This window comes from Thermococcus alcaliphilus, assembly GCF_024054535.1.
Classification (GTDB): domain Archaea; phylum Methanobacteriota_B; class Thermococci; order Thermococcales; family Thermococcaceae; genus Thermococcus_A; species Thermococcus_A alcaliphilus.
Genome location: NZ_JAMXLV010000022.1, coordinates 1 through 114,748 on the forward strand (window position 1 = coordinate 1; position 114,748 = coordinate 114,748).

Sequence of the window (114,748 nt, forward strand, 5' to 3'; positions counted from 1 at the left end):
GAGCTGGTATAAGTCTGCTTTTAAGAGTCTGGGGTTGGGTTATCTGCATGTGACTTTCGGGCCGAGGAACAGTGTTGAGCGCTGGTTTAGGACGTTGAAGGAGCGGACGAAGCGTTTTTGGAATAATTTCAGGAGTGAGGACTGGAGGAGGGTTCATAGGTTTGTTTTTCTGTTTGCCTTCTGGTATAATTTTGTCAGAATTCATTCTAGGTTTGGTGGTCCGCCTGGTGATTTTGCTGAATGGCTTCAGGAGGTAATGCCCCAGTTATCCTAACAGTATCAAAACCACCATAAATTATATTAACTGGGAAATCCCTAAACTTTATGGTGGCAGTTACATGCAAGCAGTTATTCTAGCGGGCGGAAAAGGCACAAGATTGCTTCCTCTAACCGTCTACCGCCCCAAACCAATGATTCCATTTTTCAACAAACCCATGATGGAGTACATAGTCAACGCCCTAGTAAACGCTGGAGTGGAAGAGATATTCGTACTCGTTGGATACCTAAAAGAGAGAATCATGGAGTATTTTGGAGACGGAAGTGATTTTGGGGTTGAGATTCACTATTCAAATGGAGAAAACATAAAGCTTGGAACCGCAGGAGCAACAAAAAAGGTTGTGGACAAAATAGAGGACACGTTTATAGTCGCTTCAAGTGATGTTCTCACCAATTTAGACATTAGAGCTCTCTATGAGTACCACAAGAAAAAGAAAGCTCTCGCAACAATAGCCCTCTCGCAGGTTGAAGATCCAACCCAGTATGGGATAGCGATTGTAGATTCAGAGAACAGAATAATAAGGTTCAAGGAAAAACCAAAGCCGGAAGAGGCATTCAGCAACCTTGTAAATGCAGGCATCTACGTCTTCGAGCCAGAGGCATTCGATCTAGTACCCAAGGGGGAAAACTTTGATTTCTCACTCAATCTGTTTCCCAAAATGCTCGAAGAGAAGCTGCCTCTCTACGGTTTTCCGTTTAAAGAATACTGGAACGACGTGGGAAGGCCATCAAGCTACCTTCAAGCAACTGAGGACGTGTTCTTGGGGAGACTGAGACTCCCACAATTAAGAACGGAATCCCTAAAAGGGAACCTAGAATACGGGGGCTCCCTTTACAGCGGGAGGAGATGTCAAATCAGAAACCCAAGCATAAGGGGATTTGCCGTACTGGGAGATAACGTTAAAATAGGCAGAAACGTTAAAATAGAACGGTCGGTAATATTCTCCAATGTGACTATCGAGGAAGGAGCAGAGATCTACGAAGCGATAATTGGAGAGAACGTTTACATTGGAAAGGGTGTAATTATTGAAAGCGGTAGCGTTATCGGAGATAACTCCGTGATTGAGGACTTCACAAAAATTGGTGCAAATGTAAAAATCTGGACTGAGTCAAGAATTGGAAAAGAAAGTATAATACTTCCTGATTGAGGTGATTATGATGGAGATTTATAGATCCGAGGAATTCAACCCAGAAGAGCTCGCTCTGCTTGGTAGAGCAATAGGAACCGTAGGACAGGGAACTATAGTGGTAGGACGAGACGGAAGGGCAATTTCAAGGTATGGAAAGAGGGCACTCGTAGTGGGAATCGTAAGCACCGGGGCAGCAACTATGGATGTTAGACTTATTCCGCTAATAGCACTCAAAGATTTTGCCCATAAGAGGGGCCTACCCCTAGTATATGTTTACTATCACAATGGGGTAAGGGTAGAGATTAGTGGCTTTGACCCCGATGAAATAAAGGCCATACTGGAGAGTAAGAAGTTTATAGAGGCACATCCCAACGATATAGGAGCGACTGTTTATTACCCCAACGCCCTAGATGACTTTCTGCAGGATATTTTCAGGCACTATAACTTCAAGATAGAGGGAAGCGCATTGGTGGATTGCATGAATACTCCAGCAGTGCTTTTCTTCCCCAGATTAAATGAACACTTTGGGTTTGAAGTGGAACTTCTCAACGATATGATGACCAGCTACTTGCCTCCAAAACCTAAAGAGGTTTACCTTCAAAAGCTCAAAAAAGGAGAGTACACCTTCGGACTTCGCTTTAAGCCAAATGGATATGTAGAATTCCACAAAGGAGAAGAAGAAAAAGAGTTTGGTAGCATGTGGAAGCTCTTAGATTATATGAAGAAGACCCTCTGAATTCAACTCTAAGAAGAAATACAAAAGGCAAAAAGCATTAAAAAGAAAAGGATCAGGTAAGTTGCAACTCTGGAGGTGTATTTATGGGCATGTTCATCGTCTTAGAAGGAATCGACGGGGCAGGAAAGTCAACTCAAGCTAAAATGCTTGCGAAGTGGTTTGAAAATAAGGGATACGAAGTCGTTCTCACCAAAGAACCTACAGACACTGCTTTTGGAAAGCTAATAAGGAGACTCGTACTGACGGGAGGAAAAGAGGGAATAATCGATGGTGCACGGATAAGCAAAGAAGCAGAGGCACTACTTTTTGCTGCAGATAGAGCCGAGCACGTTAAAAAACTCATAGAGCCTTCTCTGAAAGCCGGAAAGGTGGTTATATCCGATAGGTATTTCTACTCATCCCTAGCTTACCAGTGGGCTAGGGGGCTTGATCTGGAGTGGCTTATCAACTTGAATGCCTTTGCCCCAAGGGCTGACCTCGTAATCCTTCTCGACTTGCCAGTTAAGGAGAGCATAAAACGCATAAACGGTAGGAGCATCAGGTCAGAGTTTGATAAGATCGTGGAGCTCCAGAAAAAGGTGAGGGAAAACTACCTAAAGCTTGCCGAGAAGTTTGAGGAGATAAGGATTATAAACGCCCTAGCCCCTGTTGAGGATATTCACAACGACATAGTGGCTCTGGTTGAGCATGAACTCCTTGAAAAAAGAGAGTAGAGGTCAGACAGTGCCGATCTCATCATCTATCAGACCGGTAAACGCACATCATCCCAAACCTTTTAACTCCCTATTCTTTAAAAAGTGTTAGCCGATGACGAGCGTTAGCCACCCTGATGAGTGATGACAAGAGGGTTAGCTGAGGCTTTGCCTTGTGAGGACATATTACTCCGAGTGATGATGCATCCGTGTCGTTTTATGCTCATCAAAGACTAATTTGTGCTTTTTTATGGTCAAGATTGCCTAACTGCGCTTTCTCGGAAAGCTTATATAGACTTTTACCGATATGAAACTCGGTGATTGTAAAAATGCTTGATTATTTCTTCACCCCAAGGAGCGTTGCGGTGTTGGGGGCATCTAATGACCCTCTGAAACTCGGTTATGAGGTCTTCAAAAACCTTAAAGAGTACAAAGGGAAAGTTTATCCAGTAAATATAAAAGACGAAGTCGTTCAAGGGATTAAAGCATACAAGAACGTCAAGGACATTCCAGATGATGTTGACCTAGCTGTCATAGTTGTACCCAAAAGATTTGTCAAGCAATCACTCATCGATTGCGGAGAAAAAGGCGTGAAAGGTGTCATAATAATAACAGCAGGATTCGGCGAAATGGGTGAAGAAGGAAAGAAAGAAGAGAGAGAACTCGTTGAAATAGCCCATAAATATGGAATGAGAATCATAGGGCCTAACTGTGTAGGAGTAATGGACACTCACAGCAATCTCAATGCAACATTTATCATGAATGCCAAGAAAGGCAGCGTTGCTTTCGTATCCCAAAGCGGAGCCTTAGGAGCTGGAATAGTTTACAAGACTATCAAAGAGGACATCGGCTTTTCCAAGTTCATAAGCGTCGGGAATATGAGTGACGTGGACTTTGCAGACCTTATGGAGTATTTGGCTGAGGATGAAAACAGCAAAGCTATCGCCCTTTATATAGAGGGTATAAAAGACGGAAGGAGATTCATGGAAGTTGCGAAAAGAGTCAGCAAGAAGAAGCCAATAATAGCCCTAAAAGCCGGAAAGAGCGAAAGTGGTGCAAGGGCTGCCTCATCCCATACGGGTTCTTTGGCCGGAAGTTACGCTATTTATGAAGCTGCATTCAAGCAAAGCGGAATTTTAGTTGCAAACACTATAGACGAAATGTTAAGCATGGCAAGGGCTTTCACCCAACCACTGCCAAAAGGAAAGAGAGTCGCAATAATGACCAACGCAGGTGGTCCAGGGGTTTTAACGGCAGATGAAATAGACAAGAGAGGATTAAAGTTAGCCAACTTGGAAGAGGAGACAATGCAAAAGCTCCGCTCATTCTTGCCTCCAATGGCGGCAGTTAAAAACCCAGTTGACATGATAGCCTCAGCCAGGGGAGAAGAGTACTACAAGACAGCAAAGCTCCTTTTAGAGGATGAAAACGTTGATATGCTCATCGCTATTTGTGTTGTGCCAACTTTTGCGGGGATGACTCCAACAGAGCATGCGGAAGGAGTCATAAGGGCGGTAAAAGAGGTTAACAATGGAAAACCGGTTTTGGCATTGTTCATGGCTGGATACGTTAGCGAGAAAGCCAAGGAACTTCTTGAAAAGGAAGGAATTCCAACTTATGAACGACCCGAAGACGTTGGGGTAGCTGCTTATGCTCTGGCGGAGTTTGCCAAGTCAAAGGGTGTTGTTAAAGAATGAGGTGGTGTAGATGGCTAAAGTTAGTGATATTGTTTTATGGGACAAACCCGGAGAAAGGGTTTTGCTTTTAGGAAACCAGGCAATAGCTAGGGGAGCACTTGAGGCAAACATAGCGGTTTATGCCGCTTATCCTGGAACTCCAAGCTCTGAGCTCACCGATACAATGGCTGTTGTAAGCAAAAAAGCTGGAGTCTACATGGAGTATTCCACAAACGAAAAGGTAGCTTTTGAGACCGCTTTAGCCGCAGCTTGGAGCGGCCTTAGAGCAATGACCGCAATGAAGCACGTTGGTTTAAACGTCGCTGCCGATACTTTCATGAGTGCTGTTGGAATGGGAGTAGAGGGTGGATTCGTCATAATGGTGGCAGACGACCCAAGCATGTGGTCTTCACAGAATGAACAAGATACTAGGATTTATGCAAAGTTTGCAAATGTTCCAGTCCTTGAGCCAAGCGATCCCCATGAGGCAAAGGAGATGACAAAGTACGCCTTTGAGCTTAGTGAGAAGTTTAAGCACTTTGTGATTTTAAGGACAACGACGAGAACTTCCCACGCAAGAGGAGATGTAGTATTAGGGGAACTGCCAGAGGAAATAAAGCAAGGAAAGAGAAAGTTTGGAAAGTTCAAAAAAGATCCAAACAGGTTTGTCGACGTCCCAGCTAACGCAAGAAAATTCCACCCAATAATCCTTGAGAAGATTGAGAAAATAAGAGAGGAACTCAACAACTGTCCATTCAATTGGATAGAAGGCAGCGAGAACGCCAAGGTTGGTATCATCGCTCCGGGTTTGAGCTACGCCTATGTGAAAGAAGCTCTCGCCTGGCTTGGCGTTGACGATGTGAAGATTCTCAAGCTTGGAACACCGTTCCCTGTTCCCTATGGTTTGTTAGAGAAGTTCTTTGAGGGACTTGAGAAGGTTCTTATCGTAGAGGAGCTCGAGCCGGTTGTTGAGGAGCAGGTAAAAACGTGGGCTTACGACAAAGGGCTTACTATCCCAATCCATGGCAAGGATCTCGTGCCCAGAGTTTACGAGATGACAACAAGGAGGGCAGTAACTGCTATAGCAAAGTTCCTTGGGCTTGAGACGCCAATAAACTTTGAAGAGCTTGACGCAAAGTACGAAAAGGTTAAGCCACTCTTACCCCCAAGACCTCCCTCACTGTGTCCAGCATGTCCACACAGAAACAGCTTCTACGCAATAAAGAAAGCCACAAGGGCCAGGGCAATCTACCCGAGCGATATAGGATGTTATACCCTAGGATTGCTTCCGCCGCTCCAAACGGTTGATACAACGGTTGCAATGGGTGCTTCAATTGGAATTGCCCATGGATTGAGCATAGCCCAAAACGGAAGCCTAAGTGAAGAACAGAGAAACCCCGAAAAGCAGGTAATAGTTGCCACAATTGGTGATTCAACATTCTACCACACTGGATTACCGGCTTTGGCAAACGCAATCTACAACCGCTCAAACGTGCTGATAGTGGTTTTGGATAACCTCGTCACTGCAATGACCGGTGATCAGCCAAATCCAAGCACCGGACAGACCCCGCATGGTATGGGCAAGAGGATACCCATTGAGGATGTTGCAAAAGCCATGGGAGCCGACTTTGTGGCAGTAGTTGATCCATATGACATAAAGACAACCTATGAAACCATAAAGAAAGCCTTAGAGGTTGAAGGAGTTAGCGTTGTGGTATCAAGACAAGTCTGTGCTCTCTACAAAGTGGGACAAATGAGAAGAAGAGGCGAAAAGTGGCCAATCTACCAAGTCAATGAGGAGAAGTGTACAGGATGTAGGGTATGTATCAACGCCTACGGCTGTCCAGCGATTTACTGGGACGAGGAGAAGAGACAGGCAAGAGTTGAGCCAACAATGTGCTGGGGATGTGGAGGTTGTGCTCAAGTATGTCCATTCGGAGCTTTTGAGCCTGTAGAGGAGGGATCACAATGAGGGAGTATAACATAGTCATCACTGGAGTAGGAGGCCAAGGAGTTTTAACTGCCGCAAACATTCTTGGCTGGGCTGCCTTAAGAGCGGGATACAAGGTAAGATTAGGTGAAGTCCACGGAATGAGCCAGAGGTTTGGGTCAGTTATAAGCTATGTGCGCTTTGGCGAAGACGTTTACGGCTCAATGGTGCCAGAGGGAAAAGCAGATGTTATGCTTTCCTTCGAGCCTGTCGAGGCCTTAAGATACGTTAACTACCTCAAAGAGGGTGGAATGGTAGTTGTTAACACAAAGCCAATAGTTCCAGTGCAGGTTTCAATGGGAATGGCAAAGTACCCGAGCTTGGACGAGATAAGGAAAGTCTTCGAAGAGGACTTCAAGGCGAAATGGATTGGCTTTAATGCTGAAGAGCTTGCGGAAAAAGCAGGACACGTTGTTACGACCAACACAGTTCTAATTGGAGCTTTAACACAAATTCCAGAGTTCCCACTCGATGCAGAACACGTTAGAGAGGTCATAAAAATAAGCGTTCCTCCAAAAGCCGTGGAAATGAACATGAAAGCCTTTGACCTTGGAATAAAGGCTGCAAAAGAGATTTTAGGGCTCTAAGCCCTCTTTTTACTTTTTTCTTCCGAAAGCCTCGCCCTTTAGGGCGGGGATGCAGTAATTGAAAATTAGCCTGAAAACAGGAAAGCAAAACTATTTTAAAGCCTAAAAAACATACTACACCTTGTAATGAAGCGGACAATAACAGTAAAACTCCACCCCTCAAAAGAGCAAGAGAAAGCACTCAAAGAGTTAGCTTTTATCAGCTCGAAAATCTGGAATAGAGTAAACTACCTTAGGAGACAGGAATTCTTTGATGGCAAACCAATAGACTTCAACAAAAGCGAGAAAATAGTTTATGAAGAGTTTAAAGCCGAGATAGGCTCGGCAACGGTCCAGCAGATAGCAAGAAAGAACGCTGAAGCTTGGCGTTCATTCTTCTCCCTCTTGAGGAAGAAGAGAAACGGTGAACTCCCCAACTGGCTCAAACCCAGACCACCAGACTACTTGAAAGATAACGGAAACAGGAAACCATTAATAGTCCTTAGAAATGACCAGTACAAGATTGAGGATAACAAGCTAATTCTCAAAGGCCTTGGCAAATTCAAGCGTTTGGAAGTCCAGTTCAAGGGGAGAATACACTTGAAGGGCAAACAAGGACGGTTAGAAATCAAGTATGACCCAATCAAAAGAAAGTGGTATGCCCACGTGAGCTACACGGTGGAAGAAAGGCTTTATGGTCAAGAGTGGGTTGAACTCCCAAGGCAACCCTTGGGCAACCTCTCCGCTGGAATTGACCTTGGTGTAAACAACCTGATGGCTGTTTATGTGGAGAACGGGGAGAGCTTTTTAGTGAACGGTAGGCCACTCAAGAGCATAGCCTTCTACTGGAGGAAGAGGATAGCTGATTATCAGTCAAAACTCAATAAGAGCGGGGCAAAGAGGAGTAGAAAGCTCTCCAGAATACACCAGAAGGCCAAACTTCAGGCGAAACACTACATCAACACGGCAGTAAGGCAAACTATTGAGAGGCTCTACCAGATGGGCGTCTCCAGAATTGTAGTCGGTCATCCCAAGGAAATAACGAGAAACTCCGACAGAGGCAAAAAGCAAAATTTCATTCTCTCTCACGTCTGGCGGTTCAATACAGTGATTAAACGCTTGAGAGAAGTTGCGGAAGAGTATGGTATTCAAGTTTTGGTAGTTAATGAGGCTTTCACTTCGAAAACCTGCCCCGTTTGCGGGAAGCCCCACGAGAGGGCAAGGTTTGTTAGAGGATTATTTAAGTGTCCCGAGACGGGGCTTGTGTTTAATGCGGACTTAGTTGGAGCATTCAACATTTTGAAAAAGGCTGTGAAAACGATAACCCCGAGCCTGCCGGGTTTAACGGGAGGTAGGGGTAATTGGGGGAAGGCCCTCCCAGAGGGGTCGAAGACCCGCTTTAACTTGAGTCTGAATGAGACCCCTCAAACCTTCCCGTCATTGGCGAGGGGTTAAGCCGAACCCTCGCCGTTCACGGCGGAGAGGAGGTCAGTTAATTTCCCACCACTTACCATATATTTTCTTCGCAGCCTCAACAACCTTTACGGCTTTATGGCTTGGATGGACTTCCTCTATGGGAGCTTCTCTAGAAAGATACCCACTAACAAATGCCGGAAGACCCTTTCTTAATCCCACGCTGTATCCTCCTTCTAAAACAACAGCCAAGCTAAACTTTGAAAGGGAAGCTCCGGCAAAGTGATAAAACCTCTCAGTTAACTCCATTGTCGCAAGACCATCGTTTCTAAAGGCATCGAAGCCCGCTGAAATTACCACAACTTTTGGCTCAATGTTTTCAAGAATGGGAATCACTATTTCTCTCCACGCAAAGATGTAGTCGTCATCTTTGGAATAATGCGGCATTGGAATGTTTACTTTGCTCCCCTCTGCCCCTTTTCCCCCGATATCGTAAATCTCTCCGCTTCCCGGATAAATGCCCTCCTCGTGGATATCTATGTGCACGACGTTTTTATCTTCCCAGAAAATCTCCTGGGTGCCGTTGCCATAATGAACGTCAAAGTCTATCACAACTGCATCTCCAAGAGCATCTTTAATCTCAAGGGCGGCTCCAGCGGAGTTGTTAAAGATGCAGAAGCCGAGAGTTGGTGCGTTGAATGCTCTACCCCTCCTACCAGCGTGATGACCTGGTGGCCTAACAAGGGCAAGATAAATGTCTCTCCTTTTGAGAGCAAGCCTCGCCGTCTCAACAGCTGCTCCAAAAGCCTTAAGAGCAGCTTCCCAAGTGGCTGGGGATACATAGGTGTCGGGGTCAATAAAGGAGAAGCCCGTTTTTGAGAGCTCTCTTATCCTTTCAACGTATTCCTCCGAGTGAACTCTTAAAAGCTCCTCTACTTCTGCCTCTGGAGGGTCCCTTACGTTCCTCCACAAACCAGATTCCCTAAGACCCACTATAGCAAGCTCAAGCCTTTCTGGATTTTCAGGGTGATATCTTAGAGGTTTATGCTCTTTAAAGACCTCGGAATAGAGAATCTCCATGGAAATCCCCTAGAAAAGTTAAAAAGGAGATTAAGCCTCCTCTTCAATGAGGCCGTATTTTTCAAGCTCATGAAGAAGCTTTTTAACAGCTTCCCAGGCATCGTGTTCACTCTTTGCCCCGCTGCACACGATTTTTCCGGAGCTAAAGAGGAGGATAACAGCCTTTGGATCCTTAACACGATAGATAACACCGGGGAACTGCTCAGGTTCATACTCACAATTTGGCAACACAAGAGCGACAGCATCGAGATTAAACTCCATCTTAAGATCGCCGCTAAACACCATATTTTGGATATCTATCTCCGGCGCTCTGGTGAACTTAGTCCCGATCTTTGAGAGCATTTCAACAAGCTTTGAAACTGCTGCCTGAATGTCTTCAACGCTCTTTGCCCCAGTTACCACGAGTTTACCCGAGCTAAACACAAGGAGGGCAACTTTTGGCTCATCGAAGCGGCATATTATCCCTGGGAACTCCTCCGGGTTATACTTTGAGTGCGGGCAGATTTCTATCACTTTTTCGAGATCAAGAGAAGCAAAAAGATCCACAGAGGCTACTATGTTTTCTATCCTAAGTTCAACATTGCTCATATCAACCAAGGCTTACACCTCCACTGGGTTTAAAAACCCTTTATAAATAATCCCCTAGGGGTTTTTAAAGTTTAGTGAGGGGCTCGTTAAAATGCAAATCTTAACGCTATTAAAAAACTTTAAGTAGTTTACCTCCATTTATTTTTTGGTGAAGAAAATGATCGTGGAAGAGCTTAAAGAGATAACTCAACTTCCCGGCATTTCGGGATATGAGGGCAGGATAAGGGAGAAGGTTATCGAATGGATAAAGGATTTCGCTGACTACAAGGTTGATACAATTGGAAACCTTATCGTGGAGCTTGGAGAAGGGAAAGAAAAGGCCATTTTTATGGCACACATGGACGAAATTGGACTCCTGATAACAGGAATAACCAATGATGGAAAGCTAAAGTTTAGGAAAATTGGGGGAATAGATGATAGGCTTCTTTTGGGAAGGCATGTAAGGGTAATAACCGAGAAGGGGGAGCTGGACGGAGTTATAGGTGTAACACCAGTTCACCTCAACCTTGAAAGGAAGTTCGACACCATTCCTTGGCACAGTCTCGAAATAGACATTGGAGCGGAATCAAAGGAAGAAGCCGAAGAAATGGGAGTAAAGGTTTTGGACTTTGCAGTATTTAAAAAGCACTTCAGCATCTTAAACAACAAATACATCGCTACACGTTCCTTAGACGACAGGTTTGGTGTTATTGCTTTGATTGAAGCCATAAAAGACCTTGTTGATCATGATCTGGATGGAAAATACATCTTTGCCTTTACGGTTCAAGAAGAGATAGGGCTTAAGGGAGCCAAGTTTTTGGCAAACAAATATTCACCAAAGTACGCCATAGCTGTAGATTCGTTTGCATGCTGCTCTTTCCTTACTGGAGACGTGAGGCTCGGAAAAGGTGCTGTAATAAGGGCTGTTGACAATTCAGCAATCTACACCCCATCTCTGGCAAGGAGAGCCCTTGAAATAGCAAAAAAGAACAACATTCCAATACAGATCGGAGTTACCGGGGGAGGAACTGATGCATCGGTTTTTGAAGCCAAAAGCCAGACTTTGGCTCTAAGTGTTCCCATAAAATACCTCCACAGCGAAACGGAAATGCTCCATCTAGATGACCTCAAAGCCCTGATAAAGCTAATAGAAGCACTAGTGTTTGAACTCGAATAACGGAGGTGATTCTTTGCTTAAATATGTTGGGTATTTTGGTGTTGGAGTTTTCATAGGTATATTGGCAGCTCTCTTCGGCTTAGGGGGAGGGTTTTTGATCGTACCAACTCTAAACCTCTTAGGAGTTGAAATCCATCACGCAGTTGGAACCTCAAGTGCTGCCGTTGTTTTCACTTCCCTAAGCTCTGCCATAGCCTATCACAGACAGAGGAGAATACACTACAAAGCAGGTCTCCTCTTGGCAAGCACTGCAGTGATAGGAGCGTACATAGGGGCATGGATGACGAGTTATATAAGTGCAAGCCAGTTAAAGGTCATTTTTGGTGTAGTCCTATTCCTTGTGGCAATAAGGCTTTACCGCAAAAAGAGCAAAGAGCCACATGAAGTAGATTTGAGCCAGATAAAGCTGGATTATAAAATTGTGCCTATTGGAGGATTCATAGCAGGAATAGCAAGCGGGCTGCTTGGTATAGGCGGCGGAGCAATAAACGTTCCTTTCCTAACTTACATGGGACTGCCGATACACTATGCCGTGGCAACTTCAAGCTTTGCCATAGTATTTACCGCCACAAGCGGGGCTTTTAAACACTATATGCTCGGGAACGTTGAAGTTGAGTGGCTAATACTACTTGTACCGGGGTTGATAGTTGGGGCTCAGTTAGGGGCAAAGATAGCGAAAAGAACCAAGGCAAGCAACCTAACAAAAGCTTTCGCTGTTGTGATGGCATTCCTAGCCCTCAGAATGATTCTCAAAGGACTTGGCTACCCAGTTCCTTGAGTTTTTGTTATTAACTTTTTTAGGGAAAAAGAGATTTAAAGTGATTTTGCGAACTTTTTTCATGATCGAGTATCTCGTCGATTTCATCATTGGGCTTGCAATAGGGACAATAGCTGGACTTTTTGGAGTCGGTGGAGGGTTTCTTATAGTTCCAACGCTTACTTTTATAGGATTACCTATTCATACTGCAATTGGGACAAGTCTTGCCTGCATAGCAATTAGTTCTCTTGCTTCCGCTTATACCCACATTAAAAAGAGAAAAGTTCTTTTTAAGGTGGTGGCAATTAAAGAGGCATTTTCAATGCCAGCCGCACTAATTGGGGCCCATGTGACAACATTTTTACACGAATCCCTCCTAAGAGGAATGTTCTCAATGCTGTTGTTCTACCTGGCATATAAGATGGCCACAACACCTTCAAAATCTCATCATGAAGAAAGCCTCAAAATAAACTACAAGAATGTTCCCATAGTGGGTGTACTTTCAGGCTTTGTATCCGGTCTGCTTGGAATAAGCGGAGGGATTCTGAACGTCCCCCTTTTCCATGTTCTTGTTGATATACCTGTAAGGTACTCTATCGGGACATCTAGTGTGGCACTATTTTTCACAGCTCTCGCTGGAACTTATGGACATCTTAAGGCAGAAAATGTGAACATTGAAACGGCACTTCTTTTAGCTCCAGGGCTGGTAATAGGAGCGTACCTAGGGGCGAGAAGTGCCCACACTTTGCATCCAGAGAAATTAAAACGTTGGTTTGCTCTTATACTCATTTTGATCGGAGTTAAAATGTTAATTTAGCCCTTAAATTTATTAACTTCTCCCCCATAATTAAAAAAGAGCTTTGGAACAGCTTGAAACCTTCGTTTCACCGGGTTCCTAAAGTAAGCCAAGATCATATTAACGATGGTGAGAGTGATGAAGTTTAGTGCTCTTGGGATCATCCTTGTTTTAATAGGCGGGCTAATCCCCATTAGCATTGCCCAAAACCAAAGCAACAGCCAATATCTGGAGGAGCAGAGCAACGAGAGTATGGCAGGAGAGCTAATAGCTCAGCTGACCAAACTCAGCGAATTTGTAGAATCAAGGATAAGGCCCATAAAGAACGAACTGCCCCAGGATACTTTAGAGAACTACAAAAAAGCCGAAGACCTCAAAGAAAAAGCTTCTCTGGAATATCAGAATGGAGAATATCAAAATGCGATCCAGGATGCCCTATTGGCTATGAAACACTATAAAGAAGTTCTCAGGGAATTGAAAGAAACAGAAAGTACAGAAATGTTGAGAGAGCAGATGAATGTGGAAGCTGAAAGGATCATTGCGTATTTCTCCTACGTAGAGAAGGTCATAAAAGTGGCTGAAAAGGAAGGAGTTAACACGGACAGGCTGATAAAAACCTACAAGGAGACCAAAGATGCTTATAGAACTGTCCTTGAAGCCTTAAAAGCAAAAAAGATAGAAGATGCGAAAAGAAACATGGAAATTGCTAGAATGAAAAGGGCTGAACTCAATAGAGAACTAGAAAAAGTGCTCAGAGAACTCGCTTCGAGGAATGCTGAAAGGATCGTTAATTCTTTCTTGGTAAAGACCAAGCAGAGTATTGCAGTTGCTGAGGTAATGGTAGAAAACGCAAAAACAAGAGGCATGAACGTGAAAGAGGCGGAGCAGAGCATAGAGAGAATAAAAAACATCTACATAAAAGTCGAGAGCTTAGCAAAAGAAGGGAAATGGATTGAGGCATTAGGGGTAATCAGAGAGAATTCCCACCAAATACAGAAGTTCTTTAGGACGATAGAAAGAGTTAGAAGAGAGAACATAAACATAAAAGAAACCCTAGAAGAGCTGAGAGAGAGGATAAAAAAGGATACAACCGCAATTGCAATTCTAAAGAAGAAAGGAATAAATACAGCAAGAGCTGAGGTGCAGCTCAAAGGAGCCGTCAATGAGCTTTCTGCAGCGATTATTTCATTAAAACGCAACGATATCAGCAACGCCATCGTCCATATTCAGAGAGCTGAAAAGCTTCTCGCAGAGGTAGAGGAATTCATAAAGGCCAACTCTTAGGGGGTGCAGAAGTGAAACGTGCCTTTGCTCTAATAAGCATCCTCATTCTCCTGCCCGTTGTCAGTGCCCAGTTTACAGTTTCACAGGTGGAGCTGACGATCTACACCGATGGTTACGTTAAGGTTCATTATCAGTTGATTCCAGAGGAATACACCTCTCAAATCAGCCTGCCGCTTTTAGGGAAAAACTACGAAGGTGTGGAGGTTGTTGATGAAAACGGCAATCCCCTTAATTTTGAAGTTTACAATGAATCGCTCATCATTTATGTGGAAAATGCTCAAGTCGTAGATGTGTCCTACTATACTCCCGATCTGACGTATAAAGAAGGCTTAGTGTGGACTATTAACGTCTCAATGGAATATCCCTTTGACGTCATTCTTCCTGAAAATGCCGTTGTGGTCGATTTATCCGAGCTTCCCCTTAAAATAGCCTCCAATGTAATTACAATGCCCCCTGGAAACCAGAGTATTTCCTACACTCTTGAATTTGCAGCCGAAGAGGGCAGGAAGGACTTTTATTTTCCAGTTTTGGCATTTTTGGTGGTCTTGATAATAGCCATTTCTGGCTTTTTGACAATAAGAAAGAGAAAAAAAGAGGCCCCAAAGGAAGAGCTCCACATAAACAGGGACGAATTTTTGAAAAAGCTCGAAAGTTTTAACTTAAATGAAGATGAAAAGAGGGCTTTACTCTACATACTAGAAAAGGGAGGCAGGGCAAGCCAAGCAGAGGTTAGAACTGCTTTGGGAATACCCAAAACCACAGCGTGGAGAATGTTCAAGCGCCTCGAAAGACAGGGGCTTGTTAGAATAATCAAGGGGAGGAAAGAAAATTGGGTAGAATTAAAACCTTAACGAACCTTTGCCCCTAATTTTACCCCTTTTTCTGGTGTTAATAGGGCAACGGTTTTTCCGTCATCTGCTGCCAAAAGCATTCCCTGGCTCTCAATTCCCCTGAGCTTCTTTGGCTCCAAGTTCGTAATAACTGCCACGTACTTGTTAAGAAGCTCCTCCTTTTTGTAGTATGCCTTCAAACCTGCCACAAGCTGCCTAACCTCATCTCCTAGATCAACCTTGACAACATAGAGCTTGTCAGCATTTGGATGGTCCTCAACGCTGATTATCTTCCCAATTCTTATATCGAGCTTGGCAAATTCATCAAACTTCACATAACCCATCTTCCTCTCCTCCTTCTGCTTTTCTTTTGACCCCATTACTTTCTCTCCATAAATCTTCCTCAAGACTACCTCAGCTTCATCTCCAAGTCTTTCTTTTGCTACCTTAACAACATCCTCCATCTTGTAATACTTATCAAGCAAAATTCTGGCACTTTCTGGATTGCCTCTGCCTATGTACTTAACTATGTATGCTATTATATCTTCATCGCTGACTTTTCTAAATAGGATCTCAGCTTTTCTGACCTTGTGTCCGGCTTTAAGGGGCTCAAACTTCCACTTCTTGACTTCTTCGAGGTTTAAGAGGTGCCATATCTTTTCACTTGCGTCCGGAAGGAAGGGTTCAAGGAGTATACCCAATGCCTTAACTATTTGGAGAGACACATTTACGGTTGTTCCAGTCCTAATTCTATCGGTTTTAGCCGTCTTCCATGGTTTCTGATAGTCAAAGTACTGGTTGCCAAATATTGCAAGCGTCATTACCCTTTTAAGAGCCTCTTTGAACTGGTACTTTGATATTAACTCACCAACCTCTGCAAAAGCCTTCTTTATCTCGTCAAATGCTTTCTTGTCAAGGTCATCAAGTTCCCCGAGTTCTGGAACCTTTCCATCAAAATACCTGTTAACAAAGGTGAGTGCCCTGTGCACGAAGTTTCCAAGATTGTTCACGAGCTCTTCGTTAATTTTCTTCTTGAAATCATCAAAGCTGAAATCACTATCCCTCGTTTCTGGCATTATGGCGGTTAGGTAATACCTCAAGTAGTCTGCAGGAAATGCATCGAGAAACTCATGCACCCATATAGCCCAGTTTCTGCTAGTTGAGAACTTTCTACCCTCTAAGTTTAGGTACTCGTTTGCGGGAATGTCATAAGGCAGAAGCCAGTCAAACTCACCTTTTTCATCTTTATACTTGCCATAGGCCATTAAGAACGCTGGCCAGAATATGGCATGGAAGGGAACGTTGTCCTTTCCGATGAAGTGAACTATTCTTGTCTCGCCGTCGTATCCACTAAGCCAGTACTTCTTCCACTCCTCTTCTTTTCCAAGCCTCTTAAAGTACTCAACGGTTATTGAGATGTACCCTATTGGTGCCTCAAACCAAACGTAAAGGACTTTCCCTTTAACGTCTTCGTCCTCAAGAGGTACCGGAATTCCCCAGTTAAGGTCTCTCGTTATTGCCCTCTCTTCCAGACCCTCGTTGATCCATCCCAAGACCGTATTTCTGACGTTTGGCTTCCAGTGTTTCTGGCTTAAAACCCACTCTTTAAGCTTCTCTTGGAAGTTCTGCATTTTTATGTAGTAATGGGCAGAATCCTTGAATGTGATTGGATTTCCACATATGTTGCACCTTGGGTTTATGAGCTTCTCCGGGGTAAGGGGATGACCACAGACCTCACATTGGTCACCTCTCTGATCCTCTGCACCACAGTAGGGGCAGGTGCCAATAACGTATCTATCCGGTAGGAACATCTTGTCATGCTCACAATAAGCCTGCTTTTCAACTTTTTTAACAAGGTGTCCATTCTCAAGGGCTTTCAAGAAGAACTCCTGACTTATCCTGTAGTGGACGGGAAGTTCAGTTCTCCCAAAATAATCAAAGCTTATCTTTGCCCTTTCAAATGTCGTTTTGATGTGCTCATGGTAATAATCTACTATCTCCCTTGGACTCTTGCCTTCCTTTAAGGCTCTGAAAGTTATCGGAGTACCATGTTCGTCTGTTCCACATATGAAAATAACGTCTTCTCCCTTTAGCCTCAAATAACGCACGAATATGTCTGCTGGAAGATATGCCCCAGCTAGATGCCCTGCATGTATGGGGCCATTAGCGTAAGGCAATGCAGAGGTTACAGTGAATCTCATCTCTACCACCTCCAAGAACTAACTTGCTGCCCTTTATAAGTTCTCGCCAATTTTAAATATTACGGTGAGTTATTTTCTGTATATGAAAATATATCTGCTATTGCATAATCACTTACCCATGTTGATCTCCGAGGCTTTAATGACTACACATTTTTCGGGCAACTCCACTTCTCCTCTGTAAACGATTAAAGCACCCTCAAAAGGCATGATTGTGACTTTAATCTTTTTCAGACCAAAGCCGGATGAGGAAAGCTCGCCAGTCACTACTATAGGATTTTCTTTAAGCTCTAAGAGCTTGAAAAAGCTCTCCTTATTAACGTAGACTATCAACCCTCCAGCCACAACCCTCTGTGCCGGAACCTCAATCCCGCAACCCATGGTATCACCAAAGTGTTTTAACTATCAAAACCCAAAACTCTTTCGGTGGGAAAAATGAAAGCGAGGATTAGAGAAAAGTTCGCCTTTGATGCCGCCCATGCGGTAAAGATAAATGGAGAACTTGAAGAGATTCACGGACACACTTTCAGAGGCGAAATTTTCATTGAAGGAGAAATAAAAGAAGGCTACATAATGGACTTTCTGGAGCTTAGAAAGATTTTAGACAACGCCATTGCACCTTTAAGGCATAAAAATCTAAACAAGCTTTTCGAAAACCCGACAACCGAGAACATCGCCCTCTGGATTGCTGAGAGAGTTAGGAAAAACTTACCCCAAGATATTAAGCTGCATAAAGTCGTTCTGTGGGAAGGAGACGAAAATGGAGTTGAGTTTGAGTTTTAACGCCCTACCAAAAAGCTAAAATTTAGGGGAATAAAGGTATTAGGGGTGAAGAAAATGAAAGATTTCTACATAGCACATGAAGATGAGATAAAAGCAGGAAAAACCACAGATGTTTACTTTATCAGAACTAAGAAGATACTGGAAGAAAAAGGCATTCACAAAAAAGTTTTTGCTGATATATCAACAACTTCTCTTCCAAAAGGCTGGAAATGGGGAGTCCTAGCTGGAGTGGAGGAAGTGGCAAAGCTCTTGGAAGGACATCCGGTAAACGTTTATTCCATGCCGGAAGGGACAATATTCCATCCATACGAGCCTGTAATGCAGATTGAAGGATACTATAAGGAATTTGGTATCTTTGAAACCGCACTGCTCGGGATGCTGAGCCAAGCAAGTGGAATAGCAACAGCAGCCCTTAGAGTCAAAATGGCTGCAAACTTCAAACCAGTTTATTCCTTTGGTATAAGGCACATGCACCCTGCAATAGCGCCGATGATCGATAGAAGTGCCTTCATAGGTGGTTGCGATGGAGTTAGTGGTGTTTTAGGAGCGGAGATGATTGGAGAAAAGCCTGTAGGAACAATGCCTCATGCATTAGTCCTAACGGTTGGTGACCAAGTAAAGGCATGGAAATACTTCGATGAGGTCATGCCAGAGGAGGTTCCAAGAGTAGCTCTCGTTGACACCCTTTGCGATGAAAAGCTAGAGGCTTTAATGGCGGCTGAAGCGTTGGGAGAAAGGCTAGCTGCAGTGAGACTCGATACACCAAGTTCAAGAAGGGGGAACTTCAAACGCATAGTGGAGGAGGTAAGGTGGGAGCTGGATTTAAGAGGTTACGATCACGTTAAGATATTTTTAAGCGGAGGGCTGGATGAGGAAAGTATTAAAGAGCTTGCTGACATAGCTGATGCCTTTGGTGTCGGAGGAAGCATAGCAAGTGCAAAACCAATAGACTTCTCCCTCGATATCGTCGAGGTCGAAGGGAAGCCCATAACTAAAAGAGGAAAGCTGAGCGGGAGAAAGCAAGTATACAGATGTGAAAACGGTCACTACCACAGAGTTCCAGCAGAGAAAAAGCTTGAAAAGTGCCCAGTCTGTGGAGCGAAAGTTGAACCCCTTCTAAAGCCGCTCATTGAAAACGGTGAAATAGTGGCAGAACTGCCAAAGGCGAGGGAGATCAGAGAATACGTCCTTGAGCAGGCAAAGAAGTTTGGGTTGACACTTGAATAGCCTTTTTTCGTTTTTATCAATTTATCCCCGGGATGATGAAGAGCCCGCTTAATCCCTGAGCTTAGCTGTGATGCTTGGTGGGGGCTCTGACCGCCAAACTCATAAACAATCAAGCCTCTAGAACCATACCCATAGAATAGAAGTTAATAAAAAGAGAAAGAAGTTCATTCGACTGTGATTGATCCTGTTGGGCAGCTCTCTGCTGCCTCTTTTGCACATTCGAGATCGGTTTCAGGCACAATTGCCTTAGCTTTTCCATCGTCATCCATCTCAAAGACATCTGGGCAGATGCTTGCGCAAACTCCACATCCAATGCATGTGTCCTTATCAACACTAACCTTCATTTCCGACACCTCCAAAGAGCTTCAAAAATAGAGGGAAAGCTAAGTTTAAAAATCTTTTTCAAACTAAAGGTTATACTACACATTCTAAAGAAAGAGGTCAATGCTTGGGATCAAAGAAGAAAACAGAAAGGAATACAAAAGAGAAAATTGATGAAAACATCAAATCTCTTCAATGTATATACAGCTTACAGGACAAGCTTCGGCAGCCTCTCTGGCACAATCAATGAGATCTTCTCCAATAATCTCAACTTTTGGTTGGCTCTTTCCCTCATCGTTCATCTCAAAAACGTCTGGGCAGAGACTTGCACAGATAGCATCTCCTATACAAACATCTTGATCAACCCTAACTTTCCACTGGGCCATCTGAATCACCGTATTAATATAACAAAGGTTATGATATAAAGGTTTCGAACTATTAGATTAGTCTAAAAAATTTAGGAAATAACTCAGATCATTCCCAACCTTTTCTTGACTTCTTCACTTATTCTGTCCGGAGTCCAAGGCGGATCAAATGTGAGCTCTATTTCCGCATCCTTAACTCCAGGAATTTCGAGAATTTTCTGCTCCACAGCCTGAAGAAGCCACATGGTAAGAGGACATCCCGGAGTTGTCATGGTCATCTTGACATAAACGGTGTTGTCAGGGTTTATCTTGAGCTCATATATAAGCCCCAGATTAACAACATCTATTCCAATTTCAGGGTCAATCACTTCTTTGAGCTTTTCAAGAATCATTTCCTTTGTGATCTTAGTGTTTTCACTCATTTTCCTCACCTGAAAAAAGTTTCTAAACAACAAATTTAAACCTTATGGAACAAAAATGTGGAAAAAGAATCAAGTTGTTGAGCTTTCCTCGTCGTCATATAGTTCTTGACCAACTGTGATTTCCTCTTCATAACCTCTGGATCCCTCGATGGTTTGAATTCTAAACATATAGCTCTTGTACCAGTTGTACGTAGGCATGGTCTTTACTGGCAAGAGTTTCCACGCTCTCGTTTCCTCAACGTATCCCCAGTTGACGTACTCGTTAAAGTTCCTTATTATATCCGTTATAACTACGTTGAACTCTGTTATGAGGAGCTTCTCTATCTGGTGCCATTTGTCAATTGAACTTTCCCTTCTTGTAATTCCAAAGTAACCTGCACATCCTGGGCCCTTTAGTGTTGCAATTCCCCTTCCAACAAAAGCCCTAACAGCATCGACTGTCTCGGGAGGATCGGTGATAAAAGTATCGAACTTCCTTAAGGCATAATCTGGTAAAGGCTTTCTGAGATCGAAGGTGAATATCTCCACGTTACTGTAGCCGATTTCCTCCGCAGTTTTTTCAATAAACTTTGTGAGTCTCTCATCAATATCAAGAACCGCAATCCTCTTTGGAAGGCCCGAAAGCATTAGAGCAATGCTCGTTAAATCGTCATCTCCAAGGACAAAGACCTCCTTATTTTCAAGATCTCCCCTCGTATGCATCAAGGCTACCCTTGCAACTGTTGTCTCGGGAGTTACATATGCCTGATCAAACTCATGCTTTGGCTCGGGCCTGTTTTTCACTATTTCTTTAAACTCCTCAAGGAGGTCTCTAAAAGCATCAAGTTCAACTGTTTTTCCTTGGCAGTGGCTGCAGGTGTAGTCTTCTCTCCTTCCGATTCCATACTTCTCCACAAGCTCCTTCCCCTTCTGGGTAAGGATTATCCCATCTTTGAACTCCACATAGCCTAAATCGTGAAGCGCTTCAACCACTGCAACCACGAGGGGAAGTGGTTCTTCGCTAAGGTCTACTACCCTCCATGGATCGCTGCTCGCAAGAATTGCACTCAACACGTTTTCAATGGTCCTCTCATAAACGGGTATTGATGTTTTCTCTCTAACTCTCTCAACAATCGCTTTCATCTCCGCTCCCTCCATTAACTTTCATCAAAACCGTCGAAAGAAGTTCATGAAAAGCTATTTTAAAGTTTTTGGAATAAATTTTTAGCCCTACTTTCATTAGAAAAAGAGGTGAGAAAAATGCCGATATATTTCATAGGACTGGGACTTTATGATGAAAAGGACATTACCCTTAAGGGCCTGGAAATAGCAAGAAAGTGCGATTTGGTGTTTGCAGAATTTTACACCTCTCTCTTAGCTGGAACAGACATAAAAAAGATAGAAGAACAGATAGGAAAACCGATAAGACTATTAAACAGAGAAGACGTTGAGCTGAACTTTGAGAGGATAGTCCTCAGTGAGGCAAAAACCAAGGATGTTGCCTTTCTCACGGCTGGAGACCCAATGGTAGCGACAACTCATGCGGACTTAAGGATAAGGGCAAAGCAGATGGGAGTAGAGAGCTACGTTATCCATGCGCCATCTATCTACTCTGCCGTTGCTATAACCGGACTTCAAATCTACAAATTTGGGAAGAGCGCTACCGTTGCCTACCCGGAAAAGAACTGGTTCCCAACCAGCCACTATGACACAATCAAAGAAAACAAAGAACGTGGTCTTCATACGCTTCTCTTCCTTGACATTAAAGCAGCAGAAGGGAGGTACATGACCGCCAACGAGGCTATGAAGATTCTCCTTCAAGTGGAGGAGAAGAAAAAAGATGGAGTCTTTACCGAAGACACTTTTGTGGTTGTCCTTGCAAGAGCAGGTTCCCTAAACCCAACGCTCAAAGCCGGTTATGTAAAAGACATGATAAAAGAAGACTTTGGAAAGCAGCCTCACGTTTTAATAGTTCCCGGAAGGCTGCACATAGTCGAGGCAGAATACTTGGTAGCCTTTGCCGATGCTCCTGAGCAGATATTAAAGGAAGTTTAGCTTTTTTCTCTCTCTGTTTATTGGGGCAATGTAACGCTGGTAAAATTCCTCAGCTTCCTCGTATGCTCCTCCACCCATTCCCCACTAATTTTTCTCCTTGCAACCCCGTCTTTTATGGCGTGTTCCGCAACTGCCCTTGCTTCTTTTGGATACACCTCAGGATGCAGTGGAGTGGGGATTATGTGGTCTTCTGACAGTTCTTCCTCACTCACACAGCTCGCTATAGCCTCAGCTGCAGCTATGTTCATGTTCAAAGTAATTTCCCTCGCTCTAACATCCAAAGCCCCTCGAAATCAGCTTAATTGTATTCACAATCTCATCTACGTCATTACTGTCTATCAGTATAGGGAACGCATCCACACCAGCTAGGGCTTTGAAGAGAACGCATTTGCCTTCCATCACAGGCATTCCAGCTAAAACCCCAATGTTCTCCAAACCAAGCACCGCAGAACCGTCTGTAACTACAGCCACGGTGTTTGGTATAGAGGTGTAGTCTTCATAACTTTCTCCATTTGCTATAGCCTTACAGGGCTCAGCAACACCCGGGGTGTATGCCAGGCTTAGGTCATAGAAGTCCTCAACCTTAACCTTTGGAATAACCTCTATTTTTCCATTTCCGGGAAAGTTGTTTCGATGGTAATCGAGGGCATCCCTTTCAAGCTTTTTTCTTTGTTCTTCGCTAATCCTCATGAATTCATCCCCTATCTTGTGAGACCTCTTTCAATTAAACTCTTTCCATGTTTTTGTTTGACATTTTTGTGTTCAAAATATTTAAATATACTGGTTGTTTTATCACTTTCGTATCAATTAGGGGTGAGAGGGATGAAGGCTTTTGAGAAATATTTCGAGTTTGAGAAGTACAGAACGGATATGAGAACTGAGGTACTCGCGGGGATAACCACTTTCATGACAATGGCATATATTCTCTTCGTAAACCCTGCAATATTAAGCGATGCGATGGGAAAAGAAGCCTTTAACTCACTTGTAGCGGTAACGGCACTTGCAGCAGGAATTTCCACAATAATAATGGGCATCTATGCCAAAAAGCCCTTTGCTTTAGCTCCGGGAATGGGACTGAATGCCTACTTTGCCTACAGTGTCGTGCTTGGAATGGGTTACGATTGGAGAGTGGCACTTGCAGCAGTTTTTGTTGAGGGAATAATCTTCATAATACTTAGCATTACCAAAGTTAGGAGCGCAATAATCCATGCAATTCCACTAAGCCAGAAATATGCAGTTGGAGCTGGAATAGGACTTTTCTTGACATTGATAGGCCTTAATGACGTTGGTCTTCTAACCGCCTTTGTTGATAAGAACGGGGTGCTTAAGTTCACCGGGTTTAATGCCTCAGCACTTGGAACAAAAGCAGGTCTTTTGTTCCTATTCGGACTGTTCTTGGCTGCAATCCTCATAAGCCTCCGGGTGAAGGGTGCTCTATTAATTTCAATCCTTACCACAAGCATTTTGGGATGGATAAGCGGAGCTGCACCCTGGCCAGAACATTTCTTCTCAACTCCAGACATAAGCTACACCTTTCTAAAACTTGACCTTCAAGGCCTCCTCAACGTAGGAGCAATTGGTGTAGTGTTTGCCTTCTTCATGGTCGACTTCTTTGACACCCTCGGAACAGTAACGGGGTTAAGTGCCAAGGCAGGTTTCCTGACAAAAGAAGGGAAAGTGCCGGATGCCGAGAAGGTTCTCTTGACCGATGCAATAGGCACAACCTTTGGTGCACTCCTCGGAACTTCAACCGTAACAACGTATATAGAGAGCGCCGCTGGAATTGAAGAGGGCGGAAGAACAGGGATGACAGCCCTAGTGACAGGTCTACTCTTCCTTGCCATAGGATTGTTCATAGCACCCATTGCGCAAGCAATTCCGGCTTTTGCTACCGCACCGGCTTTGGTTATAGTTGGTTACTACATGTTAAGTGCAATAAGGGGAGTTGACTTCGATGACGCGAGCGAAGCTATTCCTGCATTTCTAGTGCTCATAACAATTCCCTACACATATTCAATAGCAGACGGAATAGGAATGGGCTTTATAAGCTACACCATAATAAAGTTGTTCAGCGGAAGAGGAAAAGAGATACACCCACTGATGTACGTATTGGCATTAATCTTCATAGGCTACTTTGCCTACTTGGGAGGACTCTTTTGAGTCTTCGCCTCTTCTTTTTCCATGTGTTCTTTAAGAAACTGTTTGAGGACGTAGGGACAGTGTTCCTGGATATACTGGGCAAATTCCTTCATTCTCTCAGCCGTAATCTCATGAACGTAATGTTCAAACTGGCACGCATCTTCTTCCGCTATTTCCGGAGGAATTCCAAGTATCTCGGTGAAAAATCTCATCAAGAGGACGTGTTTTTGGTAAGTTTCTTTAGCTATTTCAAGCCCCTTCTCAGTTAAAAGAATCCTATCGTACTTTTCGTAGTCTATCAAGCCTTTTTCATTTAGCTTTTTTAACGCATCCACCACACTTGGCGGTCTAACACCCAGTTTTTTTGAAATATCTTTTACTCTGATTACCCCTTTGTTCTTTTGAAGTATGTACATAGTTTCGAGGTACTCCTCCTCTCTCTTTGTTATTTCCACAAACCTCACCTGAATTAGTTTAACCTAAATAATTTAAGTGCTTTTTGGTTACACCAAAAATGATAAAGAGGGATCATTTAGCAAGTTCCATTCCCCTTTCAAAAGCCTTAATGTTAATTTCCCAAAGCTTTGGCTTTAATGTTTCTTGAATTCCACTCAAGAGGCTCTCCTTATTCAATGGGATCAAACCTTTACTATAGGCAAATCCAAGCATAAGCACTCCCAGAGTACGGGGATTTATCTTGTCTGCCTCTTTCTGAAAGTTCCTCATATCAACGGTGCATATTCTTGAAAGGGCACCACGTATTTCCTCAAGACTTGGGTACCTCTCTTTTCCGACCAAAGTCGTGGCTGTGTGAATCGGATAAGCGTTTACTATAGCATGGCTTTTGTCGCTTAGGAATCTTGCGTTCCTTAGAGCTTCAGCCGGCTCAAGAGCTAGCATCAAATCTGCTTCTCCCTCCTCGATAAGAGGAGAATAAACTTCCTCTCCAAATCGGAGATAACTAAGCACACTACCGTAGCGCTGACTCATTCCAAGGGTTTCTCCTATTCTAACATTGTATCCCTCTTTCATTGCGGCATTTCCGATGATCCTTGAGAGTGTAAGTCCGCCCTGTCCTCCAACTCCCGCTATTATCAGATTGAACTCCACAGTTCACCACCAAGAAAATTAAGGTGGAAAGGTTAAAAATCTGGCGGAAGGTTTATTTGGCAACTCGTCTAATTTCCTAACATGAGCTTTAAAGAGTATTACCGTGCATTTAAGGCTTACACTGATATAAACTCGAAGGAATATCAACGGAGAATAGAAGAGCTCGAACCCTATCTGCTTAGAGTTATGAAGAAAAAAGGAAAAGTTTTGGACCTAGCATGCGGTGTCGGAGGGTTCTCCTTTCTTCTTGAAGACCATGGATTTGAAGTTGTTGGCGTTGATATCGATGAAGAAATGATCAAAAAAGCCATAGAATACGCAAAGGAAAAAAATTCCAAGGTGAAATTTATTGTTGGGGACGCAAGAAAGTTGCCCTTTGAAGATGAAACGTTTGATTACGTTCTCTTTCTCGGAAATACAACTGTCCACTTCTCACCTAAAGAACTTAATGAAGTCTTTAAAGAGGTTAAAAGAGTTCTCAAAAAAGATGGGCTGTTTCTGATAAATTTTGTAGACATGAGGGGACTCCTTTCAAGAGTCCAAATGGGAACCATAGTTGGAGAGGAGTACTGGATAAGCAGGGTAATGATTGACGAAGGAGAAAAAACTGCTGTGATAGAGTACAAGAGCGAGAAAGATTCTTTTAGGGTTAGATTTGCAATATGGGGAAAAACTGCCGTAGAGTTGCTCGCAAAACTCTATTTCACTCCCCTAGAAAGCGTTAAACTTGACGATATATCCTACCTAAATGTATATAAAAAATAAAAATAGAAATCAGCCTTCGAGCCTAAGCCTTTTTATCACGAATTCCTTATCGAGCGATGCCAAGAAGGGAGCAAGTCTTGGTCCTCTATCTTTTCCTATGAAGAGGTTGTAGAGAACCTTGAAGTACTTCTTGCTTGGGATGTTTCTCTTCTTGGCGGCGTTGAATATAACTGAATTAAACTCATCGACTGTAAATTTTTCTCTTCCCTCAAGCCACTCCGCAACTTCCATAAGGGCTTCTCTTATTTCTTCCCTTATCTCAATTTGTGGAATTTTTTCCTGAATCTCAAATTTAACTTCGTCAGGAGCATATTTTTCAACCCAGTTCTTGGCAAGCTGTATTCTGAGCCGAATTCTCTTCAGGTCTTCCTCGTCAAGCTGTGCCGGAACGTGACCCTGTTCTTTTAGTATTTCAATTATCCTCTCTTCAGTTAGGTGAGGCATTTGGACAAGGACGACGAGGAATCTAAAGGGAGCCTGAGCAATCAAACGGCTCGGGAGAGAGGGCATTGAAAGTTCATACGTTCTCTTAAGCTCTTCAGCTTCTTCAAGGTTTTTAGCTTCCTCCAATCCAAAGTACAGTCTCTCAACCCTATCAAATTCATCGTAAAGATTAAGCAAGCCCAAGCCTAAGTCGATCTTGATTTCCTTGTTTGGCCTGTGTCTTGCGTAGATGAACCTTATGACACCGGGCTCAAGAACTTCATAAAGATCGCTTAGTAGGATAACGTTGCCCTTGCTTCCGCTCATCTTGCCTTTTTGGCCCTTTATGCCAACGAACTCATACATAAGCGTCATTGGAACTCTCCAGCCAAAAATATTCTCAACTATTTCCTTTCCGGTGTCGTAGGAACCTCCAGCAGCTAAGTGATCCTTTCCTGCCGGTTCAAAATCTACTTTGAAATGAGCCCACCTCATTGGCCAATCAACACGCCAGCGGAGCTTGACGTTGCCCTCTCTTATGTCGGTTTCACCTTCGGCACCGCAGTGCGGACACCTATAAGAAACCTTCCACTCACCATCCCATTTAACAAACTCAGCTTCCTTCCTACATTTTGGACAGTAAATCTGTACTGGTTGCCAATTATCGGGCAAATGAGGCTGTTTTGCCATATCTCTAAACTTGTTCAAGATTTCCATTATTTTCTCTCTCTTTTCGAGAGCTAACCTGATTTCGTTTGCGTATTCTCCGCTCTTGTAGAGCCTGCTTGCCCTTAGAAAATCAACCTCAATCCCAAGCTTTTCAACTTCTTCTTCAAAGATACTCATAAAATGATCCGCGTAGCTGTCGTGACATCCCCACGGGTCTGGAACTTCACTAACGGGCATCGTTAAGTATTCACCCCACTCCTTGGGGACGTTTTTCGGTACCTTTCTAAAGCGGTCGTAATCGTCCCACATGTGAATGTGTCTAACTTTTTTTCCTTTATCCCTCAGTGCATGCCCCACAATATAGGCTGTAAAAAGCTCTCTAAAGTTCCCTATATGAACGTAACCACTCGGCGTTATTCCACTTTCCACTACATACTCTTCTTTGTCTCCTCTCTCTTTGATGATCTTTTCTGCCATATAGTCAGCCCAATGAACCATTCCCCTCACCTGCAGGTAATTATGAGAGACACTTTTTAAGCTTTGGCTAGCTAAGATATCAAAAGTCTTCAACATTCAGAAACCACTAAGAAACTGGACAAAAGATATATTAGTTTCCCCAACATTTAATTGCTTGGTTGGTGAAATCAATGTTCCCTGCATGGCTACTTTATGCTGGCATTGCGGCTACTATCATTATCCTCGCGATAGGATTTACAAAAAAGCTCGGAGAAGAATACGCTTGGGTTAACAGAAAGATAATCCACTTTAGCATTACGCCTGCGATAGTGTTTTATTACACTGGAAAAATTCCAAGAGAAGTCTTCGCTCTTGCAGCTTTTGCTTTTGCATTGGCCCAGTTAATTCTCCATCTAAAGAGAGAAGAACTCTCCTGGTACCAAATAAATAGGAATTATGGCGAGGTGTTTTTTGCCTTTTCTGCTTCTTTTGTAGTTGCTTTTCTCCCAAGAGAATACGCAACAGCGGTGTTGCTGATTATGGCAATAAGTGATGGCGTTACAGGCATTCTGAGGTTCTATTACTTCAGAAAAAATGGATACAACGTAAAACTCAAAAAACATTGGAGCGGCAGCTTGGGATATTTTGTAACAGCGTTTTTAATAGCATTTGCAGTTCTTCCGGAAAACTCATTCACAATAAAACTAATATGGAGCGGGATACTAACATTGGCAGAGTATCAAAGGTTTCTAGATGACAATCTAGCCGTTCCTCTCGTGGCTACTTTTCTCTATCCCCTAGTTTAACTATTCAGCCCACCTCACCTTGAGACTGTCTTTTTTCACTTTGATAAACTCTTCAGCCAGGGCTTTTCCGCTCTTTTTCATAAACTCCGGGATATCGAGAATTCCAAGCTCTTTAAGCCCAATTGCGTTGACTCCTTTCGGAATTCCCTTTGCCTCAACGTTTATCCCGATGTGTATTTTTATGCTAACCGGCGAAACTGTGGCTATTGAGATACTGAGCTTTCTGCCGTCGATGTAGATGTCATCTCCTTTCCTGAAAGTTTTTATGCCATATCCCTCTAACAACTCGCAAAGCTTTGCTATAAAGAGTTTCTGGAGAGCAGAGGCTAAAAGAACGTTGGGGTACTCAAAAACCTCTATTATATAGTGAACCATATCATCGCTTTTAATTTCCTTTTTCTGCCGGAGGTCTTCGATATCAATCATTTCCTCAACTTTTACATCACATTTGCCTCTAAAAACCACTATAGAATTTCCCAAAACCCCGAAGTTTCTGTAGGCCCAGTGACTTCTTATTGCCGAACCATCATAATCTATCCTTCTGTCAGTTACAACCAAAAGCTCCATTTAGACCACCTCATAAGCTTTCTAGGAGCTCCTTAAGCTCCTCGAAGCTCTTTACATCAACCCACATGTGTATAAACCTGAGGTTTGGAATGCTCTTCTTTACATCCTCAAGGTGAATTGTCCTATCATCAACATAAATAACTTCTGATATTTTGTATCCTTCGCTCTCGAGTTGCTTCAACGTTCGAAGTATCATGTCTGCTTTGTTTGGGTGGTATTCTATTTTTGGAAAGACAAAATACTCCCAAATGCCAAATTCCTCCAGAATCGGCCTCACAAACTCTTCAATATTCCAACTCGCAATGCTTAAAAGAAACCTACTTCTTGCCCACTCTAAAAACTCCAAAACTCCATCGAACAGCCTCAGCTTATTCCCATATGCGTCGGTTACTTCATTTCCATCCCTTGTAAATGGAGGGACAAGTCTAGAAGCATCGTAATGATCCCACAGCGTACCATCCAAATCAAGTACCAGCAATTTCATTACAATCACCAGAAAAGACTCAAGAACACAATTTTTGAATTTATCGATATTTCAGAAAACAGAGAAGAATCATTTTGAGGACCGTGCATAGGTGGATTTGGCCTATCAAATGCCCAGCCTCCTTTCGGGGGTAAGAACCTCGGGCTATTGGGAGCGGCAGACTAAACGGGTCGGTTTCCCTTCCCGCTTACATCCCCGCTCCATCAAACCCGTCTTCTGCGGGTGCCCTCGTCCCTGGCAACGGGCCGGTCGCCCGACCCCCTGCGCCAGGGAGTGGCCGCCTATTTTCGGGGACCGCTTCGGCCTTAGATGCCTTCAGGCCTTATCGGACGCGGCGTAGCTGCCCGGCTATGCCCTGTAGGACAACCGGTAGACCAGAGGCCGCGGCACCCTGTTCCTCTCGTACTAAGGGCGCCTTCCCCTCAGGCGGCCAGCACCCCCGGTAGATAGCATCCGACCTGTCTCACGACGGTCTAAACCCAGCTCACGTTCCCCTTTAATGGGTGAACACCCCCACCCTTGGCCCCTGCTGCAGGGCCAGGATGGGAAGAGCCGACAGCGAGGTAGCAAGCCTCGGGGTCGATATGGGCTCTCGCCCGAGACGACTCTGTTATCCCCAGGGTAGCTTTTCTGTCATCCCAGGCCCCCACCGGGGAGGCACTGGGGTTCGCTAGGCCACGCTTTCGCGGCTGGACCCGCCTCTGTTACGGGTCCAGTCAGGCCGGCTTTTGCCCTTGCACTCTACGGCGGATTCCTGACCCGCCTGAGCCGACCTTAGGGCGCCCCCGATACCTTTTCGGAGGCGTGCCGCCCCAGCCAAACTGCCCACCTACCGCTGTCCCCGCTTTCGCGGGTTAGCCATACGGCAGAGGGTGGGCGGTGTCTCATGGGCGGCTCCACCCGGCCCGGAGACCGGGCTTCGACGCCTCCCGCCTACGCTGCGCACCCCCCGCCGTATGGCAACGGCAGGCTGCAGTAAAGCTCCATGGGGTCTTCGCTTCCCACCGGGGGTCCCTGGCATATGCGCCAGGCAGTGGTTTCGCCGGGCCCCAGCCGGGGACAGTGGGGACCTCGTTACGCCATTCATGCAGGTCGGCATTTAACCGACAAGGAATTTCGCTACCTTAAGAGGGTTATAGTTACCCCCGCCGTTTACCGGCGCTTCACCCGGTTGGACCCGGGCTTCACGTACCGGCACTGGGCAGGCGTCGGCCCCAGTACAAACCCTTTCGGGCTAGCTGGGACCTGTGTTTTTATTAAACAGTCGGGCCCCCCTAGTCACTGCGACCTGCGGTTTACACAACCGCAGGCACCCCTTCTCCCGAAGTTACGGGGCCAATTTGCCGAGTTCCCTCGGCTGGGTTTCCCCCGACACGCCTTAGGCTTCTCACCCAGGGGCACCAGTGTCGGTTCTCGGTACGGTCGCGGTGGATCGTTCCCGAGGGGCTTTTCACGGGCCCCAGGGATCGGCGGAACCCCCCTTACGGGAGGCCATTCGCGCTTTCACCCGGTTCTCGCCATTACGGCACTCCCCGGGCTTATACGCTTAGCCGGCCTTGTGGACCGGTCCGCCTACCCCGAGGCGTCACCCCTCGGGCTTGCGTTGCCGCACCTACCACCGCGGTACGGGAATATAAACCCGTTTCCCTTTCGCCAGCACCGAGTTACGGGCTGGCTTAGGACCGACTAACCCACGGCTGACGAACATTGCCGTGGAACCCTGGCCCCTACGGCGGCCGGGATTCTCACCCGGCTATGCTGCTACTCCCGGCAGGATCCGCAATCCCGACGGGTCCACCGGACCTTACGGCCCGGCTTCTACCCCACCGGGACGCCCGCCTACCCGATCACGGACCAATCGGTCCGTGCGCCGGGGTCTCGGCGGCCGGCTTGAACCCCGTCCATTTTCGGGGCCCCTGACCTCGACGGGTGAGCTGTTACGCACTCTTTAAAGGATGGCTGCTTCTAAGCCTACCTCCCCGCTGTCTAAGGCCAGGGACACCCTTTGGAGTAATACTTAGCCGGCACTTTGGGGCCTTAACCCCGGTCTGGGTTGTTCCCCTCTCGGTGGACGGCTTACACCGCCACCCTACTCCCCCCATCTACGGCGGTAGTGGGTTCGGAGTTTGACAGGGTGCCGGAGGCTTTCGCCCCCTGCACACCCAATCAGTGCTCTACCCCACTACCTGCCTCCGGGGAGGCTATCCTGCGGGATAATTCGGCGGGAACCAGCTATCTCCGGCCTCGATTGGCCTTTCACCCCTAGCCCGGGGTCACGGGAGCGAATTGCACGTCAGCACCCCTATCGGGCCTCCATCCCTCTGTTGAGGGACTTCACCCTGCCCCGGGCTAGATCGACCGGTTTCGGGTCTCACGGCCGTGACTCCGGGCGCTTTCACACCCCGTCCCTCGGCGAAGCGCCTGCGGACCTGTCGGTTTCCCTACGGCTCCGGGGATTTCTCCCCTTAACCTCGCCACGGCCGTGAACTCCCTGCCCCGTGTTTCAAGACGGACGGTGCAACCCCGGTCCTCTTCCCTCGTACTCTCCCGTCGCCGGGATTTCCTTCGGGAAGACTCATTCCTTTCGGGCCGCACCCACCTATCGCCGCCTGGTTTCAGGCTCTTTTCACCCCCCTCCCGGGGTGCTTTTCAGCTTTCCCTCACGGTACTAGTTCGCTATCGGTCTCGGGACGTATTTAGGGTTGGGAGCCGATGCCTCCCAGCTTCCCGCCGGATATCCGACCGACGGTACTCAGGAACCCTGCAGGAGCCTTCGGGCTTACGCCTACGGGGCTATCACCCTCTTCGGCGCCGCGTTCCAGCGGACTTCGGCTTCACCCGAGAGGCTCCAGCGCAGGGCCCTACTACACCACATCCCCTGAGTGTTTCCACTCAGGGTTCAGTTTGCCCTGTGCCGCTTTCGGTCGCCCCTACTCACGGCATCGCTTTTGCTTTCTTTTCCTGCGGGTACTAAGATGTTTCAATTCCCCGCGTTCCCCCTCCCTGGTGGGAGTGCGGCAAAGCCGCAGGAAGTCCCATTCGGGAATCCCCGGCTCGACGGCTGCCTGCGCCTCACCGGGGCTTATCGCAGCTTGCCACGCCCTTCGTCGGCGCCCCGAGCCGAGCCATCCACCAGGCGGCTTAGGTTTCTTACCCCCTACTTGGAGGCTGGACATTTTTTGGGCCAAATCCACCTATGCACGGTCCTCATCGTGACCCCTTATTCGGGGCCTAGGACCCTTCCACCCCGAGCGTTGCTCGGGATGTGCACCTCTTCGTGGTGGACCGGCCGGGATTTGAACCCGGGGCCTCCGGCTTGCAAAGCCGGCGCTCTCCCAGGCTGAGCTACCGGCCCACGAAAAGGCAGGCCCAACACCCCTTAAGCCCCCCGGATGGGTTTCCGGCGATAGGAGGTGATCGAGCCGTAGGTTCCCCTACGGCTACCTTGTTACGACTTCTCCCCCCTCACGGAGCCCGGACTCGACCCCGCCCAGAGGACGGAGCCTCATCCAGACCCCGCTCGGGTGGAGTGACGGGCGGTGTGTGCAAGGAGCAGGGACGTATTCGCCGCGCGATGATGACACGCGGGTACTAGGGATTCCAGCTTCACGCGGGCGAGTTGCAGCCCGCGATCCGAACTGGGGGCGGGTTTAGGGGATTCCCTTCCCCTTTCGGGGTCGGATCCCATTGTCCCGCCCATTGTAGCGCGCGTGTAGCCCGGGGGTTTCGGGGCATACTGACCTACCGTCGCCCGCTCCTTCCTCCGGCTTATCGCCGGCAGTCCCCCCAGAGTGCCCCCTTCCCAACGGGAAGGGCTGGCAACTGGGGGCGCGGGTCTCGCTCGTTACCACACTTAAGTGGACGCCTCACGGTACGAGCTGACGGCGGCCATGCACCTCCTCTCGGCGTGTCCGGCAAGACCTTCAGCCTGGCCTTCATCCTGCCGTCGCCCCCGGTGAGGTTCCCGGCGTTGAATCCAATTAAACCGCACGCTCCACCCCTTGTAGTGCTCCCCCGCCAATTCCTTTAAGTTTCAGCCTTGCGGCCGTACTCCCCAGGCGGCGGGCTTAACGGCTTCCCTACGGCACCGGGCGAGCTCGAAGCTCACCCGACACCTAGCCCGCATCCTTTACAGCCAGGACTACCCGGGTATCTAATCCGGTTTGCTCCCCTGGCCTTCGTCCCTCACCGTCGGACCCGTTCCAGCGGGGCGCCTTCGCCACTGGCGGTCCCCCTGGGATTATAGGATTTCACCCCTACCCCAGGGGTACCCCCCGCCTCTCCCGGTCCCAAGGCCCGCAGTATCCCCAGCAAGCCCCACGGTTGAGCCGTGGGATTTCGCCAGGGACTTACGGGCCCGGCTACGGACGCTTTAGGCCCAATAATAGCGGCCACCACTCGGGCCGCCGGTATTACCGCGGCGGCTGCCACCGGCCTTGCCCAGCCCTTATTCCCGGAGCTTTTTACACTCCGGAAAAGCCGTGGCGGTGCCACGGCACTCGGGGTCCCCCCGTCGCGGTTTCCCGCATTGCGGAGGTTTCGCGCCTGCTGCGCCCCGTAGGGCCTGGACCCGTGTCTCAGTGTCCATCTCCGGGCTCCTGCTCTCACAGCCCGTACCGATCTTCGGCTTGGTGGGCCGTTACCCCACCAACTACCTAATCGGCCGCCGGCCCATCCTCGGGCGGGCAAAAGCCCCTTTCGGCCTGAGGACCTTCCAGTACCTCAGGCCTATGGGGGATTAGCCCCAGTTTCCCGGGGTTATCCCCCTCCCGAGGGTAGGTTACCGACGTGTTACTGAGCCGTCCGCCGGTGGTGTCCCAGAGGGACACCCCCTTGACTCGCATGGCTTAGTCGGACCCCGATAGCAGTGGCCTCCGGCAGGATCAACCGGAATTGCTATTAGGAGTACGGCCGGTGGGACTCCCCTCGAAGGGGAGTACCATAAAACCCATCCGGGGTTTGGTCGGGGTGTTGGGCCTGCCTTACCCCCGAGGGGTCCCCTTTCGGGTTTCCTCGGGAGCGCACTTTGTTGTGCCCAAGGCTGGAGGGCGGGGTTCATTGTTGGGTGCTTTGCACCCACTCCCCTCGACGCCGCCGTTTTATGCCTGGGCTTTGGGCGCCCTTATTCGGGCGCTCCACCCTATAGCTCGAGACCCCCACAATGAAAAATTTTTGCAAAGCCTTGGGAGGCCATATTTTTAGTAAAAAAGCTGTTAAAATTGAGTTTTGTTATTACGAATTTTGAACATTTAAATGATAAAAACAACAAGCTATTTTCTTAGTTGGCATATGCATCTAAACCCGCACTAAAAAACAAGCACCATACCATTTACACATGAGAAATCCTCTACTCAAAATAAAAAGAAGGCATTAAAAGACATTAAAGTCTCAAAATGTCTTCCACAAGACTTATCTTCGAAACTGGAGTGGGTATAGTATTGGTCACGGCAAGTTCATCAACTGCTTTGCTAACTCTCTCAATAGCCCCTTCAGCAAAGACCCCATGGGTTGCAACAACAAATATTTTTCCAGCGCCCATCTCCCGTAGTATGTTAGCGGCCTTTACCATAGTGCCCCCAGTGCTTATGATGTCATCCACTATGAGCACGTTTTTCCCTTTCACGTCAACTTCCACCGGGGTCATCTGAACTTCAGTTGGAGAGATGCGCTTCTTCTCGAAGTAGCTAAACTCTAAACCAAGAAGCTCCGCAACAGCCTTTGCCCTCTCCAATGCACCCTTGTCCGGAGCTAAAACTAACCCGTCACCAAGCTTTTCCCCAAAGTACTCGGCTATAGCTCTGGCAGGGCTTAAGTTAACTGCCTTCCCCGGGAAGTATTCCAGAGTTTTTGGATTATGAAGGTCAAAGACATAAAGCTCATCATAATAGATACCAAGAGCCTTCATAACTGCTCTAACGCTTATCGGCTCTCCTTCTTTGGTAACTCTATCCTGCCTCGAATAAGCCAAATATGGCACCACTGCCTTAAGATGCTCAAATCCTTTCTCTTTAAGTGCATCTCCTAGGAGGAGTAGCTCAATAAGGCGCTCATCTTGGGGATTAAAGGTAGATTGAACAACAACAGCTTCCTTTCCCTCTCCAAGAATCCTTACGTACTTTTCCCCATCGGGGAACTTCTTTATCTCCACATCCAAAACTTCCTTGCTGTATTTGCTTGCCTTCATCTTAACCTCTTCGGCCATGTGATAAGCCCCACTTCCCAGCACTACTTTCATCACAATCACCCCAAAGAAAATAGGTTTAGCGTTTAATACCTTTTTCATACCAGCAAAACCGCAATAACTCCAGCAAGAAAAATACCATCAAAAGTACCAGCACCGCCTATGCTAACCATTGGAGCTCCGAGATCTTTGAGCTTGTCCCAGTTTAACAGATCAGCTCCTATGAGGACACCCATTGTACCGCTTGTATATGCCACCAACGGTCTGTTTGGAGCCCCTATGGTGAGGGCAAGGAGAGCAGCGACTAATGGAGGAACAAAAGTAGGAATCGCTATACCCAATCCTTTCACAGGTCTTGAAAAGGCTTTGCTAATTATCATCGAGATAAGAACAGCAACTCCTACTCTAATCAAAAGATCATTTTGTTCAAGGACTATAAGCCTCAATACCTCGTAGAGAACCACACTTAGGGGAACAAGAGCTCCCCCAACGTTAACACTCACTATTGTTTTTTGCTCACCCCAGTCAACGTATGGAACGGGATAAGTAATGCCAAAAAACGACACTTTGGCAACTCTAACAATTGGCCCATAGCTTCTGATCTCCTTAACCGGAATGTTGATGAAGCTTCCTATTAATGAAGCCCAAAACAGCGTAAAGGCAACAGGAAGAGGAAGTCCCAACTTTTGAAATGCCAGTGTTATTGTACCTGCAAAGAGTATGAAAAGGATAGGCAACAAGAAAATCAAGAGAATTAAGAAAGGCAAGGTCAGAGGTAGAAAAAAGTATCTCCTCACTCCTTGAACCCCCTGATATTAACCCATATTTGAGCACCTTTAGGCATTATAACCTCCAATGGCTTCTCAAACTTTACTGGGTTTTTGAAAACCCACGCGTAAAGTCTCTTACCGTTTGAATAGTCCTTTAGGAACTCATATTCTGCTAGATGCTTTTCTTTATGTTCTTTTAATTCCTCGGGTGTGAAAGGCCCCAGAACATCCACAAGTTCAGCTTTTCCTATTGCAAAACCCTTGTTTATAATGTAGACCTCTCCCCTAATCTTGGTAGAGCTCTTTCTAATTTCCCATATCTTCTTTCCTTCCACAATCCAAGAAGCAAATGGCTCTTTGACTATTAATCCTCTCATATGCCTTCAAATCGAAATAATGATAATCCCTTTATAAAACCAACGTTTGATGGGAAAGATTTAAGTGGAGTTTCAATCTATTATTCTCGGAGGCTACGCCTATGAAGATTATCTGGTATGGTCATGCGTGTTTTTGGATTGAAATAAATGGCGTGAAAATTCTGATAGACCCCTACGAATATGTCAATGACGATGCCATAGATGGCATCGATTACATACTGGTTACCCATGAACACATAGACCACTACGGCAAAACACCCCTTCTGGCGAGACTTAGAGATGCAACTGTAATAGGGCCCAAACCTGTGTATCTAATGGCAATAAGCGATGGAATAACCAAAGTCATGGAGATAGAAGGAGGACAGGAAATAGAACTTGAAAACGGGGTTAAAGTAAAGGCGATATTTATGGAGCACCCCTCAAGCCAGTACCCAGTAGGATACATTATATCCAATGAACAAAAGACACTCTTTCATCCCGGAGATACATATTACAGCCCGATTTTCAAAAATTTCCGGGGCAAAATAGATGTCCTTTTCGTCCCAATAAGCGGAAGGTCAACTGCAAACGTGAGGGAGGCAGCAAACATAGTTGAAGTAGTTCGACCAAAAATAGTAATACCAATGCACTATGGCGTCTACAGTGAAGGAAACGTGGAAGAGCTAATTAAAGAGCTCAGAGAGAGAAGGATATGGGTTCTGGTAAAAGTTCCAGAAGTTGGAAAGCCCTTTGAAGTATAGCGGTGTGGATAATGCTAACCACCGGCAGTAAGAGCTTAGACGAATTACTAGGTGGGGGAATAGGCAGAGGTGTATTAACTCAGATATACGGTGCATTTGCTACTGGAAAGACCACTCTAGCAATGCAGGTGGGCCTTTTAAATGATGGAAAAGTTGCATATATAGATACTGAGGGAGGGTTCTCCCCCGAGAGATTAGCCACAATGGCTGAAACCAGAGGACTTGACAAAGAAAAAATCCTCCAGAAGTTTCTCGTATTTGAACCGTTTGACTTCAAAGAGCAGAAAAAAACTGTCTCAGGCCTTAAAAAGATCGTAAATGAAAAATTCTCTCTGATTGTTGTGGATTCAATAACCAACCACTATAGAATAGAGGAAAACAAAAGTGCAGTTACCGCTGACCTCGGAAAGCAACTTCAGATTCTGCTTTGGCTTGCAAGAAAATACAATCTGGGAGTTATTGTTGTAAATCAGGTCTACTTCGACTCAAAGCACAATCTCCTAAAGCCGATAGCAGAGCATACCTTGGGATATAAGTGTAAAGACATCCTCAGATTAGAAAAGCTAAGAGATGGCTTCAGAATTGCAGTTTTAGAGAGACATAGATTCAAACCAGAGGGGGGCATTGTTTACTTTAAAATAACGGATAAAGGAATAGAAGATGTGGAAAAAACTAAATCTTTTCAAAAAGCTCCTGAGTCAATCTTACTATAGCCTTGTACAGCTTCTCACTTATAACCCCATCTTCGTAGTGCCTCTTGAGTTCTTCTTTGTCTACAATCTCCTTCTTCCCGTCAGGCCACTTTACGATATCGACCTCTAAATCAACGTATCTTGCCCTATCTGGATATATTTCAACTGGGGTGCAGATGTTGTAGTATTCTCCCTTTAGGTTGCCATCTCTGTCATAATAGCTATGCTTAAACCACCATTTTCCTTCTTCAATCTCAGTTATTGCATAATCCCCAGCTTCTATTGGCAAGTCCAAGCCATCATAGAATCTACCGGGTTTTAGATTCCTTCTTACCTTCAGCTTTAGGGGATTTAGAGAAACCTCAACCACTTCCCCTGGGCCTATCTTGATTACTTGACCGTCTGGCTTAACGTGCTCAAACCTGAAAAGCCATCCCTGCTTTGGCCCCTTATTGTTGATTAATGCCTCTAAAAAGCCTTCACTAACCTTTTTTCTCTGAGAGGGAATCTTGCTTAGAATTCCCTCTCCAATTTCAACGGCAAACCCAAACTCGGGATCATATGCCTTAAACTTGTGATGGCCCTCTATCGTAGGGACTACCGTATTTCTTATGTCGTCAAGCTTTGCCTTTGCCGCACCGCCAAATTCAACCTCGTAGATGTCTCTGCCCTCAACTATTTGGGCAGGAGCAGAGTATTTTTCAGCCTCTTTCAGCTTTTCAGCGATCTTTGAAAGCTTTATTAGCTCATCCCGTAGGAGATTCCAATCTTTATACGCAGCTGCCGTTCTCCACAAAACCCCCCATTCTCCAAGATCGACACTCAATCCAAGTATTCTAAGTCTTTCTCTCTCTGATTGATCCCTAATCTTCCTTGATATTTTCACATGTCTCTGGGTTCCAACGGGTTTTGGAATAAGCACTGCATAGTCCCCTGGTATAGTGAGTAAGACACTCAAATGAGGAAGGAGGTTGTTTTTCTTGACCTGAACAAGCACCTCGTCCCCTTCAACAGCATCTGGAAACTCTTCTATTAGCAAAGTTCCAATTGCATTCCCTATGTCCACATACACATATCTTTCGTCCTTTTTGATAACGATTCCTTTATATATGCCGTAAAGCTGGTAGGGCATTTTTCTAAAGAAAACGTCTAAAAACTTCTCCTCAAAAACCTTCTTAACTTCTTCAACTTTTTCTCCAACCAGCACCACACCATGGGAGTCTTTTTTGTCTTGAATATCCACATCGAACTCATCGTAGACCTTTTCAATGCCTAGTCTTTCAGCGATCTTCTGACTTGGCTGGCTTATCTTAAAGCCTTCATCGAGGAGCAACTTTGTCAAAGCCGTGCTGTATATCCCTCTAATCCTCACCGAAACCTCTGAGTTTGTAGACATATTCACCACCTCTTTCCCGTTTTTCCACAACACCAATGAGCGTTAAGCCTTCAAGGATTTTAGCAGCATGTTCTCTCTCAACACCGCTGTTCTTTTCTACATTTCTCACCTCAACCCACAGTAATCCTTTTGAATGCCAGTCTCTCAAGGCTTCTTCAACTTTATGAACCCATGAGGGATTGGTGTAGAGGTAGTAGATGAATGAGATTAAGAGCTCAAGTTTCTCATCCAAATTTTCTATCTTTTTTATTTTGTCAACAATATTGGCCGGTGGTAGTTTCCTCTCCTCACTTATAAATATAAGCCCCTCAAGTTCTCCAGTTAGCTTTTGAATTGTTTGGGTGATTGAGTAATCATATACCCTATAAAACTGCAACAACCTCTGGAGGGATGCATTTATTTTGGCTTTTTCAGTGAAGCTCATTTTCGGATTCTCAACTAAAAGAAGGAGTTCCTCTAATCGAAATTTCATTTGATGTTCGTTTTTTTGAAGCTCTTTTGCGAGCCGCTCAAAGTCTCCCCCAAGAAGAGAAGATGCCTTTCCTATTTGAGACGCTATATCAAATTTTCTCTCAATAATGCCATAAAGCTCGGACACCAGGTCTTTTAACTCTTCAAACTCCCATGATGATGAAAGGGAGTATACACGAAGAAAGCCCTTCTGAAACTCTTTGTGGAGAATCTCAGCCTCTTTAACAAGTTCACGAATTTTATTTGTGTCCACCTTCATCCCCTACATTATATACTCCCTCATTGTTCTTTTACTTTTCGCAGCTTTTGTGGTTAACATAACTGTTTACCCAAAATCTTTTTTTAAAGCAATGATGTTTTAAGTAATAGAGGGGAGCGCATGGTTTTAGTGGATCGCTTTGGAAGACCGGTGACAAATCTGAGAATTTCTCTCACAAATGAGTGCAACTTAAACTGCTTCTACTGCCACAGAGAGGGGCAAACCCTCAGCTTCCAAGAGATGAAACCAGAAGAAATAGAAAGAATAGTCAGAATAGCGTCCCAGCTTGGCATAAAAAAGGTCAAGCTAACTGGAGGGGAGCCGACTATTAGAAAAGATATCGTTGAGATAGTGAGGAGAATACGGCCTTACGTTGAAGACCTATCTATGACCACCAACGGAACAACAATGAAGCTACTGGCAGAGCCATTAAAAGAAGCTGGACTCGATAGAGTAAACATAAGTCTCGATACCCTTGACAGAAAAAAATATAAATCTATTACAGGATTTGACGTGCTTCCCCAAGTTCTTGAAGGAATCGAGAAAGCCGTCAAGCTCTTTTATCCAGTTAAGCTTAACATGGTTGTCATGAAAGGTCTCAACGACGGGGAGATATGGGATATGATAAACTACGCTGCCCAGAAAAACGCCATTCTTCAGCTAATTGAAATCGAAGTCCCAAGGGAGATGGAGGACTCATGGTTTTTCAAAAAGTATTTTTATCCGCTAAAACCTCTGGAAGAGAAATTTGAGGAGATCGCGATGGATGTAAAGGAAAGACGAATGCACAGGAGAAAGAAATACTTTATTCCCACAGACTACGGCATCGCCGAGGTTGAAGTCGTTAGGTCAATGCACAACACAATATTCTGTGCAAACTGCACTAGGATAAGGCTCACTTCAACGGGCCATTTAAAGACCTGCCTCTTGAGAAGGGATGACCTCGTAGATATCCTAACTCCAATAAGGAACAACGCCTCCGATGAGGAACTTATTGAAATTTTTAAAAAGGCTATTCTCATGCGGGAGCCCTATTGGAAATGAAAAGTATTTAAATAATGCCTTAGATTACTCTAACCTAGAGGGAGAAGCAATGTACATGAATCTCTATGGAGTACTAGCGGGTTCAATTCTTGCAGCAATAGGAATAGCCCTCAGCATAAGAGCGTTCTATTACTACAAAAACATCGAGGAGCCGGGGAAAAACTTAGCTAGAAACTTTTTAATTTCCACCTCCCTTTTCACCGCGGGCTCACTTGGGGTTGTGATCGATTCTCTAACTGAAATCCAGTTATGGTTTGTAATGGCAATTTTCTACACCCTCTCTTACATAATTTTGGTTTCATCCGTTCTCTACTATCTCAATGCTCTAAGCCCCCAAGAAGTAAAACCAAGAAAATACCCAGAAAAAATATCGCTTTCACCAATAACTGGGGCATATGTGTTTAAAAAGCCGGCAAGCCCTCATGCTCTGACATTTTTGTCGAGACATTCAAACGGACTCCTTGTTGTGAGCAGGGCTCAAAAGGAGTTATGGATAAGAAAGTACCAGCTGGAGCCGGATAAGTTTATATGGCTGAGCAGATTAGAGAAAGAAGGTGCAGGAGATCCTACAAAGCTCCACGTTATTCAAGATGCTATTTTAAGGTTCTTGAGAGAAAAAGGTGGAAAAGCAGTTGTGTATTTCGAGGGAATTGAGTATCTAATCCTCTACAACGACTTTTCTTCCGTTGCAAAGTTTTTGTTCTCGTTGAAGGATTACGTAATCTCCAACGAGTCAATGCTAATCTTATATTTGCCTCCAAACGTCCTAGACAAAACTCAAGAGACAACACTCTTGAAAGAGTTTCAGGAAAAGAGGGAAGAGGAGCTCATTAAAGAGGTTTCCCAAAAATTGTTCGCGGCACTGCTAGAGGGAGAAAACCATGCCAGCGGTGAGAGTAAAGAAGAGTGAAGCAGAAGAGGCAAAGAGGATTCTTAAGCGAGTGGGGATTTATGATGGAAAGAGAAGACCAAGAAGAGAGGAAGAAAACATTCTCTTTCCTATAACAGACCCAGAGAAAGCCAAAAATCTTGGATTTGAGGTTGTAGATATTGAGCTTCCTTTCAGACCAGAGAGACAAATTTACAAAAACCTTGAGAGCATCTTAAAGGACAAGTTTACTAAAGAGGAGCTAAACTTCCTCAGGCGTTACGATGTCATAGGGGACATAGCGATAATTCAAATCCCGCCGGAAATAGAGCACAGAGAAAAGGAGATAGTTGAGGCATTGCTTAAGGTGCATCCATTTCTAAAGGTGATAGCGAAGAAAGGATTCCACAGAGGTGTCTTCAGGATAAGGGACTATTCAATAATATGGGGAGAAAAGAGACTCACAACAGTGCACAAAGAAAACGGTGTAAAAATTAAAGTTGACCTAAGCAAAGCCTTCTTCAACCCCAGAATGAAGGGAGAGAGGTACAGATTGGCTCAACTTGTAAGAGATGGGGAGAGAGTTCTCTTGATGTTTGCCGGAATTCTACCCTATGCCCTCGTGATTGCAAGATACAAAAACGCTAAAATAACAGCCGTAGAGTTAAACGAAGATGCCGTAAAGCTCGGCATTGAAAACGTTCAGTTAAACAGGGATAAACTCAAGGGTAGCATAGAGATCATCAAAGGGAATGTATTTGACGTTGTTCCAAAGCTTGGGACTTTTGATAGGGTTATAAGCCCAACCCCAAAAGGTGTTGATGCTCTCCGCTTGGCACTTGAGAAAGCCGAAAAGTGGGTTCATTACTATGATTTTGTTCACGAAAGCAAAATAGAGGACTTTAAAGAAAGAATTATCTCCCAGTGCAGAGAGCTCGGAAAGGAATGTAATGTAAGGATAAAGAAAGTCTCCGACTACAAACCCTATGTCTTTAAGGTCTGTGCCGATATCGAACTTCTTTGATCACTTCTTCAGGAAATCAAATAGAGTTGCCTGTTTGCCTTTCTTCTCTTTCTTTTCCTCGGGCTTTTCTTCAGCTTCTTTTTCTTCCCCTATTTCTTCTTCAACTTCTTCAACCTCTTCTTCCTCTGGCCCTTCTTCACTGATTTCTTCTTCATCTATAGTCTCAGCTTCAATTGTTTCAATTCTCACTTCAAGCTCCGTTTTCGTTTCCTTCAACTTTCTATGAATGGCCAGCATCTTCCCTTTGATCTTTGCCACCTTTTCTTTATCCTCAGTAAGGAACTCAATCTCCTTATCCCCTAAGTCGAGAAAAACTGCTATATGAGCTGCAACATCCGGGTTGTTAACAAATATGGCTTTGAATATCTGCATTGTTTCAATTGCCTCAAGTTTGCTCATGTGCATTTCCTTCATTATCTTCTTCACTATGGAGTCCCTAATAGAGCGCTCTTCCTTGGTATCCCTGAGCATTTTAAGGGTTTTTGGTGGGTAGAAGCGCAAGAAGCCTTTTTTCTTCACACCGGCAACCGCAACTCCGGCGGTCATCATGTCTATTGCATACTTCCACAAACCGTAGTTCCCTGTTCTTGTTGCCCTTCCAAGGTATATATCGGCTCTGCTTATGGCCTCATATGCCCTCGCAATGTCCTCTGGCTTGTAATACACATAGGGAATGTTTTCTTCAATCCAGAGAAGAACTTCATCTGGGGTATTGTCAAGGTTCATGAGGGCCATTTTTGCCCTTTTTGCATTATCTGTGGCAAATATCATGCCTAGAGCTTCAAAAATCGACTTCTCAACATCCCTATATGCCAGAACAAGCTCGGCATCTTCAACGCCGCCGCTTACGATATTCTGGAGGTCATTTATTGCTGCCCTTAAGTCTCCCCTAGCCCTTTTTGCAATTTCCTGCAGGACTTCTTTAGGAACGAAAATACCCTCCGCTTTTACAATCCTAAAGAGAGCCTTTAAAATATCCCTCTGGCTTAAACGCTTGTACTCCACTATTTCTGCTTTGTTTCTTATCTCCAATGGTACCTCCCAGTATCTGTTGGCGGACATTATTATGGGATTCCTCGCCTTGTCTATGAGCTTCGCTATCTCTCTTGCCCCCGAAGGCTCTATGTTATCCGCCTCATCAAGAAAGATCAGCTTTCTCCTCCTTCCAAAGACATCCATTGTATAGGCGGCATTGAGGTAGCGCTCTATTTTACCAAAAGTTCTGTCATCGCTTGCGTTGAGCTCAATTACCTCAAATTTATACTCATTAGCTAGAGCGTAAACTGTGGTAGTCTTCCCGCTACCAGGGGGACCGGCAAGGAGGAGAGCTTTTTTCTTGGGCGTTCCATGAAACCAACTTTCAATCCATGCTTTAACCTTCTCCAACGCTTTCTCTTGATTTACTATCTCCACGAGCCTTCTTGCCCTATACTTTTCAACCCATGGCAGCATTTGGGCTCACCTAATCCTTGCCAAGCAGTGTGAACTGAGCCAAGAGAGCTTCAAGCTGAATCATTTCATTTGCTCCCTCAACAAGCCTGAAGTTGTACTCTCCTATTTTATCAGCCAAGGCAACCTTCTTCGGCTCACTTATTGGAAGATTGAACACCTCTTTGTGCATCTGAATCAAAACGTCTTCTCCGCTTAAACCTTGCTTTAGAAGTATCTCCCTAAGCTTGTCCCTAGCTTTGAGGAAGTTGCCTTCTAACGCTAAAAGCATCATTTCCCTAACATCTTCTGGTCTGGCCCTGCTTGCAACCAAAAATACGTTTTCATCGGTTATTTTGACATCTAGGGCAGCTGCAGCCTGGAGAACGTTTATTGCCCTCCTTAAGTCACCTTCAGCCACGTAGAGTATCGCTTGAAGACCTTCCTCGGTTAGCTCGAGCCCTTCGTTTTCAGCTATGTATTTTAACCTCTTTGCAATATCTTCATCTTTTAACGGTCTAAAGCGGAAAATCGCACATCTTGATTGAATGGGTTCTATGATTTTGGATGAATAGTTGCAGCTCAAGATAAATCTAACGTTGCTAGAAAACATCTCCATGGTTCTCCTCAAGGCTTGCTGGGCATCTTGGGTTAAAGCGTCGGCTTCATCAAGGAAGATTATCTTAAAGCTTGCACCTCCTATCGGCTTTGTCCTTGCAAACTCCTTTACCTTCTCACGGATAACGTTTATACCTCTTTCATCGCTCGCGTTCAATTCGAGAAAGTTGTGCCTCCAGTGCTCCCCAAATAACTCTCTAGCTAAACAAAGAGCACTTGTCGTTTTTCCCGTCCCAGGTGGGCCTGCAAAGAGAAGATGCGGCATCGAGCCGGTTTTAACATAGTGCTTAAGCCTCTTCACTATGTGATCTTGCCCTACAATGTCGTCAAGCCTCTCAGGCCTATACTTCTCAACCCACGGTTTTTCAAGAATTTTAACTTCCTTAACCTCTTTTACTTCTTCAGCCATTGCAACCACCTGTTATCGTGACCTAAACACTTTATAATCACGAGAATATTTAAACTCTTTGGAACCCTCCAAAGAATTTCCAAACTTCATCAATAAGGAGACTGGTGTTAGTCCGTTGTTTATTGAAATGCATGAAAAACTTTTATAGGTGAGAAATACCAATATTCTACTTGGTGGTGCCAATGGCAAAGCTTGACTGGATTACCGAAGAGCTTAATGAACTTAAAGAAAAAGGACTTTATGTAAGAATTAGAGTTCTCCAGAGCGCCCAAGGCCCTTGGGTGATTGTGGACGGAAAGAAAGTTCTGAATATGTGTTCCAACAACTATCTCGGTTTGGCAGCACATCCAAAAATTAAGGAAGCGGCTATAAGAGCTATTCTTGACTATGGCGTTGGAGCTGGAGCTGTTAGAACGATAGCCGGAACAATGGAGCTCCACGTGGAGCTTGAGGAAAAACTTGCAAAGTTCAAGAAGAGAGAAGCTGCTATTCTCTTCCAGAGCGGCTACAATGCAAACCTCGGGGCAATAAGTGCCCTCATAAAGAAAGGTGAGGATGGAGTTTTTGTTAGCGAAGAACTAAACCACGCGAGCATTATCGATGGTATGAGGTTAAGCGGTGCGCCAAAAGTTATCTACAAACACCTTGACATGGAAGACCTCAAGAAGAAGCTTGAAGAAGTGAAAGACAAGAAAAAGAAGCTTATTGTCACTGATGGTGTATTCAGCATGGACGGTGACCTCGCCCCACTCCCCGAGATCGTGGAATTAGCGGAACAGTACGATGCTATGGTATACGTTGACGACGCCCACGGTGAGGGTGTTTTAGGTGAACATGGAAGGGGTATTGTTGACCATTACAAGCTCCACGACAGAGTGGACTTTGAAATGGGAACCCTAAGCAAGGCATTTGGTGTCATTGGTGGCTATGTTGCAGGGCCAGAGGAGGCAATAGAATATTTAAAGCAGAGAGGAAGACCATTCCTGTTCTCATCCGCCTTGAATCCGCCTGATGTTGCTGCCGCTATTGCCGCGGTTGAGATTCTCCAACATAGCGATGAGCTCGTTAAAAAGCTTTGGGACAACACCCATTTCCTCCAAAAGGGACTTAGAGACATTGGCTATGACTTAGGAAACACCAAGCACCCAATTACACCGGTAATGCTATATGACGAAAAGCTAGCCCAAGAGTTCTCAAGAAGACTCTACGATGAATACAACATCTTTGCCCAGGCAATAGTTTATCCGACAGTCCCATTAGGCACAGCAAGAATAAGGCTTGAGCCTTCAGCAGCCCACAGCAAGGAAGACCTGCAGTACGTCATAGATGCCTTCGAAGATCTCGGAAAGAAGACCGGATTCTTGAAGTGATTTTTCCTACTTTTTATTTTCGTTTTATTTTTTAAACTTTTTCTAACGAAAGGTATTTAAATCTATATGCCTACTCATTCCTGGAGATGAGAGGGGATGAGCGTCATAACTGCAACCCTCTCACTAACCGCCTTGCTATTGCTGATAGGCTTAACAATAGTCGGAATAAAGTATAGAAGGAGGTTCATAGCTAGGTACCCCACGCTTAGAAGATTCTATGACTTCATGATAGTGGGGTTTGCCATGGCAGCCCTATCAAAGTTTGTCTTCATGTTCCTTGATTTATATGACGCTGGAATTCTCTTTCTGAACCCTTCAGAGAAAATGCTCTTAAACACAGCTGGAAATGGTTTAACAACGTTTGCACTTCTCTTCCTTCTTCTCGGATGGGTGACCCTATTAAAGAGCCTCGTATCAAGATACAAGCTCTCTCCAGTGATAGAAATAGAGGGGAAAGAGGAAAAATTTGCCCCTGGGGTGTATCTATGCAAAACAGGAGATTGCAACTCATTACTGCTGGATCTGTTGAAAGGAAGAGCAGGACTTATTGTCTCCAGAACACCAAGGCATGTGCTTAAAGAAAAGCTAAAGCTTGAGCAAACCCCAATGTTATGGCTCACAAAAATAGATGGGGAAGGAAATATACACCCACTAAGGCTTGAGTTCCTTCTGCAGACATTAGTAGACTTCATGAAGTCGGGAGATACTCCAAAGATAATTTTACTAGATGGAATCGAATATCTCATGGTAGAAAATGGGTTTGAGCCGGTCTTTAAGTTCCTAGCAGCATTGAACGATTACGCCCTACTCAACAACACGATAATCTTGGTTCCCTTGGATGAGAGCGCTGTTGAAAAAAGACACGCAAACCTCTTAAGGAGGGAGTTTAGGGAGATAAAAGCAGACTAGAATTTTATTCTGCCTATGTGATAATAAACCACGTCATTGTCCTCATCGACCACCGCCAGAACCATCTTTTTTCTAACCCCATGGGCAACCCTAACCCTGGCGGTTAAGTCGTTTGGGTACATCTTCTGGTTCTCACTTACCACCCAGATTAGCCAGTCCGCATGCTCCTCCATTCCTTTTCGGTACACCCTAAAGTGAGAACCGTATTTGAGAGCTGTCTTCACAGTGTACCCCCTATTCCTAAGATCCCTGTAAACCAAAAACTTTAAATCAAACTGCTCATCTTTTTTCCTTCCAATTTCGAAAAGCTCTTGAACGCTGAGCTCTTTTTCACCGTCAAAAACTTTAATCCATCCTTTGTCCAACAGATAAGCAGCTTCAATAAGAGAAAGGAAAAGCTTGCCATTTACAACTTCCCCATAGTGCCGCTTGTTGTAGAGCTTGTTTATAGCACTCTCCATCGTGCTGAAAACCCTATCTCCGCTTAGGTAAAATTTGAACTCACTCAACTCCTGTCCCCCCATGCGTCTGGTGTGAGAACCATGTAGTAGGCATCCTCGCCATCGGAGTAGTAGCCTTTTATGATTTTCATCTTCTTAAAGCCTAGCCTTTCGTAGAGCTTTATCGCCCTCTCGTTGCTGACTCTGACCTCAAGTCCTATGTACCTAGCTCCTCGTTTTATTAACCTGTCTATAACAACCTCCATAAGAGCCTTGCCTATCCCATTCCCTCTATAAAGAGGATCAACGGCTATACTCATTATGTGACCTTCCATGTCTGGTCTTAGATATCCCATCACATAGCCCACTACCTTCCCGTTGTATTCTGCAACTAGAAAGGTCTCGGGATTTGCCTCAAGGAACATCAAAAACAGCCCTCTCGGATATTGCTCCCTGAAGGACTGTCTCTCAATGCGCATAACCTCACTTAGGTCAAAGAGGGTAGCAGGCCTGATAGTGACAAGGCTCAGGGGAATCTTTCTTGGGAAAGGGACATCTCTTGAAGAGAGACTCATATTGAAATATTCTCCCGATAGTTTTTAATCTTATTGATTTAAAAGGAAAATCAAAGATGGATTATTACCGGCTCAAAGGGGACCTCTATCTTCCCATCTTTGCTTTCAACCTTTTTACCTGTCAGAAGGTCTATTCCCTTAACTTCAATCTCTATCTCTCCAATTTTGCCCTCTAGGTTGAAAATTCCAACTGCATTTTTGCACTCCACAACCGCAATTCCTTCCTTCGCCAAGTACACTCTTTGATCGTTGCAATCGATTGACTTTTTAATCTCGATTAATTTCTTGACAAAAGATGAAAACTCCTCATTTCCCTTTTCCCAGGGAATAGGGTCCTTTTCAAAGAGGCTTGGCTGGTTTTCAATAGCATATTCCTGCCCTGCATATATTAGCATAGCCCCCTTTAGCATGAACATGAAGGCCGTCCAGTTCCTCAGGCGAAGTTCATCCTTAAATATCCCAGCCGCCCTTGGTAAATCATGATTTTCCAGAAATCTAAGCTTAACGTAATCCGCTGGATACAAAGTATCCTGAACGTAGAGGTAGTCAATATAGCTTGATAGACTTTTCTCTCCCCGCAGATACCTTTCCAGCATCTCTCTTCCATCGTAGTCGTAAGTAATATCAAATACCCGGTGCATCTCAACATCCGAGTGGACTCTAAATCCCCTCTCCCGCAGCCACTTGACAAAAGAAGGATGTACCGTCTCAGCCAGCCAGATGAGGTTGGGATTAATCTTGGCAACTTCTTTTTTGGCTTTCTCCCAGAATTTCAAGGGCACAAGAGGAGCAACATCGCATCTAAACCCATCCACGTATTTAGCCCAGAACTTCAAGGTCTCTATTTGATATTCCCAGAGCTCTCTGTTGGAGTAGTCAAGGTCGTAAACATCGCTCCAGTCCGGAACCTTTCTTGAAGGCTTGCCATCAACTGTGTAGAACCATTCGGGATGCTCTTCCAAAAGCTTTGAATCTCGCGAGGTATGATTGTATACAATGTCTATCATAACCTTAAGCCCAAGCCTATGAGCTTTTTCCACGAGTTTTTTAAAGTCTTCAAACGTTCCCAGTTCGGGATTTATTGATCTATAATCCCTTATAGCATAAGGAGAACCAAGAGAACCCTTTCTGCCTTCCTCTCCTATTGGGTATATGGGCATCAGCCAAACAAAGTCCACGCCGAGGGATTTTATCCTCTCCAAATCTTCAGCCAAGGCCTTTAGAGTCCCCTCTTCAGTGTGGTTTCTTGGGAAGACTTCGTATATAACGAGCTTTCTCAACTCGCTAGCCCCCATTTATATCACCGAGAGTGATTACACTTGGTATTAAAATAGTTTTTGGAAAGTTTTAAAAGAAAGGTAGTAGGATGTTAAAGAGAAGTGATGAGCGCTTCCGATCCTGAGGGCAAGATGATGACCGGATTCCTGTCTGATCTACCATCCATGTCTTTTCTTACCATTACTAAAGGTTAAGATTAAGTTTATAACCAGCTCGGAGTTAATTGATTAAATGAAGGTGATATGATGAGGATAGCGGAAGATGCCGTCGGGATAGTCAAAGGTGAGGCAAGTGTCATAGGGTATGATTTTTCCGCTCACCCCGATGTGAATTTACAGTTTGGGGAGTTTGTCGTTGCCCAGAACAGAAACGGGGAATGGGTTATTGGTACAATCAGAAGACTTCAAAACATAAATTGGCTTCTCATAAGTGGGAAAAGCACGTATCAGTCCCTTCAGCTTGATTTGGAGCAATACGGAGAGAGCATTGAGGACAACGAGGAAGTAATCGCGAGTGTAAGGGTTCTAGGCAAGCTCAGCTTTAACGGCGAGAAGGTTGAAGTTCTACCAAATAGAGTCCCAATTCCTAATGGAAGGACTGTTTACAGGTTAAGCGACGAGGTTCTCAAGGCAATATACAACCCCGGGGAAGGGTACATAGAGGTTGGGACACTTCTTCTAAGAGAGAGCGTGCCAATTTATTTAAATGCTGACGAACTTGTATCGAGGCATTTTGCCGTTTTGGCAGTTACAGGGGCGGGTAAGTCAAACACCGTTGCAGTGATGATAAGCCAGATCGTCGAAAAGCTCAGGGGAACGGTGGTTGTCCTAGACCCACACGGGGATTACGTAAAGCTAAAGCTCCCCAACACAGGGAAAAAGTATGTCAAGATAATAGAGGCCAAAATAAGACCTGAAGAAATGGATAGCGAGGAGCTGGCAGACCTAATAGAGGTCGCAAAAAATGCCACCATACAGAGAGAGTTCCTAGCTAAAGCTTGGGAAACAATCAAATACGAAAACCCAAATTTGGGCGGAAGAGAGCTCATTGAAAAGCTCATGGAGACAATAAACGACTGGATCAGAAATAAAGAAGCGAGGTACTGGGATGAAGGGAAGAAGGACTATTTCACGGAGGAACTCAAATCGGATAGAGTGGAGACACTAAGGGGAGTTGTTTTAAGACTTAGGAGATTTTTGAGGAATTATGGGAGCTTATTAACTAGTGAGGACTTAATATCCCAAATTGAGCCGGGAAAGGCGAATGTTATCGACCTCGGGCCCTTAGATGAGGGTCAAATGAAAGTCGTTGTCGGAAAACTGCTCCAGGGAATATTTGAAGCAAGGGTAGACTATGAAAAAGCCAGAAAGACTCTTGAACGCATAGAAGAAGATCTAAGAGAAAGCAGAGCGGCGAAAACATCAAAACTTGAAGAAGAAATCAAAGAGCTCAAGGAACTTATGAAGAGCATCGAAAAGAAAAGTAAAGCACTTGCCGAGCCAATACTCATGGTAGTGGAGGAGGCACACATCTTTGCCCCGCAAGGAGAACACAATGATGCCGTGAGGGTTTTGAGCAGAATTGCTAGGGAAGGAAGAAAGTTTGGAGTTGGGCTTGGAATAGTATCCCAAAGACCAAACAAACTTAATGAAGACGTCTTAAGCCAGACAAACACCAAGATAATATTAAAGATCGTAAATCCGAAAGACCAGGACTACGTTCTAAAGGCAAGTGAACAGTTGAGTAATGATTTACTAGCCGATATAGCATCTCTTGGAAAAGGGGAGGCGGTTATAGTTGGCCAAGCAATAGCCCTTCCAGCGCTGGTTAAGATTTACAACTTCAAAGAAAGGGGCGGCGATTATGGAGGAGAAGACATAGGGATTGTATCAAGGTGGCGTAAAAGAGCAGAAGAAGAGAAGAGAGAGGAAGAAATTCAGCAGGCTTATGAAGATGAGGGGATAGAATATGACCTTTAAGTTTGCCCATATTGCAGATGTGCATCTTGGGTTTGAGCAGTACAGACTGCCCTACAGAGCCGAGGAGTTTAGAATAACCTTTGAGACTGCAATAAAAAAAGCAGTCGAGGAAAAAGTGGATTTTATACTTATTGCGGGAGACCTCTTCCACCGCAGCAACCCAAGCCCCCAAACAATAAAAGAAGCCATAGACATCCTTTCAATCCCAAAAGAAGAAGGAATTCCGGTTTTTGCAATTGAGGGAAACCACGACAGAACCCAAAAGAGAATTTCCGCCTACAATCTTCTAGAATCCCTGGGGTTGATGCACGTCCTCGGCTTCAGCGAGGAGAAAAAAGAAAACACGTATCAAACCACAGAAAAAGTCAATGGAAAGCTAATCGTCAAGGGAGTCTTCGAAAAAGGGAACAAAAGCCTTGAGATCTACGGCATGAAGTTCATGAGTGCTGCGTGGTTTGAGAGAAACAAGCTAAGTGAGTACTTTAAGCCAAGCGGAGACGCTGTGCTTATGCTCCATCAGGGGATAAAGGAGATGATGGACAGCCTAAAACTGGAAACGCAGAGAGATTATTTCGAGATAACCCTTGAAGACCTGCCAGAGGGCTTTCTTTACTACGCAATGGGGCACATACACAAAAGGTGGCAAACCAACAAAGGCCTGGGTGTGGTTGCTTATCCAGGTTCATTAGAGAGGTGGGACTTCGGGGACTACGAAATGAGATACAGGTGGAACGGGAACGCTTTTATTCCTCAAACTGGAGAGGATAAGGGCTTTCTGATAGTGGAAGACTTTAAACCAAGGTTTGTGAAGCTTGACGTTAGACCCTTCTACGATGTTAAGATTAAAGCTGACGAGAGTGTTGTAAAAACGGAGCTTAAAAAGCTGAGCACAAAAATCCCGAAAGAGGCTTTTTTAAGGGTGGACATTGAGTGGGAGAGACCTTTTGACGTGTCTTTTCTCCACGAAATCTTCAAAGTTGAATACCTCCACATAAGAACGAAGTTCAAAAGGCCTTCCATAATCAAGGGGGACACGACAAACCTAAAAGAGTTCTTCACCCCTCTGGAACTCAAGATAATCGAGCTCGTTGGCGAGAAAGATTTTGAAGATTTTGAAGAGGTTATAGAGCTCCTCCTAAAAGGCTCCACCCCAGAGAAAGAAGCTACACCTAAGAAGGAAGAGAGAAAAGAAGAAGTCAAAGAGGGGATAAAAGAAGAAAAACCCAATTTAGAAGCCGAGAAGAAAATCAAGAAGATAAAAGAGCCACCAAAGAAAAAATCGGATTTATTATCTTGGCTGAAAGGGTGAGAGAAAATGATGATTGAAAAGATAATCGTGAGGGATTTCCGCTCACACGAGTTCACAAAGGTAACGTTTGCACCCGGGATAAATCTTATAATAGGGCAAAACGGCTCTGGAAAAAGCTCCCTTCTCGATGCGATACTTGTAGGCCTTTATTGGCCCATGAAGCCCAAGGATCTTAAGAAGGAGGATATCCTCAGGGTAAATGGGAAAAGCACCGAGATAACGATATTTTTTGAGAAAGACAATGTGAAATACCAGCTCCACAGGAACATAACAAGGGGCATAGCTTTTGTTAAGTATCAAGAAGGTCAGGGATGGCACCATGCAACTGAAGCAAGCCAGCAGTCCGTGAGAAGATGGATGGAAAAAATGATTCCCTACGATGTATTTGTGAACGCGATATACATAAGACAAGGAGAAATTGACGCAATCTTGGAGAGCGATGAAAGCAGAGAAAAGGTTGTTAGAAAGGTTTTAGGTTTGGATAAATATGAAAACGCCTATAACAACCTTCTTGAAGTTAGAAAAACCATAGACTCAAAAATCAGCGCAATTGAAGAATACCTCACAGCAATGAAGAACATAGATGAGATGATAGAAGAAACCCGAAAAAGCCTAAGTGAAGCTATAAAGCAAATAAACGAGCTCACACCAAAGATTCCAAAGCTGAGGGCGGAAGCTGAAAGAATAGAAAAGAGGCTTTCTGAACTTGACGAGCTGTTGGAACAGCTTAACAAAGCGAAAGAGGAAAAAAGCGAAATTGAAAAGAATCTCGAAGGAGTAAAGACAAGGATAAGCTCCCTAATCAAGTCAACAAATGAAAGGAAAGAGAAGATAAATGAACTGAAAAAGAAATTTGAAAAGCTTGAAAAAATCAAGCCTCAAGCTGAGATATATATGGAGCTCGAAAAGTTCCAAAGGGAATACAGTGAAATAAAATCAAGGATCGAAAAAGAGCTTAAAGGCTACGAAGGAAGGCTTTCCCAAATAGAAGAAAGACTCAAAGAGCTCATGAAGAAGGAAGAAGAGGTAAAAGAGCTCGAAGAAAAAATAGAAGAAATAGCAGAAAGGCTTGAAACTCTAAAGCAACAGATAGAGCAGTATGAAGAAGCCATGAGAATCAAGAAAACAGTAGAAGATTTAAGGAAAAGATTATCTCTCAGCGAAGAGAAAATTAAAGCCCTCAAAGACGAAATAGAAGAGGCAAAAAGGAGAAGAGAAGAAATCCGCGAGAGACTTGAAAAGATTGGAGAAGAAAAAGGAAAGCTCAGGAGCCTCTCCGGAGAGAAAGACAAGGCAATATCAGAGCTCATGAAGGCTAAAGGAAAGTGTCCCGTCTGCGGTGCCGAGCTTACAGATGAACACAGAGAAGAACTCATCAAAAGCTACAAAATAGAGATTAAAAAATACATGGAAAGGATGAAAGAGCTAGAAAAAGATGAGAAGGAACTTAGGGCAGAGCTCATGAGAATTGAAAAGACTTTGAAAAAGGAAAGCACTGTAATAGCAAACGAAGAGATATTGAAACAAATAAGGGAAAATGAGGAAAAGTTAGCTCAGTTTAACCTAAGAGAACTCGAGAAAGAGGCCAAAGAATACGAAAAGCTCTCGAAAGAAAAGAACCAGCTTGAGGGCAAACTTAAGAGCATCTTAGAAGAACTCAAAAAGAAGCCAGTGCTAGAAAAAACAAAGAGAAGCATAAGAGAGAAAATAGAAAACGCCAAAAAAGAGCTTCAGAAATACGATAAGAAACTCAAAGAGTTCGGCTTTGAAAACGAAGAAGACCTTAGGGCAGAGCTCGAAAAGTTGAGACCCCTCTATGAAGAATACCTAGGCCTTTTAGAAGTCAAAGATGAGCTTGAGAAAGAGAAAAAACGCCTTGGCAAAGAGGAAGAAGAGCTAAAAGATTTGGAAAAGCAAAGGAAAGGGCTCGAAGAGCAACTATCTCTGTTAAAGGAGAGAATTACAGAACTCGAGAAAAAGTACAACAAAGAAGAGCATGACAAGCTTAAAAAAGAATACATCCAGGCTAGAGAAGCCCTAACGAAGGCAGAAACCGAGCTTGAAAACCTTGAAAAAAGAAAAGAAGAGTTGAGCAAAAACCTAGAGAACCTACAGAAAGAAAGGGATAACGTCAAGAACAGGAAAAAAGAACTTGAAGAGCTGAAGAAAGCCAAGAAAAGAGTTCAAGAACTCAGAGAAAAGGTCAGAAGATTTAAGAACCTCCTCAAGGAGGATGCCCTTGCAAAAGTTGGTGAATATGCAAGTGAGATATTCGAAGAGCTCACTGAGGAGAAATATTCCGGAATAAGTGTGAAGGCAAAGGAAAACAAGGTTGTTCTTGGGGTTATATACGATGGAAAGGAGAGGGAGCTCTCATTCTTGAGCGGCGGTGAGAGAATAGCCCTCGGTCTGGCGTTTAGATTAGCCTTATCCCTCTACCTTGCGGGAGAGATTCCCCTCCTCATAATGGACGAGCCGACACCTTATCTCGACGAGGAGAGGAGAAGAAGACTCGTGGACATCATGGAGCGCTATCTGAGAAAAATCCCGCAGGTGATAATAGTTTCGCACGACGAGGAGCTCAAGGATGCCGCAGATAGAGTGGTTAGAGTCAGGCTTGAAAACGGCGTTTCGAGAGTAGAAGAAGTAGAGGTGGGATGAATGTACCGCCTCATTTCCAAATATCAAGCGGATAAAATCCTCCAGATGCTCAAAAGAGAACTCAAAGAAGCTGAAGGGGCTCTAGAGGGCAAGGTGGATTGGAGACCTCTTCCCGAAAAAAAGGAGAGCAAAGTTTATGCTGTTGATGGAAGCCAGGGGAAGGCAAGGCTGAGTGGGACAATAATATATACAGTTGCCTCTTTTGCCTTTGGAAACGGTAAGAGCGCTCGCCTAGTCTATACAAATGCTATGACGTATAACCATGGAATCTCCGACCAGATAATAAGACTCCAAATGGAGACCCTAGAAAACAAGCTCGGAGCGTTGGTTGGGAATGAAGAACATATGATTTTGATGGACGGAACACTCACCGGTTCATTAACAAGACCTCCCGTTTATCCCGAGAGCGTTAAGGGCATAACGACCCTTCTTGATACGTTAGAGAAAGGCAAACCAGAAGAGCTCATAAAGGACTTCATGGAGAGGCTCGATGAGCACTATCTCGATTTAGAAAAGCGCCTTGCTGAGGAAAGGGAGCTCTACAGTGGAGTTATACTCGCGGACGAGGTTATAGATGAATACTCGGAGTTCTACAAAGCCATGGAAGGCGGAGAAGTTGTAAACTACGACGGTGCCTTAAAGAGGTTGAGGGATGCACTAAAAGCCGAGGTTCCCAGAAGTGAGATAATAAAAATTGCCGAAGAGCTGGATGAATATACAGAACGGAAGACATTAACCCTTGAAGAGGCAAGAAACACCATTCATGTTGTCCTAGGCTACCTGGAGTATCTCTACTCACTAGAGAAGCTCCTCCAAAGGAAGCTAATCTACATCGCAAAGAGCTTCTACAACAGGAAAATTACGTCAAAGCTGGGCATAGATCTCCTTGATGTGCCGTTTATCGATGCATATCTTGTCAAAACGCATGGCGAAGAGCTTCCCGGTTACTGTGTAATATATGACCCAGAAAGGGCTGAAGAAAAAAAGAAAATAGCCCACCGTCTGCCGAGAATTCTAAGGAAATACTTCCCCACTGTCCAAAGGTTCATAGAAACGGGAGTTCCCTCAGCATATATAAGAACCATGAGAGGGGGCATCATATATCTGCTCCAATCCAACACATCAATCAACGATGAGCTGATAGCAAAATTGCTGTGGCACGAGAGCAACGGCTATATAAGACCACTCCAGAGAGCCCATGAAGGGGTAAAAATTGAACAGAAAGCCTTCAGAGCTGAGCTTGAAGCCCTAATGAACTATTTGAAAAAGAAAGACAAAGAGTTGAGGGTTTTCATAAAATATGGAAGGTCTCCGCTCGAATGATTACCCAACTCCCCTTCTAACTTTTACCGCAAGCCCCTGCTGGAATATCTTAAGTTCTTTGCCGTTTAACAGGCTTTGTCCGGTTGCCAAAAGCTCATCGTTCTCATTCACCACAAGAACTTCGTCGTATGGTCTTATAGACTCGTCTGCATCAACCACGAACTTTGCAAAGACGTTCTTTCCTCTTCTTGCAAAGGGCTCCGCGTCTTCATTAACAACAACCCTCATCCGCGGATAGGGAAGGACCTTGTGCAGTCTTTTTGCTCCTTCAATTCCAAGGGTCAAAAGACCGTCTTCCGCTCTAAAAGTTGCTATGTGTTTGCCCCTAGCTTTTATCTGTCTTGGCATTCCGGTCTTTCTTGAGAGCTCGACAAAAATATCTTTAAAGGCTTCACTAGCTCCTTCGCCAAATTGATATTCAGCAACAGCCTGAACGTAAAGCTTCGCTTCCTCTTTTGAGGGCTTCTCTATTGTGAAGTCCTCCTCCCCCTCGCTCTGGGCAAACGGGAAAGTTAAGCTCAGGTATTTGGGAATTTCGCCAAAAAGGGGATGGCTGATTGTCTCCGGGAACTTCCCTTTTACCCTTTCAGCTCTTTGCTTTGCTCTCAAAACTACGGGAGTTCTCATAATCTCTTCACTAACCTTGAAAAAAGCAGAAGCCTTTGTTATCGGCTCGTTCTCCTCGAGGTAGTCCTTGTATTCAAGCAGTCTTTTATAAGCCGCAAACATTTTTGGATGAGATCTTGAACGCTCATCAACTAGCTGCCAGAGGGTTCCCTCTTTTATTGCTTGCTTCACTCTGTTTAACTCCTCCCTAATGACCCATAGGTTGTGAATGGCTAGAAGCCTTGTTCTCTCTTCCTTTGACATCTCACGCAGCTCTTGTGGTGTATAGCGAGAGCAGACAGGACACGAGCATGGGAAATACTCAAGCTCTTCAAGCCTCTTGGTTCCTTCAGGTGTCATGTAACGGTCGTCTTTAGCGTAAAGGGCGTAGCTTGCCGAATCAAAGAGGTCAATTCCCATCGCAACTGCCAGAGCAAATACCATTGGATGCCCAGCGCCGAAGAGGTGAACAGGTCTATCCGGTCTTAGCCCAATTTTTGACGCTATTACAACATCAACCAAATCCCTATATCGGTAGCTCTCCATTAAAGGTACCACAGCACCAATCGGATGAATCTCAAAGTTCATTTCGCTTAATTTTCTAGCGGCATAGGTTCTCAAGTCGAGATACGTTGAACCCTGAACGGTGGCATTCATGGGTATGTTCTTTATGCTCTCAGCCTCTTTTGCTCTCTCGAGTGTTATCTTAAGGTCTTCCTCAGCCTTTTCCCTTGGAGCATCTGGAATTGTTGGGATGTCAAGAAACGTTCCTATGTCAACGCCTATCTTGTGCTGGAACTCTATAATCTCTCTGTTGGTAACCTCTACTCCACCATATCTCATAAGCTGAAAGCTTCCGGAATCGACTTCCACTATGCCATCGTAATCCAAAAGTCTGTGAATGCCTTTTTCAAGTGCTTTCTCTCTAAGTTCTTCGTCTTTGTAGATTATGTAGGAGTTTGTGATTATAATGTCAAAGCCCATTTCTTTGAGCTCTTTAGGGGTCACTATGAGCTGCTTAGGGTTAACTACGGGCATAATAGCTGGAGTTTCGAGCTTTTTCCCGTTAACTTCAATTTTTCCGATTCTTCCCGCAGCATCTCGCGCTTTTATCTCAAATTTGAAGTTCATTTTCCTCACCGCAGAAACTTCAAGATTTAGGTTTAAAAACCTAAGGAGACTTCAGCTCAAATTTTCCCATTTAAATTCCCAAATAACATCCGGAGATATCCATAGATGTGGAGGAAAAGATAAAAGAGAGCCCAGAACCACAGAAATACTGGAAAGAGAAGAGCATTTAGAAGAGAACCCCCCTCAACAACCGTAGGGATAAGAAGGGTAAGCACCTCATAACTCAAGAACAGCAAGAGCAAATCAAAGTTTCCCGTTAAGAGCAGTAAAACCGGAACTAGTATATCAAGAAGGGCAACAAAGTCGCCCAAGAGAAGGAAGAAGATCTCCTTTTCTAATCCTCCTCCTAGATGCTTCAAATCGCCCAAAAACCACCTCTTTCTCTGCCTCCAAAGTTCTGGAAGTGTTTTCGGCATTCTCGTGTAGACCCTTGCCTTCGGGGCATAGAGAACCTTTCCAAGTTTTTTGAGTTCTTTTGTTGTTGCGTAGTCCTCAACCTCACTCTCTATAAATCCCCCAATCTGCTTTAAAGCTTCTCTTCTGAAGGCTGAGAGGGGACCGGGGGCAACACTTAAGTCTTCGAGTTCCTTAGCCCGTCTAAACATGGCAATTCTAAGGTGTTCAACGTCTTGAGCCCTCTCTAAAAAAGACTCTCCCAAAACCCTCACTTGACCACCTACCCCGACAACCTCTGGAGAGTAAAACCTCTCCACTAGAGATTTCAAAGCGTTTGGGGATAAAATAGAGTCCGCATCGGTGGTAACTATTATCTCCCCCTTTGCCTTCGAGAGTCCGAAGTTAAGAGCTCTTGCTTTCCCCTCATGGGTCTTCTTAAAAACCCTCACCCTCGGGTCTTTCAGGGAGGTAGCCTTCTCAAACGTATTATCCTCGCTACCATCATCAATTACAATAACCTCAAAATCCGGATAATCTTGGGAGAGGGCTGATTTTATAGACTCAGCAATGGTCTCCCCTTCATTATAAGCGGGGATCAATATGCTCACAAAAGGAACCCATCTTCGAGTTTTGTATGGCTCTAGAAGACTAAGGAGATAATTGATGAAAAAATATCCATCCCAAAGAAGGACTATAGCTAGGAGTATCTCAAGCAACATGATCTAAACTCCACATTCTGACTTTTAACTTTTTCAATGCCCAAAGTTGAGTAGAAAGCCATAAAAGCATCTCCCCAAAAATAGAAACCGGTGATAAGATGATCATCTCAAAACCGTGCACAACCATGAAAGGAGTAATAGTTCAGCCCTATTCGTGGGATAAAGAGGTTACCGTTGATTTAAAAAAGACTGCAGAGTGTCTGAAAGGGAGAGGTTACCAAGTGAAAAGCGTTATCCCCAAAATGATGGCGATAGCAGTAATAGACGGCTACGAAACGAGCATATATCCCAGTGGAAAAGTAATAGTAAAAGAACTCACAGACATCGAGATGGGGAAGGAAATAGCAAAAAAGATAATAGAATGTGCAGGGTTGTCAGAGCTTCTTGAAGATTAAGCGAGGGGCAATGCTCCCTTAATTCTTCTTATCAGGTCATCTTTCTTTTCTGAGTCCTCAAGGGCTATCTGGAGCACTTCATCAATTGTCTCAACAGGGATTATTTCGATCTTTTCAGCTTTGTCTGGACTTAAGAAGACATCCTTCTCGTTTGCCTTTGGAATTATAACCTGCTTTATTCCCGCTTCAATTGCCGCCTCTATTTTTGGCGTAACCCCACCAACGGGCAAAACTTCTCCCCTAACACTTAGCGAACCGGTCATAGCAACGCTCTGCTTTACGGGAACTTCTTCAAGGGCTGAAATAACTGCCGTTGCAACGCTTATGCTTGCGCTGTCACCTTCAACACCCTCATAGGTTTGGAGGAACTGAACGTGGATATCATATCTGCTAATGTCCTCTCCCTTGTAACGCTTTATTATAGCTGAAACGTTTTGGACTGCTTCCTTCGCTATTTCTCCAAGCTTACCAGTTACAATTATCTTACCTTCCTCTTTGCTTGCCGCTGGAGCGACTACGGCTTCAATGGGCAACACAATACCGCTCTGCTCTCCTATCACTGCAAGGCCATTCACCCTTCCTATTTCCCCTCCCTCGCTCTTGATAACTTGATATTCCTTCTTTCTCTCTATGTACCAATCTGCCAACTGCTTTTCAAGGGGCTTGGCGAGTTGTAATGCCTTTAGTACGTGTTCTCTAGTAACGTACTTAGCACCTTCTCTAACAGCTATATCACCAGCGGCTCTTATTATGCCTCCAAGGTCTCTAAGTCTCAAGGTAAGATGACCCTTTCTGCCTGCTCTCTTTTGGGCTTCTCTAACTATCTCTTCAACGGCATCCTTGGTAAAGTGAGGGATCTTGCCATCCTTAACAACCTCTTGGGCAACAAAACGTACGAGCTTTCTTCTGTTTTCAAGTGTATCGGGCATTGTGGTCCTCATATAAACTTCATAACCATACCCTCTTATTCTAGAACGCAAAGCAGGATGCATCTTATCAACTGTATCTAGGTTTCCTGCAGCAACCAAAATGAAATCACATGGCACTGGCTCTGTTCTCACCATGGCACCACTCGAAAGTTCGCTCTGTCCCGTTATGGGCATTTTCTTCTCCTGCATGGCAGTTAGCAAGCTCTGCTGCATTTTCAAACTAAGAGTAGCTATCTCGTCTATGAAGAGCACACCTTTATGTGCCCTGTGGATCATTCCGGGCTCAACTCTTTCGTGAGCTGGAGTGCCGAGACCTCCAGAGTTCTTAACAAATAGACCATTGGCAAGTAGATTTCCTGTCTCTGTAGTTACGTTGTAAGTAACCTCTACTTCCTCCCAGCTTTCGATGAAGTGCTTTCTCTGTCCCCTTTTAATCTTTTCAAAACGCTCCTTAAGCTCTCCAAACCTTTCGGCAAGGCTTGATTCTGGGACAGCCGCTAGGTATTTCTCAACTTCTCTAAGGAACTTTTCTCTCTTTGCTGGAGAAAGGCTTATCGGAATGAACTCAAGGAAGTTGAGTACATTGTCTACGGACTGGGACAATATAAGCCTCACCTTGTGTTTACCTCTCGCTTCATCCACTCTGACTTTCGCTTTAATCCCAAAGAAGCCTAGGTACCACACTAGTTCCTCAAAGAATGGGAGCTTCTTTTCAAGCTCATCGGTAAGCTGGGCTATTTCAAGACTTCCATTGAATTTTATGCCGTCTTTGTAACGAGCAAACCTCGGTACACTACCATCGCCGCTATAGAAACCATCCATGAAGGAGAGGAAGATCGATGGCTTAAGCTTGATCCACCACGGAAGCTCAAACTTGACTTTGGTCTTATTGCCAGCCGGTGCACCAAGTGCAACAAAGAACCTTATAATTTTTCTGTCCCATGTTCTAAAAAGAATGCTCTTCCCTCTGCTCTCGCGGTTCTCTTTAATCTCGTAATCGAAATCTCCAAAGAGCTCGCCAAGTGTTTTCACAAAAAGCTCAATGGCTTCCTTTTCGCTTGAAACAAAGCTCAGAGTATTGAGGTTTTTATCAATGCTTCCATCGCTAAAGAGAGCACCCAAAATCCTTGCTATCTTTTCGAGTCTGCTGTCTTCACTGTTTAATGGAAGTAAGTTGAGCTTTTCAAGCTCCTCTATCATTTTGAGTGAGTTTGGCTTTGCTCCCTGAGTCCACCAGCGAAGTGTACTCTCCTTGATACCAAGCTCCTTTGCAGCTTTCTTGTAACCATTACCAGTTTTTTCGTGATACTCTTTCCAGCGGAGGTAGGCTTTGAGTTTTTCTTCCTCATTATAGGTTTTAGCAACATCAAACTTGTCGAGGACTGTAATGGGTACCCTTATTATTTCGTCATCCTTGGTTATCTCTCCAGCTTCTTTAAGACCTCTTGCCGTGTACACTTTGTGTTCAGGTGTTAATGCAAGCCAGTAATCCTTTTCAAGGTTTACTATTTTTCTAAGCTTTTGCTTTCCTTCCCTTCTATTGACATAGAGAAGCTTTACAAATCCATCCTTTGCGAGTATTTTTACGTCCTCTCCCTGGAGATCCTTATAAACCACCCTAATCTTTCCGTCCATTCCTTCTCCAGAGGGCTCTTTGAGGGCACTATCAACGAACTCCCTAAGTTTGAACACTCTTTTCTCTTTGCCTTTTTCAATTACAATGCTTTCTTCGCCGCTAAAACATTGGAACGGGTCATGTCTAACGTCTCCAAGCAGAGCTCCAGCATGAGCTCCGGTTGCGTCAACAAATGGGGCTTTTCTTCTTCCACAGTTATCAACTAGGAGCTTCGGCACCAAAGCTTGATTTCTAAGCCTCATGTTCGATATTGCCATCAGTGAGACAATGAGCACGAAGACTCCAAAGAGCAAAGTTTGGGCTGAGCGGTCCATAAGAACTGCAAGCATGACTACAAAAAGCACAAAAAGCAGCAGGTATGACTTTATGTTTTCTTGCTCCTTTGCCTTTTGTCTATAACGCTCTACTATTTGTCTGCCTTGACATGCTGGTACGGTCTTTATTTTAGGCATATTTTCGTCTTCTGGGTTTGGAAAGACTAGAATATCCTCAAGATTTTCAGTTGGAAGAAGTTCCGCCATGGCCTGGCCTAACATGGATTTACCTGTACCTGGTTCGCCTATCAACAGTACGTGTCTTTTTTGCTTTGCTGCAGTTTTTATCACTTCAACAGCATGATCTTGACCGATGACCTGATCTATCAACTTTTCAGGAACTTTAATTTCCTCAGTAGTTTGAAAATCCATCCCTAATTCAAGTTCTTCACCATATGAGCGCTCTTTCTCAATGTTATTAATCTCCTCGCTCAAAATACCTCACCTCTCTCAAATTACGGTTGCTTGAGTGAGCTTATAAACTTTTTTTAAAGAAGATCGACAAGTTTAGAAAAGCTAAAATAATAGGAATCCAAAAAGATAAGGGGTGATGAAAATGAAAATTGAAGATCACATAGCTTTCACGGCAAACCACAAGAACTGGAAGGTCGGGGATAAGCTGCTAGCAATGGAAAAACACGAGATAGCCCACTTCCTTGCAAGTGTCTCAAACACTGTCACTCTGAAGATTCCCGAATATCTAACAGAGGTCATGAACGTTGCTGGAATAATGAGCCTAGCGGAGGAAATAGGAAAGAAAGAAGTCTGGGAAGCCTTAAAAACTTTAAAATCTCCAGGGACATCAAGAAAACTTAATCCGATGATATTCGAAGAGGACAAAAAGCTCAAAAAACTCCTTCTGGATGCCGCGAAAGCGTTGCTAGCAAGGGAAGCGCTCTCAAAGAAGTTCCCCGTCAGCTACCCGGAAGAGCCCATAAGGGAGCTTAGAACCACGCTCATGTATAATGAGGATCACATAAACTTCACCGCCAAGCATGGAAGCTGGATAGTCGTGAAAAGGCTTATAATAGACGATAAAACTCCAATGGCGGATGTTGCAAGGATCTTGGCAAGCATAAATGAAACAACTGTCGCAAAGATTCCCGTGTATGCCGAGATAGATTTGAAAGGAATAGAACAATGGTTTGGAGACATCAAAAAGGCTAAAAGTGAGAGTGAGATAAAAACACTCGTAGATAAGCTCCTCCACATCCCGATAGAGCATTATGCACCAAAAGAATTCGCAGAACATGCAAAAATCTATGCCCTAAGAACTGCCCTGCAGAAGATGGGGCTTTCAATTGACATCCCCTCAAAGTCCCTTGAAAAGTACCTCGAAAAGAGTTGAAAAAATAGAGGATGATGAGGCCGAGGACACCCGAGGGAAACGATGAGGACTCTTCGCTTCGCTGATTCTCTCTTCTTTTTCCGAAAAGTTTTTAATAACGATTGTATAATAAAATTTGGAGGTGACGGGAATGGTGAAGAGGAGTGTAATTTATACTGAAAATGCCCCAAAACCAATAGGGCCCTACAGCCAGGCAATTCTAGTCGAAAACCCCGACAAGATACTCTTCATCTCAGGACAGATTCCTATAGATCCAGAAACGGGAGAACTTGTTAAAGGCGACATAAAGGAGCAGGCAAGACAGGCAATAGAGAACTTAATAGCAATCCTAGAAGCTGCGGGAGCAACGGTAGATGATGTGGTAAAGGTTAACGTATACTTAGAGGACATAAAAGACTTCGAAGAGTTCAACAAGGTATATGAAGAATACTTTGGGCACTCAAAACCAGCTAGGGCAGTAGTAGAAGCAGGAAAACTGCCAAAGGGAGTCAAGGTAGAGATAGAAGCAATAGCAATCTTTGAGTGATTCGTTAGCTTTTTATCTTTCCGTATCCTAGTTTTTTTTTGATGCCTATGTACAAAGGGCTTACCATAATATTCGGTTTTCTCTTTATTGGAGAAATCCTGAGCGAAGTATTTAATCTCCCAATCCCTGGGAACGTTATCGGGATGATTCTGCTGACTTTTGCGCTCTTATTTAACGTTATAAAGCTGGAAGACGTTGAAAGGGAGGCAGAGTTCTTCATAAGAAATATGAGTGTGATGTTCATCCCGCCGGGAGTTGGAGTTATCTCCTACTGGGGACTTATAAAAAGTCAAGCAGTTCCAATTTTTGGAGCTTTGATCATAAGCTTTGCCCTAACATTGATTTTAACAGCTAAGTTCGTTGAACTTTTAAGAGGTGGGGAGAGATGAACGCCCTTGGAATTTTTTTAACGATTGCAGTTTTTTACCTCTTTTCAAAGCTTTATGAAAAGAAAAGAGCCTTTTATTTAAATCCCGTTATGCTTTCCATAATTGCAATAGCATCGATTTTACACCTGACTGGGATTAGCTACGAGACCTATATGGAGAGTGCCAAGATTTTAAGCTTCTTTCTAGGCCCAGCGGTGGTGAGCTTGGCAATCCCTCTCTATAAGCAGAGAGAAATAATAAAGGAGTACTCAAAGCAAATATTTGCAGGAATAGTATTTGGCGGGACATTAGCAATCCTAAGCGCATTTTATGCTGCAAAGCTTTTAGGAGGAAGTGAGAGCGTTCTTCTAAGCATCGCTCCCAAGAGCATTACAACGGCAATAGCTATTGGAGTTAGCGAGAAGATAGGGGGCATACCAGCCTTAACAGCAGTTCTTGTCATACTAACGGGAATATTTGGGAACGCCATCGGAATCGAGATGCTAAACGCTTTCAAAATAAAAGATAGAGTAGCTAGGGGGCTTGCTATGGGAGTTACTTCCCATGGACTAGGAACTGCAAGAATAATACTAGACGATGAACTTTCAGGAGCAGTCAGCGGACTTGCAATGGCACTAAACGGCGTTTTTACTTCCTTAATCCTTCCCTATCTCCTCAAGCTCCTCCAGTAAATGCTCACTCACTTTGAGCCTATCTTGAGTATCCAAAAATAGAACAAAGTCCTTTTTTGCTATTCTATCCTCTATTGGGGCATTGTCAACAAGGAAGGCTATGATTTCCGCGGTTGTGTATGGGACTTTTATCCCGACCTCGTCGGCTTTCTCAAAAAGCTTGTCCGGAACCCTAAATATGTCTTCCCCTTTTTTGACCTCAATGGCAACTTTGGAGTTTATCTGTTCCCAAAGTAGAAGAGTATTTTTGGCTTTTTCAATTTTTTCCAATGCACGTTTTTCGAGAATGCTTATGTTTGCTCTGCTCGTGCCCAAAATTTCGGCTATTTCGCTTTGTTTTAACCCTTTAGCTCTCAAACGCAGTATTCTGATCTGCTGTTCTGTAAGGAAGGTCTTCATTTTAAACACCATAGTTTAACTTGATTTCAAAGGTTAAAAGATTTTTGATCACCTCCTTGCCAAAACAAGCTCTACCTTAAGGTCGTCTCCTTCAGCCTTCACATCGACCCAGAAATAGCTATAATCCCCCAAATCCGCCAGAATTTCAGGGGTATCTTTTAAGTTAGAGTAAATATAGTCCACAAACTGCTCGTGGAACTCCGGATTATAATACATAGCAAAATTTGGAAAAGTCATTAACCACCTTTTTCCAGAGGAATATCCGATAGGTTTTCCAGATTTAAGGTTTTCGTCTTTTTTTAGATCTGGAAACTCACTTTCTATTCTCTCCATAATCCCAAATGCCAGCCTGTTGGCATCAAAGTTCGTGAAACTGTAGTCCTCTCCTAGGAAGTCCGATGGATAGAGAACCCTAATTTTCTCAACCTGTGCTCTATCGCCCCATAGAACTCGATAAAGAGTGGCATTTGAGATCGTCTTTCCTTCAACCTTCTTCCAGTGAAGGTAGTAACTCCCCAAGTCCATGACAGGAGGTTTCTGATCTAGAACGAAGAACTTTCCATTAATCTTTACTAAAGCCGCTGCATGGCCTGTTTCGCTGTTTTCGAAATTTATTTCAAGGGCGTAAGCTTCAGTGTAGTTCATTGCAAATAACAAGGCAAGCGTTAAAACTGTATAATCCGTACATATTCCCCTTCCAAGATTCACAGTTTCTGAAGGACTTTGGATCTTTGATCCTCCGCTTATCTCCACCTTTCCCGTTGGATAAGTGGTTATCTTTGCAGGTGGGAGGGCTGCTTTTTCAGAATCATATTTTATGTTCCTTTCCTCCCACTCGAGGATTTTCCACACATCCTCTCTTATCTCTCCCTCCTTTAGTTCATCTGCAATTGGAAGAAGGGCTTCTATTTCTTCTGGGGTTATTGTGCACTCTATGGCAGAGTCCAAGAAGTAATAATCAGCATCCTCACATGCCTCGGTAGGAGTATTATTGACGGTAGGGGATACCCGGGGGTAAAAGATACACCCGCTAATCATGGAGAGGAAAACTAGAACTATCGCAATTATCTTTGAGCCCATGATGATAAATGGCACCCTCTCCTTATACATCTTCCGCTTAGAGAAAAATTGAATAAAAGAGAAAGAGAAGGTACTTAAGGGGGAAGCCAATGGGAGAGTTGGAAAATAAAATCGCTGAGCTGCAGAAGAGAATAGAATTTATCGAGGAAAGGTTAGAAGCTTTAGATATCCTTGAGGGACGCATAAACTATATTGAACAGAGCTTAAAAGAAATTCTGCAGGACGTGGAGCTTTTGAGAATTGAACTTCAGAATATCAAGCAAAACCGCGCATAGAATTTTGGTGGTCCCGCGGCCCGGATTTGAACCGGGGACCTGCGGATCTACAGTCCGCCGCCACTCCCAGGCTAGGCTACCGCGGGACCCTACAGCCCAGCCCTCAATCACTACTCATCTTGAAGTGGTTTATAAATCTTTCTGTGATGCTCAGACAACCGAGCGTTAATCACCAATCATCCAGTGCCGGTTTCATCATTGCATAACTTTATAAACAGCATCTCTTGAAAACCTTTCGAGGCATATGATGGCTGAAGTTCTCAGCTCCGCATTGCTTATGATAATCATGATAGACCCGAGCGATAAAATACTTCTGGTTAGCTTACTTAGGGAAGATTTCCACATAGAGGACATAAAACAGCTCATAGTGAGAGCCAATCTAATAGGATTCCTTCTCCTAATTCTATTTGCCTTGGCAGGGAAGATAATACTCCAGGATATATTTCACATTGACCTGAATGCTTTAAGAGTTGCAGGAGGCTTTGTGCTTTTCAAAATAGGTCTTGAGGCATTAGAAGGCGGTGGAATGGTAACCCTCAAGAAAGAAAAGAACATCCTCGCCCTAGCGGCAGTTCCGGTTGCTACGCCTTTAATAGCAGGTCCAGCGGCAATCACAACTGCAATAACGCTAACGGCAGAGTACGGCATAGAAGTTTCTGCTTTGGCTATTATAATAGCCATATTAACCACAGCTCTCATAATGCTGATTACCCTCTACGCGGTCGAAAATATAAGCAAAACAACGCTCGGTGTGTTTATCAGGATAATTGGTCTCTTTACAATGGCCATTGGAGCTCAAATGATGGTGGAAGGTGTCGGAGGAATATTTCTAAAGCTCATGGCATCAACAACTTTTTAACTTCCTCTTTATTTCAATTGGTAGGTGAGAGATATGAATAGAATCCAGCGCGTTAAAGGGACGAGAGACTTGCTTCCAGAGGATATGGCAAAAAGAAGGTACGTATTTGAGAAAATAAGGGAAGTTTTTGAAGCTTATGGGTTTAAAGAGATACTCACGCCAACTTTCGAGTACACAAAGCTCTTTGAATTAAGGAGTGGAGAAGAAGTTGTTGAGCAGTTATACGCCTTTGAAGACAAAGGTGGTAGGAATATTTCCCTCAGGCCGGATTTAACTTCAAGCGTTGCGAGGCTCTTCGTTAATTCTTTCCAAACTGCGCCAAAACCGATAAGATGGTACTACATAGCAAACATGTTCCGTTATGAGGAACCGCAGAGCGGAAGGTTAAGGGAGTTCTGGCAAGCTGGGGTCGAGCTCATTGGATCCCCGAACATAGAGGCAGATGCTGAGGTTATCGCCCTTCTCATAGAGAGCTATCTCAACACTGGCTTGAGGGAATTCACGGTTAACATAGGGGATAGAGTCCTTTTGGATGAATTTGCAAAGATGCTTGGCGTGAAAGATGATATTGGGCTTATGAGGCTGATAGATAAAAAAGACAAGATGAGCAGAGAGGACTTCATAAAGAGCCTAAAAGAGTTTGGGCTCAGTGAAGAAGATATAGGGAAGGTCTTCGCTCTGATAGAACTGAAGGGCAAGCCCGATGATGTTTTACCAAAAGCGTATGAGCTTTTTGAAAGTGAGATCGCAGTAGAAGAACTGAAGAAGATCGAAGAGCTCTTTGAACTGTTAAAAGCCTATGGTGTTGAGGATTATGCGTTGATAGACTTTGGGATAGCCAGGGGGTTTGACTACTACACCAGCATAGTCTTTGAGGCAATAGCCCCCAATGATCTTGGTATAGGATCGATAGGTGGTGGGGGAAGGTATGACAACTTAATTGAGGTTTTTGGAGGAAAGCCAACCCCAGCAACGGGCTTTGCAATCGGAATAGAGAGGTTAATACCAATCTTGGAGAGCAAAGGACTTTTACCAGAGTTTAAAGTCGGAAGCGATGTCTTTGTTGCGTACATAGGAAAGGAAATTGAGATAAAGAAAAAGGCTATAGAAGTAACCCAGATGCTGAGAAGGGCAAAGATAAGGGCAGAGTACGATATCCAGGGAAGAAAGCTCAGTAAGGCACTTGACTACGCCAACAGCATAGGGGCAAAAGTTGTGATAATCCTCGGAAAGAGAGATCTAGCCGAAGGAAAAGTTACAATAAGGGACATGGAAAGCGGAGAGCAGAGAACAGTCCCTATAGAGAATACCGTAGAAGAAGTGAAAAAGATGTTGTGATGAGCAAACCCGTCGCTGAAGGGTGATGAAAGGATCGACTAGCTGACCCTTTTCCTTACTTCAAATTTGTTTTTCTTTCTCTCAAGGCGCCATTTTTCTATTGCTCTAACAAAGGGACATTTTGCTTTCCATTGATTAAAGAGTTTCCTCAGCATTTTGAATCACCAACAAAAGTTCCTGAAAGGGGGTTTAAAAGAGATTTTATGAAACAAAATTCAAAAATCTTTTTTCGAGCACCTCTCTCATCAGTTCGATTTCTTTTCTCAGCTCTTCAAGAACCTCTTTTCCCGTTTGAGTTATCTCGTAATACTTTCTTGCCCTTCCTCCGACTTCCATCCATTCCCCTCGTATAAGCTTATACTTCTCAAGGGTTTTGAGAATTCCATAGAGAGTGCTCTCGCCCGGCACAAACTTTCCATCGCTTAGGTCTTCAAGGGCTTTTCTCAAGGCATAACCGTGAGTTTTCTCGTTTTTTAAGAGAGAAAGCACCAAATAAGCATATATTCCAGTTCTGATTTCCTTCCTGAATTTTTCTAATGCTTTCTTCTTTGGATCACCAAACAATCCTATCTTCCTCCCTCTCCTCCTTCACTTTCGGCAAACCATAACGGAGCAGGAAAAGTGAAACTGCTAAGAGGAGCACATAAGTTATAGCCAAAACTACTGTGGAGGGGCGGAATTGATAATATGCAGCAAAGGTGTCTATTATGCCATGGATAACACTCAAACTCAGTAGGGCTTTCTTCCCAAAGCCGTTCTTGTATGCGTAAGCCAAAACCACAGTTGTTCCGGCATGGAAAAGAGTAGCCAAGTAGCGTTCAAGCATGGAAACAAGAGCTGTTGTAAGCTTCGGAGTAATTCCGCCCAGTGTAGCGAGCTGGATAGCCTGTAAAGCGGGAACTAATATTGCTTCACCAAGCCCAAAGCCAATGCCGATGAAAAGGGCTTCATTAAGATACTTCCCCTTCGAAAGCCCATATTTCAAACTCTCCTGGAAAAATCCAGCAACAAATCCAAGCCATATTGAGGCAAAAACTACAAAGACAGTCCCTTTAGCAGCTATCTCTGAGTTCGACCTTATGCCCACTGCCAAAAATGGAGCATTCTGGATTAGGGGTTGAATACCAAGGGTTATTGCAACCAGTATGATGCCTAAAATTATCTCTGCAACACCTATCCTCCTAAACCCCAATAGATAGAATGTAAATAAAGCCAAAAAGCCTCCCAGAACTGGGAAGAATAATGCAACCCCCAAAGGAATACCAGTCTCCTTTGAGTTTACCGCATCAATCCATATGCCGGAAAGCAGGTATTCGCCATTTACCTCCCTAAAGACCAGCCTCAAGGTAACATTTGCCTTCTCAAATTCAAAGTTATAGTAGCCGAGAATAAAGCCCGAAGTTTTGCCTTCTTTAACAAAGCTGTAGCTCCTAGGCTCCCCGTATTTTGAGATTAGATCATCCCTAAATGCTCTGAACTTTTCCTCATTAAAAGCGACTTTCATTGCATCATCGAGGTAAGGCTGCAAAATAGAGTAGTCACCACTTTTTAATGCTTCAAAAGTTGCCTCTGCGGCTTTATCGTAAGGTCTCTCTGCTGAGATAAGAGAAGTACCAACAATCAGGAATACCAAGAGTACTATTATTTTTTTCATTTTCATCACCATACCTCGAAGTTCGAGGTATTGTTAGAGCCAAATCTTTAAAAGAATTTCGTTTTTGAATGGAATGGTGACCACATGTACGAACTTCACGAGCGAGAAGTTTTGGAAAAGCTGAGAGAATTGGATGCAAAGAAGGTTTTAATACAAACTCCAGAAGGCCTCAAGAGAGAGGCACAGTTTTTAGCAGAGTTTCTTGAAGAAAATGGAATAGAGAGCTTAATAAGTGGAGATATAAATTATGGTGCCTGTGATCCAGCCGATAGAGAGGCAAAGATGCTTGGATGTGATGCACTAATTCATCTCGGGCATTCATACATGGTGCTTAATCTCGAAGTCCCCACAATCTTCATTCCCGCTTTTGCAAAAGTAGATGTAATCAAAGCATTGTCCAAAAACATGTCCGAGATAAGAAAGCTCGGAAAAAGAATAGCCTTGGTTACAACAGTTCAACACATAAAGGACTTAAACAAAGCAAAGGAATTTCTTGAAAATGAGGGATTTGAGGTAAGAATTGGCAGGGGAGATGGAAGGGTCTCCTTCCCAGGCCAGGTTTTGGGGTGTAATTTCTCCGCGGCAAAAGTAGAGGCAGAGGGCATTCTTTTTATTGGAGCTGGCTACTTTCACCCCATTGGCGTTGCTTTAGCCACAAAAAAGCCAACCCTTGCAATAAACCCATACAGCGGCGATGCGATATGGATGGATAAAGAGGCAGAGAGGTGGATAAGAAAACGCTGGGCGCAGATAGCTAAAGCCTACGATGCAGAGAAGTTTGGAGTAATAACAAGCACCAAGAAAGGCCAACTAAGACTTGGGGAAGCCAGAAGAATTGTAAAACTTCTAAAAGAGCATGGAAAAAAGGCTCAGCTGATAGTTATGAACCATATAAGCTACCAAGCTTTGGAAGGATTTGACTTTGATGCATATGTAGTTGTGGCATGTCCTAGAGTGCCTATAGACGATGTTGAGAATTGGAGAAAGCCAGTGCTTACCCCGAGAGAGCTTGAGATTCTGCTCGGACTGAGAGAAGATTACGAGTTCGATGAAATCATAGGAGGAAAAAGAGAGCGGGATGAACCTATGGGGATAAGCCTCAAGCTTCCAAAGTCTTTATAAGTCCCATTCCCAATTTTCTCTCATGCAACTTGTGGATATCATCATCTATCCCATCTTTGTAGTTCTTTACTACCTCTTCCTGAAAACGGCATTAGAGGTTTTTACATACAAAGAGCTGAAAAGCTATTCGATCTTGGCAATATCCATTGTGGGAGTTGGAGTTTCCATGGGATTAGATCTTTTTCTCGGGGTTTTAGTGCTTTTTACAGTTTTAAAGTTGCTGAAGCTGAATTTGAGAGAGGCCCTCGTTGTAACGTTTGCGGCAGAGTTTGGGTTCTTTCTAGGGGTAGTCGTGGTAATGTTTATATTAACCACAGCGGGGACAATTTTTGGAATAGAAGGCCTTGAGTTCAACATGACGTGGGAAGAACTCTTCCACTATATTGCAAGCTCATAGGTGGTAGAATGAAGAAAAAGCACCTCGCAATTATCCTATCAAATTTGAGAGGTTTTGAAGAGCCCAAACCCGAGCTTGAACAGTATAAAACTCCCGGCAACGTTGCTGCGGAGCTTTTGTGGTTAGCCCACTCCCTCGGCGAGATTGAAGGGAAGGTCATTGCAGATTTAGGGGCTGGGACTGGAGTACTAAGCATTGGAGCAAGCTTGATGGGAGCAAAAAAGGTTTATGCAGTCGAAAAGGATAAAAAAGCCCTGAAGATAGCGATGAAAAATGCGAGAGCACTAAATATCAACAACATAGAGTTTGTTGAAGCATCGGTAGAAGACTTCAACGTTAAAGTTGATACCGTGATAATGAACCCTCCTTTCGGTAGCCAAAACCCAAAAGCGGACAGACCTTTTCTCCTAAAGGCCTTTGAAATCAGTGATGTGGTTTACTCCATTCACCTCTCCAAAGAAGAAGTCAGGAAGTTTATTGGAGCTTTTGTCAAAGACAACGGCTTCAAAATTACCCACCGCTTAACCCTCACTTTTGAAATCCCAGCCCAGTTTTTCTTCCATCGAAAAAGGCTTGAGAGGATTTTGGTAGACATATACAGATTTGAGAGGGATTAACATGGGAAAGCTAAAGCTAAGTGACAGACAGCTCTACGCCTTGGTAGAGGCTCTTAAGCTCGGAGAAGAAGTAAAGCCCAGCCAACAGGCAAAGAGGAAAGCCTTTGCAAAGTACAAAATAGAGGGCTGGGAAAACTCAAAGCTCACCGGCATTTTCTACTCTATTCAGAGGCGCCTCGGCTTGATAGACGAGATCATTGAAGAACTCGTAGGTGTTTCTCCTCTCATCCTTGATCCCTGGTTAAGGGCCACTTTAAGGATAGCCATTGAGATTGCAGTGTTTAGAAACCCAAATGAGAAAACCATCCAGCATCTCAAAGGCTTGGCTAAGTTCCTCTCGAAAAGAACTCACCCATACGTGGGCTATTACTACTACGAACTTTTCCCAAAGGTCATCAATTATATTCCAAAGCTCGACACCGAGGAAAAAAGACTCAAGTGGGAGTATCTCTTCCCGGAGTGGTTCATAGCGAGGATGAAAGCGTTGCTTGAAGAGGAAGCTGAAGAACTCCTAAAGGCGCTAAACGAAACTCTTCCGACGAGCATAAGGGTAAACCGCCTCAAGGGGAGCGTTGAAGAGGTGGAAAGCTACCTGAAAAAGAAGGGCGTCCGCTTCGAGAGGAGCAATAGAGTCGAGACCGTAATCAGAATCCTCGACCCCTTCAATCCCGAATGGTTCTTCAATAAGGGTTATGCCATAGCGCAGGAGGAAGCTTCCGCTGTTGCCTCCCTCGTTCTTTCTCCAAAGCCAGGAGAAACTGTTGTTGATTTAGCAGCAGCTCCCGGAGGAAAGACGAGCCACATGGCAGAGCTGATGGAGAACAAAGGTAAAATCTATGCTTTTGATGTTGATAAGACAAGGATAGAGCGCATGAAGGAAGTCCTGAGGAGGACGGGGGTTGAGATTGCCGAAGTCATCAAAGTGGACGGGAGAAAGGCACCAGAACTTCTCGGTGAGGAAATTGCCGATAAAGTAATGCTTGATGCCCCATGCACCAGCGATGGGACAATAGCGAAAAACCCCGAGCTCAGGTGGCGCCTCCGGGAGAAGAACATCCCCAAGGTGGTAACCCTTCAGAAGGAGCTCATAGAGAGTGCCTGGAAGCTTTTAAAACCTGGAGGGAGGCTACTCTACTCTACCTGCTCAATGCTACCAGAGGAGAACGAAGAAGTGATTAAGTGGTTCCTTGGGAGGCATCCAGATGCTAAACTTGTGCCTTTAAACAGCCCCTACGACCCAGGCTTTTTGGAGGGAACGATGAGGGCCTGGCCCCACAGGCACAAGACCATTGGTTTCTTCTACGCACTGATAGAAAAGAAAAGGAGTTAAGAGCTCTCTCCTTTTGAGTTCTCCTCTATCTTCACCCTCAGTTCCTCTGCGAACCAGTTTACCCTCTGCGGGAACGGTATCTCTATTCCGGCTTCGTCGAGAGCCTTTTTAACTTTCTGAACTATCTCTATCCTAACGTCGAACCATTTCTCGCTCGGTGCCCATGCCCTTACCGCTATATTGACGCTGCTGTCCCCGAGGTTGTCAACGAAAACCATCGGCTCAGGCTCCGCCAAAACGTAGGGCATCTCGTCAAGGGTCTTCTTTATCACATCTATCGCTTTCTGAGCATCTTCCTTGTAGGCTATGCCAACCACTATGTCAACTCTCCTCGCTGGATACTTCTGGAGGTTCTTTATCTCACTGTTGAAGAGCTTCTCGTTTGGAATCCTCACGAGGAGACCGTCCCACGTCCTTATTCTGGTGGAGAGTATCCTGATGTCGTGGACAACGCCGGAATAGCCAGCAACCTCAACGGGGTCACCTATCTTGAGGGGCTTGTCAAAGTACATGAATATGCCAGAGATGAAGTTGGCCACGACCGTTTGGGAGGCAAAACCGAGAACGATACCCGTTATCCCAGCCGCTGCTAGTAGAGTGGTCAGCCTACCAGTGAAACCAGCAATATTGAGGGCGAGGAAGAAAGCAAGGGTGACTATAATATAATAGAAGAGCTTCGCCTTGACTTGAACCTCTGGGAGCTTCTGCTTTGAAGAACGGATTATCATGTAGTCCTTTGACTTCTTGGCAAGGAGGTAAGAGAAGTAGAAGACCAGAAACGCAGTGAGAAGATTGCTTATGCTGGTCCCTGCAATTTCAAGGGATAGCACCCCAAGAGCATCAAAAGTGTAAACGAGAGCTATAACCACTATTAAATTGTGAAGCGTTGATGCAGTGTCCTCATTGATTATCCACACGTACTTGGTACTCCTAGAGAGGTTAAGGAGATACCTCCTAAGAACCTTTGCTAGTATAAGGCCTGTTACAAGAATTAGAGCTGCTTTTACAACCGCACCTAGAGTTAGGGTGAGGAAGAGCTTCTGCCCAAGAACCCCCTGCTCCCAGAAGGAAGTTGAATTTGTTATGTTCATTCTCACCACCTCATCAAGAAGTTAGGCAGGGACAGACCTTCCCCAACGGCACTCAAACCTTCTTTGGGCGGTTTTCCTGTGTTGTTGACCTCGGGATTGTGGTTTTTGATTGTAACGACTAGGAGGGGATAGTAAGCCTTTGTGCTCTCGTAGTACATGGACGTTCCCCTTATTGGGATCACGACCCTCTCAAGGGATTTCCACTCGGGTGATGGGTTGGAAACTATAAGCTTTGCCACCCCTATCGACTCCGGCTCCTCCGTGTAAAAGAAACTGACGTGATAACGGCAGATTACACCCGCCTCCAACGTGCCGTAGAGGGCGTACTTCTCTTTTCCGACTATGAAGTGGTCTATGCTCAAATCGCCAACTTTGACATCTATTTCCACGGGAGCCTCGACGAATCCGGTTATTGAGTCTTGAGGAGGTATTACAACAGGCTCTTTGAACTTCACCATAAGAAGTCTCACACCATAACCTATGGCTGGAGAAGGGAGAACCTTAAGCTTCTCTCTGCTGTTTTTGATGAGCTTCTCTACATTCTCCCGCCTGTACCTGATTATGCCTCCTTTCTCTTCAAGAAGGTGAATCTTTTTGTCAGCAATCTTTATGAACTGGGTCTTCAGCTCGTGCTCTCCGAACATGGAAGAAAATAGGGAAAAGAAGATATAAACCTTACTTTGTTTAAACCTTCTCAAAGGCTATGTCTTCAATTTTCACGTGAGTGAAAACATTTGTACCGCTCTGTTCAATGAATACGCCCTTCGTTTCAATCGGCACGGGAAGAGCTACTGTAAGAATAGCCTCACCCTGCCCTTGTACATTACCGAAAGTGTACGTCCATTTAACATTTGATACTTTAAAGTCCTTTCCTCCAAGGCTAATTGTCCCATCTGGGTTAATCTCATAGTTATATTGCCATCCCGCAATTCCCCAAGAACCCTGCTTCGGCTTGTAGAGGTCTTCTCCTTGAACTGCCTCCCATATCCCAAAGGTATAGAAGCCGTACCAGCTTGTGTATATGTTCTCCACATCCGGAATGTTGGAAAGCATGTTTATATCCCCTTCCTGATATGCCATTGTGCTCATGTCCCCAACTGCCGCAGGACTGTAGAAGAGGAATTTTTGATCCCCGTAGGTTATGGAGATACCAACAACGTTTCCACTTCCCGCATACACTGCACCATAGAGAGTGAAGAAGTCAAGTGATGGGAACAGGAAGAATGTATCCGTCTCCTCTGTTCTCTCTGTGACCCAGACGGTATATTCGAGGGTTGAATTCATGTTCTCTCCTTTAACGGGCGTTATCTTTCCGTAGTATTCATAAACCTCAAACTCTCCCAAATCAACCTTTTCCTGCTTTCCGCTCTCCATGTCTATCTTCTTTCCGTAGACATGAATTTTTGTGTTCCCTCTTCTCTTTTCTACTTCATACTCATAGACTGGAGCTCCTTCTTCTGTCCTAACTCTCAGATAATACTTGATGTAGGTGATAAGGTATTTGTCACCATCTATCTCCACAGGATGGTAAGCATCCCATGGTTCCTCCCATGTTGCCGCTGTGCTCTCTGTCTCACTATAGCTCTCTGTTTCGCTCTCACTTTCTGTGTAGCTTTCAGTGGATGATAAGCTCTGACTCTCGCTATAGCTTTCTATTGCACTGCTGGCTTTCTCCTTAAGTGTCTCTGTAAGCTTTTCTCCTCCACCGATGCATCCGCTTATGCTTACAAAAACTAAAAACGCCAAGAAAACTGCAAATATTAACTTAGATTTTCTCATATCCCATCAACTCCTTTCAGCATTATACAAGCGTAGTAAATACTTACGAAATATTCAAACATTAATATTCACCCCTTCACATAAAGCCAGTATCTCCCGTTACCATCGGAAACAAGCATAACCTTCCCATCGTCACTCAGCTTTACGATGCCGGCTTCGGGAGCTTTAACGCTAAAGACCTTGTGGAAATCTTTGAGAGAGTAGCAGCGTAGGGTGTCGTCGTCCAGCATGACCACGAAGTTCTCGTTGGCGAACTCGGGGAAGCCGGGAAGGGTTCTTACCTCTGTGAGGTTCCACGTGAGGACGGAGGTGTCCTCTAGGGGCTCGTGCCTGAAGAGGTACTTTCCGGTCGGAAGAAGCGTCCAGCGGAGGAGGGTCGTCATTTTGAAGGTGTAACCCTCTTTTTCAGCGAGGAGCGTTCCATTGAGGTCGTAAATCTTGAGATACTCGCCTTCGCTAGCGATGAGCTTATCCCTGTAGACTATGACGTTGCTCGTGTTGAGGCTCAAAATCCTCGAGCCCTCCTTGAAGATAAATGCATTGTCTCCCCTCGTGAGAACTACCACCCCAGTGTCAGAAACCCCTGTTAAGGCGTAATCGTTTCCCTTCAGCTCCATCTTAGCCCCATCGCAGTAGAGCTCCTGCCTCCCGGCATCCGGTGTGACGAGGTAGCAGAGGTGGTTTCCGCTTGGGGAGCGGGATATCTGGTCGGGCATGCTCCCGGCCCAGCCGTGCCTTTCCTCCCCAACTTTTCCACTCCAGGAGTACTTCCTGATTCCGACGAAATCCTCGTATGAAGCCAATACGTAGGCAACACCGTCTTTGATAGCCACTCCAGAAATTGTTGGGTGGACGTTATCTTCTTCCCACACTTTGAAAGCCGTGCTTTCCCCGTTTGATTTCACAAGGTAAAGGATTCCTCTGTTCCAGTCGATTACTGCTGCAAGGCTTCCATCTGGGCTGAGATCCATAAACGATACTCCTCCACTCTCCACGTGCCAGACAAGACTCATGTTCCATACTTTAGAGGTTAGAGGAGTGGTTATTATAGAGGAAGACATTATGGAAGATGTTGTAGTTGTTGAGGATAAACTCTGAGGTATCGACTCTTTTACACATCCACTGACCAAAACAAAGCTTACCAACAGGAGCCCTATTAACAAAGCCATAACTTTTTTCATTGTTGCCCCTCCAAACCCGCAAAGAAAAGAAAGCGGGTATGTAGAGATTATTATAATAAAGTTAAGTAAACCACGTATAAATAGTTTTCTAACACTTTAAACGAAATTGCAACATTCGAAAAATATCTAAAAGCTAAAACCCTAATAGTTTCGGATTTTTTAAAATCTCAACGAAGTATAAGTACTTCAATCTTCTCTTCTCGGCTATCATTTGGGGCAAATCCACTACAAAGGGAACTTTTTCGATTATACCTATATCTGAACTGGCTACAACCTCAAAAGCTTTCAAATCATGGTCCGGGGCCTTAGATAACTTGACCTTTCCAGAGACACCATATTTATTTAAAAGCTCTCTGGTGAACTCAGCAACCTTACCGCTTTTACTCACTGGCGCGTCATACAAAAACCAAACTTCCTTTAAGTCCAGCGTTTTTAAAAAGTCAATTAGAAGACTCAACGTTTGCAAAGTTCTTGGGCTTATCTTATACCCTCCTTGAAGTTTAAGATCCCTCAAAAGTCCATCCTCGCATAAAATGGCTTTTCCCTCAAGGAGAGATTCAAGGGTTATCAACACGTTGAAGCCATCAATCCCAAGGATTTTTCCCTTCAAGTGTCCCGGCTGGAGAAGCTTGGCTTTTCTTTCTTCAATTTCCCTATCCGAAAAGACGCATCTGAATAAAAAGTGTCTCTCTTTCTGGGAAAGCCGGTAGTGGTTAGCAACAAACTCAAGGGCATACTTCTTTCTGTAACCCCTGTTCAGGAGGTATTTCAAATCCTCATAAGCTAAAAGGAGAGAAGACATCAAACCACCTTTTCCAAGGTCTCTTCTCCTGCGTGTATCCTAATTTTAACTTTCCCGCTCAAGAGGGAGCTCTTAACTTTCTTTGTGAGTATCTCGTCAACTTGAAAAATTCCGGCAAGGTGCTTCATCCACACCTCTACAAGGATAGGGGTGTCTTCGTCGCCTTCCTTTATTTCAACTTTGTCAATGGCTAGGGCCGAAACGGCGTGGATGTCAACCTTATCTTTTTTATATGCAAGCCTGCTTCTCCCTTCTTCCATATCACAGCCATCAGCTATCGTTACGCAACTTCCTTCAATAGTAGTACAGGGAACAGCCTCGTCATGAGTGTAAATAGCGTTTAGGGTTAACGCCTTCAAAAGTAGCCAATCTTTTTTCTCAAACTTTTTGGCAAGCTCATCTATTATGGGCTCGGCAAGAAGAACGCTGAACTGGTAGTGGTTGTCCCTGTGAATCATATTTCCGATATCATGGAAGAGAGCTCCAAAAGAGACTATGAACTTGCTCCAATCAAAAGGCTTTCCTAGCTTTTCAGCTGTTGTTTCAATTCCAAATTTTTTAAGGATTTTCAGAACTTCAAGGGCTCGCCTTGTGGTCAAAAGAACGTGTATCGCACCGTGGTCGTTGAACTGATAAACGTTAAGAACTATGTAGTTCGTTGTGTCGAAATAGTACTTATACTTCCGGTAAGTGTCCTCGTAGAGGGCGTAAAGTTCATCATTTTCCAAAAGTTCTTTTATTTCACTCAAAAGTTGCTCTTCAGCATACATTTTTCCACCTCCCGATATAGAAGGGGCTTGTTGAATTTAAAGGTTTTTAAAAAGAGGAGTTGGGGTCTGGAGCCCGTTTAATGGTAGCCCCGCGGGGATTCGAACCCCGGTCGCGGGATCCAGAGCCCCCCTCAACAACCTCTCCAACCTCAATTTCGAGAAAAAAGGCACGAACACCCTCCCCGAATACGTACAGGTGACCAGACCCCACTACATGCTAAGCCAAGAACACGTGAAATTACTCTTCCTGTCTCTCGAAAGCAAGGGAATAACAAAAGACTTCCTTTCAAGAATCAGATTGATCACCAAACAATTCCTAAACAGCCTGGAAAAACATGAAAACTACTACATAGTGACAGCCGACAACCTTCTCGCCCACCTAAACAAAATAAAAGAAACTTACAGCCACGAATACTACCGAAAACACGTGGTTTACATCAAAAAGCTTCTGAGAATCGCCAATATCCCCCTAGCCGAACTCATAGGAACTAAAAAACGACCAAACCCAGACAAAACCATAGTGACAATTCAAGACATAAAAGAATTCCTTCAAACTCTCAAAAAACTCCACGAACAAGGGAGATTACTCGAAGAATCCTATGATCGACTGATGATGGCAACAATTGTATGTGCAGTTACAGGAATGAGAGTCTCAGAGTTCACCCGAATCAAAGTCAAAAACATAAACCTTGAGGAAAGAAGTATCCACCTACCTTCAAACATAACAAAAACACATCAAGAAAGAACCACGTTTTTCACAGAAGAAGCCAGAGACGTTTTAAAAAAGTTCATAAAAAGCTACGACCTCAAAGAAGAAGACAACCTAGCAACCATTCCCCAACTCCAACGACCCTTCAAACAAAAGAAAGAGCTCAAAACCCTAAAACTAAGACTAAAACATATGAGGAAATTCTTCTCACAAGAATGGGACAGGAGAAACGGAAACACAACAGTTAAAAAACTTCTTATGGGACATTCCCTTCTGAACGATATTAACACCCTCCACTACTCCCACCACACCAAGGAAGACCTAAAAAACATTTATGAAAAAATTATGGGGGACATCAAATTCCTCTCCTAAACCCTCTTTTTCTTTTCCCTCAGGACTTTACTACAAGACTAGTTAACCCAATCAAAATTAAAAAATGGGGATCCCCCATAAGGGAACCCCCCATCTTTACGGTATCTCGCTCCAATGAATCCTCTGTCACGAGAAGAATTTGAGCCTTTCGTTGACTCATTATCCATACCACAGAGACGCCTCTGTTCCTTTGTGAGAACCTGGACGTCTGCATAAATCTCATCATAAACCTCCTTAAGTTCTTTTTCAGATTTGTTGGCATAGTGGAGGCTGTGGACGTCACTTAGTGAATGCCCCATGATCTGCCTTTTGACGATCTCATAAACACCCAAACCCAATCCTCTCTTGCTCCCTCTTTTTTTCATTACCCTACGATCCCACTCTTCAGCAAAGAACTTTCTCAGATATGCAATTTCAAAATTCTCACTGCACTCGCTCAACTTGAATTTCAGCCTATCCCTGTAGTTGTTCATGATCCTATTGACAAAAATCGTCGAAATGTCTTTTTTACCCTGGCTGATAAAGAGATACCCACCATTTGCTTGAATACGTTCATCATACTTTTTGATGAAATACTTTAAGAATGCTTGAGCCTCTTTAGTCAAGAAACTGACCTCATACCCCTCTGTTACTCTTAAGAGTCTGCCCTCCTTGGTTTCATTCACTGGAAACTTGACTATGCCGTTTTCAAGGTCAATCCAATCAACTTTTATTCTCGCTACTTCCTCTTTCCTCCGTCCCGTCGAAACCATCAAGAGCAAGAAAGCAAGCATCCTCTCGTATTTCCATGTTGAAAGCTTCCTCTTACGGTGAAGGTCTTCCACTTCCTTAAACAGCCTCCTAACGTCCTCAATAGTTACAATTTTCTTTGTTACCCTTCTTTCAAAGATTAAACTTCTTTTTAACTGTCTTAGCTCCCTATCGAAAAGAGAATCGAACTCATTGATGCCCAGAGCTCTCAAAAATTTTTTCACGTACCTTAATCGCTTGATCATGGAACTGGTGGAATATCCAGCCTTCTTTAGTGCAACGATGTACTTTTGTACTTTCTCCGAGCTAACCTGGTAAGCTCCAGACCTTGGAATGCCAGGACTAGTCCCCTTTTTGGGGAACTTTCCACTTTCAAGAAACATCAAAAACTCGTACAACCATTTTTTAACCTTTCTGAAAGTGTCTTCAGACACGTCAACCTCGTGGTAATCCTTCAGGAATCGCTCGACGTCGCTCTTCTCAATCACGTGTACCTCTCCCGAAAGATAGGAATCACGAGCTTTCCCCTTCACGATTACCCCCCCATCATACCTATTGGCAAAGTTACCCGAGCCCCTCATGGAGGTCGGGCTATTGATGTATTTTATTTTGGGGTTTAAATACTTGGTGCTGGTTAAGGGCTGATTTTTCAATAAACAGCAAACACTCATCAATCGAAAAAATGTGCGAAATTAAACCAGTGGGAAAGCAAAAAGCAGTGGAATCCTTTCGGAGAACCCACTGAGTATCCTACCCTCAAAGAACGGCTCTTCGCTGATCACATAATAAACAGCCCTGTCCCCAAACATCTCAACAGCCCTATCAAGATACTCCTCATCAAACAAAATCACCAAAGTATCCCTACCCTCCTCAAGCGAGATGTTCCCCGTGAACGAAAGCTCACTCCTAGTCTTCAGCAACAATTCAATAGTCCGCTTGAAAACCCTAACATAATCCACACTCCTCTCCACCCACACGTCGTACACACCATCAGAGACGAAAGTTATCCTCCCAGTGTTCCCAGCTGCAATGGTGGCGGTAACGGCGGCAATTTCATCCCGATAAAACCTGAAATCAACGGGGAGACTGAGATGCTTCTTCCCCTCAGGAGTATTGAAGATAACAACATTCCAATCCTTTTTCTCTGGGTCGTTTGCTATCTTCTTGAGCAAGTGGTTAAGCCCCCATGCTAACCCTCCAAGAACTGGAGCGGCTTTTCTTCTGTCGAATTCGCCCTTTCCAGCCCTCTTTGCTATTGCCGAGAAGTGGAGTGCGAGGGTCATTGGTGGGATGTCAAGGTTTTCGACGATTACTGGATCGGCGAAGAATACTGAGAGGGCCTCAAGAGTGCTCTTGTACTTGATGTCGTTCAAGTGGGTGAGCACGTGCATGAGTAGGGGCTTGTATTGGTATGTTCTTATTAGCATGTATGCAGTGTTGTCTGGGTCGTTGTCGTTTAGGAGTATTTGGTTGGCTAGGGTTACTCCCAAGTGTTTTTCGAGGTATTCTTCAACTTCGCTTGGGGCTGAGTAGTATGAGTAAAGTTCGGTTTTTGTGCGGGGCATTTCTTTGATTAGTTTTTTGAGTGTTGGGATGTATTGGTTTGGTTCTTCTTTGTGGATTTTGTGGTGGATTTCGATGAAGTTTATCACGTCTCCTAAGTGCATGATTGTGTTTGGTGCGAGTTTTTTGAATTCTTCTGGGGTTGGTTTTGTTGCGGCTAGTGCTGTTAGTGCGAAGATTCTTGAGAGGTGTTTTTGCCTTATTATTCTCAAGAATTCTGCTTTTTCTTCGAGCGATATTGGCCCGAAGGCTCTTTTGATTTCTTCGATGTACTCTTCAGTGTATTTCTTTTTGAATGAGAGCATGTCTTGCAGATAAACTTGACAAAAATTTTCCATCCTCACCGATTACCCCCCTTAACCCATCTTTAATCTTTGTGTTAATTTGGAAGCTTAAATTATTTTAATCTTTTGGATGACTCCCTCTGATCTTGAAGATAGGAGTCCACTAATGGGTTCCTTATCGAAGTCTCAAAAACCAAAACCTTTTTATTAAGTTGTTTGGAAATTTGAGACATGACGCTTACAAAAGGTGAGGTTAAAGTCTTAACACACATTAAGGGTGGGAAGACACTAAAAGAACTTTCAAATGAGTTGGGATTATCAAAGGGGTATCTTTCCACAATACTACACTCCCTTGAAAGGAAGGGCCTTGTAGTATTTGAAGGGAAAAAGCCTCTCATCATAAAGCCTGCCGAAAATAAGGTAATGATCATATTTCGGCTTGTTCAAAAGTCATTTTCTTATCTTCCTCTTGATGAATTGCTCTCTGGGGGGAATCTTAAAGTTCTCTCAGCTCTTAAGGTTGAAACCCCCCAGCCATTATGGTTACTTCTTTTGAGGGCAAATGTAAGCAGAGCAACACTTTATCGGGCATTGAAAGAACTCAGGGAGAGACTTATTGTAGGAAAACGAGAAGAAGGTTACTTCTTAGTGGAGCGTTTTGCCCCACTTAAAACCTTTGCTGACGAGTACTTTTATCTTCAGAACTCGATGAAGGCAATGGAATTCGATCCAAATGCGACTCTCGTATGGAGTGGTGTTGAAGAGATGATTTTGGCGACAACAACCTTTAAAGGGAAGAGTGTTGATGGCTTTCAACTTACGGGTTTAGCACGTTTTTCGGATTATGGCATCCCTCTGATTTCCTCGGGAATTTACCATTACTATTGGCCAGCTGAAGAGTTAAGTCTTGAGGATGTTGTCGTCCACACTCTTGTGAGTCTTTATGGCGCAAGAGAGCTACTTTATGTAATTGTTCTTCTTAAAACCCACCCTTTTGATAAGAAAAAACTCCAAATGCTCGCTACCAAGTTTGAAGTGATAAACACTCTCAATGATATTCTCGAATATCTCGCTGGAAAAAAGAAAGCATATCCATTCCCCTCGGAAGAGGAAGTGAAAGAGTTGTGTAATCAATATTTTGGAGGGTGTGAAGAATGATAACAAGGGAAAGACTGGTTGAAGAGTTTCGTGCACTTGACGAAAAAGCAATGCTTATGGGCTCTGATGTGGTAAGATTGTACTTAATTGGTGGTGGCAATCTTGCCTTGAGAGGTCTTAAAGAAGCAACTGCAGATATTGATGTAGTAGTTGAGAATCTTAACTTGCTGAAAAAGTTTGAGAGCATTCTTACTAATCCTTCTCCTCAATTAAAAACAAGTAGGGGTTTAATTATTTATGTGAAAGTTGCAGAGCATGAGTATGAGAAAAAACTAGGAGCTTATTCGGTTTACAGGAAGCTTGATCCTCAGATGGAAGATTTTAATCTTGATGTTTTTGTTAAAAGAGTTATGAGAGGAATAATTCTGACTGAAAGTATGAAGAAACGGTCAATAATTCCAAAAGAGTTCCAGGATTTAAATAAAATCCGAGTTTACTTGATTTCTCTTGAAGATCTCTTTTTGTTTAAGGGAGTAACATCAATTGGCCGTTCGAAAGACGTTGATGATCTCATAAGATTGATTGAGGTGGGTGTGGATTTTAATGTTATTCTCGAAGAACTAAACATTCAAAAGGATTTAATTGGTAAGGAAAGGTTTGAATTGCTTGTTAATCTTTTAATGGAGAAAATGGTCAGTATTAGGGAGATTCTTGGTGTAAGAGGATTGAGGAGTTCGGGATTGGAGAAGTTTATTATTTCTCTTGAAGAACTTATGAGGTAATGGAGCCTATTAGGGATTAATGTTTTGAGTTTGGAAAGTTTGCAACAGGATTTTCGTTAATTTGTTTCTCTTATGTAAACTTACCCACACACCACCCACTTAAAAAATTAAATTATCCAGTTTACTAAACTCCCCAGCTACCTCCCACAAGAAAAAAGTCCAGAATACCCAGAAAATTCCAAAATCCCATAAGACACCATTAAAAGACATAAATTCAAAAGAAAAGCCAAAATTTCACTAAATATGGAATAAGAGTCATTTTTATTTTGAGATTGATAAACCAAAGAGTTTATTAATAAACCAAATAATTTACTATCGGGTGAAAGCATGCCAAATGCAATTGAAGAGTTAACCTTATTCTTTGCCGAAGTGAGTGGAAAACTAAACACTCCAAAAAAGAGAAAGATAGCGCAGCATTTACTTGAAGAGCTTAAACAGCGTGGTGGAAGGGCAAATCCTTGGCAAATGAGCAATGAAATTATCCCAATGATAGTCAAGTTGGAGGAAACAAGTAAAATGCATGTTTACAACGTCCTAGGGGAACTCATCGAACTGGGCCTAATTGCCAAAACTCGCTATGGCTACATACTCTCTCCTACCTTTCGAAAGAAAGTTTATCGCCTTTACAAGCTCCTCGGTGAAATTTAACTGAGTTGATATCTTCAGTAGCCCAGAAGCCACTAAAGAAACCTCAGCGTGAAATCCTGAAGGTGACTGTGTACAGGAACAACGACATCAACAGCAGGCCGAGAAATGATTCAACAGCCACTAATATTTGCGGGACATGACTAATCAAGTTTGGCTGAATGTTGGCGTATCCTAGGCTTGTGAAGGTGATAACACTATGGTAAAAATAATCAATCCAATCTGCTGGGACTGGTTTCCCATTAACAAGTTTAACAATTCCATTAGTACTCTTAAACAAAAATGCAAACAACGTTATCGTGATTAAAGAAGCTATTAACGGCCTTTCAACCTTAATCCCGTATCCCGTAAGCGTTTTCATCAAAAACCAATCGTAAAGGACAGCGCGGATCTTGCTTCCCCATCCTTTTGTGAGCCTGAGTTTTCTCCTAACTTCATTCCTGCGATAGTGCATCTGAAGAGCCTCTTCGAACTTCCCCTGCTTAATGTAAAAGTAGTAAAGCTTGTTGTAAACTTCGTAAGAAGCCTCATAAAGTTTCTGAAGGTTTTCGGGAGTGTTTTCATAAAGAATATCCTTCCCCTCTTTAATGAGAGAGATGACTTTCAAATCTTCAATATCGGCTGAAGATCCTTTTTCTTTCTTGAAATTTTTGATGAAATAATTCAAAGCATTCTTCAATCGCCTTGTGTATTTTTTCTTTTCAAGCAGATGTCTATCGGGGTTCATAATGAAGCCCTCATATGGGTCAAAAATAGCAACTTTTTCTCCATTGGTAACATAATAAAAGAGTCCTCTTTCTGTGAGTTCGTTTGCTAGTTTCTCATTTACATCCTGAAGTTTTTCCAAACTGATGACTTTTTTCATTTTTACAAACTCTGCAACTATCTCATTAATCTCCATAAAGGTATCTTTGTTGAAGAGGACAGCATCTCTTAAGGTGGGCGTTTGATCAACATAGGAATTGTGAAGATTAGTGTATTCAAGGCTTGCCCTGGTAAAGTTTGTGGCTGGGCTAACTAACACAGCATGAAGGTTAGCATATTCAAGACGTGTGTCTTCAAGATTAGCATATTCAAGACGTGCTCCCTCAAGATCGGCATGTTCAAGATGTGCAGATTTAAGATTAGCATTTTCGAGGTGAGCCATATTAAGATCAGCACGCTCAAGACTTGCGTTGGGAAGAATAGCATTTTTAAGACTTGCCTTGATAAGGTTGGCATTTTTAAGATTTGCCCACCAAAGATTAGCATGTTCGAGGTTGGCGCTATTGAGATTAGCATTTTCAAGATTTGAACCTCCAAGATCGGCATTTTTAAGATTTGCCTTGCGAAAATCAGCATGCTTAAGATCCGCAACACGAAGATCGGCATTTTCAAGATTTGCTTCAGTAAGATTAGCATTTTTAAAACTGGTCTCCGTAAGATTAGCATGTTCAAGGTGAGCCCAACTAAGATTAGCACCATCAAGCTCTGCACCACTAAGATTAGTATTTTCAAGATGTGCAGATTTAAGATTAGCATTTTCAAGATTTGCTTCAGTAAGATTAGCATGCTTAAGATGAGCCCAACTAAGATTAGCATGTTCAAGGTAAGCTTCTTCAAGATCGGCATCGTTAAGATCTGCCACACGAAAATCAGCATATTCAAGATCTGCACCATTAAGAATAGCATGTTCGAGGATTGCCTTGAGAAAAGTAGCATTTTTAAGATTTGCCCAGCTAAGATCCGCATTTTCAAGATTTGAACCTTCAAGATCAGCATTTTTAAGATTTGCCTCAGTAAGATCGGCATTTTTAAGATTTGCCATAACAAGATAAGCGCGTTCAAGGTGAACTTCTTCAAGATCAGCCTCCTTAAGGTAAATCCCCATAATCCGATAGTTTTTTAGCTCTTTTATTTGTTCTTCACTTGGTGTTTTTCCATCTTCTGGTTTGTGCCAGTAACAGTACTCTTCTCCAGGCAGAGCTTCAAGGGGGCATTCCCATTCCTCGCCATTTTCAAGCTTCATCTTAAACTTGCACTTTGACATTTCATCCCCACCATTGGGTAAGCCACAACTTATCAAAAATTGGTTATTCATGATTTTAACCTTTTTGTGATTAAGCATAATGCTTTTGACTAATAGCAGTTTAACCTACTTATGGGAGGCACTTATGAGTTGCAAAGCTAACAGAGAGGAAATTGAAAAGATAGCTTCAGAAGCTGTTGCCCATTATGTGGAAGAATACAAAAAGTCTCAGTTTATCGTAACTCCTGATTTTAGGGACATTCACATTGAAGAGATGATAACTCCGCTTGAAAAGTATTCGATTGTTCCGTCCGATTAGGGGTGGTTCAGTCCCTCCCCAGTGGGTTCTTTATTCAAAACTTGCAAATTGTGGGGAGTATGCGAAAGTTTTTGTTTATCTTATGAATAAAAAAGGAATCCCCTCAAGAGTTGTAGCAACGCTGGGAGGAGATCACGCTTGGGCAGAATATTACGTTGGAAAACACAAAATAATTTTTGACCCAAGCAATCCTAATAACCCAGTAATAACGGATACAAAATCATTTGGTCGAAATAGGAATTTTTCCTACGTAATAGCCTATGAGATCCCCACTTCAAGCTCGGCCTATGTCTTCTTTAATTCTCGAAGCTGGGATGATGTTTCAGGTGAGTACATAAATCGAGGCGAATTAGTTGTTCAAGTGTTACACAAGGGGACACCTGTTGTAAATGCTAATGTTGAAATCCAGAGTACATATTTGATGGAAAACTTCCCAGAGAGGTACAAAAACCCAATACACGTTTTAAATAAAACGACCACAAAAAATGGGTCTGTACTATTTGAATTAGGCCCAGCAAAATACAAAATTGTGGCTGAGAAATGCTTCATTTTTCTTTGCTGGAAAGGCGAAGCGATAAAAAATGTTTCATCAGACTCAAGGACCTATGTAACAGTTGAACTGAAAATTGATTATGTAAGAACACTATTCAACGCACTACTTGTATTGTTTGGTGTGGCAATTTTAGCAAAGCTACTCCACAAAAGATATTTGGATAAACATCCATAATGAAAAAGGTGAACCCGCATGACGTACTGGCTCTGCATAACAAATAGGGATAACTGGAAAGTTATTAAGGAGAAGAACGTTTGGGGAGTTCCAAAGAGGCACAAGAATACTATTGCAAAGGTTAAGCCTGGCGATAAGCTTGTAATTTATGTGAAGCAGGAGAGGAAAGATAAGCAAATCCTCGAGCCTAAGATCGTTGGAATTTTTGAAGTCGTAAGTGAGCCCTATGAGGATTCAACGAGAATTTTCAAAAGCCCTCCTCACTTAAACGAGACTTATCCCTTGAGGGTCAAAATCAAGCCGATGAAACTTGGCGAGGTTGAGTTCAAGCCATTAATTCCAAAACTAAAGTTCATCACAAACAAGAAGAAGTGGAGCGGGCACTTAATGGGAAAAGCAATGAGGGAAATTCCAGAAGAAGATTACAAGCTCATTGAAAACATGTTGTGATGGAAATAAGTAATTCATAAATTAATAATAAATGGGCACGATCTTTCTTGTGTCTGTCACTGTCCCATATGTCCCATTCACATAAATAACACAAAATGACGTACATAATAACAAAAAACATAACACCATAAACACCCACGCAATACGCACAAACGTACATCAAAACCATAACAAAAAGTACTGTCCCACCCATACCTTATGCTCAAAATGATACAACACAACGTTACCAACCAAGCATAAAACCACACTACTTTGACAAAACTATTACAGGACAGTGTAACAACATCCCGCTGTCCCACAATAAAAATAAAACAATACATTACAAATTTCCCCCTTATTTATGCAGCCACGCCCCTTTCATTAAAAGTTTTGTAACTTTCTGTTTTACAGTCGAGGCAAAGTCTGCTGGGACAGACGGGACAGATGGGACAGCAGTAAAAATCAACACAAAAATTTTTTCGGGACAGGGGTAGGGGCCCTGCTCTGTCCCAACTGTCCCAACCGTCCCACTGTCCCAAAACCCATTAATGCGAAGTTTATGTATGTCAAGTGCCCTCTCAGTTCATAATGGGAAGTAAGTGTTGGGGGTAGGGATCAAAACTCGTTCAAAATTGTTGTTGGTGACAATTCCCCTTTTGTCCGCATGTGAGGTTTGTGAGTGAAAGATTGTGATTTTCTCACAAATGTTTTTTGCGGACAAATAGCGTATTGTAATTAATTTAATTTGAACGGAGAGGGAGTTTTTCTTGGAACTACCAAAAACGATGGAAACCTTCGAGGGATTATTCAGTTGGGTGGGCTTTTCTTGAACAAAAATGGCTCATCAATCGTGTTATTAGTTATCAGATAAGTATTAAAGCTCAACTGCCAGAAAAAGGTTCAGAGAAAGCTTTTTCATAAGGGAAAGTTTAGGAATAATATGTTAGTGTAATTAGTGTAAGGGATCGAGAGAATAAACATAGGAGGATTAAACCTCATGAGAAATGACCAAAAAAAACCAGAAATTAAAGATTCTTTCAAATCCTTCTCTTAACAACACTGGAATTAAACAGATACTAAAAAGCATCACAAAAAATGGAATCAAAAATCTGGTTAATTTTGTGCTTGATATCTCGAGTAGGACAGCAGAAAGTGAAAGCTCAATAAGCAAGCATGAGAGTTATTATTAAACTCTTGTTGATTTTTGTCGTTCATTCAATTAATTATCATGATTGTTGCAATTTCGTGCAACTAATTTTATTCTTATGCAACTGACCAGTATGCATGGGGGGTACAACATGACACTCGTGAAATTCAACTCAAAAAAAGGAGAAACGGATGTAATGAATGGGGGGATACCCCCTACTGAGTACGGTGCAAATTTTCACCCAGTGCACCATAAGCTGGTTATTGAAAATGAAGATAGGAGAAGTTCACCAAACCAAAAGGTGCAGAATGGTGCAGAGTTTTTGGAAATTGTGCAGGAATATGAAGACTTTAAAAGAGTCATTGATAAACTGTATTCAGGACTTCCTCTGAAGAAGAAGTATGAGGTCCTACCGATAATAGCTCTCTTGCTCACTGATCAACCTCTTACTAAGGAAGAAGTGAAGTCAAGGATTTCAGATTTGATCATTGACTTTCAGTTACCATACCACGAAGGGACAATCAGAAACTCATTGTCAATTCTTTCAAGAAAAGAAATGAGCAATTTTATCCGAGAAATTAACGAGCTTGGGATCAAAAGATATGAGTTAATTCCCAAAGTCAAGAATTATTTGATCAGACTCCTTATGAATAAGAGTAACGAACAGCAACCAAGCGATGGAAACTTACTCACACTTGCTGAAGAATTCTTTAAGAGAGTAGTTAATGAGGATGGACATAAGGGTTACGTTGAACAACTGAAAGAGAATATTGTAATTAAGGGCAAGAAAGAGTTGATTATTGATTATGAAGACCTGGTATCATATGCCCCAGAACTTGCTGAAAAACTCATCGATACCCCAGAGAACATTTTAAGCGTACTAAAAGAAGGATTAAAAGTTGTTTTTGATGAAGAGCTCCCAGGGGTTAAATTTCCAGATGTTGAAGTGAGAGTCAGAAACTTGATTAAAACCCTAAAACCAGCGGAAATTGACTTTAAAAAGTTTAATGAGAAGTTTATCCAAGTTAAGGGCATTGTTGGGATGATATCACAGCCCGAACCGTTTATCACAAAGGCAAAGTTCGTTTGTAGGAAATGTGGTTATGAGATGATAGTTCCTCAAAAATATCACTACGATTACTTATTAAAACCCGAAGAATGCTTGGCGTGTAGCTCGAAAGACATCATGCTCGATAAAGCTGAATCGGACTATGAAAACTTCCAAATATTGAGAGTTCAAGACCCTCCAGATGAACTTAAACCTGGAGAATCTCCAAAATTCTTGGAGGTGATTTTAACTGGGGACTTAATTGATAGCACAACCCCTGGTGACCAGATTCTCGTTACTGGAGTTTTAAAAATGATACAGCACAAAAACGAACGAGATCAAAAACAAAAACCAGTTTTAATAGCAAATTACATTGAGTCCTTCAGAAAAAATATTGAAGAAATCGAGCTTTCAAAAGAAGATGTTGAAAGGATTGTCAAGGAAGCTAAGAGAGAGGATTTTGTGGAGAGATTAATTGATAGCATTGCACCTGAGTTAGTTGGAGAACAAATGAGGATGGTCAAAAAGGGAATACTGCTGTCCCTACTTGGGAGCAGTCCCTTGAGGATAAAAGGCAAAGTGAAGAGGAGCAATATTCATATTCTTATCATTGGAGATCCAGGTCTTGGGAAAAGTGAACTGCTTAACCGTATTGCTGAAATTGCCCCGAGAGCTGTTGTTGCAAGTGCAGAGGGGGTCTCAAAGGCGGGATTTACTGCTGCAGTTGTTTATGATGAGCTAGCCAGACGATGGGTTGTTGAAGCTGGTGTAATGGTTCTTGCTGATGGGGGCTATGCTCTGCTGGATGAGCTTGAGAAGATGAACGATGAAGATAGGAGCGCTATTCATAGGGCCATGGAACAAGGAGTTGTCGAGATCCACAAGGCAGGTGTTAATGCCACTTTGAGGGCAAATGCCACTGTTATTGCGGTTGCGAATCCTCAATATGGTGTCTGGAACTTTAACAAGCCTTTAATTGAGCAGATTCCATTACCACCTACACTTTTGGACCGTTTCGATTTGATATTCCCCCTAATAACAATCACTGAGGTTAAAGAGAGGGAAAAATTGTTGAAGGAGATTTATGGATCAATGATAGGTCAAAATAACCAAGAGAGTAACTATTATGATGCTGAGTTTATCAGAAAATTCATTGTTTATGCGAGAAAAACCGTGAACCCTGTTTTGAGTGAAGAAACGTTCAAAAAACTATTGGAGTATGATAAAACTCTGTTTAAGAGGCTTAAAAAGGTGGGTGGTAGTTTAAAGCTCCCGATAAGTTTCCGACAGTTCGAATCTCTCATTAGGCTGAGTTTAGCTCATGCGAGACTGAACTTAAGGGAGAAAACTACTGAGGAGGATGCTAAAGCGGCAATTGAACTTTATGAATGGTGTTTCAGGAGACTAGTACCAGAAGAAGAGCTTGATGTGCTTGTCATCACACATGGGAAGAGTACAGAGATGTTGGCCTTGGAGAATAAAGTAATGGAGCTGGTGAAGCTTCTCGACACTGGAGAAGGAGTTCGAGAAGACGAGGTAGTTGAGGAGATTGTGAGAGAAACTTCTGAATTCTCGAAGAGGGAAATCAAGGATGTCTTTGACAGATTGCATAGTGAGGGGAAGCTAAGCTTTTTGGGATTTAGGGGCAGTGTACGGTGGTGGAAAGCGAGAGAATAACACCTATTCCTCTTTAAAGGTTCCATTTTATTCCGTAACGAGCCAGTAACTTGAATAGTGTACTTAAAATGGCTTTCTCTGGAAGAGGGGAATTGAGACTGAACTGTAAACCAAGAACTTCCAGGGCTTCTTTTTGCTGCGAAAAATTAATCAAATTAAGAAAGCTAACTTGGAGATATGAAGTTGATTAACAAAAAAGAGATCCCAGCTGATTTAGCAATAAAAGAAGTCATTAACGACTTATTGAAGGTCTTTCTTATGAATCCCTACATAAAACGACCTCACATTTTGGTAAGAGGAAGAGAAAAGCTATTTATTCTTGACAGGACTTGGTATGTTCTCCAAGAGGTCGTCGAAATTCTTGCCAACAAACGGATCCAAATTAAAGAATATTATGGGGAAGTTAATGAAATTCCAGGGTTGAACGATAAATATGAGAGTTTTAAGGTTTCTGGAAACGAAGCGAGAAAATTCAGTCAAAGAGAACTCGAAAAGCTATTTAAAGAGTGTTTAAAATCCAACGGAGCCATAATTAGCTTAAAAACTGAAGAGCAAGAGGCCATTATCTTCATTCCCATTCGAAAAGACTTGGAATGGATTTAAATTTAATTCGCAAGATTAAATATTATCATACAAGCCACAACATAATGCCCGTGTGGCTCTTTTTTTAACAACTTGGAGGAGGTGATAGGAGCTTTTGGAAGACCTTCTTAAAGATAAAGGAGTTTTGCTCTTTGCAAGCGACCCAAAAGCCTTCGAAACAGTGCTAAAGTATGCAAGAAGCGCAGAAGAGGAAGTGCTGAACCTCAAAAGACTGCTCGGCTTTGCTTTCAAGGAGGAGCTTGAGAAAATTCCCGAAAAAGCCGTTAAAGTCCTTGCAAAGCAGGGCGCCCACATAAGGCAGGTTTACGCCCTCGAAATGGGCGAAAACTACTTGGTTGAGACTTTCAAAGACGTCACGGAGCTCACAATTGTAGTTGGACTAAAAAGAGACGCGGACGTTGCAGACCTCATGAACACACTCCCAATAAGAGTGCTGAAGTTGATCGGCTATGGTATCGAAAGGATCGAGAAAACCGATAATGAAATTGAAATTGTATGCAGGAAGGGCAGGATAGTCTTAAGCGGTGGAATAATGCTCCACGGCTGGATCAAAGGATTTGAAGGGTTCATCTTCTGGTCCGAAAAGTTCGAGTGACTCTCTTTTTCTTTTTTTATTTTTTAGCAATGCGTTCAAAATCACGCATTCAAGGAGAAAATTTAAAAAAAGCCAGTAGTAACATGAAATGGGGAAATAAAGTGGAAGCAAATTTCATTCAAATCACATTAATATCACTTTCAATCCTATTATCCCTCACACTCACGGGTATTCTTCTTCATGCTTACTTTAAAAAAGCAAAAAACCGAGTGCTTCTCTTTTTATCGGCTGGAATCCTCATGCACGCAGTCACGTCAGCGGCTTACTACATGAGAGAACTCTGGCTGGGAATCCTCTCATACGCACTCTTCACAACCCTAATCCTCCACGCAACCGCAGAATACTTGAAAACAAAAGGCAAAACACCTTCCTGCGAACTTTTTGCCTTAATAATTCCCCTCTTTGCAATTTACTTCATCATCTTCACCCGAATGTTCCCAAACGACAATTATTTACTCTCTCACGCGGTCTTCGGCTTCTTCGGCTTCATACTCCTCGCAATAAGCGTAAACTTCATGAAATTAAGGGAGATTGACAAACACCACGCCTACCTCGGCATTGGTGCAGCGGGCATGGGAGGTTTGATGATAATCCACCCACTCCTCTTCCTCCCAAGCTTCCAAAAACCCGCAATTTTTGTTTCTTGGTCAATCACATACGCTGCTTTTGGAATTCTTCTCGTATCTTCCATTTTTAATCTCGTCCTCACCAAACACTTCCTCCTCCCCGAAAACTCGCTACCAGTTATTGAGCTTAAACGCCAAATCCAGTTAATCACTCCCCCACAATACGAGACAATAAAAGAAAACCTCAAAGATTTCCCAGTTCTCGCATTTGTGCGGAGCTTGGATGTTCCCGAGAAGTGGATTGCTCATTATGTGAGCACGACTCCTGCGGAGGGAAGCATTCCTCCAACTAACCTTGCCTACATGGCGCAATTAGCAAGCGATTATTTCCGAAGCCTTCAAGAAAAGGGGAGTGGTGGTGGTGTGGTCCTCATTGATTGTCCCGAGTACTTGGCAATTTACAATGGTTTTGAGGCTCTTGTGAAGTTCCTCGCATCGCTAAGAGACATGGCATTAATTTATGGTGGAAACCTGCTCGTGGTTGTGGAAGAGAATGCTTTCGAACCCCAACAAGCCAAAGTATTAAAGAGAGTCCTGGGAACCTAAAAATGCAAACTCACAGGATTATTTCTTTTCCCGTCAGCTCGTTGTTGATGGATTTCACAACTGCTAGCCTAATCTTGCCTTCCGTTCTTTTCACTCGGAATACTGTGGTTGCAAGCTCTTCGAGGAACGGCAGGGGATTGAATTCGGGTCCCTCCAAAATGTCCTTATTTACAAAGTGAAACGCGATCCTTCTTTTGTCTCCCAGGTGAGAAAGAACTGCATTTATCGAGATTAGCAGATCCCTTTTTGAGTCTGTGAGGAATAATGTTTTTTCAAACCCTAAAACTGGGTTTACAACTTTCCCCTGCTCAAAAAAAGAATTGGCAACTTTTGCATACTCTCTTTCTTGAATCAAAGGCTCCTTCAGGGGGACTCTCCCTACAACATTTCCCACATTCCTCACTCCACCCAATTTGATGACTAAAACATTGTTCAAAATCTCGGTGTCAATGCCTCCAAGCTCCATGTGCTGAGCGTAAATGTAAAGCGTGTCCAGAACATCATCAATGAGCACGGGGTAGTTCTTCTCCCCAGCCCAACTTACAATGGCAGCTAACAGGTTTACAGGGGTGGTAAGGGAGTTATGCTCAATGAGCGCTGTCTCGCCAAACTTTAACTTATCAAGCAATGAGGCTAATGTCTCCACTGCCATCACCTTATTTACAAGACATAGTTTAAACAAATATTTAAGATTTTTGTTCATAATCCTGATAAAACTCTCAAAAATTAGTATTCCATCATAGCTTTTGTTTTTTGGACATTTTCTTAGTGGGAGTTGCTTTAATTCTTCTGAAAGCTTGTCCTTCATAGTGAGACTGAAGTCCAACTTTCAGCTATCTTTAATATGTAAGAATGTTTGATATTGTTGATGGGTGGTACTCGTGAAGTTGGATGACTATTACCTAATTTACGACGTCCGCGGGGATGCCCAAAAATCCAGGGAGTACATAAAAGTTAGGGTTTACAGTACAGAGGAATTAAAGAGATTGGTCAAAAGAAGGAAGATGGAGAGCGTACAGGATTATTACGGGGCACAGCTTATTGTTTTCCGCTTAACCCAGCTTCTTGCAAACAAAAAACGCTGTGGTGATGCAATGTTTCTGGTCAATGCGAACTATTGTAGGGAGGTCGGAGTGTTCACAAATGGAAGGAACTTTATCGTGGCAGTTCCAATTTTTGAGGGGAGGGAGGTTAAAAAGACTCTCATACAGCTTTTGGAGTTTGTTTAAGTGACAAAAAATAACGCATTTTCAATGGCCACCCGACTAATCTCGAATTTCCTTACGAAGTTTGAACATTTATGAGCAAAGTGAGCTGGGGCAGGAAGAGATATCACGGCATCCAAGTATGTGGTGTAATTAAGTCTTTGCAAATAAATCAAATAATGGAGAAGATTCCTAGGAAGAGTCTCAGGACCTTTGATGTAACCGTCCTTTGAGTAGTAATATCCTCTCACTGTGTATGGCCTTGCGTAAGATGTACCTTTTTGAGTATTCATTCCTTTATGACCTAAGACGACATACTGGGTAAGATTGCCAGAAGGTAGGGAGGTGTAACTAGGGAGAAACTTTTTATGTTTCCATATTCGTATTCCTGTATCCTTTATTATTTCAACCCCATTAAGTGTTACACCTGATTTTCCAAATTCCTCAAATATCCCTGATTCGAGGATTGTTGAGAGATCTTCTCTCTCAGAAATAGTAAAGAACCCATCTCTTGCCAGAAGAATACCAATTTCTTCAGAATTCCTATTTTTTAGTTCTTTTTTGACCTGAGGAGCACTAAATAACTCTTGAAAGACTTCAAATAGGTTTACAGTTTCTTTATTGTTTGTGTTTTGAGAAATCGCAAATCCTCCTTTGGGAATGCCATTCGGAGTCATTAATACCACACTAGCAGCTACTCCTCTTTGGGTTGCTTCATACTGCCTTGTTACATCAATGCCCAAAATAAGGTCATACTTTGGAGATATTACTTCAGGATTTAAGGAATACATGTAAACTCCTAGCTTTGGTGCAGTTTGAAGAAGAGCTGAATAGCTCTTGTAATTATCATCCAACCCACTTTCGTTTATTCCTTGAATTGCAACTCTTAAGTTAGGCTTTTTAAGGAGATACGACCTCATTTTATGAAATTTTACAATGTTTTTATCTTTAGGTAAGAGTGTTAAAAGCAAAAATGTATCACTTTGATCCTTCTTCATACTTTCAAAATCTTCAATAATTTTTTCTGAATACTTATCAAGAGCCGAAGTTGTCTGTAGTTCCTTCCATACTCCTTTTTCCAAGGGCCTGTCAACTATTTCAGCACCATTTGTGAATGCTTTTCCATAAACACCCTCCTTCAAGCTCAAAACACGTTTGTAAAATATTGATCGTTTGAGTTTTCTTTCCAAATGCTCGGGGTAATAAATGAGAATCTTTAAACTTCCTTTGTGATTTACAAAAGGAATAAGATCTTCCCTAAATGTCCCTTTAGTTAAAAGCAATCCTCTTACACCCCAGCCAAATATGGGGCCTTTTTCTGTTTGTGCCATAAGGATATTTTTGATCTCTGGCAGTCTCATCACATGAGGAGACGTGCTTTTGAACTTCAAGACAAATTCTGCTTTTTTCACAGCATTAGCGTAATTTTTCACAACATCTTCTTCTTGTTTATTAAATAAAATTGACTCAAGTTTCGGGTCAATTATTAATTCGCTATTTAATTCGGTAAAAATAAACAAATCTTGCAAGTATGAAGAAAATCTTGCTTGGTATTTACTGAAACTACTTCTGGAATACTTGCTTTTTGGCACTGCTAGTATCACATACTTTGCGTCCAAGGGGCTTTTAGCAGGATTTAAAGATTTTATTGATTCCTCAATTCTTAAATAGGCATTTCTTTCTTTGATTCTGGTGGAATTTTTCAGTTGGAGTAAGAAGTCATAAGCTTCTTTGTCTTTTAAGATTTTAACAATGTATGAAAAAACGTTATTGCTCTTAATTTTAGGGCTTTTTATTTTTATTTCCTCTTCATTTTGAACATGCTCTTCAATCAGCGCCATAACTTGGTCAAGGCTTTTTTCTGGTAGTTCCCATAATTTTAGTGTTTCAGTTTCTGAAGAATATTTAATGGCAACATAAACAGTTTTTTCATTAAATCCAACAACTTTTATTTGTGGAGTTTTTATTCTTCTTATTCGCACTCCAATATCAGGATTTTCAAGAAAACCCTGTATTTTAGCAGAGTCCACGTAAACTTTGAGCTTCTTTCCAAGTATTTTCTTCACATAAGCAGACATTAGCGAGATGGCAGTTTTTTGAGGATATTTCGATATTTTAACAGGCAAAAGTGACATTGGTTGAAAATCCTTAATCCTTGCTAAAAAGTTTAGCTTATCATAAAAGAAATAATAGTAGTACTCTCCATCTGAATACTTTATCAGGAGCTTTTTGTTCAATTCGTCTTTTAATTCTTCAGGAAGATGTTCATAAGCTTCTTTTTTGCTTGAATATGGATAAACTTCAAGTTGTAGGATTTCATGGCTTATGTCTTCGGGAAGCTCCAATACATTCCATCCGTCCCATCGAAACCAGAAATTTGTATCCATCTTCATCTCGTTGCCCTCATTTAATTCCTGGTAAAGGAGAAGTACTTAAGTTTTTTCTTTCGTTAATTACTGGAATACTACTATTTCGTTAATGATTATTCATAAGTTTTTTCAGAAATTATTTAAGTTTCCAGAATGAATTACGATGTGAGGTGCTTCGATGAGTCGGGACGTGAATACGTATTTGAATACGTATTCTGTACACAGAAGAACATTGAAGCGGAAAGTAACTCTTTCTGTTCGTGCCGATTTGGTGGAAATGGCGAAGGAGAAGGGTATTAACATGTCCAAACTGCTTGAAGAGGCGTTAAAAGAGGAGTTGGGGGTCTGGAGCCTTGGATTTGGTAGCCCCGCGGGGATTCGAACCCCGGTCGCGGGATCCAGAGTCCCGCATGCTTGGCCGCTACACCACGGGGCTACGCCCGATGTTAAATTAAGCAGGGTATTTATAAATCTTACCCACTTAATAACTTTTCAGAACCATTTTATTGCCATTTACATGTAAATTTTTCATAGAAATGTTTTTATTTTTGCCATTTAAGTGTACATAGGTGATAAAGTGAAAGTCGTATGTCCTTATTGCGGTTTTGGATGCAAGCTCATCATCGACCCTCAGACATTAACAGTTAGGCCCTACAAGGGAGAACCAAACAAAGGAAGAATATGCCCCAAAGGTCTCTACGCTATGGAATTCGCCCTCTCAAAGGATAGGATCAAAAAGCCTCTGAAACGAGAAAAAAATACCTTAAAGCCTATAACTTGGGGGCAAGCGATCGATGAAATCTCTCATAAACTCCTTGAGATAAGAGAGTTCTATGGCCCCGATGCTGTTGCTTTCATAGCTTCCTCAAAGACTAGCAACGAAGAAAACTATCTTCTACAAAAAATAGCGAGGCTCTTTGGAACCAATAACATAGACAACTGTGCCAGGCTTTGCCATGAAGCCAGTGTTCATGCACTTAAAATGACACTCGGAACAGGAACCCAAACAAACCCATATGAAGACTTGGAAAAATTTGGGGTCATAGTTATCTGGGGTTACAATCCTGCAGAGACACATCCGGTAGTTTTGGACTACATAAAGAATGCTAAGAAAAAAGGTGCAAGGATAATTGTCATCGATGTTCGTGAGACCCTCACAATGCGTTTTGCGGATTACAAACTTATAATAAAGCCTGGAACCGATGTAGTCCTTGCCAATTCTATTATGCACGTTATAATTAAAGAAGAGCTCTACAACGAAGATTTCATCAAAAAAAGAACAACAGGATTTTCAGAGATTAGAATGGCCACTATGAAATACACCCCCGAATACGCAGAAAGAGTTACTGGAATTCCTGCCTCCCTTATACGAGAAGTTGCAAGAGAGTTTGCCCTAGCAGGCAGTGGAGCAATTATGTGGGGGATGGGGGTAACACAACATGTCTCTGGGGTCGAAAACGTTCTAGCAATAGTAGACCTTGCCCTCCTCTTAGGCTACATAGGTGAGAGAGGGGGCTTATATCCAATGCGAGGGCAGAACAACGTTCAAGGAGCAGCATATATGGGGGCTCTTAGCGAGTTCTTGCCCGGTTATATTCCACTCGATGATGAAAAGTTCAGAAAAAGGGTTGCTTCTCTTTGGGGCGTCAACGACCTTCCAACAGAAAGAGGGTTATACCTTACGGAACTCTGGGATGCAATTGAACGGGGAGATTTAATGGCTCTTTACATTGTTGGAGAGAACCCAGCCGTTAGTGAAGCCAACTTCGCTCGGGTTAGGAAGGCCCTTAAAAAGCTAGACTTATTAGTTGTGCAGGATTTGTTTATGACACAAACAGCCCGTTATGCTCATTATCTCCTCCCTGCCTCGAGTTTCTGTGAAAAGGAAGGCTCGTATATGAACAGTGAACGTAGAATTCAATGGAGTGAAAAAGTCATGGAACCCTTGGGAGACTCCAAACCAGATTGGGAGATATTCACAATGCTTGGAAAAGCTTTGGGCTTGCCTGGGTTCAACTATTCCTCTGTAGAGGAAATAACAGAAGAATATTTTCGTTTGTTTCCTGAACTTGAGGAAAGAGATATAAAAGAACTTAAAGAGAGCGATGGAATATTCCTCCCAAAGAAAAGACTTCACACATGGGAATTCGCAATGCCCGATGGGAAAGCCCGATTCGTTGCTGTGGAACGGATTTTTCCATGGGAAAATACCAACAACGATTATCCCTTTGCTCTAACAACAATTAGGCTCGTAAATAACTACAACACTGGGGAGATAGCACTGAGAAGTCCTTCGCTGGTCAAACTTATGGGAGAACCAAAAGCCGTGATAAGCGAGAATGACGCAAGAAGACTGAGAATAAAGGCAGGTGATCTAATAGAAATTGCAACAAGACGTGGGAAAATTAGAATAAAGGCTGAAATTGGAAAAATTAGGGAAGGAGTTATAGCAATTCCCTTTCACTTTAAAGCAAATAAAATCACCAACAGTGCTCTTAACAAAGCAGGAACACCGGAATTTAAATTTTCAGCTGCAAGAATAAGAAAACTTAAAACCGAAAGGCCCACTCAGGATAATTACCCGTAAGGCATGCTAGGCAGAGATCTCTTTTTCCTACAGCTTTTTTTAGACCCTCAACAGTAAGATAAGACAAACTATCCGCCCCAATTACTTTTCTAACCTTCTCTATGCCCCCAAAAGCTGCTATCAACTCATGTCTGGTTGGAATGTCTATTCCCATATAGCAAGGATGTTTTATTGGAGGGGAGGCTATTCTTACATGCACTTCTTTTGCACCGGCATTTCGTAACATCGCTACTATCCTTTTCATCGTAGTACCCCTCACTATGGAATCATCTACAAGAACAACACACTTTCCATCAATGATATCTCTAACAGGAGAAAGTTTGAGCTTTACTTTTAACTCCCTGTAGAATTGACCAGGCATTATAAAGGTCCTCCCAATATAACGGTTCTTTATTAAACCTTCAGCATATGGAATCCCGCTCACCTGGGAAAAGCCTAATGCAGCTGCTCTTCCGGAATCTGGCACTGGAATGACAACGTCAGCACTTGCAGGACTCTCACGTGCAAGTTCCTGCCCCATCTTAACCCTTGCTTTATAAACACTCACTCCATCAAGAACACTATCTGGCCTCGCAAAGTAGATGTACTCAAAAACACAATGATAATGGCTCTCATTAACTAAAACTTTACTCTCAACACCTTCAGAAATCAAAAACACCTCCCCAGGCTTTACATCCCTAATTTCATCTACAAAAAGCCTCAACGCAGAATCTTCAGAAGCAAAATAGTGACCATCCCCTATGCCATAGCTGAGGGGTCTAAAGCCAAGGGGATCTCTGGCAACCAGTATCTTTCCATCAAAAAGAAAAGCTACAGAGTAGGCCCCTTTAACCTCATTAAAAACTGCTTTCATGGCTTCGAATTCGTCACCAGTTTCCTTCAGGTGCCAGAGAAAAGATATTCCTAAAAGCTCCGAATCAACAGAATGTCTAAACTTTACTCCCCTCTTTTCATATTCCCCCTTCAAAGGTATGAAATTTGTGAGAGTCCCATTGTGTGCCACAGCGATTTCTTTTCCACAACAAAAAGTTTGTAAGGGTTGAGTCTCATTAAGAGAACCTGATGTTGAGTAGCGAACATGAGCTATGGCCATGTTTGACCTAAGCCTCGCAAGCTCACTGCCCCGAAAAACCTCTGAAACTAATCCTCTACCAGATAGGGTTCTTATTTTATGTTTCCATATACTTATTCCAGCACTTTCTTGCCCCCTATGCTGAAGAGCCATGAGAGCATAATACGCTTTTCTAGAAGCGTTCTCTGCCTTGGCTGCAAAGATTCCGCATTTTTCTCTCATAACCTTCCCCCGCGAATCCTTGACTTTTAAATGTTAATTAATCACAAATACTTCAACGTAACTTACCATTCTTAACTTAAAAACTTTGCCCAGATATTAACATAAAAATGACAAAATAAAACTTAAATATTCTAAAATTTCACATAAATATGGTGATACAAATGGAAGTTTATGAAGGAAAAGCGAAGAAAATGATCCCCATGGATGATGGAAAGATGATAATGGAGTTCAAGGACGATGCTACAGCTTTTAATGGAGAAAAAAAGGCACAATTCAAGGGCAAAGGATGGCTTAACGCTCAAATAAGTGCTCTCCTTTTCAAGATCTTGGAAGAGAAGGGCATTAAAAGTCATTTCATAGGTGTTGCCGGCGACAACAGGCTTATCGTAGAAAAGCTTCAAATGTTTCCCGTTGAAGTTGTTGTTAGGAATGTAGTTGCTGGGAGTTTGAAAAAGAGAATCCCCCTAGGAGAGGGCTCCGAACTTCCAGAGCCAATAATAGAATTCTACCACAAAAACGATGCCCTTGGAGATCCAATGATAAACTATTATCACGCAAAAATTCTCGGTATAGATGAAAAAGAAATTAAAGAGATGGAAAAGATAGCACTCAAAGTTAACGAGATCTTACAAGAATATTTCAAAGAAAAAGGAATTTTACTTGTCGACTTCAAGCTCGAATTTGGTAAAAACGAGAAAGGCGAGATAATCCTTGGAGATGAGATAAGCCCAGATACCTGCCGCTTCTGGGATGCAAAGACAAAAGAAAGTTTGGACAAAGATGTGTTCCGTTTTAACAAAGGAGATTTGATTTCAGCTTATGAGGAAATTTATAAGCGTCTCACATCTTGAAGTTTTCTCTGCCTACTTTTTATTTTAGCTTTACAGACAAAAGAAGAGCTTATTCTCCAATATAATAAAAAGAAAAAGCACTCAAGTGGAGTCCCGATAAATCTCTTGAGTGTCAGAATCACCATAGATTTCTTGCGGCGCGACGCCCCAGAAATATTCAAATGAAAATCCTGGATGTGCATCTATATCGATTCCTACAACTTTGTATGCTGCCCATACAAGTTCGGAGCAATAGTAACTGGGTCCATAAACCTGCTTAGTCCAAAGCGCAAAATCATATGGCTTCCCAAGTTGAGCGAGAGCAAATCTAACAGCTCCCCTTTTTTGAGTTTCTGAGGCTGAAACTCTTAGTATCGCCACATCGTCGTACCTTGCCATGTAATCTGAGAGCTTTGTTATTCTCACTCCCGTGAACCACGCCTCAACAACAAACCACTCTCCATTCTTTTCATAGGCCACCATAGCATTGTGAGTCCAATATCCGGGAATTAAAGGGTCACTGTCTGGGCTATGGCCAATGAGCACATCCCCAATCTCTATATCAGCGGGCATTGGATGCTCGTAACTCCCATTCCCTCCAAATGCAAAAGCTGAGCCAGACATAGCAATAAAAACAAATAACACAAAAATAATCTGCACTTTCATGTTCATACCCCCTCAAATTATGACATTAAATCTTTGACTTTAAACAATAAAAAGCTTTGTATTATCTAGAAAAACATTGGGAAATATCAACAATTCTTAAAAATTTGTTATAAATTGTAAACTAAATAAGAAACTGAAATTAAAGCCCCACCCCATAATTCTCTACGACAATTCCTGGCCTTTCTGTCACAACTCCCAAGTCAAAGCTCTCAAAGTACTTGTTTAGGATATCCAATGCTGTATCCCTCTCCGATTGAGGAACGACCACTACCACACCTATTCCCATGTTAAAAACTCTAAACATCTCATCTAACGGAACCCCATTGTCATAAATTAGCCTGAAAATTCCGCTAATTGGAGGCATCTTTAGAGAAAACCCATAAGTTGTAAGGCGCTTGAGGTTCAGCAGTCCCCCTCCAGTAATGTGAGCCAATCCATGAACCTCTACTTTTTTGAGGAGGTCGAGGATTGGTTTAACATAGATCCTCGTAGGTTCAAGTAAATGTTCCCAAAGCTTTTTGCCCTCAAATTCATATTCAAGCCCATATTTGGGAATCAAGAGCTTTCTTGCAAGAGTTAAACCATTAGAATGGATCCCTGAGCTCGAGATCCCTATAACTGCATCTCCAGGCTGTATCTCCTTTCCAGTTATCACCGTATTCTTTTCAACAACTCCAATGGCCGTTCCAGCAAGGTCAAAGCCATTCACAAGCTCTGGTAAGACTGCAGTTTCGCCACCAACTATAGCTATCCCCGACTGTTTTGCTCCCTCATAGAGGCCTTTTGCTATCTCCTGAAAAATTTCCTCATTTGGTTCCTTAACTGCAAGATAGTCCACCAAAGCCACTGGCTCTGCTCCAACACATATCAAATCATTCACATTCATCGCTACCATGTCGATTCCAATGGTATCATATTTCCCAACTGCCTCTGCAACTAAGGTTTTAGTTCCAACTCCATCCGTTGTCATCGCAAGGTAAAAGTCTCCAAAGTCCATCAACGCAGCATAATGGCCTATATTCCCTTTAGGTTCCCCCATTTTTCCCTTCCTAAACTCAAAAGTTGCTTTTGCAAGGGAAATGATTCCTTTTAAGGCTTTTTGAGTCTTTTCATCGTCAACACCAGCTTGCGCATAAGTCAACATGATTATCACCGGAAGGTGTTCGAGAGAAGGCTTTAAAAGTTTTATCATTTTTATGTTCAAAAACTCTTAAATATCCCCAAAGTTTTAACATACAAACGTCAATAAATTTAGGTGATACCCATGATAAGCATTAGAGATGAAATTGGAACTCCCCTAACTGATTCTGCTGTTAAAATTCTCCTTCTTGGGAGTGGCGAACTTGGAAAAGAGATAACCATAGAGGCCCAGAGATTAGGGGTCGAAGTAATCGCAGTCGATAGATATCCAAATGCCCCTGCCATGCAAGTTGCCCATAAAAGCTACGTGGGCAATATGAAAGATAAGGACTTCCTCTGGAGCATTGTGGAAAGAGAAAAACCTGACGCAATAGTACCAGAAATTGAGGCCATAAACCTCGATGCACTCTTTGAGATCGAAAAAGAAGGTTATTTTGTAGTACCAAATGCTAAAGCTACCTGGATAGCCATGCATAGAGAAAGAACTCGTGAGACCCTTGCAAAAGAAGCAAAGGTCCCAACATCTCGTTACGCATATGCAACAACCCTGGATGAGCTCTATGATGCCTGTGAAAAGATAGGCTACCCCTGTCACACTAAGGCCATAATGAGCTCCAGTGGAAAGGGTTCTTACTTCGTTAAAGGGCCTGAAGATGTTCCTAAAGCGTGGGAAGTGGCGAAGAAAAAGGCAAGGGGAAGTGCTGATAAGATAATCGTTGAGGAGCATATAGACTTTGATGTTGAGATTACCGAATTAGCGGTTAGGCACTTCGATGAGAATGGAAAAATTGTAACAACCTTCCCAAAGCCTGTTGGCCATTACCAAATTGAAGGGGATTACCACTCAAGCTGGCAGCCTGCAGAGATAAGTGAAAAGGCCGAGCGCGAGGTGTATAGAATAGCCAAACGCATAACCGACGCCCTCGGAGGTCTTGGAATATTTGGTGTCGAGATGTTTGTTAAAGGAGACAAAGTATGGGCCAACGAAGTTTCTCCAAGACCCCACGACACCGGAATGGTAACCATGGCTTCCCATCCAACTGGTTTTTCTGAATTTGGACTCCACGTTAGAGCTGTGTTGGGCCTTCCAATTCCGGCCATTGAAGAAAATGGCACCAGAAAGTTCCCGATTTTAACTTCTGCAGCAACTCACGTAATCCTTTCAAATCAAGAAGGCTATGCCCCAAAGTTTAGGAACATCTTCAAAGGCCTAAACGTACCAAATACAACAATAAGACTCTTCGGGAAGCCTGAAGCATACAAAGGAAGACGTCTTGGTGTTGCATTAGCATGGGATAAAGACGTTCAAGTTGCTAAGAGGAAAGCGGAAAGGGTTGCCCATATGATTGAGCTGAGAACAAGAAGCGGTGAATGGCAGAGTCAGGATTATGAAAAAAGAAAACATCTGCTTTAATTTCCCCATTTAGTTCTTAATTTTTTGAATAGGGAAACATCAAGTTCTCATACTCTCCCTGTATTTTTCAAGCTTTTCTCTGAGCTTCTCGTCCTTTAATGCTAGGATCTGCACGGCCAGTAATGCCGCATTTTTTCCATTGTCGATTCCAACTGAGGCAACTGGAACACCAGGAGGCATTTGAGCAATACTCAAGAGGGCATCCAATCCACCAAGCTTTGCAGAAACGGGAACTCCTATAACTGGTTTGGTTGTATGGGCCGCTATAACTCCTGGCAGAGCAGCACTTAAGCCAGCTATGGCAATGAAAACCTCATAGTCTTTCTTTGCAAGCTCCTCAACTTTTTTAGGGTTCCTGTGAGCTGAAGCCACTTCAACATCGTAACTAACTCCAAACTCATCAAACACCTTAGTGACTTTTTCCGCTATGTGTGAATCACTTTTGCTACCCATTACAACGAGTACCTTCATCATATCACCACATTTTTCTCCGGCTTTCCCTTTATAAGTTTTGTCATTTAAATGTTAAAATAAAACTTAAAAATACTAAATTTTAACAAATTCATGGTGAAGATCATGCGTGTTTTACTCGTTGGTGCTGGAGGAAGGGAAAGTGCAATTGCCGAGGCTCTTTCAAAGGATGCAGAACTGTATGTTGTTGCAAAACACAAGAATCCCGGAGTTATGAAACTAGCAAAGGATTATGGGCTTGCAAAAGAGACTGACGTTCAAAAAGTCCTTGAGTTTGCTTTGAAGTGGAGTGTTGATCTGGCTTTTATTGGACCAGAAGCACCTTTGGAGAGAGGAATTGTCGATGTCTTGGAAGAAAATGGAATTCCAGCAGTTGGGCCAACAAAAGAAGCTGCTCAACTCGAAACGAATAAGGCCTTTGCGAGACAAATAATGGAAAGATATAAAGTTCCCGGAAGAAAACTCTTCAGGGTTTTTGATGACATAGCTGAGATGAAAGCATGGATTGATGAGTTTGGAAAGCCAGTGGTTGTTAAACCCCTTGGACTCACCGGTGGTAAAGGAGTCAAAGTCGTCGGATACCAATTGAAGGACAACAAAGAGGCAAAAGAGTACGCAAAGGCTCTCATAGAAAAAGACGGAAAGGTTCTCATAGAGGAGCGCACAGATGGTGTTGAATTCACATTCCAGGTTTTTACTGATGGAAAGAAAGTTATTCCAATGCCTCTGGCCCAGGATTACCCCCATGCTTATGAAGGCGATGTAGGCCCAATAACTGGCGGCATGGGTTCTTATTCCTGCGAAAACCATCTTCTACCCTTTATCCCAAAGGATGACTACGAGAAAGCCCTTGAAACGCTTAAAGCCACAATCGATGCTATGAGAAAAAATGGAACACCATACAAAGGCATTCTCTACGGCCAGTTCATGCTTGCAAACGATGAGCCGAAGATAATAGAGTTCAATGCCCGCTTTGGTGATCCAGAGGCCATGAATGTTCTACCAATTTTGAAAACTTCCCTTGTGGAGATCGGGGAGGGAATTATTGATGGTAACTTAAAGAAAGCTGAATTCGAGCAAAAAGCAACAGTTGTGAAGTATGTTGCCCCCAAAGGATATCCCACTAATCCAATAAAAGGAGTTAAGCTTCAAATCAACGAGGATAAAATCAGAGAAGAGGGGGCTAAAGTTTACTATGCATCAATTGATGAGAACTTCACAATGCTCGGCTCAAGGGCTCTGGCCATTGTGGGAGTAGCTGATTCTTTAGAGGAAGCTGAAAAGATAGCTTCTCATGGGATAAAGCACGTTAATGGAGATATCTTCTACCGCAGAGATGTAGGAACTAAGGAAAGTATTGCAAAAAGAATCGAGATTATGAAAACAATTAGAGGTGAATGAAATGATAGAAAGAGAGCAGATTCTGGAGGTTTTAAAAAACTATGATAAAGAGGGAATAATTATCGGGGCAATCGGAAGTCACTCCGCATTGGATATAGCAGATGGCGCCAAAGCAGAAGGGTTTAAAACGGTTATAGTCTCTCAAAGGGGAAGGCACAGGACATATGCTGAGTATTTTAAGCAAAAAACAACAAAAGATGGCCTCACAAAAGGCTTTATTGATGAGGTAATTGTGTTGGAAAAGTTCGGTAAAATTATCGATATCCAAGAGGAACTGAGAAAGAGGAATGTTATCTTTGTCCCCAACCGTTCATTTGTGGTTTATACAGGAATTGATAGGGTGGAGAATGAGTTCCTGGTACCTCTCTTTGGAAGCAGAAACTTATTAAGGAGCGAAGAGAGAAGTGAAGAGAAGAGCTACTACTGGCTCTTAGAGAAAGCTGGCTTACCCTATCCTGAGCCCGTCAAACCAGAGGAGATTGACGACGTTGGTCTCGTGATAGTCAAACTCCCTCACGCAAAGAAGAGACTTGAAAGGGGATTTTTCACCGCCGCAAGCTACAAAGAATTTAGAGAAAAAGCCGAGAAGCTCATGAAGCTTGGCGTAATTACCGAGGAAGATCTAACCAAAGCAAGGATTGAGCGTTACATCATTGGCCCAGTCTTCAACTTTGACTTCTTCTACTCCCCAATTGATGAGGAAATTGAGCTCCTTGGAATAGACTGGCGCTTTGAGACAAGTTTGGACGGACATGTTAGATTACCTGCCCCTCAGCAGATGACCTTACCCGAGCATCAGTTTGAACCAGAGTACACCGTCTGCGGTCATGCATCCTCAACACTAAGGGAGAGCCTCCTTGAGAAGGTCTTCGACATGGCCGAGCGCTATGTGGAAGGCGCAAAGAAATACTATCCACCCGGTGTTATTGGGCCTTTCACACTTCAAACGGCTGTTGATAAAGACCTCAACTTCTACATCTACGATGTCGCCCCAAGAACCGGTGGTGGAACAAACATCCACATGGCGATGGGCCATCCATATGGAAACGCTCTCTGGAGAAAGGAGATGAGTACCGGAAGAAGAATTGCGCTTGAAATTAAGAGGGCTATTGAGCTGGACGAGCTTGAGAAGGTTGTTACTTGAGGTGATGCTCATGAAATGGAAAGCTAAGGTTGTAATCCGCTTAAAAGAAGGGCTTAACGATCCCGAAGGGAGAGTCATTGGAAAGGCGCTCAAAAACTTAGGCTATAAAGTTGAAGAGCTGAAGGTTCCAAAATATTTCGAGCTCATTTTTGAAAGCGAAACTCCAGAGAAAGATGTCGAGGAGATGTGCAAACGCCTGCTCGCAAACCCAGTTATCCACACTTACGAGTACCAAATCGAGCCTTTAGGTGAGTGAAATGCCAAAGTTCGCTGTCATAGTATTCCCAGGGACAAACTGCGATTTTGAAACCCTTGAAGCAATTAAAAAAGCTGGTGGAAAAGCGGAGAGAGTCTGGTATAAGCAAAGCCTCAAAGACTTTGATGGCGTTGTTTTGCCCGGTGGATTCAGCTATGCCGACTACCTAAGGGCCGGAGCAATAAGTGCAAGGGCAGAGGTAATGGAGGAAATTAAGGCCCTTGCCAATGAAGGCAAACCCGTTTTAGGCATTTGCAACGGCTTTCAAATCTTAACGGAGTCAGCTCTTCTGCCGGGAGCATTGAGACCAAATAAGATTCCAAGCTTCCTATGCAAGTGGGTTTACCTTAAAGTGAGCGACACCCAAACGGCTTTTACCCAATTCTACAAAGAGGGAGAGGTCATTAGAATGCCAATAGCACATGCTGAAGGGAATTACTACTCCGAGAGCTTAGATAGCATAAGGATAACCTTCCAGTACAGCGACGAGAAAGGAGAGATAACGGAAGATGCAAACCCCAACGGCTCTCTCTTGAACATAGCGGGAATAAGCAACGAGAAGGGCAACGTTCTCGGCATGATGCCCCACCCGGAGAGAGCGAGCGACAAATGGCTGGGAAGCGAGGACGGGTTGAGGATCTTCAAGAGCATGGTGGAATATGCTAAGAGGTGATCTTTAGGACTGAGTCCCTAAAACGCCTAAATTTTCCTTTACCTTCCTATTCCTAAGTCCTCGAGCGTGAGCATTTTTACAGCCTTTGTACTTTATGCAATTTTGTACACATAAGATAAATCTTTTTAAATTTGTCCGACAAATAGATAAAATGGTGAGACAAATGGCTACAACGGTTAAGGTATCTGCAAGAATACCTCCCGCTCTTGCAAAAGAAATGGAAAAACTTATTGAAGCCGGAATTTATTCTAACAAAAGTGAGATCATCAAAGATGCACTCAGAGAATTCCTCCTGAAAAAGAAGTATCTCCAAGCCGATGAAAGGGAATACATCAGAAACATGCTAAAAGCTATGGAGCCAATTCTTGCAGAAGACTGGGAGAGCGAGGCTGATGCACAGTGGGACGAATACGGAGGAATTGACTATGAACCAGATAAAGCCTAAAGGAAACCTTCAACAGTGGGAAATAATCCTTCTCGAGTTTCCATTCACAAATCTTCGCAAAAAGAAGCTACGACCGGTTTTGATAGTCTCCAATAATGTTCTTAACAAAATCAGCAACAGCATTATAACTGTTCAAATAACCTCAAACCTATCAAGTGGTTTTAAAGAGTACAACGTTTTGCTCTCTGATTCCGACGTTAATAGATATGCAGGAACTCAACCACTTTACCAAAGCGTGATAAAGCCTTATGTAGTTTTCACCATTGAAAAGCAAATGGTTAAAAAGAGACTCGGCATATTAAAACCCCATAAAATTAAGGAAGTTAAAGAAAGCATGAAAAAAGTTTTCTCAATCTCCTGATAATTTAATCCCTACTTCATTTGATGTCTTAGTAGGCTTTTTCTTTTTTCTGTGATATCATCCTTTAAATCAGAAAATTCTCGCAAAGAGTTTTTAACATTTTTATGTATAGATAAACCTTAAAAACTCCAAATTTTTACATTTTTCTGGTAATAAAGGAGGTGTCAAGATGTTTCCTCACGAAGAAAAGATCATCCGTGAAAGGCTCGGTAGAGAGCCTAATGAAGTTGAAAAATCCATGCTTGAGGTAATGTGGAGCGAGCATGCATCATACAAATCAAGCAGAAAGTGGCTCAAACTTTTACCCACGAGGAACGAGCACGTTATTTTAGGCCCGGGGGAAGATGCAGGCGTTGTAAAATTTGATGAAAATACAGCCATAGTTGTTGGAATAGAAAGTCACAACCATCCAAGCGCTGTTGAGCCCTATGGTGGAGCAGCCACAGGTGTTGGAGGGATTGTTAGGGATATACTCTGTATGGGAGCAAGACCTATAGCTCTGCTCGATCCCATACGCTTTGGGCCCCTAGAGAAGGAGCGCAACAAGTACCTTTTTGAGTACGTAGTTAAGGGAATAGCTGATTATGGCAATAGAATAGGCGTTCCTACTGTTGGTGGCGAGACAGAGTTTGATGAAAGCCTTGACAGCTACACACTTGTCAACGTTGCTTGTATTGGTTTAATGAGACCCGAAGAGCTTGTGCACAGCTATGTGGAGGAGAGCGGCCTTTTGCTTGTTTTGGTTGGTAACAAAACAGGAAGGGATGGAATCCACGGCGTAACATTTGCGAGCGAAGAGCTGAGTGAGAATGCAGAAGAGGAAGATCGCTCCGCAGTGCAGATTCCCGATCCATTTACAGAGAAGCTTTTGATTGAGGCAACGCTTGAAGCCCTTGCAACCGGAAAAGTCAAGGCCCTTAAAGACCTTGGTGGTGGCGGTCTAACATGCG

108 protein-coding genes, 3 tRNA genes, 2 rRNA genes and 4 pseudogenes (1 of these 117 cut by a window edge) are annotated in these 114,748 nt (G+C 43.4%); 65 read left to right on the forward strand and 52 right to left on the reverse strand.

The features are described 5' to 3' along the window. From NF859_RS07960 to NF859_RS07995, 8 genes and pseudogenes are all read left to right on the forward strand, one after another. Positions 1-274: pseudogene (locus NF859_RS07960) on the forward strand (IS6 family transposase); the annotation flags it as partial. A gap of 64 nt (positions 275-338) precedes the next feature. After that, entirely contained in the window at positions 339-1,424 is a 1,086-nt protein-coding gene (locus NF859_RS07965) for a nucleotidyltransferase family protein (RefSeq protein WP_252743773.1), read from the forward strand. A gap of 10 nt (positions 1,425-1,434) precedes the next feature. Next, entirely contained in the window at positions 1,435-2,142 is a 708-nt protein-coding gene (locus NF859_RS07970; protein ID WP_252743774.1) for a phosphohexomutase domain-containing protein, read from the forward strand. An 83-nt stretch (positions 2,143-2,225) separates the two neighbouring features. Beyond that, positions 2,226-2,855: a dTMP kinase gene (tmk, locus tag NF859_RS07975; protein ID WP_004068218.1), complete on the forward strand. Its 630-nt coding sequence runs from the start codon at positions 2,226-2,228 to the stop codon at positions 2,853-2,855. A 308-nt stretch (positions 2,856-3,163) separates the two neighbouring features. Then, positions 3,164-4,531 (forward strand): acetate--CoA ligase alpha subunit, encoded by a 1,368-nt coding sequence (gene acs / locus NF859_RS07980; protein ID WP_252743870.1) that lies wholly within the window; start codon positions 3,164-3,166, stop codon positions 4,529-4,531. Positions 4,532-4,541: 10 nt separating this feature from the next. Next, the gene (iorA, locus tag NF859_RS07985) at positions 4,542-6,482 is read left to right on the forward strand and encodes an indolepyruvate ferredoxin oxidoreductase subunit alpha (protein ID WP_252743775.1); all 1,941 of its coding nucleotides are present in this window, start codon (positions 4,542-4,544) and stop codon (positions 6,480-6,482) included. After that, entirely contained in the window at positions 6,479-7,087 is a 609-nt protein-coding gene (locus tag NF859_RS07990) for an indolepyruvate oxidoreductase subunit beta (RefSeq protein WP_252743776.1), read from the forward strand. The genes iorA and NF859_RS07990 overlap by 4 nt, the downstream gene beginning before the upstream one ends. 126 nt (positions 7,088-7,213) lie before the next feature. Continuing rightward, on the forward strand, positions 7,214-8,521 hold the full coding sequence (locus tag NF859_RS07995) for an RNA-guided endonuclease InsQ/TnpB family protein (RefSeq protein WP_252743777.1): 1,308 nt from the start codon (positions 7,214-7,216) through the stop codon (positions 8,519-8,521). A 33-nt stretch (positions 8,522-8,554) separates the two neighbouring features. Here the strand turns inward: NF859_RS07995 and NF859_RS08000 are convergent, their stop codons facing one another. Next, positions 8,555-9,559 carry a histone deacetylase family protein gene (locus NF859_RS08000; protein ID WP_252743778.1) on the reverse strand — a complete coding sequence of 335 codons (1,005 nt, stop codon included), beginning with the start codon at positions 9,557-9,559 and terminating at the stop codon, positions 8,555-8,557. Between the two features lie 30 nt (positions 9,560-9,589). Next, a complete protein-coding gene (locus tag NF859_RS08005) occupies positions 9,590-10,156 on the reverse strand; it encodes a TATA-box-binding protein (RefSeq protein WP_004068222.1) in 567 nt (188 codons plus the stop codon). Between the two features lie 148 nt (positions 10,157-10,304). Here NF859_RS08005 and NF859_RS08010 point away from each other — a divergent pair, with 148 nt between their 5' ends. From NF859_RS08010 to NF859_RS08030, 5 genes are all read left to right on the forward strand, one after another. Beyond that, on the forward strand, positions 10,305-11,303 hold the full coding sequence (locus tag NF859_RS08010) for a M42 family metallopeptidase (protein WP_252743871.1): 999 nt from the start codon (positions 10,305-10,307) through the stop codon (positions 11,301-11,303). A 13-nt stretch (positions 11,304-11,316) separates the two neighbouring features. After that, positions 11,317-12,081: a sulfite exporter TauE/SafE family protein gene (locus tag NF859_RS08015; protein WP_004067769.1), complete on the forward strand. Its 765-nt coding sequence runs from the start codon at positions 11,317-11,319 to the stop codon at positions 12,079-12,081. 61 nt (positions 12,082-12,142) lie between these two features. Beyond that, a complete protein-coding gene (locus tag NF859_RS08020) occupies positions 12,143-12,877 on the forward strand; it encodes a sulfite exporter TauE/SafE family protein (RefSeq protein WP_252743779.1) in 735 nt (244 codons plus the stop codon). Positions 12,878-12,994: 117 nt separating this feature from the next. Beyond that, positions 12,995-14,140 carry a coiled-coil domain-containing protein gene (locus NF859_RS08025; RefSeq protein ID WP_252743780.1) on the forward strand — a complete coding sequence of 382 codons (1,146 nt, stop codon included), beginning with the start codon at positions 12,995-12,997 and terminating at the stop codon, positions 14,138-14,140. An 11-nt stretch (positions 14,141-14,151) separates the two neighbouring features. After that, entirely contained in the window at positions 14,152-14,991 is an 840-nt protein-coding gene (locus NF859_RS08030; RefSeq protein WP_252743781.1) for a helix-turn-helix transcriptional regulator, read from the forward strand. Here NF859_RS08030 and metG read toward each other — a convergent pair. Continuing rightward, positions 14,988-17,171 (reverse strand): methionine--tRNA ligase, encoded by a 2,184-nt coding sequence (metG, locus tag NF859_RS08035; RefSeq protein WP_252743782.1) that lies wholly within the window; start codon positions 17,169-17,171, stop codon positions 14,988-14,990. The two genes, NF859_RS08030 and metG, sit on opposite strands and share 4 nt — an antisense overlap. Before the next feature lie 108 nt (positions 17,172-17,279). Beyond that, positions 17,280-17,549 (reverse strand): hypothetical protein, encoded by a 270-nt coding sequence (locus tag NF859_RS08040; RefSeq protein ID WP_252743783.1) that lies wholly within the window; start codon positions 17,547-17,549, stop codon positions 17,280-17,282. A gap of 54 nt (positions 17,550-17,603) precedes the next feature. Between NF859_RS08040 and NF859_RS08045 the strand changes: the two genes are divergently transcribed. Both NF859_RS08045 and NF859_RS08050 read left to right on the forward strand, forming a co-directional pair. Continuing rightward, positions 17,604-17,951 (forward strand): 6-pyruvoyl trahydropterin synthase family protein, encoded by a 348-nt coding sequence (locus tag NF859_RS08045; RefSeq protein WP_252743872.1) that lies wholly within the window; start codon positions 17,604-17,606, stop codon positions 17,949-17,951. 54 nt (positions 17,952-18,005) lie between these two features. Beyond that, a complete protein-coding gene (locus NF859_RS08050) occupies positions 18,006-19,178 on the forward strand; it encodes a nicotinate phosphoribosyltransferase (RefSeq protein WP_252743784.1) in 1,173 nt (390 codons plus the stop codon). A 164-nt stretch (positions 19,179-19,342) separates the two neighbouring features. Here NF859_RS08050 and NF859_RS08055 read toward each other — a convergent pair whose 3' ends face one another. From NF859_RS08055 to bpsA, 4 genes and pseudogenes are all read right to left on the reverse strand, one after another. Continuing rightward, positions 19,343-19,522, reverse strand: a complete 180-nt coding sequence (locus NF859_RS08055; protein ID WP_225807112.1) for a ferredoxin — start codon at positions 19,520-19,522, stop codon at positions 19,343-19,345. Positions 19,523-19,681: 159 nt separating this feature from the next. Then, entirely contained in the window at positions 19,682-19,885 is a 204-nt protein-coding gene (locus NF859_RS08060) for a ferredoxin (protein WP_252743873.1), read from the reverse strand. A gap of 83 nt (positions 19,886-19,968) precedes the next feature. Next, positions 19,969-20,280, reverse strand: a pseudogene (locus NF859_RS08065) (metal-sulfur cluster assembly factor); the annotation flags it as partial. Positions 20,281-20,355: 75 nt separating this feature from the next. Next, positions 20,356-21,408: a N(4)-bis(aminopropyl)spermidine synthase gene (gene bpsA, locus NF859_RS08070; protein WP_252743785.1), complete on the reverse strand. Its 1,053-nt coding sequence runs from the start codon at positions 21,406-21,408 to the stop codon at positions 20,356-20,358. A gap of 117 nt (positions 21,409-21,525) precedes the next feature. Here bpsA and dph5 point away from each other — a divergent pair, with 117 nt between their 5' ends. Beyond that, on the forward strand, positions 21,526-22,320 hold the full coding sequence (gene dph5 / locus NF859_RS08075; RefSeq protein ID WP_252743786.1) for a diphthine synthase: 795 nt from the start codon (positions 21,526-21,528) through the stop codon (positions 22,318-22,320). A 17-nt stretch (positions 22,321-22,337) separates the two neighbouring features. Here dph5 and NF859_RS10705 read toward each other — a convergent pair whose 3' ends face one another. Together NF859_RS10705 and NF859_RS10710 are read right to left on the reverse strand one after the other, a co-directional pair. Beyond that, the gene (locus NF859_RS10705) at positions 22,338-22,601 is read right to left on the reverse strand and encodes a hypothetical protein (protein ID WP_252743787.1); all 264 of its coding nucleotides are present in this window, start codon (positions 22,599-22,601) and stop codon (positions 22,338-22,340) included. Beyond that, positions 22,591-23,010, reverse strand: coding sequence for a hypothetical protein (locus NF859_RS10710; RefSeq protein WP_435372000.1), 420 nt, complete (start codon positions 23,008-23,010; stop codon positions 22,591-22,593). The genes NF859_RS10705 and NF859_RS10710 overlap by 11 nt, the downstream gene beginning before the upstream one ends. Positions 23,011-23,142: 132 nt before the next feature. On the opposite strand from NF859_RS10710, the gene NF859_RS08090 reads away from it, so the two are divergent. Beyond that, positions 23,143-24,480 carry an NCS2 family permease gene (locus tag NF859_RS08090; protein WP_252743788.1) on the forward strand — a complete coding sequence of 446 codons (1,338 nt, stop codon included), beginning with the start codon at positions 23,143-23,145 and terminating at the stop codon, positions 24,478-24,480. Here the strand turns inward: NF859_RS08090 and NF859_RS08095 are convergent. Beyond that, positions 24,459-24,914, reverse strand: a complete 456-nt coding sequence (locus tag NF859_RS08095; protein ID WP_252743874.1) for a metal-dependent transcriptional regulator — start codon at positions 24,912-24,914, stop codon at positions 24,459-24,461. The two genes, NF859_RS08090 and NF859_RS08095, sit on opposite strands and share 22 nt — an antisense overlap. 73 nt (positions 24,915-24,987) lie before the next feature. Then, entirely contained in the window at positions 24,988-25,569 is a 582-nt protein-coding gene (locus NF859_RS08100) for an indolepyruvate oxidoreductase subunit beta (protein ID WP_252743789.1), read from the reverse strand. 81 nt (positions 25,570-25,650) lie between these two features. Here NF859_RS08100 and NF859_RS08105 point away from each other — a divergent pair, with 81 nt between their 5' ends. Continuing rightward, positions 25,651-26,334: a class I SAM-dependent methyltransferase gene (locus NF859_RS08105; protein WP_252743790.1), complete on the forward strand. Its 684-nt coding sequence runs from the start codon at positions 25,651-25,653 to the stop codon at positions 26,332-26,334. A gap of 9 nt (positions 26,335-26,343) precedes the next feature. Here the strand turns inward: NF859_RS08105 and lysS are convergent, their stop codons facing one another. Then, the gene (lysS, locus tag NF859_RS08110; RefSeq protein WP_252743875.1) at positions 26,344-27,924 is read right to left on the reverse strand and encodes a lysine--tRNA ligase; all 1,581 of its coding nucleotides are present in this window, start codon (positions 27,922-27,924) and stop codon (positions 26,344-26,346) included. Positions 27,925-28,073: 149 nt separating this feature from the next. Here lysS and NF859_RS08115 point away from each other — a divergent pair, with 149 nt between their 5' ends. Further along, complete coding sequence (locus NF859_RS08115) at positions 28,074-28,688, forward strand: diacylglycerol/polyprenol kinase family protein (RefSeq protein WP_252743791.1); 615 nt, start codon at positions 28,074-28,076, stop codon at positions 28,686-28,688. On the opposite strand, the gene NF859_RS08120 is transcribed toward NF859_RS08115, so the two are convergent. From NF859_RS08120 to NF859_RS08155, 8 genes are all read right to left on the reverse strand, one after another. After that, a complete protein-coding gene (locus NF859_RS08120; RefSeq protein WP_252743792.1) occupies positions 28,689-29,255 on the reverse strand; it encodes a DUF366 family protein in 567 nt (188 codons plus the stop codon). It lies immediately after the preceding gene. Positions 29,256-29,265: 10 nt separating this feature from the next. Further along, positions 29,266-29,739 (reverse strand): magnesium-dependent phosphatase-1, encoded by a 474-nt coding sequence (locus NF859_RS08125; RefSeq protein WP_252743793.1) that lies wholly within the window; start codon positions 29,737-29,739, stop codon positions 29,266-29,268. A 127-nt stretch (positions 29,740-29,866) separates the two neighbouring features. Further along, positions 29,867-32,896, reverse strand: a 23S ribosomal RNA gene (locus tag NF859_RS08130). 121 nt (positions 32,897-33,017) lie between these two features. Continuing rightward, positions 33,018-33,094, reverse strand: a tRNA-Ala gene (locus tag NF859_RS08135). 53 nt (positions 33,095-33,147) lie between these two features. Then, positions 33,148-34,633 (reverse strand): 16S ribosomal RNA (locus NF859_RS08140). Together the 16S and 23S rRNA genes with 1 tRNA gene alongside form the textbook arrangement of a ribosomal RNA operon. Before the next feature lie 486 nt (positions 34,634-35,119). Next, positions 35,120-35,974 carry a ribose-phosphate diphosphokinase gene (locus NF859_RS08145; protein ID WP_252743794.1) on the reverse strand — a complete coding sequence of 285 codons (855 nt, stop codon included), beginning with the start codon at positions 35,972-35,974 and terminating at the stop codon, positions 35,120-35,122. 44 nt (positions 35,975-36,018) lie between these two features. Next, positions 36,019-36,717, reverse strand: coding sequence for a DUF1614 domain-containing protein (locus NF859_RS08150; protein ID WP_252743795.1), 699 nt, complete (start codon positions 36,715-36,717; stop codon positions 36,019-36,021). Further along, entirely contained in the window at positions 36,714-37,067 is a 354-nt protein-coding gene (locus tag NF859_RS08155) for an ASCH domain-containing protein (RefSeq protein ID WP_087035902.1), read from the reverse strand. The genes NF859_RS08150 and NF859_RS08155 overlap by 4 nt, the downstream gene beginning before the upstream one ends. A gap of 101 nt (positions 37,068-37,168) precedes the next feature. Between NF859_RS08155 and NF859_RS08160 the strand changes: the two genes are divergently transcribed. Next, entirely contained in the window at positions 37,169-37,807 is a 639-nt protein-coding gene (locus NF859_RS08160) for an MBL fold metallo-hydrolase (protein ID WP_087035904.1), read from the forward strand. Between the two features lie 11 nt (positions 37,808-37,818). After that, complete coding sequence (radB, locus tag NF859_RS08165) at positions 37,819-38,520, forward strand: DNA repair and recombination protein RadB (RefSeq protein ID WP_252743796.1); 702 nt, start codon at positions 37,819-37,821, stop codon at positions 38,518-38,520. Here the strand turns inward: radB and NF859_RS08170 are convergent. After that, positions 38,480-39,895: a ribonuclease FAU-1 family protein gene (locus tag NF859_RS08170; protein WP_087035907.1), complete on the reverse strand. Its 1,416-nt coding sequence runs from the start codon at positions 39,893-39,895 to the stop codon at positions 38,480-38,482. The genes radB and NF859_RS08170 overlap by 41 nt on opposite strands. Then, positions 39,861-40,619 carry a hypothetical protein gene (locus NF859_RS08175; protein ID WP_252743797.1) on the reverse strand — a complete coding sequence of 253 codons (759 nt, stop codon included), beginning with the start codon at positions 40,617-40,619 and terminating at the stop codon, positions 39,861-39,863. Before NF859_RS08175 ends, NF859_RS08170 begins: the two co-directional genes overlap by 35 nt. Before the next feature lie 126 nt (positions 40,620-40,745). Between NF859_RS08175 and moaA the strand changes: the two genes are divergently transcribed. From moaA to taw22, 3 genes are read left to right on the forward strand one after another with little or no spacing between them, the layout of a single operon-like run. After that, a complete protein-coding gene (moaA, locus tag NF859_RS08180; protein WP_252743798.1) occupies positions 40,746-41,669 on the forward strand; it encodes a GTP 3',8-cyclase MoaA in 924 nt (307 codons plus the stop codon). Positions 41,670-41,718: 49 nt separating this feature from the next. Further along, positions 41,719-42,579, forward strand: a complete 861-nt coding sequence (locus tag NF859_RS08185; RefSeq protein ID WP_252743799.1) for a DUF835 domain-containing protein — start codon at positions 41,719-41,721, stop codon at positions 42,577-42,579. Beyond that, on the forward strand, positions 42,551-43,561 hold the full coding sequence (taw22, locus tag NF859_RS08190; protein ID WP_252743800.1) for a tRNA (guanine(37)-N1)/4-demethylwyosine(37)-methyltransferase Taw22: 1,011 nt from the start codon (positions 42,551-42,553) through the stop codon (positions 43,559-43,561). The genes NF859_RS08185 and taw22 overlap by 29 nt, the downstream gene beginning before the upstream one ends. Here taw22 and NF859_RS08195 read toward each other — a convergent pair whose 3' ends face one another. Beyond that, on the reverse strand, positions 43,562-45,013 hold the full coding sequence (locus NF859_RS08195) for a replication factor C large subunit (RefSeq protein ID WP_252743801.1): 1,452 nt from the start codon (positions 45,011-45,013) through the stop codon (positions 43,562-43,564). It abuts the gene before it with no gap. Between the two features lie 10 nt (positions 45,014-45,023). Beyond that, positions 45,024-46,016: a replication factor C small subunit gene (locus tag NF859_RS08200; protein WP_252743802.1), complete on the reverse strand. Its 993-nt coding sequence runs from the start codon at positions 46,014-46,016 to the stop codon at positions 45,024-45,026. Between the two features lie 182 nt (positions 46,017-46,198). On the opposite strand from NF859_RS08200, the gene NF859_RS08205 reads away from it, so the two are divergent. Then, positions 46,199-47,386 (forward strand): glycine C-acetyltransferase, encoded by a 1,188-nt coding sequence (locus NF859_RS08205; protein WP_252743876.1) that lies wholly within the window; start codon positions 46,199-46,201, stop codon positions 47,384-47,386. Positions 47,387-47,482: 96 nt separating this feature from the next. Then, positions 47,483-48,295: a DUF835 domain-containing protein gene (locus tag NF859_RS08210; protein WP_252743803.1), complete on the forward strand. Its 813-nt coding sequence runs from the start codon at positions 47,483-47,485 to the stop codon at positions 48,293-48,295. On the opposite strand, the gene endA is transcribed toward NF859_RS08210, so the two are convergent. From endA to NF859_RS08225, 3 genes are read right to left on the reverse strand one after another with little or no spacing between them, the layout of a single operon-like run. Next, positions 48,292-48,819 carry a tRNA-intron lyase gene (gene endA / locus NF859_RS08215; protein WP_252743804.1) on the reverse strand — a complete coding sequence of 176 codons (528 nt, stop codon included), beginning with the start codon at positions 48,817-48,819 and terminating at the stop codon, positions 48,292-48,294. The two genes, NF859_RS08210 and endA, sit on opposite strands and share 4 nt — an antisense overlap. Continuing rightward, complete coding sequence (rimI, locus tag NF859_RS08220) at positions 48,801-49,310, reverse strand: ribosomal protein S18-alanine N-acetyltransferase (protein ID WP_252743805.1); 510 nt, start codon at positions 49,308-49,310, stop codon at positions 48,801-48,803. The genes endA and rimI overlap by 19 nt, the downstream gene beginning before the upstream one ends. A gap of 50 nt (positions 49,311-49,360) precedes the next feature. Further along, positions 49,361-50,605: an alpha-amylase family glycosyl hydrolase gene (locus NF859_RS08225; protein ID WP_252743806.1), complete on the reverse strand. Its 1,245-nt coding sequence runs from the start codon at positions 50,603-50,605 to the stop codon at positions 49,361-49,363. Between the two features lie 228 nt (positions 50,606-50,833). Here NF859_RS08225 and herA point away from each other — a divergent pair, with 228 nt between their 5' ends. From herA to nurA, 4 genes are read left to right on the forward strand one after another with little or no spacing between them, the layout of a single operon-like run. Next, complete coding sequence (gene herA, locus NF859_RS08230) at positions 50,834-52,567, forward strand: DNA double-strand break repair helicase HerA (RefSeq protein ID WP_252743807.1); 1,734 nt, start codon at positions 50,834-50,836, stop codon at positions 52,565-52,567. Continuing rightward, on the forward strand, positions 52,557-53,876 hold the full coding sequence (gene mre11 / locus NF859_RS08235) for a DNA double-strand break repair protein Mre11 (protein WP_252743808.1): 1,320 nt from the start codon (positions 52,557-52,559) through the stop codon (positions 53,874-53,876). Before herA ends, mre11 begins: the two co-directional genes overlap by 11 nt. Positions 53,877-53,882: 6 nt before the next feature. After that, positions 53,883-56,537: a DNA double-strand break repair ATPase Rad50 gene (gene rad50, locus NF859_RS08240; protein WP_252743809.1), complete on the forward strand. Its 2,655-nt coding sequence runs from the start codon at positions 53,883-53,885 to the stop codon at positions 56,535-56,537. Beyond that, a complete protein-coding gene (gene nurA, locus NF859_RS08245; RefSeq protein ID WP_252743810.1) occupies positions 56,538-57,860 on the forward strand; it encodes a DNA double-strand break repair nuclease NurA in 1,323 nt (440 codons plus the stop codon). Here nurA and tgtA read toward each other — a convergent pair whose 3' ends face one another. Next, the gene (gene tgtA, locus NF859_RS08250) at positions 57,861-59,597 is read right to left on the reverse strand and encodes a tRNA guanosine(15) transglycosylase TgtA (RefSeq protein ID WP_252743811.1); all 1,737 of its coding nucleotides are present in this window, start codon (positions 59,595-59,597) and stop codon (positions 57,861-57,863) included. Between the two features lie 56 nt (positions 59,598-59,653). Beyond that, positions 59,654-60,712, reverse strand: a complete 1,059-nt coding sequence (locus NF859_RS08255; RefSeq protein ID WP_252743812.1) for a glycosyltransferase family 2 protein — start codon at positions 60,710-60,712, stop codon at positions 59,654-59,656. Between the two features lie 98 nt (positions 60,713-60,810). Here NF859_RS08255 and NF859_RS08260 point away from each other — a divergent pair, with 98 nt between their 5' ends. Then, positions 60,811-61,107: a hypothetical protein gene (locus NF859_RS08260; protein ID WP_252743813.1), complete on the forward strand. Its 297-nt coding sequence runs from the start codon at positions 60,811-60,813 to the stop codon at positions 61,105-61,107. Here NF859_RS08260 and lonB read toward each other — a convergent pair. Then, positions 61,104-64,358 (reverse strand): ATP-dependent protease LonB, encoded by a 3,255-nt coding sequence (lonB, locus tag NF859_RS08265; protein WP_252743877.1) that lies wholly within the window; start codon positions 64,356-64,358, stop codon positions 61,104-61,106. The genes NF859_RS08260 and lonB overlap by 4 nt on opposite strands. Before the next feature lie 184 nt (positions 64,359-64,542). Between lonB and NF859_RS08270 the strand changes: the two genes are divergently transcribed. The 4 genes from NF859_RS08270 (at position 64,543) to NF859_RS08285 (ending at position 66,920) form a co-directional block, all read left to right on the forward strand. Beyond that, positions 64,543-65,334 carry a DUF2666 family protein gene (locus NF859_RS08270; RefSeq protein WP_252743814.1) on the forward strand — a complete coding sequence of 264 codons (792 nt, stop codon included), beginning with the start codon at positions 64,543-64,545 and terminating at the stop codon, positions 65,332-65,334. A gap of 130 nt (positions 65,335-65,464) precedes the next feature. Further along, entirely contained in the window at positions 65,465-65,860 is a 396-nt protein-coding gene (locus tag NF859_RS08275) for a RidA family protein (RefSeq protein ID WP_252743815.1), read from the forward strand. A 47-nt stretch (positions 65,861-65,907) separates the two neighbouring features. After that, entirely contained in the window at positions 65,908-66,249 is a 342-nt protein-coding gene (locus NF859_RS08280; RefSeq protein WP_252743878.1) for a CidA/LrgA family protein, read from the forward strand. Continuing rightward, positions 66,246-66,920, forward strand: a complete 675-nt coding sequence (locus tag NF859_RS08285; RefSeq protein WP_252743816.1) for a CidB/LrgB family autolysis modulator — start codon at positions 66,246-66,248, stop codon at positions 66,918-66,920. Before NF859_RS08280 ends, NF859_RS08285 begins: the two co-directional genes overlap by 4 nt. On the opposite strand, the gene enfR is transcribed toward NF859_RS08285, so the two are convergent. Then, positions 66,885-67,319, reverse strand: coding sequence for a transcriptional factor EnfR (gene enfR, locus NF859_RS08290; protein ID WP_087035946.1), 435 nt, complete (start codon positions 67,317-67,319; stop codon positions 66,885-66,887). The genes NF859_RS08285 and enfR overlap by 36 nt on opposite strands. A 48-nt stretch (positions 67,320-67,367) precedes the next feature. Continuing rightward, complete coding sequence (locus NF859_RS08295) at positions 67,368-68,399, reverse strand: transglutaminase-like domain-containing protein (RefSeq protein WP_252743817.1); 1,032 nt, start codon at positions 68,397-68,399, stop codon at positions 67,368-67,370. An 89-nt stretch (positions 68,400-68,488) separates the two neighbouring features. On the opposite strand from NF859_RS08295, the gene NF859_RS08300 reads away from it, so the two are divergent. After that, complete coding sequence (locus NF859_RS08300; protein ID WP_252743818.1) at positions 68,489-68,674, forward strand: hypothetical protein; 186 nt, start codon at positions 68,489-68,491, stop codon at positions 68,672-68,674. An 8-nt stretch (positions 68,675-68,682) separates the two neighbouring features. On the opposite strand, the gene NF859_RS08305 is transcribed toward NF859_RS08300, so the two are convergent. Continuing rightward, positions 68,683-68,760 (reverse strand) — tRNA-Tyr (locus tag NF859_RS08305). A 158-nt stretch (positions 68,761-68,918) separates the two neighbouring features. On the opposite strand from NF859_RS08305, the gene NF859_RS08310 reads away from it, so the two are divergent. Next, positions 68,919-69,533 carry a MarC family protein gene (locus NF859_RS08310; RefSeq protein ID WP_087035953.1) on the forward strand — a complete coding sequence of 205 codons (615 nt, stop codon included), beginning with the start codon at positions 68,919-68,921 and terminating at the stop codon, positions 69,531-69,533. A gap of 33 nt (positions 69,534-69,566) precedes the next feature. After that, entirely contained in the window at positions 69,567-70,871 is a 1,305-nt protein-coding gene (gene hisS, locus NF859_RS08315) for a histidine--tRNA ligase (protein ID WP_252743879.1), read from the forward strand. A 201-nt stretch (positions 70,872-71,072) separates the two neighbouring features. Here hisS and NF859_RS08320 read toward each other — a convergent pair whose 3' ends face one another. Both NF859_RS08320 and NF859_RS08325 read right to left on the reverse strand, forming a co-directional pair. Beyond that, on the reverse strand, positions 71,073-71,435 hold the full coding sequence (locus NF859_RS08320) for a PadR family transcriptional regulator (RefSeq protein WP_252743819.1): 363 nt from the start codon (positions 71,433-71,435) through the stop codon (positions 71,073-71,075). After that, the gene (locus NF859_RS08325) at positions 71,425-72,525 is read right to left on the reverse strand and encodes a DUF3887 domain-containing protein (protein ID WP_252743820.1); all 1,101 of its coding nucleotides are present in this window, start codon (positions 72,523-72,525) and stop codon (positions 71,425-71,427) included. Before NF859_RS08325 ends, NF859_RS08320 begins: the two co-directional genes overlap by 11 nt. An 84-nt stretch (positions 72,526-72,609) precedes the next feature. Between NF859_RS08325 and dph2 the strand changes: the two genes are divergently transcribed. Genes dph2 through NF859_RS08345 form a run of 4 tightly spaced genes read left to right on the forward strand, consistent with a single transcriptional unit; the run spans position 72,610 to position 75,991 of the window. After that, complete coding sequence (dph2, locus tag NF859_RS08330) at positions 72,610-73,647, forward strand: diphthamide biosynthesis enzyme Dph2 (RefSeq protein WP_252743821.1); 1,038 nt, start codon at positions 72,610-72,612, stop codon at positions 73,645-73,647. 22 nt (positions 73,648-73,669) lie between these two features. After that, positions 73,670-74,044 carry a hypothetical protein gene (locus NF859_RS08335; protein ID WP_252743822.1) on the forward strand — a complete coding sequence of 125 codons (375 nt, stop codon included), beginning with the start codon at positions 73,670-73,672 and terminating at the stop codon, positions 74,042-74,044. 8 nt (positions 74,045-74,052) lie between these two features. Beyond that, positions 74,053-74,661, forward strand: coding sequence for an METTL5 family protein (locus NF859_RS08340; RefSeq protein WP_252743823.1), 609 nt, complete (start codon positions 74,053-74,055; stop codon positions 74,659-74,661). 1 nt (position 74,662) lies between these two features. After that, positions 74,663-75,991: an RsmB/NOP family class I SAM-dependent RNA methyltransferase gene (locus NF859_RS08345; RefSeq protein WP_252743824.1), complete on the forward strand. Its 1,329-nt coding sequence runs from the start codon at positions 74,663-74,665 to the stop codon at positions 75,989-75,991. Here the strand turns inward: NF859_RS08345 and NF859_RS08350 are convergent. The 6 genes from NF859_RS08350 to NF859_RS08375 form a co-directional block, all read right to left on the reverse strand. After that, on the reverse strand, positions 75,988-77,082 hold the full coding sequence (locus tag NF859_RS08350; RefSeq protein WP_252743825.1) for a mechanosensitive ion channel family protein: 1,095 nt from the start codon (positions 77,080-77,082) through the stop codon (positions 75,988-75,990). The genes NF859_RS08345 and NF859_RS08350 overlap by 4 nt on opposite strands. Positions 77,083-77,084: 2 nt before the next feature. Further along, positions 77,085-77,726 carry a DUF432 domain-containing protein gene (locus NF859_RS08355; protein ID WP_252743826.1) on the reverse strand — a complete coding sequence of 214 codons (642 nt, stop codon included), beginning with the start codon at positions 77,724-77,726 and terminating at the stop codon, positions 77,085-77,087. A 40-nt stretch (positions 77,727-77,766) separates the two neighbouring features. Next, a complete protein-coding gene (locus tag NF859_RS08360; RefSeq protein ID WP_252743827.1) occupies positions 77,767-78,861 on the reverse strand; it encodes a hypothetical protein in 1,095 nt (364 codons plus the stop codon). A gap of 68 nt (positions 78,862-78,929) precedes the next feature. After that, a complete protein-coding gene (locus NF859_RS08365; protein ID WP_252743828.1) occupies positions 78,930-80,042 on the reverse strand; it encodes a hypothetical protein in 1,113 nt (370 codons plus the stop codon). A gap of 133 nt (positions 80,043-80,175) precedes the next feature. Further along, the gene (locus NF859_RS08370) at positions 80,176-80,844 is read right to left on the reverse strand and encodes a DUF434 domain-containing protein (RefSeq protein WP_252743829.1); all 669 of its coding nucleotides are present in this window, start codon (positions 80,842-80,844) and stop codon (positions 80,176-80,178) included. Further along, a complete protein-coding gene (locus NF859_RS08375) occupies positions 80,844-81,614 on the reverse strand; it encodes an HD domain-containing protein (RefSeq protein WP_252743830.1) in 771 nt (256 codons plus the stop codon). Before NF859_RS08375 ends, NF859_RS08370 begins: the two co-directional genes overlap by 1 nt. 196 nt (positions 81,615-81,810) lie before the next feature. On the opposite strand from NF859_RS08375, the gene NF859_RS08380 reads away from it, so the two are divergent. Beyond that, positions 81,811-82,695 (forward strand): tyrosine-type recombinase/integrase, encoded by an 885-nt coding sequence (locus NF859_RS08380; protein WP_252743831.1) that lies wholly within the window; start codon positions 81,811-81,813, stop codon positions 82,693-82,695. A 38-nt stretch (positions 82,696-82,733) separates the two neighbouring features. On the opposite strand, the gene NF859_RS08385 is transcribed toward NF859_RS08380, so the two are convergent. Beyond that, on the reverse strand, positions 82,734-83,978 hold the full coding sequence (locus NF859_RS08385) for a tyrosine-type recombinase/integrase (protein ID WP_252743832.1): 1,245 nt from the start codon (positions 83,976-83,978) through the stop codon (positions 82,734-82,736). 159 nt (positions 83,979-84,137) lie between these two features. Beyond that, positions 84,138-85,352 carry a hypothetical protein gene (locus NF859_RS08390; RefSeq protein ID WP_252743833.1) on the reverse strand — a complete coding sequence of 405 codons (1,215 nt, stop codon included), beginning with the start codon at positions 85,350-85,352 and terminating at the stop codon, positions 84,138-84,140. 171 nt (positions 85,353-85,523) lie between these two features. Between NF859_RS08390 and NF859_RS08395 the strand changes: the two genes are divergently transcribed. The 3 genes from NF859_RS08395 (at position 85,524) to NF859_RS08405 (ending at position 87,820) form a co-directional block, all read left to right on the forward strand. Beyond that, complete coding sequence (locus NF859_RS08395; protein ID WP_252743834.1) at positions 85,524-86,450, forward strand: winged helix DNA-binding protein; 927 nt, start codon at positions 85,524-85,526, stop codon at positions 86,448-86,450. Then, on the forward strand, positions 86,447-87,172 hold the full coding sequence (locus NF859_RS08400; protein WP_252743835.1) for a hypothetical protein: 726 nt from the start codon (positions 86,447-86,449) through the stop codon (positions 87,170-87,172). Before NF859_RS08395 ends, NF859_RS08400 begins: the two co-directional genes overlap by 4 nt. Positions 87,173-87,499: 327 nt before the next feature. Continuing rightward, positions 87,500-87,820 carry a hypothetical protein gene (locus NF859_RS08405; protein ID WP_252743836.1) on the forward strand — a complete coding sequence of 107 codons (321 nt, stop codon included), beginning with the start codon at positions 87,500-87,502 and terminating at the stop codon, positions 87,818-87,820. A 43-nt stretch (positions 87,821-87,863) separates the two neighbouring features. On the opposite strand, the gene NF859_RS08410 is transcribed toward NF859_RS08405, so the two are convergent. Further along, entirely contained in the window at positions 87,864-89,825 is a 1,962-nt protein-coding gene (locus NF859_RS08410; protein WP_252743837.1) for a pentapeptide repeat-containing protein, read from the reverse strand. 145 nt (positions 89,826-89,970) lie between these two features. Here NF859_RS08410 and NF859_RS08415 point away from each other — a divergent pair, with 145 nt between their 5' ends. The 7 genes from NF859_RS08415 (at position 89,971) to NF859_RS10715 (ending at position 97,542) form a co-directional block, all read left to right on the forward strand. Further along, complete coding sequence (locus NF859_RS08415) at positions 89,971-90,144, forward strand: hypothetical protein (protein ID WP_252743838.1); 174 nt, start codon at positions 89,971-89,973, stop codon at positions 90,142-90,144. Further along, entirely contained in the window at positions 90,128-90,871 is a 744-nt protein-coding gene (locus NF859_RS08420) for a transglutaminase-like domain-containing protein (RefSeq protein ID WP_252743839.1), read from the forward strand. The genes NF859_RS08415 and NF859_RS08420 overlap by 17 nt, the downstream gene beginning before the upstream one ends. Positions 90,872-90,889: 18 nt before the next feature. Next, positions 90,890-91,321, forward strand: a complete 432-nt coding sequence (locus tag NF859_RS08425; RefSeq protein ID WP_252743840.1) for an EVE domain-containing protein — start codon at positions 90,890-90,892, stop codon at positions 91,319-91,321. 1,286 nt (positions 91,322-92,607) lie between these two features. Beyond that, on the forward strand, positions 92,608-95,172 hold the full coding sequence (locus NF859_RS08430) for an AAA family ATPase (RefSeq protein ID WP_252743841.1): 2,565 nt from the start codon (positions 92,608-92,610) through the stop codon (positions 95,170-95,172). A 177-nt stretch (positions 95,173-95,349) separates the two neighbouring features. Next, a complete protein-coding gene (locus NF859_RS08435) occupies positions 95,350-95,775 on the forward strand; it encodes a hypothetical protein (RefSeq protein WP_252743842.1) in 426 nt (141 codons plus the stop codon). A 94-nt stretch (positions 95,776-95,869) separates the two neighbouring features. Further along, the gene (locus NF859_RS08440) at positions 95,870-96,370 is read left to right on the forward strand and encodes a hypothetical protein (protein ID WP_252743843.1); all 501 of its coding nucleotides are present in this window, start codon (positions 95,870-95,872) and stop codon (positions 96,368-96,370) included. Between the two features lie 209 nt (positions 96,371-96,579). After that, positions 96,580-97,542: a DUF835 domain-containing protein gene (locus NF859_RS10715; RefSeq protein WP_252743844.1), complete on the forward strand. Its 963-nt coding sequence runs from the start codon at positions 96,580-96,582 to the stop codon at positions 97,540-97,542. A 10-nt stretch (positions 97,543-97,552) separates the two neighbouring features. On the opposite strand, the gene NF859_RS08450 is transcribed toward NF859_RS10715, so the two are convergent. Then, positions 97,553-98,194 (reverse strand): DUF257 family protein, encoded by a 642-nt coding sequence (locus NF859_RS08450; RefSeq protein WP_435372001.1) that lies wholly within the window; start codon positions 98,192-98,194, stop codon positions 97,553-97,555. 229 nt (positions 98,195-98,423) lie between these two features. On the opposite strand from NF859_RS08450, the gene NF859_RS08455 reads away from it, so the two are divergent. After that, positions 98,424-98,771 carry a hypothetical protein gene (locus tag NF859_RS08455; RefSeq protein ID WP_252743846.1) on the forward strand — a complete coding sequence of 116 codons (348 nt, stop codon included), beginning with the start codon at positions 98,424-98,426 and terminating at the stop codon, positions 98,769-98,771. On the opposite strand, the gene NF859_RS08460 is transcribed toward NF859_RS08455, so the two are convergent. Continuing rightward, positions 98,768-101,140 carry a Piwi domain-containing protein gene (locus NF859_RS08460; protein ID WP_252743847.1) on the reverse strand — a complete coding sequence of 791 codons (2,373 nt, stop codon included), beginning with the start codon at positions 101,138-101,140 and terminating at the stop codon, positions 98,768-98,770. The genes NF859_RS08455 and NF859_RS08460 overlap by 4 nt on opposite strands. Positions 101,141-101,294: 154 nt before the next feature. Between NF859_RS08460 and NF859_RS10750 the strand changes: the two are divergent. Beyond that, positions 101,295-101,444, forward strand: a pseudogene (locus NF859_RS10750) (type II toxin-antitoxin system CcdA family antitoxin); the annotation flags it as partial. A gap of 32 nt (positions 101,445-101,476) precedes the next feature. On the opposite strand, the gene NF859_RS08465 reads toward NF859_RS10750, so the two are convergent. Next, positions 101,477-101,552: transfer RNA gene (locus NF859_RS08465), tRNA-Gln, on the reverse strand. A gap of 141 nt (positions 101,553-101,693) precedes the next feature. On the opposite strand from NF859_RS08465, the gene fdhF reads away from it, so the two are divergent. Continuing rightward, the gene (gene fdhF, locus NF859_RS08470; protein WP_252743848.1) at positions 101,694-103,703 is read left to right on the forward strand and encodes a formate dehydrogenase subunit alpha; all 2,010 of its coding nucleotides are present in this window, start codon (positions 101,694-101,696) and stop codon (positions 103,701-103,703) included. Here the strand turns inward: fdhF and purF are convergent. Then, positions 103,666-104,997: an amidophosphoribosyltransferase gene (purF, locus tag NF859_RS08475; protein ID WP_252743849.1), complete on the reverse strand. Its 1,332-nt coding sequence runs from the start codon at positions 104,995-104,997 to the stop codon at positions 103,666-103,668. The two genes, fdhF and purF, sit on opposite strands and share 38 nt — an antisense overlap. A 161-nt stretch (positions 104,998-105,158) precedes the next feature. On the opposite strand from purF, the gene purC reads away from it, so the two are divergent. Then, the gene (gene purC / locus NF859_RS08480; RefSeq protein ID WP_252743880.1) at positions 105,159-105,848 is read left to right on the forward strand and encodes a phosphoribosylaminoimidazolesuccinocarboxamide synthase; all 690 of its coding nucleotides are present in this window, start codon (positions 105,159-105,161) and stop codon (positions 105,846-105,848) included. Positions 105,849-105,929: 81 nt separating this feature from the next. On the opposite strand, the gene NF859_RS08485 is transcribed toward purC, so the two are convergent. Both NF859_RS08485 and purM read right to left on the reverse strand, forming a co-directional pair. After that, positions 105,930-106,493 carry a YiiX/YebB-like N1pC/P60 family cysteine hydrolase gene (locus NF859_RS08485; RefSeq protein WP_252743850.1) on the reverse strand — a complete coding sequence of 188 codons (564 nt, stop codon included), beginning with the start codon at positions 106,491-106,493 and terminating at the stop codon, positions 105,930-105,932. Positions 106,494-106,632: 139 nt separating this feature from the next. Then, positions 106,633-107,637: a phosphoribosylformylglycinamidine cyclo-ligase gene (purM, locus tag NF859_RS08490; RefSeq protein WP_252743881.1), complete on the reverse strand. Its 1,005-nt coding sequence runs from the start codon at positions 107,635-107,637 to the stop codon at positions 106,633-106,635. Positions 107,638-107,757: 120 nt separating this feature from the next. On the opposite strand from purM, the gene purT reads away from it, so the two are divergent. Next, positions 107,758-109,047 (forward strand): phosphoribosylglycinamide formyltransferase 2, encoded by a 1,290-nt coding sequence (gene purT, locus NF859_RS08495; RefSeq protein WP_252743882.1) that lies wholly within the window; start codon positions 107,758-107,760, stop codon positions 109,045-109,047. Positions 109,048-109,086: 39 nt separating this feature from the next. Here the strand turns inward: purT and purE are convergent, their stop codons facing one another. Further along, positions 109,087-109,518, reverse strand: coding sequence for a 5-(carboxyamino)imidazole ribonucleotide mutase (gene purE, locus NF859_RS08500; protein WP_252743851.1), 432 nt, complete (start codon positions 109,516-109,518; stop codon positions 109,087-109,089). Positions 109,519-109,623: 105 nt separating this feature from the next. On the opposite strand from purE, the gene purD reads away from it, so the two are divergent. The 7 genes and pseudogenes from purD to purL all read left to right on the forward strand — a co-directional run. Further along, complete coding sequence (gene purD / locus NF859_RS08505; RefSeq protein WP_252743883.1) at positions 109,624-110,919, forward strand: phosphoribosylamine--glycine ligase; 1,296 nt, start codon at positions 109,624-109,626, stop codon at positions 110,917-110,919. Between the two features lies 1 nt (position 110,920). Further along, a complete protein-coding gene (locus NF859_RS08510; RefSeq protein WP_252743852.1) occupies positions 110,921-112,063 on the forward strand; it encodes a formate--phosphoribosylaminoimidazolecarboxamide ligase family protein in 1,143 nt (380 codons plus the stop codon). 10 nt (positions 112,064-112,073) lie between these two features. Further along, positions 112,074-112,319 carry a phosphoribosylformylglycinamidine synthase subunit PurS gene (gene purS / locus NF859_RS08515; RefSeq protein ID WP_252743853.1) on the forward strand — a complete coding sequence of 82 codons (246 nt, stop codon included), beginning with the start codon at positions 112,074-112,076 and terminating at the stop codon, positions 112,317-112,319. A 1-nt stretch (position 112,320) separates the two neighbouring features. After that, positions 112,321-112,992: a phosphoribosylformylglycinamidine synthase I gene (gene purQ / locus NF859_RS08520; protein ID WP_252743854.1), complete on the forward strand. Its 672-nt coding sequence runs from the start codon at positions 112,321-112,323 to the stop codon at positions 112,990-112,992. Between the two features lie 151 nt (positions 112,993-113,143). Next, on the forward strand, positions 113,144-113,437 hold the full coding sequence (locus NF859_RS08525; protein WP_232194584.1) for a ribbon-helix-helix domain-containing protein: 294 nt from the start codon (positions 113,144-113,146) through the stop codon (positions 113,435-113,437). Beyond that, positions 113,418-113,798, forward strand: coding sequence for a type II toxin-antitoxin system PemK/MazF family toxin (locus tag NF859_RS08530; protein WP_252743855.1), 381 nt, complete (start codon positions 113,418-113,420; stop codon positions 113,796-113,798). Before NF859_RS08525 ends, NF859_RS08530 begins: the two co-directional genes overlap by 20 nt. Before the next feature lie 169 nt (positions 113,799-113,967). Then, positions 113,968-114,748 (forward strand): annotated as a pseudogene (gene purL, locus NF859_RS08535) (phosphoribosylformylglycinamidine synthase subunit PurL) (it continues 1,357 nt past the right edge of the window).

Excerpts from the sequence above, each read along its gene's own strand:
- bpsA (WP_252743785.1), bottom strand. The coding sequence starts at position 21,408 with ATGAAAGCGATTGTTGAGAGAGTTAGAGAGAAAACATCAATACCCGTT.
- metG (WP_252743782.1), bottom strand. The coding sequence starts at position 17,171 with ATGAGATTCACTGTAACCTCTGCATTGCCTTACGCTAATGGCCCCATA.
- purC (WP_252743880.1), top strand. The coding sequence starts at position 105,159 with ATGGAAGTTTATGAAGGAAAAGCGAAGAAAATGATCCCCATGGATGAT.
- NF859_RS08195 (WP_252743801.1), bottom strand. The coding sequence starts at position 45,013 with ATGCTGCCATGGGTTGAAAAGTATAGGGCAAGAAGGCTCGTGGAGATA.
- NF859_RS08040 (WP_252743783.1), bottom strand. The coding sequence starts at position 17,549 with ATGGGTTGCGGGATTGAGGTTCCGGCACAGAGGGTTGTGGCTGGAGGG.
- NF859_RS08060 (WP_252743873.1), bottom strand. The coding sequence starts at position 19,885 with ATGGCCCAGTGGAAAGTTAGGGTTGATCAAGATGTTTGTATAGGAGAT.
- NF859_RS08405 (WP_252743836.1), top strand. The coding sequence starts at position 87,500 with ATGCCAAATGCAATTGAAGAGTTAACCTTATTCTTTGCCGAAGTGAGT.
- tmk (WP_004068218.1), top strand. The coding sequence starts at position 2,226 with ATGGGCATGTTCATCGTCTTAGAAGGAATCGACGGGGCAGGAAAGTCA.
- NF859_RS08120 (WP_252743792.1), bottom strand. The coding sequence starts at position 29,255 with ATGGAGCTTTTGGTTGTAACTGACAGAAGGATAGATTATGATGGTTCG.
- NF859_RS08280 (WP_252743878.1), top strand. The coding sequence starts at position 65,908 with ATGTACAAAGGGCTTACCATAATATTCGGTTTTCTCTTTATTGGAGAA.
- moaA (WP_252743798.1), top strand. The coding sequence starts at position 40,746 with ATGGTTTTAGTGGATCGCTTTGGAAGACCGGTGACAAATCTGAGAATT.
- NF859_RS10710 (WP_435372000.1), bottom strand. The coding sequence starts at position 23,010 with ATGAGGATTAGCGAAGAACAAAGAAAAAAGCTTGAAAGGGATGCCCTC.
- enfR (WP_087035946.1), bottom strand. The coding sequence starts at position 67,319 with ATGAAGACCTTCCTTACAGAACAGCAGATCAGAATACTGCGTTTGAGA.
- NF859_RS08350 (WP_252743825.1), bottom strand. The coding sequence starts at position 77,082 with ATGAACATAACAAATTCAACTTCCTTCTGGGAGCAGGGGGTTCTTGGG.
- NF859_RS08210 (WP_252743803.1), top strand. The coding sequence starts at position 47,483 with ATGAGCGTCATAACTGCAACCCTCTCACTAACCGCCTTGCTATTGCTG.
- radB (WP_252743796.1), top strand. The coding sequence starts at position 37,819 with ATGCTAACCACCGGCAGTAAGAGCTTAGACGAATTACTAGGTGGGGGA.
- mre11 (WP_252743808.1), top strand. The coding sequence starts at position 52,557 with ATGACCTTTAAGTTTGCCCATATTGCAGATGTGCATCTTGGGTTTGAG.
- NF859_RS08050 (WP_252743784.1), top strand. The coding sequence starts at position 18,006 with ATGAAAGATTTCTACATAGCACATGAAGATGAGATAAAAGCAGGAAAA.
- hisS (WP_252743879.1), top strand. The coding sequence starts at position 69,567 with ATGAATAGAATCCAGCGCGTTAAAGGGACGAGAGACTTGCTTCCAGAG.
- NF859_RS07970 (WP_252743774.1), top strand. The coding sequence starts at position 1,435 with ATGGAGATTTATAGATCCGAGGAATTCAACCCAGAAGAGCTCGCTCTG.
- NF859_RS08055 (WP_225807112.1), bottom strand. The coding sequence starts at position 19,522 with ATGAAGGTTAGTGTTGATAAGGACACATGCATTGGATGTGGAGTTTGC.
- NF859_RS08310 (WP_087035953.1), top strand. The coding sequence starts at position 68,919 with ATGATGGCTGAAGTTCTCAGCTCCGCATTGCTTATGATAATCATGATA.
- NF859_RS07965 (WP_252743773.1), top strand. The coding sequence starts at position 339 with ATGCAAGCAGTTATTCTAGCGGGCGGAAAAGGCACAAGATTGCTTCCT.
- dph5 (WP_252743786.1), top strand. The coding sequence starts at position 21,526 with ATGCCGATATATTTCATAGGACTGGGACTTTATGATGAAAAGGACATT.
- NF859_RS08300 (WP_252743818.1), top strand. The coding sequence starts at position 68,489 with ATGGGAGAGTTGGAAAATAAAATCGCTGAGCTGCAGAAGAGAATAGAA.
- NF859_RS08010 (WP_252743871.1), top strand. The coding sequence starts at position 10,305 with ATGATCGTGGAAGAGCTTAAAGAGATAACTCAACTTCCCGGCATTTCG.
- NF859_RS08395 (WP_252743834.1), top strand. The coding sequence starts at position 85,524 with ATGACGCTTACAAAAGGTGAGGTTAAAGTCTTAACACACATTAAGGGT.
- NF859_RS07995 (WP_252743777.1), top strand. The coding sequence starts at position 7,214 with ATGAAGCGGACAATAACAGTAAAACTCCACCCCTCAAAAGAGCAAGAG.
- tgtA (WP_252743811.1), bottom strand. The coding sequence starts at position 59,597 with ATGAACTTCAAATTTGAGATAAAAGCGCGAGATGCTGCGGGAAGAATC.
- NF859_RS08125 (WP_252743793.1), bottom strand. The coding sequence starts at position 29,739 with ATGAAATTGCTGGTACTTGATTTGGATGGTACGCTGTGGGATCATTAC.
- endA (WP_252743804.1), bottom strand. The coding sequence starts at position 48,819 with ATGGGGGGACAGGAGTTGAGTGAGTTCAAATTTTACCTAAGCGGAGAT.
- herA (WP_252743807.1), top strand. The coding sequence starts at position 50,834 with ATGAGGATAGCGGAAGATGCCGTCGGGATAGTCAAAGGTGAGGCAAGT.
- NF859_RS08400 (WP_252743835.1), top strand. The coding sequence starts at position 86,447 with ATGATAACAAGGGAAAGACTGGTTGAAGAGTTTCGTGCACTTGACGAA.
- acs (WP_252743870.1), top strand. The coding sequence starts at position 3,164 with ATGCTTGATTATTTCTTCACCCCAAGGAGCGTTGCGGTGTTGGGGGCA.
- NF859_RS08415 (WP_252743838.1), top strand. The coding sequence starts at position 89,971 with ATGAGTTGCAAAGCTAACAGAGAGGAAATTGAAAAGATAGCTTCAGAA.
- NF859_RS08530 (WP_252743855.1), top strand. The coding sequence starts at position 113,418 with ATGAACCAGATAAAGCCTAAAGGAAACCTTCAACAGTGGGAAATAATC.
- NF859_RS08020 (WP_252743779.1), top strand. The coding sequence starts at position 12,143 with ATGATCGAGTATCTCGTCGATTTCATCATTGGGCTTGCAATAGGGACA.
- NF859_RS08365 (WP_252743828.1), bottom strand. The coding sequence starts at position 80,042 with ATGAAAAAAGTTATGGCTTTGTTAATAGGGCTCCTGTTGGTAAGCTTT.
- NF859_RS08295 (WP_252743817.1), bottom strand. The coding sequence starts at position 68,399 with ATGGGCTCAAAGATAATTGCGATAGTTCTAGTTTTCCTCTCCATGATT.
- purM (WP_252743881.1), bottom strand. The coding sequence starts at position 107,637 with ATGTTGACTTATGCGCAAGCTGGTGTTGACGATGAAAAGACTCAAAAA.
- purQ (WP_252743854.1), top strand. The coding sequence starts at position 112,321 with ATGCCAAAGTTCGCTGTCATAGTATTCCCAGGGACAAACTGCGATTTT.
- NF859_RS08200 (WP_252743802.1), bottom strand. The coding sequence starts at position 46,016 with ATGGCTGAAGAAGTAAAAGAGGTTAAGGAAGTTAAAATTCTTGAAAAA.
- NF859_RS08355 (WP_252743826.1), bottom strand. The coding sequence starts at position 77,726 with ATGTTCGGAGAGCACGAGCTGAAGACCCAGTTCATAAAGATTGCTGAC.
- NF859_RS08340 (WP_252743823.1), top strand. The coding sequence starts at position 74,053 with ATGAAGAAAAAGCACCTCGCAATTATCCTATCAAATTTGAGAGGTTTT.
- iorA (WP_252743775.1), top strand. The coding sequence starts at position 4,542 with ATGGCTAAAGTTAGTGATATTGTTTTATGGGACAAACCCGGAGAAAGG.
- NF859_RS08090 (WP_252743788.1), top strand. The coding sequence starts at position 23,143 with ATGAAGGCTTTTGAGAAATATTTCGAGTTTGAGAAGTACAGAACGGAT.
- NF859_RS08260 (WP_252743813.1), top strand. The coding sequence starts at position 60,811 with ATGATCATCTCAAAACCGTGCACAACCATGAAAGGAGTAATAGTTCAG.
- NF859_RS08375 (WP_252743830.1), bottom strand. The coding sequence starts at position 81,614 with ATGTATGCTGAAGAGCAACTTTTGAGTGAAATAAAAGAACTTTTGGAA.
- NF859_RS08525 (WP_232194584.1), top strand. The coding sequence starts at position 113,144 with ATGGTGAGACAAATGGCTACAACGGTTAAGGTATCTGCAAGAATACCT.
- NF859_RS08255 (WP_252743812.1), bottom strand. The coding sequence starts at position 60,712 with ATGTTGCTTGAGATACTCCTAGCTATAGTCCTTCTTTGGGATGGATAT.
- lonB (WP_252743877.1), bottom strand. The coding sequence starts at position 64,358 with ATGGATTTTCAAACTACTGAGGAAATTAAAGTTCCTGAAAAGTTGATA.
- purE (WP_252743851.1), bottom strand. The coding sequence starts at position 109,518 with ATGAAGGTACTCGTTGTAATGGGTAGCAAAAGTGATTCACACATAGCG.
- NF859_RS08360 (WP_252743827.1), bottom strand. The coding sequence starts at position 78,861 with ATGAGAAAATCTAAGTTAATATTTGCAGTTTTCTTGGCGTTTTTAGTT.
- purT (WP_252743882.1), top strand. The coding sequence starts at position 107,758 with ATGATAAGCATTAGAGATGAAATTGGAACTCCCCTAACTGATTCTGCT.
- NF859_RS08270 (WP_252743814.1), top strand. The coding sequence starts at position 64,543 with ATGAAAATTGAAGATCACATAGCTTTCACGGCAAACCACAAGAACTGG.
- NF859_RS08160 (WP_087035904.1), top strand. The coding sequence starts at position 37,169 with ATGAAGATTATCTGGTATGGTCATGCGTGTTTTTGGATTGAAATAAAT.
- NF859_RS08450 (WP_435372001.1), bottom strand. The coding sequence starts at position 98,194 with ATGGCAGTGGAGACATTAGCCTCATTGCTTGATAAGTTAAAGTTTGGC.
- NF859_RS08000 (WP_252743778.1), bottom strand. The coding sequence starts at position 9,559 with ATGGAGATTCTCTATTCCGAGGTCTTTAAAGAGCATAAACCTCTAAGA.
- purD (WP_252743883.1), top strand. The coding sequence starts at position 109,624 with ATGCGTGTTTTACTCGTTGGTGCTGGAGGAAGGGAAAGTGCAATTGCC.
- nurA (WP_252743810.1), top strand. The coding sequence starts at position 56,538 with ATGTACCGCCTCATTTCCAAATATCAAGCGGATAAAATCCTCCAGATG.
- NF859_RS08045 (WP_252743872.1), top strand. The coding sequence starts at position 17,604 with ATGAAAGCGAGGATTAGAGAAAAGTTCGCCTTTGATGCCGCCCATGCG.
- NF859_RS08325 (WP_252743820.1), bottom strand. The coding sequence starts at position 72,525 with ATGAAAAAAATAATAGTACTCTTGGTATTCCTGATTGTTGGTACTTCT.
- NF859_RS08335 (WP_252743822.1), top strand. The coding sequence starts at position 73,670 with ATGCAACTTGTGGATATCATCATCTATCCCATCTTTGTAGTTCTTTAC.
- NF859_RS08205 (WP_252743876.1), top strand. The coding sequence starts at position 46,199 with ATGGCAAAGCTTGACTGGATTACCGAAGAGCTTAATGAACTTAAAGAA.
- NF859_RS08115 (WP_252743791.1), top strand. The coding sequence starts at position 28,074 with ATGTTCCCTGCATGGCTACTTTATGCTGGCATTGCGGCTACTATCATT.
- NF859_RS08275 (WP_252743815.1), top strand. The coding sequence starts at position 65,465 with ATGGTGAAGAGGAGTGTAATTTATACTGAAAATGCCCCAAAACCAATA.
- NF859_RS08025 (WP_252743780.1), top strand. The coding sequence starts at position 12,995 with ATGAAGTTTAGTGCTCTTGGGATCATCCTTGTTTTAATAGGCGGGCTA.
- lysS (WP_252743875.1), bottom strand. The coding sequence starts at position 27,924 with ATGGTTCATTGGGCTGACTATATGGCAGAAAAGATCATCAAAGAGAGA.
- NF859_RS08485 (WP_252743850.1), bottom strand. The coding sequence starts at position 106,493 with ATGAAAGTGCAGATTATTTTTGTGTTATTTGTTTTTATTGCTATGTCT.
- NF859_RS08460 (WP_252743847.1), bottom strand. The coding sequence starts at position 101,140 with ATGAAGATGGATACAAATTTCTGGTTTCGATGGGACGGATGGAATGTA.
- NF859_RS08105 (WP_252743790.1), top strand. The coding sequence starts at position 25,651 with ATGAGCTTTAAAGAGTATTACCGTGCATTTAAGGCTTACACTGATATA.
- taw22 (WP_252743800.1), top strand. The coding sequence starts at position 42,551 with ATGCCAGCGGTGAGAGTAAAGAAGAGTGAAGCAGAAGAGGCAAAGAGG.
- NF859_RS08425 (WP_252743840.1), top strand. The coding sequence starts at position 90,890 with ATGACGTACTGGCTCTGCATAACAAATAGGGATAACTGGAAAGTTATT.
- dph2 (WP_252743821.1), top strand. The coding sequence starts at position 72,610 with ATGTACGAACTTCACGAGCGAGAAGTTTTGGAAAAGCTGAGAGAATTG.
- NF859_RS08345 (WP_252743824.1), top strand. The coding sequence starts at position 74,663 with ATGGGAAAGCTAAAGCTAAGTGACAGACAGCTCTACGCCTTGGTAGAG.
- purS (WP_252743853.1), top strand. The coding sequence starts at position 112,074 with ATGAAATGGAAAGCTAAGGTTGTAATCCGCTTAAAAGAAGGGCTTAAC.
- NF859_RS08145 (WP_252743794.1), bottom strand. The coding sequence starts at position 35,974 with ATGAAAGTAGTGCTGGGAAGTGGGGCTTATCACATGGCCGAAGAGGTT.
- purF (WP_252743849.1), bottom strand. The coding sequence starts at position 104,997 with ATGAGAGAAAAATGCGGAATCTTTGCAGCCAAGGCAGAGAACGCTTCT.
- NF859_RS08185 (WP_252743799.1), top strand. The coding sequence starts at position 41,719 with ATGTACATGAATCTCTATGGAGTACTAGCGGGTTCAATTCTTGCAGCA.
- rad50 (WP_252743809.1), top strand. The coding sequence starts at position 53,883 with ATGATGATTGAAAAGATAATCGTGAGGGATTTCCGCTCACACGAGTTC.
- NF859_RS08225 (WP_252743806.1), bottom strand. The coding sequence starts at position 50,605 with ATGGGGGCTAGCGAGTTGAGAAAGCTCGTTATATACGAAGTCTTCCCA.
- NF859_RS08170 (WP_087035907.1), bottom strand. The coding sequence starts at position 39,895 with ATGTCTACAAACTCAGAGGTTTCGGTGAGGATTAGAGGGATATACAGC.
- NF859_RS08410 (WP_252743837.1), bottom strand. The coding sequence starts at position 89,825 with ATGAAGCTTGAAAATGGCGAGGAATGGGAATGCCCCCTTGAAGCTCTG.
- NF859_RS07990 (WP_252743776.1), top strand. The coding sequence starts at position 6,479 with ATGAGGGAGTATAACATAGTCATCACTGGAGTAGGAGGCCAAGGAGTT.
- NF859_RS08155 (WP_087035902.1), bottom strand. The coding sequence starts at position 37,067 with ATGAGAGGATTAATAGTCAAAGAGCCATTTGCTTCTTGGATTGTGGAA.
- rimI (WP_252743805.1), bottom strand. The coding sequence starts at position 49,310 with ATGAGTCTCTCTTCAAGAGATGTCCCTTTCCCAAGAAAGATTCCCCTG.
- NF859_RS08285 (WP_252743816.1), top strand. The coding sequence starts at position 66,246 with ATGAACGCCCTTGGAATTTTTTTAACGATTGCAGTTTTTTACCTCTTT.
- NF859_RS08510 (WP_252743852.1), top strand. The coding sequence starts at position 110,921 with ATGATAGAAAGAGAGCAGATTCTGGAGGTTTTAAAAAACTATGATAAA.
- NF859_RS08370 (WP_252743829.1), bottom strand. The coding sequence starts at position 80,844 with ATGTCTTCTCTCCTTTTAGCTTATGAGGATTTGAAATACCTCCTGAAC.
- NF859_RS08435 (WP_252743842.1), top strand. The coding sequence starts at position 95,350 with ATGAAGTTGATTAACAAAAAAGAGATCCCAGCTGATTTAGCAATAAAA.